Source organism: Streptomyces sp. NPDC104106 (genome assembly GCF_055584345.1).
In genome coordinates this window covers 339,415-453,707 of sequence record NZ_JBVJMF010000006.1, presented here as the reverse complement: position 1 = coordinate 453,707, position 114,293 = coordinate 339,415, and the positions used below count along the sequence as shown (strand labels likewise).

General features: G+C 73.4%; 95 protein-coding genes and 6 pseudogenes (2 of these 101 only partly in view). 59 read left to right on the top strand and 42 right to left on the bottom strand.

Annotation, left to right across the window (positions count from 1 at the left end; all coding sequences use genetic code 11):
- On the bottom strand, positions 1-1,691 hold the 5' portion of the coding sequence (locus tag ACZ60X_RS17745) for an alpha-L-fucosidase (RefSeq protein ID WP_469599160.1). 541 nt of this gene lie to the left of the window's left edge; only the first 1,691 of its 2,232 coding nucleotides appear in the window; the start codon lies at positions 1,689-1,691; its stop codon lies beyond the left edge, outside the window.
- Positions 1,692-2,157: 466 nt separating this feature from the next.
- Here ACZ60X_RS17745 and ACZ60X_RS17740 point away from each other — a divergent pair, with 466 nt between their 5' ends.
- The 13 genes from ACZ60X_RS17740 (at position 2,158) to ACZ60X_RS17680 (ending at position 15,822) form a co-directional block, all read left to right on the top strand.
- Complete coding sequence (locus ACZ60X_RS17740) at positions 2,158-3,216, top strand: sugar ABC transporter substrate-binding protein (protein WP_469599158.1); 1,059 nt, start codon at positions 2,158-2,160, stop codon at positions 3,214-3,216.
- 47 nt (positions 3,217-3,263) lie between these two features.
- A complete protein-coding gene (locus ACZ60X_RS17735) occupies positions 3,264-4,829 on the top strand; it encodes a sugar ABC transporter ATP-binding protein (RefSeq protein WP_469599156.1) in 1,566 nt (521 codons plus the stop codon).
- Positions 4,822-5,862, top strand: a complete 1,041-nt coding sequence (locus ACZ60X_RS17730; protein WP_469599154.1) for an ABC transporter permease — start codon at positions 4,822-4,824, stop codon at positions 5,860-5,862. The genes ACZ60X_RS17735 and ACZ60X_RS17730 overlap by 8 nt, the downstream gene beginning before the upstream one ends.
- A 94-nt stretch (positions 5,863-5,956) precedes the next feature.
- A complete protein-coding gene (locus tag ACZ60X_RS17725; protein WP_469599152.1) occupies positions 5,957-7,282 on the top strand; it encodes an enolase C-terminal domain-like protein in 1,326 nt (441 codons plus the stop codon).
- Positions 7,275-8,177 carry an amidohydrolase family protein gene (locus ACZ60X_RS17720; protein WP_469599150.1) on the top strand — a complete coding sequence of 301 codons (903 nt, stop codon included), beginning with the start codon at positions 7,275-7,277 and terminating at the stop codon, positions 8,175-8,177. Before ACZ60X_RS17725 ends, ACZ60X_RS17720 begins: the two co-directional genes overlap by 8 nt.
- The gene (locus tag ACZ60X_RS17715; protein WP_469599148.1) at positions 8,168-8,605 is read left to right on the top strand and encodes an RbsD/FucU domain-containing protein; all 438 of its coding nucleotides are present in this window, start codon (positions 8,168-8,170) and stop codon (positions 8,603-8,605) included. The genes ACZ60X_RS17720 and ACZ60X_RS17715 overlap by 10 nt, the downstream gene beginning before the upstream one ends.
- Positions 8,602-9,645 (top strand): zinc-dependent alcohol dehydrogenase, encoded by a 1,044-nt coding sequence (locus ACZ60X_RS17710; protein WP_469599146.1) that lies wholly within the window; start codon positions 8,602-8,604, stop codon positions 9,643-9,645. Before ACZ60X_RS17715 ends, ACZ60X_RS17710 begins: the two co-directional genes overlap by 4 nt.
- A complete protein-coding gene (locus ACZ60X_RS17705; protein WP_469599144.1) occupies positions 9,642-10,403 on the top strand; it encodes an SDR family oxidoreductase in 762 nt (253 codons plus the stop codon). The genes ACZ60X_RS17710 and ACZ60X_RS17705 overlap by 4 nt, the downstream gene beginning before the upstream one ends.
- Positions 10,400-11,032 carry a bifunctional 4-hydroxy-2-oxoglutarate aldolase/2-dehydro-3-deoxy-phosphogluconate aldolase gene (locus ACZ60X_RS17700; protein WP_469599142.1) on the top strand — a complete coding sequence of 211 codons (633 nt, stop codon included), beginning with the start codon at positions 10,400-10,402 and terminating at the stop codon, positions 11,030-11,032. Before ACZ60X_RS17705 ends, ACZ60X_RS17700 begins: the two co-directional genes overlap by 4 nt.
- The gene (locus ACZ60X_RS17695; protein ID WP_469599140.1) at positions 11,029-12,123 is read left to right on the top strand and encodes a PfkB family carbohydrate kinase; all 1,095 of its coding nucleotides are present in this window, start codon (positions 11,029-11,031) and stop codon (positions 12,121-12,123) included. The genes ACZ60X_RS17700 and ACZ60X_RS17695 overlap by 4 nt, the downstream gene beginning before the upstream one ends.
- A 62-nt stretch (positions 12,124-12,185) precedes the next feature.
- Positions 12,186-13,199 (top strand): aldo/keto reductase, encoded by a 1,014-nt coding sequence (locus ACZ60X_RS17690; protein WP_469599138.1) that lies wholly within the window; start codon positions 12,186-12,188, stop codon positions 13,197-13,199.
- The gene (locus tag ACZ60X_RS17685) at positions 13,190-13,897 is read left to right on the top strand and encodes a FadR/GntR family transcriptional regulator (RefSeq protein ID WP_469599136.1); all 708 of its coding nucleotides are present in this window, start codon (positions 13,190-13,192) and stop codon (positions 13,895-13,897) included. Before ACZ60X_RS17690 ends, ACZ60X_RS17685 begins: the two co-directional genes overlap by 10 nt.
- Before the next feature lie 893 nt (positions 13,898-14,790).
- Positions 14,791-15,822 (top strand): FAD-dependent monooxygenase, encoded by a 1,032-nt coding sequence (locus ACZ60X_RS17680; protein ID WP_469599134.1) that lies wholly within the window; start codon positions 14,791-14,793, stop codon positions 15,820-15,822.
- Between the two features lie 372 nt (positions 15,823-16,194).
- On the opposite strand, the gene ACZ60X_RS17675 is transcribed toward ACZ60X_RS17680, so the two are convergent.
- The 4 genes from ACZ60X_RS17675 to ACZ60X_RS17660 form a co-directional block, all read right to left on the bottom strand.
- Positions 16,195-17,160 carry a pirin family protein gene (locus ACZ60X_RS17675; protein ID WP_469599131.1) on the bottom strand — a complete coding sequence of 322 codons (966 nt, stop codon included), beginning with the start codon at positions 17,158-17,160 and terminating at the stop codon, positions 16,195-16,197.
- Between the two features lie 156 nt (positions 17,161-17,316).
- Entirely contained in the window at positions 17,317-18,471 is a 1,155-nt protein-coding gene (locus ACZ60X_RS17670) for a pyridoxal-phosphate dependent enzyme (RefSeq protein ID WP_469599129.1), read from the bottom strand.
- Positions 18,472-18,555: 84 nt separating this feature from the next.
- Positions 18,556-19,866, bottom strand: coding sequence for a VWA domain-containing protein (locus ACZ60X_RS17665; protein ID WP_469599259.1), 1,311 nt, complete (start codon positions 19,864-19,866; stop codon positions 18,556-18,558).
- A gap of 53 nt (positions 19,867-19,919) precedes the next feature.
- Positions 19,920-20,777, bottom strand: a complete 858-nt coding sequence (locus ACZ60X_RS17660) for an AAA family ATPase (RefSeq protein ID WP_469599257.1) — start codon at positions 20,775-20,777, stop codon at positions 19,920-19,922.
- A 266-nt stretch (positions 20,778-21,043) separates the two neighbouring features.
- Between ACZ60X_RS17660 and ACZ60X_RS17655 the strand changes: the two genes are divergently transcribed.
- From ACZ60X_RS17655 to ACZ60X_RS17645, 3 genes and pseudogenes are all read left to right on the top strand, one after another.
- A complete protein-coding gene (locus tag ACZ60X_RS17655) occupies positions 21,044-21,781 on the top strand; it encodes an ABC transporter permease (RefSeq protein ID WP_469599127.1) in 738 nt (245 codons plus the stop codon).
- Entirely contained in the window at positions 21,778-22,449 is a 672-nt protein-coding gene (locus tag ACZ60X_RS17650) for an ABC transporter permease (RefSeq protein ID WP_469599125.1), read from the top strand. The genes ACZ60X_RS17655 and ACZ60X_RS17650 overlap by 4 nt, the downstream gene beginning before the upstream one ends.
- A pseudogene (locus ACZ60X_RS17645) lies at positions 22,446-23,378 on the top strand (ABC transporter substrate-binding protein); the annotation flags it as partial. The gene ACZ60X_RS17650 and the pseudogene ACZ60X_RS17645, both read left to right, overlap by 4 nt.
- Before the next feature lie 44 nt (positions 23,379-23,422).
- On the opposite strand, the gene ACZ60X_RS17640 reads toward ACZ60X_RS17645, so the two are convergent.
- The 7 genes from ACZ60X_RS17640 to rhaI form a co-directional block, all read right to left on the bottom strand.
- The gene (locus tag ACZ60X_RS17640; protein WP_469599122.1) at positions 23,423-24,577 is read right to left on the bottom strand and encodes an ABC transporter ATP-binding protein; all 1,155 of its coding nucleotides are present in this window, start codon (positions 24,575-24,577) and stop codon (positions 23,423-23,425) included.
- A 72-nt stretch (positions 24,578-24,649) separates the two neighbouring features.
- Entirely contained in the window at positions 24,650-25,294 is a 645-nt protein-coding gene (locus ACZ60X_RS17635) for a LutC/YkgG family protein (protein ID WP_469599120.1), read from the bottom strand.
- Entirely contained in the window at positions 25,291-26,769 is a 1,479-nt protein-coding gene (locus ACZ60X_RS17630; protein WP_469599118.1) for a lactate utilization protein B, read from the bottom strand. Before ACZ60X_RS17630 ends, ACZ60X_RS17635 begins: the two co-directional genes overlap by 4 nt.
- Complete coding sequence (locus tag ACZ60X_RS17625; RefSeq protein ID WP_469599116.1) at positions 26,766-27,521, bottom strand: (Fe-S)-binding protein; 756 nt, start codon at positions 27,519-27,521, stop codon at positions 26,766-26,768. Before ACZ60X_RS17625 ends, ACZ60X_RS17630 begins: the two co-directional genes overlap by 4 nt.
- A gap of 104 nt (positions 27,522-27,625) precedes the next feature.
- On the bottom strand, positions 27,626-29,062 hold the full coding sequence (locus ACZ60X_RS17620; RefSeq protein WP_469599255.1) for a rhamnulokinase: 1,437 nt from the start codon (positions 29,060-29,062) through the stop codon (positions 27,626-27,628).
- Between the two features lie 2 nt (positions 29,063-29,064).
- Positions 29,065-31,104 (bottom strand): bifunctional aldolase/short-chain dehydrogenase, encoded by a 2,040-nt coding sequence (locus ACZ60X_RS17615; RefSeq protein ID WP_469599114.1) that lies wholly within the window; start codon positions 31,102-31,104, stop codon positions 29,065-29,067.
- A 139-nt stretch (positions 31,105-31,243) separates the two neighbouring features.
- A complete protein-coding gene (gene rhaI / locus ACZ60X_RS17610) occupies positions 31,244-32,419 on the bottom strand; it encodes an L-rhamnose isomerase (protein WP_469599112.1) in 1,176 nt (391 codons plus the stop codon).
- 288 nt (positions 32,420-32,707) lie between these two features.
- Here rhaI and ACZ60X_RS17605 point away from each other — a divergent pair, with 288 nt between their 5' ends.
- From ACZ60X_RS17605 to ACZ60X_RS17565, 9 genes and pseudogenes are all read left to right on the top strand, one after another.
- Positions 32,708-34,225: a sugar ABC transporter ATP-binding protein gene (locus ACZ60X_RS17605; RefSeq protein WP_469599110.1), complete on the top strand. Its 1,518-nt coding sequence runs from the start codon at positions 32,708-32,710 to the stop codon at positions 34,223-34,225.
- Between the two features lie 61 nt (positions 34,226-34,286).
- Positions 34,287-35,357, top strand: coding sequence for an ABC transporter permease (locus tag ACZ60X_RS17600; RefSeq protein WP_469599108.1), 1,071 nt, complete (start codon positions 34,287-34,289; stop codon positions 35,355-35,357).
- Positions 35,350-36,339: an ABC transporter permease gene (locus ACZ60X_RS17595; RefSeq protein ID WP_469599105.1), complete on the top strand. Its 990-nt coding sequence runs from the start codon at positions 35,350-35,352 to the stop codon at positions 36,337-36,339. The genes ACZ60X_RS17600 and ACZ60X_RS17595 overlap by 8 nt, the downstream gene beginning before the upstream one ends.
- Positions 36,340-36,370: 31 nt before the next feature.
- Complete coding sequence (gene rhaS / locus ACZ60X_RS17590; protein WP_469599103.1) at positions 36,371-37,450, top strand: rhamnose ABC transporter substrate-binding protein; 1,080 nt, start codon at positions 36,371-36,373, stop codon at positions 37,448-37,450.
- 16 nt (positions 37,451-37,466) lie between these two features.
- On the top strand, positions 37,467-37,787 hold the full coding sequence (locus tag ACZ60X_RS17585) for an L-rhamnose mutarotase (RefSeq protein ID WP_469599253.1): 321 nt from the start codon (positions 37,467-37,469) through the stop codon (positions 37,785-37,787).
- Positions 37,784-39,145, top strand: coding sequence for a BNR repeat-containing protein (locus ACZ60X_RS17580; protein ID WP_469599101.1), 1,362 nt, complete (start codon positions 37,784-37,786; stop codon positions 39,143-39,145). The genes ACZ60X_RS17585 and ACZ60X_RS17580 overlap by 4 nt, the downstream gene beginning before the upstream one ends.
- Positions 39,146-39,205: 60 nt before the next feature.
- Positions 39,206-40,231, top strand: a complete 1,026-nt coding sequence (locus ACZ60X_RS17575) for a LacI family DNA-binding transcriptional regulator (protein WP_469599099.1) — start codon at positions 39,206-39,208, stop codon at positions 40,229-40,231.
- Positions 40,232-40,337: 106 nt separating this feature from the next.
- On the top strand, positions 40,338-41,639 hold the full coding sequence (locus ACZ60X_RS17570) for an alpha/beta fold hydrolase (protein ID WP_469599096.1): 1,302 nt from the start codon (positions 40,338-40,340) through the stop codon (positions 41,637-41,639).
- A gap of 40 nt (positions 41,640-41,679) precedes the next feature.
- Positions 41,680-41,994: pseudogene (locus ACZ60X_RS17565) on the top strand (pentapeptide repeat-containing protein); the annotation flags it as partial.
- Here ACZ60X_RS17565 and ACZ60X_RS17560 read toward each other — a convergent pair.
- Positions 41,959-43,503 carry a cytochrome P450 gene (locus ACZ60X_RS17560; protein ID WP_469599094.1) on the bottom strand — a complete coding sequence of 515 codons (1,545 nt, stop codon included), beginning with the start codon at positions 43,501-43,503 and terminating at the stop codon, positions 41,959-41,961. The pseudogene ACZ60X_RS17565 and the gene ACZ60X_RS17560 sit on opposite strands and share 36 nt — an antisense overlap.
- A gap of 119 nt (positions 43,504-43,622) precedes the next feature.
- On the opposite strand from ACZ60X_RS17560, the gene ACZ60X_RS17555 reads away from it, so the two are divergent.
- Entirely contained in the window at positions 43,623-44,228 is a 606-nt protein-coding gene (locus ACZ60X_RS17555) for a TetR/AcrR family transcriptional regulator (protein WP_469599092.1), read from the top strand.
- Positions 44,229-44,246: 18 nt separating this feature from the next.
- Here ACZ60X_RS17555 and ACZ60X_RS17550 read toward each other — a convergent pair whose 3' ends face one another.
- Positions 44,247-44,582 (bottom strand): cupin domain-containing protein, encoded by a 336-nt coding sequence (locus ACZ60X_RS17550; protein WP_469599251.1) that lies wholly within the window; start codon positions 44,580-44,582, stop codon positions 44,247-44,249.
- 72 nt (positions 44,583-44,654) lie between these two features.
- On the opposite strand from ACZ60X_RS17550, the gene ACZ60X_RS17545 reads away from it, so the two are divergent.
- Together ACZ60X_RS17545 and ACZ60X_RS17540 are read left to right on the top strand one after the other, a co-directional pair.
- Positions 44,655-45,590 (top strand): GlxA family transcriptional regulator, encoded by a 936-nt coding sequence (locus tag ACZ60X_RS17545; RefSeq protein ID WP_469599089.1) that lies wholly within the window; start codon positions 44,655-44,657, stop codon positions 45,588-45,590.
- 90 nt (positions 45,591-45,680) lie between these two features.
- Positions 45,681-46,406: a DUF2470 domain-containing protein gene (locus tag ACZ60X_RS17540; protein ID WP_469599087.1), complete on the top strand. Its 726-nt coding sequence runs from the start codon at positions 45,681-45,683 to the stop codon at positions 46,404-46,406.
- Here the strand turns inward: ACZ60X_RS17540 and ACZ60X_RS17535 are convergent.
- The 4 genes and pseudogenes from ACZ60X_RS17535 to ACZ60X_RS17520 form a co-directional block, all read right to left on the bottom strand.
- A pseudogene (locus ACZ60X_RS17535) lies at positions 46,374-46,727 on the bottom strand (lactonase family protein); the annotation flags it as partial. The gene ACZ60X_RS17540 and the pseudogene ACZ60X_RS17535 sit on opposite strands and share 33 nt — an antisense overlap.
- Positions 46,728-47,134: 407 nt before the next feature.
- A complete protein-coding gene (locus ACZ60X_RS17530) occupies positions 47,135-47,314 on the bottom strand; it encodes a hypothetical protein (protein ID WP_469599085.1) in 180 nt (59 codons plus the stop codon).
- Between the two features lie 102 nt (positions 47,315-47,416).
- Positions 47,417-48,670 (bottom strand): FUSC family protein, encoded by a 1,254-nt coding sequence (locus ACZ60X_RS17525; RefSeq protein ID WP_469599083.1) that lies wholly within the window; start codon positions 48,668-48,670, stop codon positions 47,417-47,419.
- Positions 48,671-48,770: 100 nt separating this feature from the next.
- Positions 48,771-49,265 carry an FBP domain-containing protein gene (locus ACZ60X_RS17520; protein WP_469599081.1) on the bottom strand — a complete coding sequence of 165 codons (495 nt, stop codon included), beginning with the start codon at positions 49,263-49,265 and terminating at the stop codon, positions 48,771-48,773.
- Positions 49,266-49,363: 98 nt separating this feature from the next.
- Here ACZ60X_RS17520 and ACZ60X_RS17515 point away from each other — a divergent pair, with 98 nt between their 5' ends.
- On the top strand, positions 49,364-50,278 hold the full coding sequence (locus ACZ60X_RS17515) for a DUF3626 domain-containing protein (protein WP_469599079.1): 915 nt from the start codon (positions 49,364-49,366) through the stop codon (positions 50,276-50,278).
- A gap of 425 nt (positions 50,279-50,703) precedes the next feature.
- On the opposite strand, the gene ACZ60X_RS17510 is transcribed toward ACZ60X_RS17515, so the two are convergent.
- Positions 50,704-51,351, bottom strand: a complete 648-nt coding sequence (locus ACZ60X_RS17510) for a PAS domain S-box protein (protein ID WP_469599077.1) — start codon at positions 51,349-51,351, stop codon at positions 50,704-50,706.
- A 343-nt stretch (positions 51,352-51,694) separates the two neighbouring features.
- Between ACZ60X_RS17510 and ACZ60X_RS17505 the strand changes: the two genes are divergently transcribed.
- The 4 genes and pseudogenes from ACZ60X_RS17505 to ACZ60X_RS17490 all read left to right on the top strand — a co-directional run bounded on the left by ACZ60X_RS17505 (position 51,695) and on the right by ACZ60X_RS17490 (position 58,215).
- Positions 51,695-54,910: a cytochrome P450 gene (locus ACZ60X_RS17505; protein ID WP_469599075.1), complete on the top strand. Its 3,216-nt coding sequence runs from the start codon at positions 51,695-51,697 to the stop codon at positions 54,908-54,910.
- Positions 54,911-54,931: 21 nt separating this feature from the next.
- A complete protein-coding gene (locus tag ACZ60X_RS17500) occupies positions 54,932-55,954 on the top strand; it encodes a phosphotransferase family protein (protein WP_469599073.1) in 1,023 nt (340 codons plus the stop codon).
- Between the two features lie 67 nt (positions 55,955-56,021).
- A pseudogene (locus ACZ60X_RS17495) lies at positions 56,022-57,188 on the top strand (ROK family protein); the annotation flags it as partial.
- 145 nt (positions 57,189-57,333) lie between these two features.
- The gene (locus ACZ60X_RS17490; protein ID WP_469599072.1) at positions 57,334-58,215 is read left to right on the top strand and encodes an alpha/beta fold hydrolase; all 882 of its coding nucleotides are present in this window, start codon (positions 57,334-57,336) and stop codon (positions 58,213-58,215) included.
- A 251-nt stretch (positions 58,216-58,466) separates the two neighbouring features.
- On the opposite strand, the gene ACZ60X_RS17485 is transcribed toward ACZ60X_RS17490, so the two are convergent.
- Positions 58,467-59,498 (bottom strand): PHP domain-containing protein, encoded by a 1,032-nt coding sequence (locus tag ACZ60X_RS17485; protein ID WP_469599071.1) that lies wholly within the window; start codon positions 59,496-59,498, stop codon positions 58,467-58,469.
- Between the two features lie 63 nt (positions 59,499-59,561).
- On the opposite strand from ACZ60X_RS17485, the gene ACZ60X_RS17480 reads away from it, so the two are divergent.
- The 3 genes from ACZ60X_RS17480 (at position 59,562) to ACZ60X_RS17470 (ending at position 63,345) form a co-directional block, all read left to right on the top strand.
- Positions 59,562-59,807 carry a hypothetical protein gene (locus tag ACZ60X_RS17480; RefSeq protein WP_469599249.1) on the top strand — a complete coding sequence of 82 codons (246 nt, stop codon included), beginning with the start codon at positions 59,562-59,564 and terminating at the stop codon, positions 59,805-59,807.
- 190 nt (positions 59,808-59,997) lie between these two features.
- On the top strand, positions 59,998-62,358 hold the full coding sequence (locus tag ACZ60X_RS17475) for an ArnT family glycosyltransferase (RefSeq protein WP_469599068.1): 2,361 nt from the start codon (positions 59,998-60,000) through the stop codon (positions 62,356-62,358).
- A 42-nt stretch (positions 62,359-62,400) separates the two neighbouring features.
- Positions 62,401-63,345, top strand: a complete 945-nt coding sequence (locus tag ACZ60X_RS17470; protein ID WP_469599066.1) for a ribose-phosphate diphosphokinase — start codon at positions 62,401-62,403, stop codon at positions 63,343-63,345.
- A gap of 37 nt (positions 63,346-63,382) precedes the next feature.
- Here the strand turns inward: ACZ60X_RS17470 and ACZ60X_RS17465 are convergent, their stop codons facing one another.
- Both ACZ60X_RS17465 and ACZ60X_RS17460 read right to left on the bottom strand, forming a co-directional pair.
- The gene (locus ACZ60X_RS17465; RefSeq protein WP_469599247.1) at positions 63,383-63,763 is read right to left on the bottom strand and encodes an anti-sigma factor antagonist; all 381 of its coding nucleotides are present in this window, start codon (positions 63,761-63,763) and stop codon (positions 63,383-63,385) included.
- Between the two features lie 143 nt (positions 63,764-63,906).
- Complete coding sequence (locus ACZ60X_RS17460; protein ID WP_469599065.1) at positions 63,907-64,857, bottom strand: NADP-dependent oxidoreductase; 951 nt, start codon at positions 64,855-64,857, stop codon at positions 63,907-63,909.
- A 71-nt stretch (positions 64,858-64,928) separates the two neighbouring features.
- Here ACZ60X_RS17460 and ACZ60X_RS17455 point away from each other — a divergent pair, with 71 nt between their 5' ends.
- Both ACZ60X_RS17455 and ACZ60X_RS17450 read left to right on the top strand, forming a co-directional pair.
- Positions 64,929-65,897: a GlxA family transcriptional regulator gene (locus ACZ60X_RS17455; RefSeq protein WP_469599062.1), complete on the top strand. Its 969-nt coding sequence runs from the start codon at positions 64,929-64,931 to the stop codon at positions 65,895-65,897.
- A gap of 569 nt (positions 65,898-66,466) precedes the next feature.
- Positions 66,467-66,928, top strand: coding sequence for a pyridoxamine 5'-phosphate oxidase family protein (locus ACZ60X_RS17450; RefSeq protein WP_469599060.1), 462 nt, complete (start codon positions 66,467-66,469; stop codon positions 66,926-66,928).
- Between the two features lie 27 nt (positions 66,929-66,955).
- Here the strand turns inward: ACZ60X_RS17450 and ACZ60X_RS17445 are convergent, their stop codons facing one another.
- On the bottom strand, positions 66,956-67,261 hold the full coding sequence (locus tag ACZ60X_RS17445) for a DUF4235 domain-containing protein (RefSeq protein WP_469599058.1): 306 nt from the start codon (positions 67,259-67,261) through the stop codon (positions 66,956-66,958).
- Positions 67,262-67,471: 210 nt separating this feature from the next.
- Positions 67,472-67,921 (bottom strand): nitroreductase family deazaflavin-dependent oxidoreductase, encoded by a 450-nt coding sequence (locus tag ACZ60X_RS17440; RefSeq protein WP_469599056.1) that lies wholly within the window; start codon positions 67,919-67,921, stop codon positions 67,472-67,474.
- Between the two features lie 203 nt (positions 67,922-68,124).
- Between ACZ60X_RS17440 and ACZ60X_RS17435 the strand changes: the two genes are divergently transcribed.
- From ACZ60X_RS17435 to ACZ60X_RS17425, 3 genes are all read left to right on the top strand, one after another.
- Entirely contained in the window at positions 68,125-68,592 is a 468-nt protein-coding gene (locus tag ACZ60X_RS17435) for a nuclear transport factor 2 family protein (RefSeq protein WP_469599054.1), read from the top strand.
- Between the two features lie 200 nt (positions 68,593-68,792).
- Positions 68,793-70,022: a cytochrome P450 gene (locus ACZ60X_RS17430; protein ID WP_469599052.1), complete on the top strand. Its 1,230-nt coding sequence runs from the start codon at positions 68,793-68,795 to the stop codon at positions 70,020-70,022.
- A gap of 12 nt (positions 70,023-70,034) precedes the next feature.
- Complete coding sequence (locus ACZ60X_RS17425; protein WP_469599050.1) at positions 70,035-70,241, top strand: ferredoxin; 207 nt, start codon at positions 70,035-70,037, stop codon at positions 70,239-70,241.
- Here the strand turns inward: ACZ60X_RS17425 and ACZ60X_RS17420 are convergent.
- The gene (locus ACZ60X_RS17420) at positions 70,216-70,818 is read right to left on the bottom strand and encodes a TetR/AcrR family transcriptional regulator (protein ID WP_469599048.1); all 603 of its coding nucleotides are present in this window, start codon (positions 70,816-70,818) and stop codon (positions 70,216-70,218) included. The genes ACZ60X_RS17425 and ACZ60X_RS17420 overlap by 26 nt on opposite strands.
- Positions 70,819-70,927: 109 nt before the next feature.
- On the opposite strand from ACZ60X_RS17420, the gene ACZ60X_RS17415 reads away from it, so the two are divergent.
- Both ACZ60X_RS17415 and ACZ60X_RS17410 read left to right on the top strand, forming a co-directional pair.
- Entirely contained in the window at positions 70,928-71,386 is a 459-nt protein-coding gene (locus ACZ60X_RS17415; protein ID WP_469599045.1) for a nuclear transport factor 2 family protein, read from the top strand.
- 9 nt (positions 71,387-71,395) lie between these two features.
- On the top strand, positions 71,396-71,929 hold the full coding sequence (locus ACZ60X_RS17410; RefSeq protein WP_469599043.1) for a flavoprotein: 534 nt from the start codon (positions 71,396-71,398) through the stop codon (positions 71,927-71,929).
- A gap of 32 nt (positions 71,930-71,961) precedes the next feature.
- Here the strand turns inward: ACZ60X_RS17410 and ACZ60X_RS17405 are convergent, their stop codons facing one another.
- Together ACZ60X_RS17405 and ACZ60X_RS17400 are read right to left on the bottom strand one after the other, a co-directional pair.
- On the bottom strand, positions 71,962-72,819 hold the full coding sequence (locus ACZ60X_RS17405) for a hypothetical protein (RefSeq protein WP_469599041.1): 858 nt from the start codon (positions 72,817-72,819) through the stop codon (positions 71,962-71,964).
- A 199-nt stretch (positions 72,820-73,018) separates the two neighbouring features.
- On the bottom strand, positions 73,019-73,912 hold the full coding sequence (locus ACZ60X_RS17400; RefSeq protein ID WP_469599039.1) for an endo alpha-1,4 polygalactosaminidase: 894 nt from the start codon (positions 73,910-73,912) through the stop codon (positions 73,019-73,021).
- A 140-nt stretch (positions 73,913-74,052) separates the two neighbouring features.
- Between ACZ60X_RS17400 and ACZ60X_RS17395 the strand changes: the two genes are divergently transcribed.
- Positions 74,053-75,021: an aldo/keto reductase gene (locus ACZ60X_RS17395; RefSeq protein WP_469599037.1), complete on the top strand. Its 969-nt coding sequence runs from the start codon at positions 74,053-74,055 to the stop codon at positions 75,019-75,021.
- Positions 75,022-75,025: 4 nt separating this feature from the next.
- On the opposite strand, the gene ACZ60X_RS17390 is transcribed toward ACZ60X_RS17395, so the two are convergent.
- Positions 75,026-75,835, bottom strand: coding sequence for a phytanoyl-CoA dioxygenase family protein (locus ACZ60X_RS17390; RefSeq protein ID WP_469599035.1), 810 nt, complete (start codon positions 75,833-75,835; stop codon positions 75,026-75,028).
- 80 nt (positions 75,836-75,915) lie between these two features.
- Here ACZ60X_RS17390 and ACZ60X_RS17385 point away from each other — a divergent pair, with 80 nt between their 5' ends.
- Together ACZ60X_RS17385 and ACZ60X_RS17380 are read left to right on the top strand one after the other, a co-directional pair.
- On the top strand, positions 75,916-76,800 hold the full coding sequence (locus tag ACZ60X_RS17385; RefSeq protein WP_469599033.1) for a helix-turn-helix domain-containing protein: 885 nt from the start codon (positions 75,916-75,918) through the stop codon (positions 76,798-76,800).
- A 292-nt stretch (positions 76,801-77,092) separates the two neighbouring features.
- Positions 77,093-79,042: a ricin-type beta-trefoil lectin domain protein gene (locus tag ACZ60X_RS17380; protein WP_469599031.1), complete on the top strand. Its 1,950-nt coding sequence runs from the start codon at positions 77,093-77,095 to the stop codon at positions 79,040-79,042.
- 50 nt (positions 79,043-79,092) lie between these two features.
- Here the strand turns inward: ACZ60X_RS17380 and ACZ60X_RS17375 are convergent, their stop codons facing one another.
- The 5 genes from ACZ60X_RS17375 to ACZ60X_RS17355 form a co-directional block, all read right to left on the bottom strand.
- On the bottom strand, positions 79,093-79,584 hold the full coding sequence (locus ACZ60X_RS17375) for a universal stress protein (RefSeq protein WP_469599029.1): 492 nt from the start codon (positions 79,582-79,584) through the stop codon (positions 79,093-79,095).
- Between the two features lie 32 nt (positions 79,585-79,616).
- Complete coding sequence (locus ACZ60X_RS17370) at positions 79,617-80,885, bottom strand: SLC13 family permease (RefSeq protein WP_469599027.1); 1,269 nt, start codon at positions 80,883-80,885, stop codon at positions 79,617-79,619.
- A gap of 48 nt (positions 80,886-80,933) precedes the next feature.
- A complete protein-coding gene (locus ACZ60X_RS17365; protein ID WP_469599024.1) occupies positions 80,934-82,178 on the bottom strand; it encodes a polysaccharide deacetylase family protein in 1,245 nt (414 codons plus the stop codon).
- A 197-nt stretch (positions 82,179-82,375) separates the two neighbouring features.
- Complete coding sequence (locus tag ACZ60X_RS17360; protein WP_469599022.1) at positions 82,376-83,083, bottom strand: DUF4232 domain-containing protein; 708 nt, start codon at positions 83,081-83,083, stop codon at positions 82,376-82,378.
- Positions 83,084-83,233: 150 nt separating this feature from the next.
- Positions 83,234-84,625, bottom strand: coding sequence for a serine/threonine-protein kinase (locus ACZ60X_RS17355; RefSeq protein WP_469599020.1), 1,392 nt, complete (start codon positions 84,623-84,625; stop codon positions 83,234-83,236).
- Between the two features lie 47 nt (positions 84,626-84,672).
- Between ACZ60X_RS17355 and ACZ60X_RS17350 the strand changes: the two genes are divergently transcribed.
- Positions 84,673-85,221: an RNA polymerase sigma factor gene (locus tag ACZ60X_RS17350; RefSeq protein WP_469599018.1), complete on the top strand. Its 549-nt coding sequence runs from the start codon at positions 84,673-84,675 to the stop codon at positions 85,219-85,221.
- 18 nt (positions 85,222-85,239) lie between these two features.
- On the opposite strand, the gene ACZ60X_RS17345 is transcribed toward ACZ60X_RS17350, so the two are convergent.
- Positions 85,240-87,624, bottom strand: coding sequence for a SpoIIE family protein phosphatase (locus ACZ60X_RS17345; RefSeq protein ID WP_469599016.1), 2,385 nt, complete (start codon positions 87,622-87,624; stop codon positions 85,240-85,242).
- Between the two features lie 266 nt (positions 87,625-87,890).
- Between ACZ60X_RS17345 and ACZ60X_RS17340 the strand changes: the two are divergent.
- Positions 87,891-88,325 (top strand): annotated as a pseudogene (locus ACZ60X_RS17340) (glycoside hydrolase family 2 TIM barrel-domain containing protein); the annotation flags it as partial.
- Here the strand turns inward: ACZ60X_RS17340 and ACZ60X_RS17335 are convergent.
- Positions 88,307-88,489, bottom strand: a complete 183-nt coding sequence (locus ACZ60X_RS17335) for a hypothetical protein (protein WP_469599261.1) — start codon at positions 88,487-88,489, stop codon at positions 88,307-88,309. The pseudogene ACZ60X_RS17340 and the gene ACZ60X_RS17335 sit on opposite strands and share 19 nt — an antisense overlap.
- Before the next feature lie 189 nt (positions 88,490-88,678).
- Between ACZ60X_RS17335 and ACZ60X_RS17330 the strand changes: the two genes are divergently transcribed.
- The 3 genes from ACZ60X_RS17330 (at position 88,679) to ACZ60X_RS17320 (ending at position 91,502) form a co-directional block, all read left to right on the top strand.
- Positions 88,679-88,918, top strand: a complete 240-nt coding sequence (locus tag ACZ60X_RS17330) for a hypothetical protein (protein ID WP_469599014.1) — start codon at positions 88,679-88,681, stop codon at positions 88,916-88,918.
- Positions 88,919-88,921: 3 nt separating this feature from the next.
- Complete coding sequence (locus ACZ60X_RS17325) at positions 88,922-89,299, top strand: hypothetical protein (protein WP_023544880.1); 378 nt, start codon at positions 88,922-88,924, stop codon at positions 89,297-89,299.
- A gap of 454 nt (positions 89,300-89,753) precedes the next feature.
- Positions 89,754-91,502, top strand: a complete 1,749-nt coding sequence (locus ACZ60X_RS17320; protein WP_469599011.1) for an RICIN domain-containing protein — start codon at positions 89,754-89,756, stop codon at positions 91,500-91,502.
- A 46-nt stretch (positions 91,503-91,548) separates the two neighbouring features.
- On the opposite strand, the gene ACZ60X_RS17315 is transcribed toward ACZ60X_RS17320, so the two are convergent.
- Positions 91,549-92,718: a lactate 2-monooxygenase gene (locus ACZ60X_RS17315; protein WP_469599245.1), complete on the bottom strand. Its 1,170-nt coding sequence runs from the start codon at positions 92,716-92,718 to the stop codon at positions 91,549-91,551.
- 384 nt (positions 92,719-93,102) lie between these two features.
- Here ACZ60X_RS17315 and ACZ60X_RS17310 point away from each other — a divergent pair, with 384 nt between their 5' ends.
- Positions 93,103-93,537 carry a subtilase-type protease inhibitor gene (locus ACZ60X_RS17310; protein WP_469599009.1) on the top strand — a complete coding sequence of 145 codons (435 nt, stop codon included), beginning with the start codon at positions 93,103-93,105 and terminating at the stop codon, positions 93,535-93,537.
- A gap of 430 nt (positions 93,538-93,967) precedes the next feature.
- On the opposite strand, the gene ACZ60X_RS17305 is transcribed toward ACZ60X_RS17310, so the two are convergent.
- Positions 93,968-95,482, bottom strand: coding sequence for an MFS transporter (locus ACZ60X_RS17305; protein WP_469599007.1), 1,515 nt, complete (start codon positions 95,480-95,482; stop codon positions 93,968-93,970).
- 110 nt (positions 95,483-95,592) lie between these two features.
- Here ACZ60X_RS17305 and ACZ60X_RS17300 point away from each other — a divergent pair.
- From ACZ60X_RS17300 to ACZ60X_RS17290, 3 genes and pseudogenes are all read left to right on the top strand, one after another.
- Positions 95,593-95,805: pseudogene (locus tag ACZ60X_RS17300) on the top strand (ArsR/SmtB family transcription factor); the annotation flags it as partial.
- 5 nt (positions 95,806-95,810) lie between these two features.
- Positions 95,811-96,350 carry an SRPBCC family protein gene (locus ACZ60X_RS17295; RefSeq protein WP_469599005.1) on the top strand — a complete coding sequence of 180 codons (540 nt, stop codon included), beginning with the start codon at positions 95,811-95,813 and terminating at the stop codon, positions 96,348-96,350.
- A gap of 100 nt (positions 96,351-96,450) precedes the next feature.
- Positions 96,451-97,269, top strand: coding sequence for a ribonuclease BN (locus ACZ60X_RS17290; RefSeq protein WP_469599243.1), 819 nt, complete (start codon positions 96,451-96,453; stop codon positions 97,267-97,269).
- A 189-nt stretch (positions 97,270-97,458) separates the two neighbouring features.
- Here ACZ60X_RS17290 and ACZ60X_RS17285 read toward each other — a convergent pair whose 3' ends face one another.
- From ACZ60X_RS17285 to ACZ60X_RS17270, 4 genes are all read right to left on the bottom strand, one after another.
- Positions 97,459-100,284, bottom strand: coding sequence for an NHLP bacteriocin export ABC transporter permease/ATPase subunit (locus ACZ60X_RS17285; RefSeq protein ID WP_469599003.1), 2,826 nt, complete (start codon positions 100,282-100,284; stop codon positions 97,459-97,461).
- A gap of 1 nt (position 100,285) precedes the next feature.
- A complete protein-coding gene (locus tag ACZ60X_RS17280; RefSeq protein WP_469599001.1) occupies positions 100,286-102,532 on the bottom strand; it encodes an NHLP family bacteriocin export ABC transporter peptidase/permease/ATPase subunit in 2,247 nt (748 codons plus the stop codon).
- The gene (locus ACZ60X_RS17275; protein WP_469598999.1) at positions 102,517-103,320 is read right to left on the bottom strand and encodes a hypothetical protein; all 804 of its coding nucleotides are present in this window, start codon (positions 103,318-103,320) and stop codon (positions 102,517-102,519) included. The genes ACZ60X_RS17280 and ACZ60X_RS17275 overlap by 16 nt, the downstream gene beginning before the upstream one ends.
- 154 nt (positions 103,321-103,474) lie before the next feature.
- Entirely contained in the window at positions 103,475-103,690 is a 216-nt protein-coding gene (locus ACZ60X_RS17270) for a type A2 lantipeptide (protein ID WP_469598997.1), read from the bottom strand.
- Between the two features lie 711 nt (positions 103,691-104,401).
- On the opposite strand from ACZ60X_RS17270, the gene ACZ60X_RS17265 reads away from it, so the two are divergent.
- On the top strand, positions 104,402-105,829 hold the full coding sequence (locus tag ACZ60X_RS17265; protein ID WP_469599240.1) for a S1 family peptidase: 1,428 nt from the start codon (positions 104,402-104,404) through the stop codon (positions 105,827-105,829).
- Positions 105,830-106,084: 255 nt separating this feature from the next.
- Here the strand turns inward: ACZ60X_RS17265 and ACZ60X_RS17260 are convergent, their stop codons facing one another.
- Complete coding sequence (locus tag ACZ60X_RS17260) at positions 106,085-108,232, bottom strand: SpoIIE family protein phosphatase (protein WP_469598995.1); 2,148 nt, start codon at positions 108,230-108,232, stop codon at positions 106,085-106,087.
- Positions 108,233-109,476: 1,244 nt separating this feature from the next.
- On the opposite strand from ACZ60X_RS17260, the gene ACZ60X_RS17255 reads away from it, so the two are divergent.
- From ACZ60X_RS17255 to ACZ60X_RS17245, 3 genes are all read left to right on the top strand, one after another.
- Entirely contained in the window at positions 109,477-110,667 is a 1,191-nt protein-coding gene (locus ACZ60X_RS17255; protein ID WP_469599238.1) for a cytochrome P450, read from the top strand.
- 94 nt (positions 110,668-110,761) lie between these two features.
- A complete protein-coding gene (locus ACZ60X_RS17250) occupies positions 110,762-112,114 on the top strand; it encodes a serine hydrolase domain-containing protein (protein ID WP_469598993.1) in 1,353 nt (450 codons plus the stop codon).
- A 198-nt stretch (positions 112,115-112,312) separates the two neighbouring features.
- Positions 112,313-114,293: the start of a non-ribosomal peptide synthetase gene (locus tag ACZ60X_RS17245; protein ID WP_469598991.1), read on the top strand. It continues 16,775 nt past the right edge of the window; only the first 1,981 of its 18,756 coding nucleotides appear in the window; it begins with the start codon at positions 112,313-112,315; its stop codon lies off the right edge, out of view.

The following is a 114,293-nucleotide window of genomic DNA, read 5'->3' as shown; positions in this document are numbered from 1 at the left end:
AAGCCGGAAGCCAGGCGCAGGGACGAGAGGCTGAGCGGGCCAAGGCCGGTCAGTGTCAGCTGGTCCGCGGTGTAGTCGCCGACAGGGAGCACGGCGGTCGTGCCCGAGTAGTCGACGTCCCCGAAGAGCACAGCGCCGGTGAGGGGCCGCAGGCTGGGGATCTGTCCGGAGAAGGAGAGCTTCAGAACGTACGCGTTGGCGCTGAACGGGGCCGACGAGGGCAGGGTCACCTTCAGTCCGGAGGCGTCCTGCGTGGGCGTGGCCAGACTGATGTAGGTGCCGGCCGTCGAGTCGAGCAGCTTGACCGACGTCAGCGAGGAGAGGCCGATCCGGTCGGAGCTGAGGGTCTTGACCGTCAGCGAATCGCCGGGCCAGCCGAGGACGGTGGCGTACAGGACCGTGTTGGCCTTGTCCCGGGTGAAGCGTATGTCCTGCGCGGTGCCGGCCGTCGGAGTGGTGAAGGAGCCGCCGCCCATCTTCGTCGGGCCTTCGCCGTACGCCGTCCAGGGCCGGGTCGAGTAGACCGACTCACCGAAGCGCTTCAGGTAGTCGCCGATGCCGAGCAGGACGTCCCTCTGCGCCTGCGGAATCGTGCCGTCGGCCATCGGCGCGATGTTCAGCAGCATGTTGCCGTTCTTGCTCACCCGGTCGATGAGGGAGTGCAGCATCTGCCGGGTGCTGTAGTAGCCGATGCCCTGCGTGTAGCACCAGCTGGAGCTGGAGATGCTGTCGTCGGTGAGCCAGTAGGGGGCGGTCAGGTCGGCCGGGCCGCCGCGCTCGTAGTCGAAGACCTCGCCCTTGCTGTCGAGCCCGTCCTTGAAGGTGGCGACGACCTCGCGACCCCAGGCGCCTGCCTGGTTGTAGTAGTACGACAGGAAGTTCAGGCGCTGCGTCTCGTCGACCGCGTCCAGCCTGAAGTCCTGCCACAGGATGTCCGGTTGGGCGAAGTCGATGACCTCCTTCAGCTTGTCGTACCAGAGCTGGTTCTCCTGGGCCCTGCTCAACTGCCCGTAGAGCTTCTGCAGGCTCGGGTCCGACTGGGCGGGGACGTGGTCGTAGTAGCCGTTGAAGTTGTACGCGTGGTGCATGGCGACCAGCAGCTTGAGTCCCCTCGCCCGGATCGCCGTGGTGAACAGCTGCAGCAGATTGAGCTTCGGGCCCTTGGCGACCGAGTTCCACTCGTTGACCTGGCTGTTCCACATGGAGAAGCCGTCGTGGTGTTCGGCGACCGGTCCGGCGAACCTCGCTCCCGCGTCGGCGAACAGTTGCGCCCAGGCGTCGGGGTCGAAGTTCCCGCCGGCCGATGCGAGCCTCGGTGCGAACTGCACGGGGTTCCCGGCGAGGTCCTTCGCCCCGTCGATGAAGTTGTGGTACGGCCACACGGACGGGTCGCCGTAGGTCGCGATGTGGTGCTGGTTGGCCGCGCTGCCGGCTATGTGCATGTTGCGCGGGTACCACTCGCTGTCGTAGGCGGGAACGCTGAAGACGCCCCAGTGGAAGTAGATGCCGAACTTGGCGTCCTGGAACCACTCGGGGGCGGGCGGGTGCTGGTCGACCGAGGGCCACGCCGGTGTGTAGGTGCTCGGTGCCGCCCGGGCGACGCCGGCCCCGAGGCCGCCACCGGCGACGCCTGCCGCCGCCACACATGTGGCGGCGGACAGGAACTGGCGTCTGTTGAAAGAGCTGGACATGAGGACATCCCTGAAATGGGGGACAAGGGGGACACGCGGCGCCCACGCCTCTGGAGCGCCGGAGGTTACGCACGAAGTTCGACTATGTGACGTGCTGATGTCAACGGGCGTGCAGGGATGTAAGTGCTCCGTTGGCTCGCGTTTTTGTCACATATAAGCGCTATCGCCCCCATTGTCGAGACTCAGACATAGAATGTTTGAAGGCCGCGCGACGGGGTGCCGCCGCCCGGGAAGCGCGCAGGCAAGCCGTCGGCGCACCATGAGCACGCATCATTGATGGGATTGATTTAGGTCCTGGCGTGCCGCTGCGAGCCCCAAAGCCCCCTCGTTTCCGGCGTTTTCTCTCGGACTCTAGACAGCGCCCTCGTCGCCGCCTATACATACATCCCATGTCTTCGATGCAGCGGTACACAGCTGTCGCCCAGCACACCAACTCCCGCTCCGGGACCAGCGCGAGGAAGTACCGATGAGACTCAGAACTGCTCTCTGCTCCACCGCCTCAGCCCTGTCCGCCCTGGTGCTGCTCAGCGCCTGCAGCGGCTCGGGCACCGCTTCGTCGGGCAGTTCCCCGCTGGTCGGCGTCGACTACCCCCGCTCCGACACCGACTTCTGGAACTCGTACATCAAGTACACGCCTAGGTACGCCGGACAGCTGAGCCTGTCGCTGAAGACGACGAACTCGCAGAACGACGTCGCCAAGCTGACCGCCAACGCACAGACGTTCATCAGCCAGGGTGTGAAGGGCATCGCGATGGCGCCCCAGGACACCGCCGCCATCGCCCCCACGCTGGCGCAGCTGGAGGCGAAGAAGATCCCCGTCGTCACCATCGACACCCGACCCGACAGCGGCAAGGTGTTCATGGTGGTGCGGGCCGACAACCGCGCCTACGGCGAAAAGGCCTGCCAGTTCCTCGGCACGAAACTGAACGGCAAGGGCAAGGTCGTCATGCTGGAGGGCGGCCTCGACTCCATCAACGGCCGTGACCGCACGGAGGCGTTCAACGACTGCATGAAGAAGAAACATCCCGGCATCAAGGTGCTCGGTGAGGCCACCAACTGGGACGGCGCCGTCGCCGCGCAGAAGCTCCAGACCGACCTGACCGCCAACCCGGACATCAAGGGCGTCTACATGGAGTCCAGCTTCGCCCTGTCCGGCACGCTCCAGGTGCTCAAGCAGAAGGGCCTGCTGGTCGGCCCGAAGGACGAGAAGCACGTCTTCATCGTGTCCAACGACGGCATCCCCGAGGAACTCAAGGACATCGCGGCCGGCAACATCGACGCCACCGTCTCCCAGCCGGCCGACCTGTACGCCAAGTACGCCCTGTACTACCTGAAGGCGGCGATCGACGGGAAGACGTTCAAGCCCGGCAGGACCGACCACAACAGCACCATCATCCAGGCCCGCGAGGGTCTGCTGGAGGACCAGCTCTCCGCACCCCTGGTCACCGCCGATGGGGGCACCTATGGCGGCGTGTCCAGCGTCAAGAGCACCGACAGCTCCCTGTGGGGTAACAGCCTCGGCTGACCTGCCCTGTCAGGCACCCAACGGCTAGCGACGACAAGGCGGTTGTGATGAGCGACGGGGAGCGAGCAGTCAGCCCCGCGCCCGCCCCGGCGGACGACGGACGGTCCCAGGCGGTCCCGCCCGTCGTCGAGGCGACGGGCATAGTCAAACGATTCGGTCCGACGGTGGCCCTCAACGGCGCCCGGATCACCATCAGGCCCGGCGAGACCCACGCGCTCGTCGGCCGCAACGGGGCCGGCAAGTCGACGCTCGTGTCGGTCCTCACCGGCCTGCAGCCCCCCGACGAGGGAACGGTCACCTTCGACGGCAGCCCCGCACCACGACTCGCGGACCGTGACGCCTGGCGACAGCGCGTGGCCTGCGTCTACCAGAAGTCGACGATCATCCCCACCCTGACCGTCGCCGAGAACCTCTTCCTGAACCGGCACGACCACGGCCGCCACCGGCTCATCAGCTGGCAGGGTATGCGCCGGCGGGCGCAGGAACTGCTGTCGACGTGGTCGGTGGACGTCGACCCGCAGACCTCGGCCGGTGATCTGAGCGTGGAGCAGCGGCAGTTCGTGGAGATCGCCCGGGCGCTGTCCTTCGGAGCCCGGTTCATCATCCTCGACGAGCCGACCGCCCAGCTCGACGGTGCCGCCATCAACCGGCTCTTCGACCGCATCCGCGACCTGCAACGCCAGGGCGTGACCTTCCTGTTCATCAGCCACCATCTCGAGGAGGTCTACGACATCTGCGACATGGTGACGGTGTTCCGCGACGCCCGGCACATCGTGACCGCGCCGGTCGTGGAGCTTGCCCGCACCGAACTGGTCGCCGCGATGACCGGCGAGGCGGCCGCCGACCGGCTGCAGACGCGGTCGAGCACCCTCGACCGCACCGCCACGCCCGCGCTGTCCGTGCAGGCGCTGGGCAGTGAGGGCGCTTACAGGGAGGTCACCTTCCAGGTGGGCGCCGGGGAGATCGTCGGACTCGCGGGTGCCGCAGGCAGCGGTCGCACCGAGGTCGCCGAGACCGTCGTAGGTCTGCGGGCGGCCCAGGCGGGCGGGGTGCAGATCGCCGGGCGGCGGCCCCGGCCGGGCAGCGTGCCCGCCGCGCTCGCCGCGGGTGCCGGGTTCGTCCCGCAGGACCGGCACCACCAGGGCTTCGTGCCCGGTATGTCGATCGCGGACAACGCCACGCTGTCCGTTCCGCACAGGCTCGGCAAGAACGGCCTCCTCAGCCGCGACCGACGGGACCGGCTCGCCGGCGACATGATCGAGAGACTGGCGATCAAGACGCCGGGACCCGAGCTGCCCGTCTCCGCGCTCTCGGGCGGGAACCAGCAGAAGGTCGTCATGGCCCGCGCGCTGGCAGACGACCCGCGCCTGCTGGTGCTGATCAATCCGACCGCGGGCGTGGACGTGCGCTCCAAGGAGTTCCTGCTCGGCAAGGTCGAGGAGACCGCGGAATCCGGCACCGGCGTGCTCATCGCCTCCGACGAACTCGACGACCTGCGCATGTGCGACCGGGTCCTGGTGATGTTCCAGGGCCGGGTGACCTCAGAGATGGCCCGTGGCTGGCACGACCACGAACTCGTGGCCGCGATGGAAGGAGTGGACCTCAATGCCTGAAACCGTCCTCGCGGACGCAGCCGCCGAGGCCGCGGAGCCCAAGCCCGGGCGCACCGCGCTGCTCGGCGGCCGGATCCCACTGGCCCGCCTGCGCGACCTCGCCCTCGTCCCCGCGATCGTCGTCATCGCGATCGTCGGCCAGATCGTCAACCCGGTCTTCCTGCAGGCCGACAACCTCATCAACGTCCTGCAGACCATGTCCGAGATGGCCCTGCTGGTCCTCGCCCAGACGATGATCCTGATCGTCAAGAAGATGGACCTGTCCCTGGAGTCCACCATGGGCCTCGCGCCCGGCGTCGCGGCCTGGCTGGTCGTCCCGGCCGGCGCCGGGCACGGACTCGGCCTGCTCCCCGGTGCCTGGTCGATCCCCCTCACCCTCGCCGTGGGCGCACTCGTCGGAGTGATCAACGCCCTGCTGATCATCCGCTTCGGCCTCAACGGCTTCATCGTCACCCTCGGCATGCTCATCGTCCTGCGCGGCATCCTCACCGGCATCTCCGGCGGCCAGACCTTCTTCCAGCTACCGCAGTCGATGCTCTACATCGGCACCGCCGTGTGGTTCGGTATGCCCGCCTCCATCTGGATCTGCCTGGCCCTGTTCGCGATCGCGATCGTGGTGCTCGGCTGGACCAGCTTCGGGCGCTCGCTGTACGCCATCGGCGGCAACGTCGACGCGGCGAAGGCGGCCGGCATCCGTACCGACCGGGTGCTGTGGATCGTCATCGTCACCGGCAGCGTGCTCGCCGCCCTCGCCGGCCTGATGCTGTCCGGACGCCTGGCCTCGGTCGCCTCCGCACAGGGCAACGGCTACATCTTCACCGTCTTCGCCGCCGCCGTCATCGGCGGGATCAGCCTCAACGGCGGCAAGGGAACCATGTTCGGCGCGTTCTGCGGCATCCTGCTGCTCTTCATGATCCAGAACGTGCTCACGCTGGCGGGAGTCCCCGCTCAGTGGATCGGCGCTCTCAACGGCCTGATCATCCTGGTCGCCCTCGCGATCTCCCGCATCACCGGCGGCAAGGTCCAGGAATGACCCGGTCGGCCCCACCGGCCGCCCGACCCGCGCCGCGTTCACGTCTCGCCGCGAGGGGACCGATTCCCCCTTGCCCCTCACAGGAGTTGCCGCCATGTCCTCCACCGTGCCCTCATCCGCCCGCATCACCGCCGTGGACGTCCTGGACGTGCGGTTCCCCACCTCCGAACACCTCGACGGCTCGGACGCCATGAACCCCGAGCCCGACTACTCCGCCGCCTACGTGGTCCTTCGCACCGACGCCGGTGACGGACTGGAGGGCCACGCCCTGGCCTTCACCACCGGACGCGGCAACGACGTGCAGGCCGCCGCCATCGCGGCGCTCGCCCCCCACGTGGTCGGCCTGTCGGTGGAGGAGGTCTGCGCCGACCTCGGAGCGTTCTCCCGCTCCCTCGTGCACGATCCCCAACTGCGCTGGCTGGGGCCGGAGAAGGGTGCCATCCACATGGCCACCGGCGCGGTGGTCAACGCCGCCTGGGATCTCGCCGCCAAGCGCGCGGGCAAGCCCGTGTGGCGCTTCCTCGGGGAGATGTCGCCCGAGGACCTGGTCGCGCAGGTCGACTTCCGCTGGCTCAGCGACGCGCTCACCCCCGCGGAGGCCCTGGCTATCCTGCGCCGTGCCGAACCGGGCCGCGAGGAGAGGATCGCCCGGCTCCTGGAGCGCGGCTACCCGGCCTACACCACCACCCCCGGCTGGCTCGGCTACTCCGACGAGAAGCTGGCCCGCCTGGCCCGCGCGGCCGTCGCCGACGGCTTCACCCAGATCAAGCTCAAGGTCGGCGCGTCGCTGGAGGACGATGTACGGCGCATGCGTACCGCCCGCGAAGCGGTCGGGCCGGACATCCGCATCGCGGTCGACGCCAACCAGAGATGGGATGTCGCCCCCGCGATCGACTGGATGCGCGCCCTCGCCCCCTACGACCCCTACTGGATCGAGGAGCCCACCTCCCCCGACGACATCCTCGGCCACGCGGCCGTCCGCGAGGCGCTCGGCCCCATCAAGGTCGCCACCGGTGAGCACATCGCCAACCGGGTCGTCTTCAAGCAGCTCCTGCAGGCGGGTGCGGTGGACATCGTGCAGATCGACTCCGCGCGGGTCGGCGGCGTGGGCGAGAACATCGCGATCCTCCTGCTCGCCGCCAAGTTCGGGGTGCCGGTCTGCCCGCACGCCGGCGGTGTGGGGCTGTGCGAGATGGTCCAGCACCTGTCGATGTTCGACTACGTCGCCGTCTCCCGCACCCTGGAGGACCGGGTCATCGAGTACGTCGACCACCTGCACGAGCACTTCGTCGATCCCGTCCGCGTCGTCGACGGCCACTATCTCGCGCCGACCCTGCCCGGGCTGAGCGCGCAGATGCTGCCCGAGTCCCTGAAGGAGTACGCCTACCCCGACGGCCCGGTGTGGTCCGCCCGTGTCTGACCTCCACGCACTCGTCGACGCCCACCACCACGTATGGGATCTGAAGCGCCGGCCCCAGCCCTGGCTGGACGAACCCGGCCACGAACCCATCCGCCGCAGCTTCGGCCCGCACGCCCTGCGCCGCGCGGCGACCCGGCCGATCGACGGGCGGCGGCTGACCCGCACCGTGGTGGTCCAGTGCCTGCCGTCCGTGCCCGAGACCCGGGACCTGCTCGCGCTCGCCGACAGCGACCCCTTGATCGGTGCCGTCGTCGGCTGGGCGGATCTCACGTCACCCGCGATCGGCGACGTACTGGACGACCTGCGCGCCGGAACGGGAGGCCGTCACCTGCGGGCCCTGCGGCACCTCGTGCAGGGCGAGCCCGACCCCGCGTGGCTGCAACGGCCGGAAGTGGAGCGGGGGTTGTGCGCGGTACGCGACCGGGGACTCGGCTACGACATCCTGATCCGCAGCCACCAGTTCCGCCAGGCGATCGAAGTGGCCCGGCGCGTGCCCGGTCTCCCCCTGGTCCTCGACCATGCCGGCAAGCCGCCGATCGTCAGCGGCGGCCTGGACGCCTGGGAGCGGGACATACGGCTGCTGGCCGCGCACCCCCAGGTGCGGTGCAAGGTGTCGGGCCTGGTCACCGAGGCCGACCACGAGCAATGGACCGTCGACGACATCCGGCCCGTGTGGGAGGTCCTGCTCGACGCCTTCGGCCCCGACCGGCTGATGTTCGGCTCGGACTGGCCGGTCTGCGCCCTCGCCGGCGGCTGGAACCGGTGGGCCGCCACCGTCGAGGAACTCCTGGCCGGCTGCTCCGCGGCCGAGGACGAGGCGGTCCTCGCCGGTACCGCCACCACGTTCTACCGCCTCGACCCCGTTCCGGGGAAGGAGGGCGCTGCATGCTGCTGACCGAACTCCTGCACCCGGGCATTCTGCAAGCCCTGGCGGGCTCCGGGCACGGAGCCCGGGTCCTGCTCGCCGACGGCCACTATCCGGCGAGTACGGCCACCGGCCCGCGGACCAGGACCGTCCATCTCAACCTGGCGCCGGGTCTGCTGGACGTCACCACCGTGCTCGAGGTCCTGCTGCGGGCTCTGCCCGTCGAGTCGGCGCACGTGATGGTGCCGCCCGAGGGCGAGCCGGAGCCCCCGGCCATCGCCGAGCACCGCTCGATGCTGGCGCCCGTCCCCGTCGAGACGCTCGACCGCTTCGAGTTCTACGACGCCGCCCGCTCACCCGACCTGGCCCTCGCCGTCGTCACCGCCGACGTCCGCACCTACGCCAACCTGCTGCTCACCATCGGCGTCCGCGCTGAAAGGATCCTGAGAACACGATGACACTCGCAGTGCGCTACCTCGCCCCCCGCACCCTGGACACCGCGCCCGCGAAGAGCCCGCCCCCCGGCCCCGGTCAGGTGGAGATCGCCCCCGCCTACGTCGGCATCTGCGGCACCGACCTGCACATCTTCCACGGCGACATGGACGCCCGGGTCGCCGTGCCCGCCGTCCTGGGCCACGAGATGTCCGGCCGGATCGTACGGGTGGGCGCAGGAGTGCAGGGCTGGTCGCCCGGGGACGCGGTCACCGTGATGCCGCTGCGCTGGGACGACACCTGCCCGGCCTGCCAGGCGGGGCACCGGCACATCTGCCAGCACCTGGACTTCATCGGCATCGACTCCCCGGGCGCCATGCAGCAGCGCTGGGCCGTGCCCGCCACGACCCTCGTACGGCTGCCCGGCTCCCTCTCGCTGGACCGCGCCGCACTCGTGGAGCCCACCGCGGTCGCGGTGCACGACGTCGGCCGGGCCCAGGTCCGCGAGGGCGAGAAGGCCGTCGTGGTCGGCGGCGGCCCCGTCGGCATCCTCATCGCCCTGGTCGCCCGGGCTGCCGGAGCCGACGTCCGGGTGGTCGAGCTGAGCCCTCACCGACGCCTGCTCGCACAGGAGTTGGGGCTGGCCACCTGGGATCCGGGCGTCGACGACATGCCCGAGCTGGTCCGGCAGTGGACCGGCGACGCCGGCGCGGACGTCGCCTTCGAAGTCTCCGGCGCACAAGGCGGGGTGGACACCGCCGTCGAGGTTCTCGGCGTGCGCGGCCGCTTGTGCCTGGTAGCCATTCACGCCCGCCCGCGCGAGGTGAACCTCCACCGCTTCTTCTGGCGTGAACTCACGCTCGTCGGCGCCCGGTTGTACGACCGCTCCGACTTCGAGCGGGCGGTGACCCTGGTGGCCGACGGCACCGTTCCGGCCGGGCGGCTGATCAGCAAGGTCGTGCCGCTCACCGAGGCGCCCGCGGCCTTCCAGGCCCTGGAGGGCGGCGGCGACGTGATGAAGATCCTCGTGGACTGCACCGACGACGCCCAGGGAGCCACCCAGTGAACGCCTTCGACCTGACCGGCCGGCTCGCCGTCGTCACCGGCGCCCGCCGCGGCATCGGCCGAGCCATGGCCCGAGCGCTCGCCGAGGCCGGGGCGGACGTCATCGGCGTCAGCGCCTCACTGGAGGAGGCCGGCAGCGACGTGGAGAAGGACGTCCTGGCCGCGGGACGCACCTTCGAGGCCATCCGTACCGACTTCGCCGACCCGGCGGCGGTGCGTGCTCTGGGCGAGGACCTGGCCGGGCGTGAGCGGCCGGTGGACATCCTGGTCAACAACGCGGGCACCATCCGCCGTACTCCTGCCTCCCAACATGCCGATGAAGACTGGGACTTGGTCCTCCAGGTCAACCTCAACGCCCAGTTCGCCCTGTCCCGCGCGGTGGGCTCGGCGATGGTGGCCCGCGGTCAGGGGAAGATCATCTTCACTGCCTCGCTGCTCAGCTTCCAGGGCGGCATCACCGTCCCCGGCTACACCGCCGCCAAGCACGGCATCGCCGGACTGACCAAGGCGCTGGCCAACGAGTGGGCCCCGCACGGGGTGAACGTCAACGCCCTCGCGCCCGGCTACATCGCCACCGACAACACCCAGGCCCTGCGGGACGACCCCGTCCGCAGCAAGGCGATCCTGGACCGCATCCCGGCCGCACGCTGGGGCAGCGCGGACGACCTCGCGGGCGCCACGGTGTTCCTCGCCTCGGACGCCGCCGCCTACGTCCACGGCACCGTCCTGCCCGTCGACGGCGGATGGCTCGGCCGATGAGCGACACCGACCTGGCCTGCGTACTGGACGGCGTCCGCGTCATGCCGGTGCTGACCGTGCCCTCCGCCGCGACCGCCCGCCCGCTGGCCGACGCGCTCGCGGCGGGCGGCGCCCGGTGCGCCGAGGTCACCTTCCGCACCCCCGGCGCCGAGCAGGTGCTCAAGACGATGGCCGCCCACGGCGGGCTGACCGTCGGCGCCGGTACGGTCCTCACGCCCGAGCAGGTGGAGCGTGCCGTGGCGGCCGGGGCCCGTTTCGTCGTCTCGCCCGGCTTCGACCAGGCAGTCGTCGCCAAGTGCCGCGAGCTGAGGGTCCCCGTGCTGCCCGGCGTCGCCTCCGCCACCGAGCTGATGAGCGCCCTGCGGGCCGGCCTCGACACCGTCAAGCTCTTCCCGGCCGAACCGCTCGGCGGCATCCCGATGCTGCGCGCCCTCGCGGCGCCCTTCCCCCACGCACGGTTCGTGCCGACCGGCGGCATCGACGCTCCGCGCTCGCGCGCCTACCTCACCGACCCGGCGGTCCTCGCCGTCGGCGGCAGCTGGATGGCCACCCCCGCTCACCTGGAGCGGGAAGAATACGGGGAGATCCGCCGGCTCACCGCCGAGGCCGTGCACGGGTGCGCGACGTGACCGACGTGGTGGCCCTCGGCGAGGTGATGCTCCGCTTCGACCCGGGCGAGGGCAGGATCCGCACCGCCCGCACCTTCCAGGTCTGGGAAGGCGGCGGTGAGTACAACGTCGTCCGCGGACTGCGACGCTGCTTCGGCCTGCGGACCGCCGTCGTGACGGCCCTTGCCGACAACCAGGTGGGGCGGCTGGTCGAGGACCTGATCCTCCAGGGCGGTGTCGCGACCTCCCTGATCCGCTGGGTGCCCGCGGACGGCGTCGGCCGCGGCGCGCGCAACGGCCTGAACTTCGTCGAGCGCGGCTTCGGCATCCGGGGCGCACTGGGGGTCAGCGACCGCGCGGGGACGGCCGTCTCGCAGCTGCGCAAGGGGGACGTCGACTGGGACGCGGTCTTCTCCCCGGGTCCGCGCTGGTTCCACACCGGTGGCATCTTCGCCGGTCTGTCGGACACCACCGTGGACGTCGCGGACGAAGCCATGGCGGCCGCGCGGCGGCACGGTGTGACGGTCTCCTACGACCCCAACTACCGGCCCAGTCTCTGGGCCGGCCGGGGCGGCGCCGACGCCGCCCGCGAGGTCGACCTGCGGCTCGCCCGCCACGCCGACGTAGTCGTGGGCGCCCTGGGCCTCGCCGGACCGTACCCCGGGGCGCTGCGGGTCGAGGCGGACGAGGTGCAGGACGCACTCGCGGAGGTCGCGGGACGCCTGCCCCAGACCGAAGTGCTGGCGACGACCGTGCGCACGGTGCCCTCGGCCGGGGTGAACGACTGGTCCTCCGCCGCCTGGTCGGCCCGGACCGGCTGCGTGCGTGGCCCCGACATGCCCGGCCTGCACGTCCTGGACCGCATCGGCTCCGGCGACGCGTTCGCGGCCGGACTGATCTACGGACTGCTGACGGGCGACGGCGAGGAGGGCGGCTCGGCGGCCCGCGCCAGGCCCGCGGTGAACCCGGATGCCGCCGGCCTGCGACGCGCCCTGGCCTACGGCACCGTCCACGGCGCACTGGCCATGACCACGCCCGGTGACGTCTCCATGGCCTCACTCGCCGAGGTCGAGGCGCTCATGGCGGGTGGCTCGGCCGCCGTCAGACGATGACCGGCCCTCGGCCGCCGTACCGAACCGCACCACCGCAAGGAGCTGAGTTGACACATCGGAGCATGGGACACCGCAAGATCACGAACACCCGGGTCGAACTCACGGAACTGGGCTTCGGGGCCTCCGTGATCGGCAATCTCCACCGTGTCACCCCTCCCCAGGACGCGCAGGCCGCGATCGAAGCGGCCTGGGAGGCCGGCATCCGGTACTTCGACACGGCACCGCACTACGGGCTCGGTCTCTCCGAGCGACGCCTGGGAGCCGCCCTGCGGGACCGGCCACGCGGCGCGTACGTCGTCTCCTCCAAGGTCGGCCGGCTGCTCGTGCCCAACGAGCAGCCGCGCGGCACCGACACCGAGGGCTTCGTGGTGCGGGACGACCTGCGCAGGCAGTGGGACTTCAGCCGTGACGGAGTGCTCCGCTCCATCGAGGCGACCTTGGAACGCACCGGCCTGGACCGCCTGGACGTCGTCTACCTGCACGACCCCGACGACCATTGGAGACAAGCCGCCGACGAGGCCATGCCGGCCCTCGCGGACCTCCGCGACCAGGGGGTCGTCGGCGCGATCGGCGCCGGGATGAACCAGTCGGCCATGCCGGCCCGCTTCCTGCGCGAGACCCCAGCCGACCTGGTCATGCTGGCCGGGCGCTACACACTCCTCGACCAGTCGGCCCTGGACGATGTCCTGCCCGCCGCGCGGGAACTCGGCAAGAGCGTGGTGGCGGTGGGCGTGTTCAACTCGGGGCTGCTCTCCCGTGACCGGCCCGCCGAGGGCATGAAGTACGACTACCAGGACGCCCCGCCTGCCCTGGTGGCCCGCGCTCGGGCGATCGCCGAGGTCTGCGCGGCGCACGGCACGACCCTGCCCGCCGTCGCGATCGCCTTCCCGCGCACCCATCCCAGTATCATCAACGTCACCCTCGGTATGCGGAATGCGCAACAGGTGGCGCGGAACGTGGAACTCCACCGACGGCACATCCCCGACGGTCTCTGGGATGATCTCCGTGCCCGAGGACTGATCAGGTCGGACGTGCCCGCGGCGGACGATCGTGGAAGGAGTTCGCAGTGTCTCTGACGGACAAGGCCATAGCGCAGATCCGCGAGCTGATCCGCACGGGTGCGTTGCCTCCCGGCTCCAAGCTGCCGCCGGAGCCGGACCTGGCGGCCCATCTGGGTCTGTCCCGCAACTTGGCCCGTGAAGCGGTCAAGGCGCTGGCCGTCGCGCGGGTTCTGGAGGTCCGGCGGGGTGACGGCACGTACGTGACCAGCCTGCAGCCGAGCCTGCTGCTGGAAGGACTCGGCGGAGCGGTGGAACTCCTGCAGGGCGACTCCGCCGCCCTGCAGGACCTCATGGAGGTGCGACGTCTCCTCGAACCGGCCGCCACCGCCCTGGCCGCCACCCGGATCTCCGACGAGCAGCTTGCCGAGGTCAAGCGGCACCTGGACGCCATGCGCGAGGCCCGCGACGACGTCGAGCAGCTCAACATCCACGACGCCGCCTTCCACCGCGCCGTCATCACGGCCACGGGCAACGAGACCCTGCTCACCCTCCTCGAGGGCATCTCCGGCCGCACCCTGCGGGCCCGCATCTGGCGGGGCCTGGTCGACACGCAGGCCGCGGGCCGGACCCTGGCCGAGCACGAGGCGATCTTCCACGCCCTGTCCACCCGCGACGCCTCCCTCAGCCAGGCCGCCGCACTGCTGCACGTGAACAACACCGAACAGTGGCTCAGAGAACACCTGCGCTCCGCCGAGGCCCCGCCCCTCCGGTAGACGTCGATGACGGCGGACCGCCCCGTGGACCTCACGGTGGCGCGGCCCCGGTGCGTCAGATCGGCGACCTCGGCTTCGTCGGCCTGGACGTCGCCCGTCGCCCCCGCTCGGGATCGTCGTTCCCGCGGAAAGGCGAGCCCGCCCAGGCGGTCGGCGATGTCGCGTGTGGGCCTGACGGTGCCTCCGTACGGAGGGTCGGCAGAGGACGGCCGGTCACTGGTCCGCCTCCCGGTTCGTCGCGGCCTCAGAAGCCCGCGACACCCCAGGACGAGGCGGTGTGTGGCTGACACCGTCCGCCCCGTTGTACTCATCGCCAACGGTCAGGACACGACGGAGTGCTGGGGCACGGTGCCGGCGTCGGTCGGCGTGGAGCGGGTGGTGTACTGCGGCACGGGGGCGTCGTCGCGGCCGGTGTCGCGCACGAGTCCGTACCGTTCGCGGTCGGCGGAGTGCGGGTCCGGGGGAGTGGCGATGTCGTCGGCTGTCTCCTGCCAGGAGGAGGGCGGGACGTCGAGGTTGTAGTCGGCCTGGGTTTCGTTGAGGTGGAGTGTGACGCTGCCGTCGAGGTAGTAGGTTCGCCGACACGGTCGACTACAAGATGGACGTGCGGGAGGCGCTGACGCGCAAGCCCGGCAACTTCGAGCTGATCGTCCGCCGTCGTCAGGAACACGAGCGCACCGTCTTCGGCGCCGCCGACGTGCAGACCGGCGACACGCAGGCGCAGACAGCGGTCAGCGGCGTCGGGGTGAACCTGACCGTCGCCTACGGCTCCAGCCTCGGCTCCTGCGAGGACCTGGCGCGCACCATCGCCGACCGCGGTGAACGCTCCGGGTTCGGCACCACGCTGGACCACAGCGGTGGTCGGCGGTCCCGGCCGCCGTCGGTGGGAATTCATGCGCCTGCCCGGCGAGTCCATCGCCGAGCTCCAGCAGGCCGAGACCGCCTGGAAGCTGCTCGAGCCGTGGGACCTGCACCCGGACAACGCCACCCTGGAGCGGCAAACCGTCTACACCTTCCGGGCACGCTGGGCGGACTCCTGGCGCGACGGCCGGCTGCTGCTCGCCGGGGACGCGGCCCACCAGATGCCGCCGTTCTCCGGGCAGGGCCTGTGCTCGGGCCTCCGTGACGCCATCAACCTGAGCTGGAAGCTCGACCTGGTGCTGTCCGGGAAAGCCGACGACAGTCCGCTGGATACCTACACCACCGAGCGATGCCAGCATCTGCAGACTGCGATCGAGAAGTCCGTGATGCTGGGGAGGGTTGTCTGCGAGCCGGACCCGGCCGCGGCCGCCGAGCGCGACGCCCGCATGATCGCCGACCAGCAGGCAGGCCGCGTACCACAAGGAGACCAGTTCCTGGGGACCTTCACCGGCGGACTGCTGGACCGCGACTGCACCGGCGCCACCGCGGAGCCGACCGGGCAGCTCAGCCGGCAGGGACGGGTGCGGTTCAGGGGCCGTACCGGCATGTTCGACGAAACCGTCGGCATCGGGCTCATTCTGCTCACCACCGGTGATCCGCGTGACGGGCTCGACGAGGACACCCTGGCCTGGTGTGAGCAGGTCGGGCTCCGCCTGCTGAGGATCACCGACGACCCGGCGGCGAACGGCCCCGACGTCGTCGTCGATCTCGACCGCACCTACCTGTCCGACCTGGCTCGTACGGGCCTCGAGGCCATGCGGTGCGCCCCGACTTATACGTCTTCGGCGGCGCCAAGAGTACGGTCGACCTCCCGCGTCTGGTCACTGCGCTGCGCGGCGGGCTCACGACGGCCCCCGCCCCGGAGGTCACCGCTTGAGCTGAGCCACCGGCGCCACAGCCGGTGCCCATGGCAGGCCGCGCCGAGCACAGCGACGCGCGGCACGGGGCGGCGCTTCACGCACCGCGCCGCGCCAGCGCGCGGGGTGAGCAACCCCTGCCGGTGAACACTGCGTGGCGATCTCCCGCTCAAGCATCTGCCCGAGCGGCCGGCCTACGACGACTGGCCCGAACACTAATCGGCTCCGGGGGCAGCATCAGCCGACAAAGCGACGCAGATGATCTCTCCCCCATGCCGAGCTCCAAAGAGCGATCACACCGCTTCACCACGTGCTGATGACTCGTCAGTAAAGTCAGCATTGGGTCAGCATTCGTCCGGCCAAAGCTGCCCTCACATGGCCAGAGCTTGGAAACGCGGGCAGCCTCGGGGGCGTCCCGGAGGCAGCATTCACGGGCCCGCGCCACCAGCGATCGTCGTGGGAGGACAGGCGAAGGGACGGTCTCGAATGCCCTGGACCGCAAGTCCGAGTTTTCCCAGTTCAGCGGACCCTTCCGCGTGGTTTCAACGGCACCGGCGGCAGCTCGGGTGCTTGCAGCGGAGCCCCGTCGTAGCCCTTGACCTCGCCGAAACGAACCCCCTTCATCCAGTTCTCGCGAGCCTGTACGATCTCCTCCTGGGAGCGGGCGACGAAGTTCCACCACATGATCAGCTCCTCCGCGAACGGCTCGCCGCCCAGCAGCATGATCCCCGCGTCCGACTCGGCGCGCAGCGGCAGTTCGGTACGGCCGCAGCCGAGGTAGAGCATCGAGCCGGGCAGCACCGGTACGCCGTCCACCCGTACCTCGCCGGACATGGCCAGCACGCCGTACTCGAAGTCCGGCTCCAGGGGCAGGTGGACGTCGGCGCCCCGGGACAGGGCGAGGTCCGCGCCGATGAGCGGGGTGTACGTCGTGCCGGGGGAGCGTGTGCCGTCGAGGGCGCCCAGGAGCACCGTGGCGGTCAGGCCGGGCGCGGTGACCGTCGGCAGGTCCGGGTGGAACTCGAACGCCGGGTCGGTGTGGCGGTGTTCGTCGGGCAGGGCGACCCACAGCTGGGCGCCGTGCAGGAAGCGGGCGTGCGGGCGCGGGCTCTCCTCGGAGTGGCTGATGGCGCGGCCCGAGGTCATCAGGCCCAGCTGCCTGGGGCGGATCGTCTGAAGGCTGCCCGTGGAGTCGCGGTGCAGCACCTCTCCCTCGTGCAGCCAGCTCACCGTCTGCAGGCCGATGTGCGGATGCGGCGGGACCTGCATCCCGGGCTCGTCTGCGATGTCGTCCGGGCCGTAGTGGTCGACGAAGGCCCACGCGCCGATCATGCGCCGGCCCAGGTTGGGCAGCAGCCGGCGCACCTCGGTCGACTCGCCCAGCCTGACCTGGCGGGGACTCAGCAGCTCGCGCACGGGTTCCGCGACGACGAAGCCGCGGCCGCCGCAGACACTCGGGACGGGCGCGCGGTCAAGGTTGCTCATGCCGCCCAACCTAGCGGCCGGCGGCCGGCGTCGCCGAGCGAGCGGTGGATGTGGGGGGATCGGTGATGCCGCCTTCCTCCTATTTGATTAAGTCAATCAACTCGTTTGAATGTGGGGTGAAGCGCGCCGACCGCGTCCCCGATGGAGGCCGGCCCATCACCCCGGCGCAGCCCGGCACGCCGAGACGGGGGAGCGACATAGAACTCGCCCACCCGCAGGCGTAATGCGCCGGCGGGCGGCGGACGGTGTTCCGGTGAGCGGCACCGCCAGCCGGCCAGGGACAGCCGGTGGTGGTGGTTCAACTCCGCGATTCCCGGCGGGTGTTCGGGCAGCGCGAAGGCTCGCGCACCGGTGCCGGGAGCCGTCGGCGCGGCGGTGTCCGGTGGGGTGCGGGCGGCGCGGTCGAGGAAGCGGGGCGGCTCCCGGGGCGTGAGGGCGCCGCTCGGTGCGGGCCCGTTCCGGGGCAGGGCCCCCGGTGGCGTGGCCGTCGTCGTGGGTCTCCTGGAGCCGGGTGGGAAGCGGATCCGGCTTCCCCGCCCGGCTCTGGCCGGTGTCGCTGTCTCGGTGCCGGGGCGCGACCGATGCCGTGCGGGGTGGACCGGGTGCGGACCGTACCCGGGCGCCCGGCTCGGGGCCGGCACGGGCACCGGGGCGGCGGTGGACGCTACCGGCCTCGGCGTGGCACGCGTGGGACCCGGTACGGGGGTGGGGGCGCGGGTGTCGGAGCCGGTACCGGGATCCCGGGGCGGGCACGGGGGACGGCACCGCTGTCGGGGGCGAACGTGCGGGCCGACGACGGCACCGGCGTCGGGGTTGCCGTGCGGGCCGGCTCCAGCGTGGCGGTGGTGCCCGGGGTGGCAGCCGCTCCGGGCCGCCTGGGCGCTCACGGTACCGGCGACGGCGAGGGCCGCGCCTACGGCGGCGGCCTCCCGCCTGGTCCACTTCGCCGGCCCACGCGATCCGCGCCCCGAACAGCCCGTCCAGGGCGAGGTTCCCGGACCGCGACGCACCGGGCGCGCCCCGCAGGACGAGCACGGCGGCCAGGCCCAGCCGGGCGGCCGCGGCCGCGGTCAGCCGGGCATGGTTGCTCTGCGGGGCATCGGTGGTCACGAGCGTGTCCGCACCCTCGGCGAGGGCGGCGCCCACCGTCCACTCCAGCTTGCGGATCTTGTTCCCGCCGCCGCCCAGGCCGGTCAGGTCGTCCCGTTTGATCCACAGGTCGTCCGGGCGGAGCCCGAGCGCGGCCGCCAGCCGGGGTGCCGGTTCGACGGGCGTGGGGACGGTACCGAGCGAGACGGGGGAGTGGCTCATGACGTACGTCCTTCGGTGCGCATCGGTGCCGGCCGGATACCGGTCGGGACCGATCGGGGAACGCGGTCGTTCCGCACCAGTCGATCACACCGGCAACAGCCGGGCGGTCAACGTGCTGAGCTGACGGGCCGTCCGGCACTCGTGCATCTCGACCAGCTCCGCGTAGGCGGGCGCGGCCGAGTCGCCGGTGCCCCAGCGGTCCCGCGGCTCGGGGTTCAGCCAGTACACCCGGCGGGCCCGGCGGGCGACCTCGCGTACGGCGGCCAGGTTGGGGTCGCTCATGTTGGTGCGGGCGTCGCCGAGGACGAACACGGTCGTGCGCGGGCCGACCGCGTCGCCGTACCGCTCGGCGAACTCGCCGAGGGCCACGCCGTAGTCACTGCTGCCGTGCCAGCCGGTGAGCGTGGCCTCGGCGCGGATCCGGGCGCTCAGCCCGTCGGGGTCGGCGCGCCCGTGGTCGAGCAGGCCGGTGACCTCGTCGAGCCGGTTGACGAAGGCGAACACCCGGATCTTGCTGAACTGGTCGTGCAGCGCCTGCACCAGCAGCATCGTGAAGTCCGAGAAGCCCGACACCGACCCCGACACGTCGCACAGCAGCACCAGTTCGGGGCGGACCGGGCGGCGTCTGCGCAGCACCGGGCGCATCGGAACCCCGCCCGTCGACAGCGAGGAACGCAGCGTGCGGCGCAGATCGACCGTGCCGCGCGCGGCACGGCGCCGCCGCGCGGCCAGCCGGGTGGCCAGCTTGCGCGCGAGCGGCGCCACGGCCCTGCGCAGCTCGGCCAGTTGGTCCCGGCTCGCGAACAGGAAGTCCACGCGGTCCGCGGTCGGTACGACACCGCGCCGGGCGATCTCGTCGCGCCCGCGCCGCTCGGCCACCCGGCGCCGCGCCTCCGCTGCGACCATTCGCCGGAACCGCTCGATCCGGCGCCGGACCTCGTCGTCCAGCAACCGGTCCGCGAAGCCGTCGCCGCTCGCGCCGCCCGCGTTTCCGCCGCGGCCCCGGACATCGGCCCGTACTCGCGCCAACAGGGTCTGCGGGCGCAGCCGTTCGAGGGTCTGGTACGCCGAGAAGCCGTCGGAGCCCGACGAACCGCCGTACCCGCCCAGGCCCTCCACCGCCTCGGCCGCCAACCGGGCCCTCAGCGCCTCGTCGCCCGCGGCCAGCGCCTCGGCCAGCCGGTCGCGCAGCTCCTCCCGGCCCGCGCCGGGGCCGTCGGTGCCGCCGACCGCGCGCGGGAAGTACAGGTCGAAGACGGGGTCGAACACGGCCCGCTGCCCCGGGCCGTGCAGCAGCGTCGCGGCCAGCCCCTCGCGCAGCGACTCCCGGTCCGCGAGCCCGAGTTCCGCCACCGCGCGGGCCGCGTCCACGGTCTCGCCGGTGCCGATCCGCATCCCGTGCGCGCGCAGCGCCCCGACCAGGCCGGTGATCCGCTCGGCGACCTCGGTCACAGCGCGTCCAGGTCGAGCTTCGCCGCCGCCTTCTGGATGTCGTCCTGGTGCTTGAGGATCACCCCGAGGCTGTCCCGTACCACCGTCTCGTCCAGCGCGCCGGCGCCCAGGGCCAGCAGGGTGCGCGCCCAGTCGACGGTCTCGGCGACGGACGGCGCCTTGCGCAGGTCCATCGCGCGCAGCGCGCCGACCACCCGGACCACCGACTCGGCCAGCGCCTCGGTCAGGCCCGGCACCTTCAGCCGGACGATCCGCCGCTCCAGCTCCTGCTCGGGAAAGCCGATGTGCAGGAACAGACAGCGCCGGCGCAGGGCCTCGGACAGCTCCCGGCCGGCGTTGGAGGTCAGGACGACGAACGGGCGGCGGGTCGCGGTGACCGTGCCCAGCTCCGGGACGGTGATCTGGAAGTCGCTGAGCACCTCCAGCAGCAGTCCCTCCATCTCGACGTCGGCCTTGTCGGTCTCGTCGATCAGCAGCACCGTCGGCTCGTCGCCGCGGATGGCGGTGAGCAGCGGGCGGGGGAGCAGGAACTCCTCGCTGAAGATGTCGGTGCGGGTCTCGTCCCAGCTCTCGTCGCGGCCCGCGCTGATGCGCAGCAGCTGCTTGGCGTGGTTCCACTCGTACAGCGCGCGGGACTCGTCCACGCCCTCGTAGCACTGCAGCCGGACCAGCCGGGCCCCGGCCACCTGGGCGACGGCCTTGGCCAGCTCGGTCTTGCCCACCCCGGCGGGGCCCTCGACCAGCAGCGGCTTGCCCAGCCGGTCGGCGAGGAACACGGTCGTCGCGACGGCGGGCGAGGCGAGGTAGCCGGTCTCGGCGAGACGGGCGGAGACGTCGTCGACGGATGTGAACAACGGGGCCTCCGGCTGGTCGGGAGCGGGGTCGGTCCGGCTCCTATCTAAGCGCTTGTTCAGCGCCTGTGTCACGCGAATACACCGGTCGGTTTCGCCGCTTCCCGGTCCAGGGTGCCGGCCGTCGGCCCGGAGCGGCGGCTGCCGCCCCCCGGGGCCCTGCTCGTCCACCCCGACGCGGAGCACGCACAGGGCGCAGCCGCCCGGCGGAGCCCCGTACGGACCAGCACAACGCGCCCCCGGGCGCACCCACCCGCTGCAATGGGACCGTGACCGCGCCCCCGGACGACTGCCTCGCCCGCAACGCGTGGATCTGCGGCGCCTATCTGCGCACCCGCCGGCAGGTCCTGCTCGACGCGGTCGTCCAGCATCTGCAACTGACCGCGCTGTCGGTCCTCATCGGCCTGGTCGTCGCCGTGCCGCTCGCGGTGCTGGCCCGGCGCTGGGGCTGGGCCGCCGGCCCGGTGCTGGCCGTGACGACCGTGCTCTACACCATCCCCTCGCTCGCCATGTTCTCCCTGCTGCTGCCGGTCTACGGCCTGTCCGCCTCCCTCGTCGTCGCCGGACTGGTGCTGTACTCGCTCACCCTCCTCGTCCGGAACATCCTCGCGGGCCTGCGCGCGGTCCCCGAGGAGACCCGGCAGGCCGCGCGGGGCCTCGGCTACGGCCCGATCCGGCTGCTGCTCACCGTGGAGCTGCCCCTCGCCCTGCCCGCCGCGATGGCCGGGCTGCGCATCGCCACCGTCTCGGCGGTCTCCCTGGTCACGGTCGGCGCGATCGTCGGCTTCGGCGGCCTCGGCAACCTCATCTACGCGGGCATGAACACCTACTTCAAGGCCCAGGTGCTCACCGCGTCCGTGCTGTGCGTGCTGATCGCGGTCGCCGCCGACCTGCTCCTGCTGGGCGTGCAGCGGCTGCTCACGCCGTGGACGCGGGCCGGGCGGGCCCGCGCGCCCGGCGGACGGCCCCGCACGGCACCCTCGCGGACGGGGGCGGGCCGCGCATGAGCACGCTCACCGCGGCCTGGCACTGGCTCACCGACCCCGCGCACTGGTCCGGCGACGACGGCATCCGGCACCGGCTGCTCCAGCACCTCGTCCTCACCCTGGTCTGCCTCGCCGTCAGCTGTCTGATCGCCCTCCCGGTCGCCCTGGTCCTCGGCCACCTCGGCAAGGGCGGCGCGCTCGCCGTGAACGTCTCCAACGTCGGCCGGGCCGTGCCCACCTTCGCCGTCCTTGTCCTGCTGCTGCTCACCCCGGTCGGCCGGTGGGGCGAGGGGCCCACGGTGGTGGCGCTGGTGCTGTTCGCCGTCCCACCGCTGCTCACCAACGCCTACGTCGGCGTGCGCGAGGTCGACCGCGGCATCGTCCAGGCGGCCCGGGGCATGGGGATGACCGGGCGGCAGACGCTGCTGCGCGTGGAGCTGCCCCTCGCCCTGCCGCTGATGCTCACCGGGATCCGGATCGCCGCCGTCCAGCTCGTCGCCACCGCCACCATCGCCGCGCTCGCGGGAGGCGGCGGCCTCGGCCGGATCATCACCGCCGGATTCAACCTGGCCAGCACGCCCCAGGTGGTCGCCGGAGCCGTCCTGGTCGCCGTGTTCGCGCTCGTCGTGGAGGGCGTCTTCGAGATCGCCGAACGACTGGCACCGGTCCGGACCCGGGGCGGCCGATGAGAAGAGTCCTGCCGGCCGTCCTGCTCCTGGCCCTCACCGCGTGCGCCACCGGCCCCGCCCTGGAGAACCGCGGCGCGGTCACCGCGCCGCCCGGCGACAGCCACCACCTCACGATCGGCTCGGCCGGCTTCACCGAGAGCGACCTGCTCGCCCAGATGTACGCCCAGCTGCTGCGCCAGGCCGGCTACACGACCTCGATGATCACCGTCGCCAACCGGGAGCTGTACGAACCGGCCCTGGAGTCCGGCCAGATCGACGTCGTGCCCGAGTACGCGGCCACCTTCGCCGACTGGCTGAACGCCAGGACCCATGGCGCCGGCGCCCCGCCCGTCGGCTCACCCGACCTCGGCACGACGATGAGGGCGCTGCGGGAACTGGCCGCCCCCCGCGGCCTGACCGTCCTTGCGCCCGGCCGCGCCGTCGACCAGAACGCCTTCGCCGTGCGCGCCGACTACGCCCGCGCACACCGCCTGAAGACCCTCAGCGACCTCGGCGCGGCCAAGCTGGCGGTACGGCTCGCGGCGGGCGACGAGTGCGTCCGGCGGCCGTACTGCGAGCCGGGGTTGAAGAAGGTGTACGGCATCGACATCACCGGCGTGGACCCCAAGGGTGTCGGCACCACCCAGGCCAAGCGGGCCGTGCAGGAGGGCCGGGACCAGATGGTGCTGACGACCACCACGGACGCCACACTCGACTCCTTCGGCCTGGTCCTGCTCGCCGACGACAGGCGTCTGCAGAACGCCGACCACATCGTCCCGGTGGTCAACCGTTCGCGCGCGGGGAGCCAGGGCGTGACGAAGGCGCTCGGCGCGCTGGGCGACGTCCTGACGACGGCCGACCTGGCCGACCTGAACCGGCGGGTCGACAGCTGGCGCCGGCTGCCCGCCGACGTGGCCCGCGGCTATCTGAAGGACAAACACCTGGTGAGACGAGGGGGCCGGCGGGCGAGCCGGGCCGGCCGGGCGGACCGGACTCAGGCGTCCGCGACCGAGTCGAACGCCGCCTGCCCGCGCGTCACACCGCGCGCGTCCGCGGCCACCGAGCGGCGCAGCGCCTCGTGCAGCTTCGCCGGGGTGAGCACACCGAGGAAACGCGCGCCGTCCAACACGGCGACCCACCCGGCGTCGTACTGGAGCATCACGCCGAACGCCTGCTTCAGCGGCGTGCCGACCGGCACCCACGCGGTCATCCGGTGGGTGTGGTCGCCGACCGCGCCGCCCGCCCCGAGTGCGTCGAGGCCGACCCAGCCGTGCAGATCGCCGCCGGGGTCCAGGACGACCGCCCAGCGGGCGCCCCCGGCCCGCAGCCGCTCCCCGGCCACCGCGGCGGGCTCGTCCAGCCGGGCCACGGGCGGCTGTTCCAGATCGTCCGGCTCGATCGCGGTGACCGACAGCCGCTTCAGCCCGCGGTCGGCGCCGACGAAGGAGGCGACGTACGGCGTGGCGGGCGCCCCCAGCACGGCCCCCGGCGTGTCGAACTGCTCGATCCGGCCCTGCCCGTACACGGCGATGCGGTCACCGAGCCGGACCGCCTCCTCGATGTCGTGCGTGACCAGCAGCACCGTCTTGCGCACCGCGGCCTGCATGCGCAGGAACTCGTCCTGCAACTGCTCACGCACCACCGGGTCGACCGCGCCGAACGGCTCGTCCATCAGCAGGACCGGCGGATCCGCCGCGAGGGCCCGCGCCACCCCGACCCGCTGGCGCTGGCCGCCGGACAGCTGCTCGGGGTAGCGCGGGCCGTACGTCGTCGGATCGAGCCCCACCAGATCGAGCAGCTCGGCGGCGCGCGCCCGGGCCCGCGCCCGCTTCCAGCCGAGCAGCGCGGGCACGGTCGCGGTGTTGTCGAGCACGGTGCGGTGCGGGAAGAGGCCCACCTGCTGGATGACATAGCCGATCCGGCGGCGCAGCCGTACCGGGTCGACACCGGCGATGTCCTCGCCGTCGACGAAGATCCGGCCGGAGGTCGGCTCGATCAGCCGGTTCACCATCATCATGGTCGTCGTCTTGCCGCAGCCGGACGGCCCGACCAGCGTGACCAGCTCGCCCTCGGCGACCTCGAGGGAGAGGTCGTCCACGGCCGTCGTACCGTCCGGATACCGCTTGGTGACCTGCTCGAACCGGATCATTCCCCCACGCTAGCGGCGCCGTTCGCGCCCTGCTCGCCGGTACGGCGGAACGGGGCACCGCCGGGGGCCCTGTCAGCCGAGCAGGATCACCTCCAGGGTGCGCGGGCCGTGCACCCCCTCCACCCGGTCCAGCTCGATGTCGCTGGTGGCCGACGGACCCGAGATCCACGTCAAGGGCCTTGTCGCGTCCAGGCGTTCGAGGGCCCGGGGAACGGAGGCGACGACCTGGTCCGGGACCCGGACGACGCAGACGTGGTGGTCGGGGACGAGCGAGACGCGGCGCCGGCCCTGGTCGGGGGAGCCGTCCAGGACGATCGTGCCGGTCTCGGCGATCGCCACCGCGCAGCCCGTGACCACACTGCCCACCCGGTCCAGCTCCCGCGCCGTGCTCTGCGCCCGGTCCTCCCTCCGCACCAGGTCCGCGGCGGACAGCCACCGGGCCGGCAGTCCGGGCGGCACCAGCACCTCGCGCGAGCCGCGCTCGGCCAGCAACCGCGCGATCAGCGGCGGCAGTTCCTCGCTGTCCGCGCGGTGCACGATCGCCCGGTAGTCCGCCAGGTTCTCGGCCAGCAGCTCCACCGTCTCCTCAGCCGTACGCTCCCGTTGGGCGCGCAGATAGTCCCGGCCCACGATCTCGTCGTACGGCCGCTCGTCCGGGCGCACGTCGGCCAGCGCCCGTCGCACCCGGCCCAGCACCCTTTCCCTGCTGCCGCTCACTTGGCCTCGTCCTTTCCGCCGCGGGTACGCTGCCACCAGTCCCGGAACGGCTCCGCCGGCACCGGTGGCAGATCCCGGGTGCCGGACCAGGCCCGGCCCGGGCCCGGCAGGGTGCGGGGGTGCAGCCGGCGGGTGCGGGAGGCGAGCCGCTGCCCGGTGCGCAGGGCGCCCGGGTGGGCCAGCGCCCAGCGGGCCGCACGCATGGCCGCGCGTTCGGCGGCGTGCCCCTTGGCCGGTTTCAGCAGCACCCGGTTGCCGCCGCGCACCGCCGGGCCGCCCTCGGCCACCCGCTCGCGCAGGTGCACCAGCACCTCGGGGATGTCGATGGCTACCGGACACACCTCGTAGCAGGCCCCGCACAGCGACGAGGCGTACGGCAGCGAGGCGTCGATCTCGCTCGCGGTGCCCCTGAGCTGAGGGCTGAGGATGGCACCGATCGGGCCGGGGTAGACCGAGCCGTAGGCGTGGCCGCCCGCACGCTCGTAGACCGGGCAGACGTTGAGGCAGGCCGAGCAGCGGATGCAGCGCAGGGCCTGCCGGCCGACGGTGTCGGCGAGGGTGTCGGTGCGGCCGTTGTCGAGCAGGACCAGGTGGAAGGCGGTCGGGCCGTCGCCGTCCGTGGTGCCGGTCCACATGCTGGTGTACGGGTTCATGCGTTCGGCGGTGGAGGAGCGGGGCAGCGTCTGGAGGAAGACCTCCAGGTCCCGCCAGGTGGGCACCACCTTCTCGATGCCCACGACCGAGATCAGCGTCTCGGGGAGGGTCAGGCACATCCGGCCGTTGCCCTCGGACTCCACGACCACGAGGGTGCCGGTCTCGGCGACCATGAAGTTGGCGCCGGAGACGCCGACCTTGGCGCGCAGGAACTTCTCCCGCAGGTGCAGCCGCGCGGCCTCGGCGAGTTCACCGGGGGCGTCGGTCAGCCCCGCGGGGGCCGGACGGCCCCACTCGCCCATCTCGCGCGCGAAGATGTCCCGGATCTCGCCCCGGTTGCGGTGGATCGCGGGGACCAGGATGTGCGAGGGCCGGTCGTTGCCCAACTGCACGATCAGCTCGGCGAGATCGGTCTCGTAGGCCCGGATGCCCTCGGCCGCGAGGGCTTCGTTGAGGCCGGTCTCCTGCGTGGCCATCGACTTGACCTTGACGACCTCCGACTCGCCGGTCGCCTTGACGAGAGCGGCCACGATCCGGTTGGCCTCGGCGGCGTCGGCCGCCCAGTGGACCGTGCCGCCCGCCGCGGTGACCGACTCCTCCAACTGCTCCAGGTACCGGTCGAGATGGCGCAGCGTGTGGTCCTTGATGCGCCGCCCCGCCTCCCGCAGCTCGGCCCAGTCGGCCATCTCGGCCACCGCCCTGGCCCGCTTGGCGCGGATGGTGTGCGTGGCGTGCCGCAGATTGCCGCGCAGGGTCGTGTTCCCGACGGCCCTGCCGGCCGCCTCGGGAAACGCGGGCATGCCGACGAACGTCCCGCTCATACGGCCGGTTCCTCCTCCGTGCTCGCCAGGATCTCCGCGATGTGCACCGGCCGCAGCCGGGTGCGCAGCCTGCTCATCGTGCCGCCGATGTGCATCAGGCACGAGTTGTCGGCGGCGCACAGCACCTCCGCGCCCGTCGAGGCGGCCGCGCGGACCTTGTCCGCGCCCATCGCCGCCGAGACCGCCGGGTTCTTCACCGCGAAGGTGCCGCCGAACCCGCAGCACTCCTCGGCGCCGGGCAGCTCCACCAGCTCCAGCCCCCTGACCGCGCGCAGCAGCCGGCGCGGCCGGTCGCCCAGCCCGAGGCCGCGCAGGCCGTGGCAGGTCGGATGGTAGGTGACCTTGTGCGGGTAGTGAGCGCCCACGTCCGTCACGCCGAGCACGTCCACCAGGAACTCCGTCAGCTCGTACGTCTTCGGCACCACCGGTGCCAGCGTCCGGGCCAGCGCGTCCCCCCGTCCCTCGGCGCGGGCCCGCTCGCCCATCCGGGGATACAGCTCCCGCACCATCGCCGCGCACGACCCGGACGGCGTCACGATCGCCTCGTACCCGCCGAAGACATCGGAGAAGTGCCGGGCCAGGGGTTCGGCCTCGTGCCGGTAACCGGTGTTGTAGTGCGCCTGTCCGCAACACGTCTGGCCCATCGGGAAGTCGACGTCGACGCCCAGTCTGGTCAGCAGTTTCACCACGGCACGCCCGGTATCGGGATAGAGCGTGTCGTTGACACAGGTCAGGAACAGGGCGACACGCACGGCGGCTCCTCGGGGTCGGTCATCGGATGAGTGCAGGGTAGTCGGCGCGTACCGCCGAGGGGAGGGGGCGGCTCACCGCGCAGCGGACCGTCCGCCCGGGCGGTTCACCGGGTGCCGAGCCGTGCCTCGGCCGCCCGCCAGGGGGCTTCGTCGCCGCGCGGGGCGTAGCGGGTCAGCGGCTGGGTCCGGGTGAGCAGCCGGCGCATCGCGGGGAGGTCGCCGGCCAGCCCGTGGGCACGGGCCTGGACGAGTACGTTGCCGAGCGCCGCCGCCTCCGTCGCGCTCGCCACCACCGGCAGCCCGCAGGCGTCGGCCGTCAGCTGGCACAGCAGCGCGTTCCGGGTGCCGCCGCCGACGACGTACACCACGTCCACCGGATGGTCGGCGAGGCGCCGCGCGTCCGCGACGGCCCTGCGGTGCGCGAGGGCGAGCGAGTCGAGGATGCACCGGGTGATCTCGCCCCGCGTGCGCGGCACCGGCTGGTCCGAGGCGCGGCACGCGGCGGCGATCCGCTCCGGCATCCGCCCCGGCGCCAGGAACGCCTCGTCCCCGGCGTCCACCACCGAACGCAGGCCCGGCACCGTGCCCGCCTCGCGCAGCAGCAGCCCCACGTCGGGCTCGTCCCAGGCGCGTTGGCACTCCTGGAGCAGCCACAGCCCCATGATGTTGCGCAGGTACCTGACGGTGCCGTCCAGCCCCAGCTCGTTGGTGAAATTCGCGGCCCGGCTCTCCTCGGTGAGCACCGGGGCGGTCAGCTCCAGCCCGGCCAGGGACCAGGTGCCGGTGCAGATGTAGGCGAAGCGCTCCCCGGCCGCCGGTACGGCGGCCACCGCCGACGCGGTGTCGTGCGAGCCGACGGCGGTCACCGGAACAGTCCCCGCGAGCCCCGTCTGCTCCAGCACCCCGGGCCGCAGCACCCCCGCCGGGTCCCCCGGCCGGCGCAGCGGCGCGAACAGCCCGAGGTCGACGCCGAGCCGCTCGGCGACCCCGTACGCCCACGTCCGCGTCCGGGGGTCGATCAGCTGCGTGGTGGAGGCGTTGGTCAGCTCGGTGCCCTGCTCGCCGGTCAGCCAGTACGTCAGCAGGTCCGGGATGAGCAACAGCCGTGCGGCACAGGAGAGTTGGGCCGACGACCGGGCGGCGGCGAGCTGGTAGAGGGTGTTGAACGGCGCGTACTGGATGCCGGTCGCGGCGTACAGCTCCGCGGCCGGCACGCTCGCCCACACCTTCTCGGCGACGCCCTCGGTACGGGCGTCGCGGTAGTGCACCGGGTTGCCCAGCAGGGCGCCGTCGGCGTCCAGCAGGCCGTAGTCGACCGCCCAGCTGTCGATGCCGACCGAGTCCACCCGGCCGGCCGCCCGCAGCCCGTCCAGGACACCGCCGTACAGCGCGAGCACGTCCCAGCGCAGTCCCTCCGGGACGCGCAGCGGCCGGTTGGGGAACCGGTGCGCCTCGCTCAGCTCCAGTGAGTCCGGGCCGACGCGGCCGACCATCACCCGCCCGCTGGACGCGCCCAGGTCGACCGCGGCGTACGACCTCACCCTCATCGCAGGAACGCGGCCGCCACACCCGCGTCGACCGGGATGTGCAGCCCCGTGGTGTGCGTGAGGTCCCCGCCCGTGAGCGCGAAGACCGCGCCCGCGACGTGCTCGGGCAGGACCTCCCGCTTGAGGATGGTCCGCTGGGCGTAGAACTCGCCGAGTTTCTCCTCCGGCACGCCGTACACGGCGGCCCGCTGGGCGCCCCACCCCCCGGCGAAGATCCCGGAGCCGCGCACCACGCCGTCGGGGTTGACCCCGTTGACCCGGATCCCGTGTTCGCCCAACTCGGCCGCGAGCAGGCGCACCTGATGGGCCTGGTCGGCCTTGGTGGCCGAGTAGGCGATGTTGTTCGGCCCGGCGAAGACGGCGTTCTTGGACGCGATGTAGACGATGTCCCCGCCCAGCCCCTGCGCGGTCATCACCCGCGCCGCCTCGCGCGACACCAGGAAGGAGCCGCGGGCCATGATGTCGTGCTGGAGGTCCCAGTCCCTGGCGGTGGTCTCCAGCAGGGGCTTGGAGATGGAGATGCCGGCGTTGTTCACCACGAGGTCCACCCCGCCGAAGGCGAGCACGGCCGCGCGGAACGCGGCGGCGATCCGCTCCTCGTCGGTGACGTCCACGGTGACGGCGACGGCCTTGTCCGCTCCGCCCAGTTCCTCCGCGACGGCGGCGGCGCGCTCCGCGTCGAGGTCGGCGACGACGACGCACGCCCCCTCGGCGACGAGCCGGTGGGCGATCGCCCGGCCGATCCCGCTGCCGGCGCCGGTGACGAACGCCACCCGGGTGGCCAGCGGCTTCGGCTTCGGCATCCGCTGGAGCTTGGCCTCCTCCAGCGCCCAGTACTCGATGCGGAACTTCTCGGCCTCCTCGATCGGCGCGTACGTCGACACCGCTTCCGCGCCCCGCATGACGTTGACGGCGTTGACGTAGAACTCGCCGGCCACGCGGGCGGTCTGCTTGTCCTTGCCGAAGGAGAACATGCCGACGCCCGGCACGAGCACGATCGCCGGGTCGGCGCCGCGCATGGCGGGGGAGTCGGGCAGCGCGTGCCGCCGGTAGTAGGCGGCGTATTCCTCCCGGTACGCGGCGTGCAGCTCCTTCAGCCGGGCGACGGCCTCCTCCAGGGGCGCGGACGGCGGCAGGTCGAGCACCAGCGGCCGTACCTTGGTGCGCAGGAAGTGGTCGGGGCAGGAGGTGCCGAGCGCGGCGAGCCGGGGATGCCCGGCGCGGGCGAGGAAGTCCAGGACGACGTCGGAGTCGTCGAAGTGGCCGACCTGGGGCCGGTCCTGGGAGGCGATCGCGCGGATGTGCGGCGCGAGCGCCGCCGCCCGCTGACGTCGTCCGTCCTCGGGCAGCGCCTCGTAGCCCGCCAGGACGGGCCCGAAGGGTTCCGCCCTGCCGTGCTCGGCGAGGAACCGCTCTGCCGTGCGGATGATGTGCAGCGAGTTGCGCTCGCACTCCTCGGAGCTGTCGCCCCAGGCGGTGATGCCGTGCCCGCCGAGGACGCACCCGACGGCCCGCGGGTGGGCGGCCTTGATCGCGGCGATGTCGAGCCCCAGCTGGAACCCGGGCCGCCGCCACGGCACCCACACCACACTGTCGCCGAAGCACTCGGCGGTCAGCTTCTCCCCGTCGGCCGCGCAGGCGAGCGCGATCCCCGAGTCCGGATGGAGGTGATCGACGTGCGGGGCGTCCACCAGCCCGTGCATGGCGGTGTCGATGGACGGCGCCGCCCCGCCCTTGCCGTGCAGGCAGTAGTCGAACGCGGCGACCATCTCGTCCTCCCGCTCGACCCCGGGGTACACCTCGGCGAGCGCCCGCAGCCGGTCCAGCCGCAGCACAGCGAGCCCGGCCTCGGTGAGGGTGCCGAGATCCCCGCCGGACCCCTTGACCCACATCAGCTCCACGTCACCACCGGTGACGGGATCGGTGGCGGTGCCCTTCGCGGAGGCGTTGCCGCCGGCGTAGTTGGTGTTGCGGGGATCGGCGCCGAGCCGATGGGAACGGGAGAGGAGGGCGGCGGCTTCGGGGTGGCTGGTCATGACGGCCGGATCCTTTTCAAGAAGGGGGAGGTGACGAGAGGGGGCGGGGCGAGGTGTCGATGGGCGGCTGCGCCGCGCCGGCAGCGACCGGCCGCAACCGGGTCCCGTGCTCCGCGACGGCGCTGGGCCGGGCAGGCGCTCACGCCCCCCAGCCGGCCTGCTGCCCCCCGACCCGCTCGGCGACGATCCGCTCGGCCCAGCCCGAGCGGGCGTACGCGGCCAGGGGCTCGGGATCCAGCCCCATCTCCTCGCGCACCTCCCGCAGCAACGGCCGCACATCCGTGTTGTACGCGTCCATCAGCACCCCGTTGGCGCCCAGCACGTCGCCGGACGCCTGAGCCCGCGCCAGCGCCGCCCGGTCGACGAGCAGCGCCTTCGCCGTCGCCTCCTGCACGTTCATCACGGACCGGATGATCGCCGGGATCTTCGCCTCGACGTTGTGACACTGGTCGAGCATGAACGCGACCTGGGCCTCCGCCGAGAACCCGCCCCCGCGCACCACCTCGCACATGATCCGGAACAGCTGGAAGGGGTCGGCCGCCCCCACCATCAGGTCGTCGTCGGCGTAGAAGCGCGAGTTGAAGTCGAACCCCCCGAGCCTGCCCTCGCGCAGCAGCGTCGCCACGATGAACTCGATGTTGGTGCCCGGCGCGTGGTGCCCGGTGTCCACGACCACCTGTGCCCTGTCGCCGAGCTTCAGGCAGTGGGCGTAGGCGGTGCCCCAGTCCGGCACGTCCGTCGTGTAGAAGGCCGGCTCGAAGAGCTTGTACTCCAGCAGCATCCGCTGCCCCTCGCCGAGCCGCTCGTACACCTCGGCCAGCCCCTCGGCGAGCCGGTCCTGCCGGGCCCGGATGTCGTCCTGGCCGGGATAGTTCGTCCCGTCGGCGAACCACAGCTTCAGGTCCCGGGACCCGGTGGCGTCCATGATGTCGACGCACTCCAGCAGGTGGTCGACGGCCTTCCTGCGCACCGCCGCGTCGGGGTGGCAGATGCTGCCCAGCCGGTAGGCGTCGTCCTGGAAGGTGTTGGAGTTGATCGCCCCCAGGCGCAAGCCCCGCTCCTCGGCGTACTCGGCCAGCTCCGCGTATCCGTCGGGGCCGTCCACCCGGTCCCAGGGGATGTGCAGCGCGACGGTCGGGGCCACGCCGGTGAACTCCTGCACCTTGGCCGCGTCCTGGAGTTTCTCCCAGGGATCGCGGGGCACGCCGGGCTGGGCGAACACCTTGAAACGGGTTCCCGAGTTCCCGTACGCCCACGACGGCGTCTCGACGGCCTGGGTCTTGAGCGCGGCCTTCACCGCGGCGAGGTCGGTCACTGCAGGGCTCCTGGTGAGGTCGGTCGGAACGACGAAGCACGTGGAACGATGTGTGAAACGATTCAGATCCGCAAGCTAGGGGTCCCTCCCGGGGGTGTCAAGCATTCCGGCCGCGGCGCTTTTCCGTGACTCCGTTGTGACCTTTGGCTATCGAAACTTTTTCGATACGGACCCATTGACGTGACATGGCTGCGGTGCCTACGGTCCCGGCAATCCAGTTGAAACCTTTCACGGCGCTGTGGAGCGGACCTTCGGGCCGCTGCCGCCGGTGTCGTCGAGGAGCCTGCCATGACCCACCCGCCCGACACGGGACCGGCGCCGGTGCTGGCACTGAGGGGCGTCTCCAAGTCCTTCGGCGCCGTACGTGCCCTCAGGGACGTCTCCCTGGAGCTGCTGCCCGGTGAGGTGCACGCCCTTGCCGGTGAGAACGGCGCGGGCAAGTCGACGCTGATCAAGACCCTCTCCGGGGTGCACCGGCCGGACACCGGCCAGGTGCTGCTCGACGGCGAGCCCGTCGTCTTCCACGGCCCCGGCGACGCACGCGACGCGGGGATCGCCGTCATCTACCAGGAACCCACCCTCTTCCCCGACCTGTCCATCGCCGAGAACATCTTCGTGGGCCGCCAGCCCCGGCGGGCCCTCGGCCGGATCGACCACAAGGCAACCCGTGCGGCCACGGCCGCCCTGATGAAACGACTCGGCGTCGCCCTCGACCCCGACCGGCCCGCCCGGGGCCTCTCGATCGCCGACCAGCAGATCGTGGAGATCGCCAAGGCGCTCTCCTTCGACGCCCGGGTGCTGGTCATGGACGAGCCGACGGCCGCCCTGACCGGCAGCGAGGCCGCCCGGCTCTTCGGCGTCGTGCGCACCCTGAGCGAACAGGGCGCCGCCGTCCTGTTCATCTCACACCGCCTGGAGGAGATCTTCCGGATCTGCCGGCGGGTGACCACCCTGCGCGACGGCGCCCGGATCGCCAGCGAACCCCTCGACGGCATGACCGAGGACGAGTTGGTGCGCCGGATGGTCGGCCGCGACCTGGACGAGCTGTATCCGAAGCAGGACGTGGCACCGGGCGACGTCGCCCTGAGCGTGCGGCGGCTGACCCGGGAGGGCGTCTTCACGGACGTCTCCTTCGAGGTGCGCCGCGGCGAGATCGTCGGCCTCGCCGGGCTGGTCGGCGCCGGCCGCACCGAGGTGGCGCGCGCGGTGTTCGGCGTCGACCGGTGGGACGCCGGCGAGGTCGAGGTCGACGGGCGCCGGCTCACCGGTGGCGCGCCGTCCACGGCGATGGCCGCGGGCCTGGCCCTCGTCCCCGAGGACCGGCGCGCCCAGGGCCTGGTGATGGACATGTCCATCGAGCGCAACATCGGCCTGACCGGACTGCGCACGACCGTCAGGGCCGGGCTGATGGACCGCGGGGCCGAACGCAGCCGCTCCCTGGACTGGGCCGTGAGACTCCAGGTGAAGTACGCCCGGATCGCCGACGCCGTCGGCACCCTCTCGGGCGGCAACCAGCAGAAGGTCGTCCTCGCCAAATGGCTTGCCACGGGCCCGAAGGTGCTCATCGTGGACGAGCCGACACGCGGGATCGACGTCGGCACGAAGGCCGAGGTGCACCGGCTGCTGTCCCAGCTCGCCGCCGAGGGGGTGGCGGTGCTGATGATCTCCTCCGACCTGCCCGAGATCCTCGGCATGGCCGACCGGGTGCTCGTGATGTACGAGGGCCGGATCACCGCCGAGATCCCCCGCTCCGAAGCCACCGAGGAGACCGTGATGGCCGCAGCGACCGGGAGGACCGCCGCATGACAGCCGTAGGACGGGCCGCCCGTAGGGTCCGCACCGCCCCCGCCGCCCCACGGAGGGCCGCATGACGGCGACCACGTCCGACCAGTCCCCGCTCACCGAGGCGCCCCCGTCCAGCGGGACCCGGCTGGTGGACCGCGTGTTCAGGATGCGCGAACTCGCCATCCTCGTCGTCTTCCTGGTGATGATCGCCGTCACCCAGGCCGGCAACAACCAGTTCCTGTCCGAACAGGGCATCAAGGACCTGCTGCTGAACGCGACGATCCTGGTGCTGGTCGCCACCGGCCAGTCCCTCGTCGTCATCACCCGCAACGTCGACCTGTCCGTCGGCTCGGCACTCGGCATCAGCGCCTTCCTGGCCGGCGACTATCTGCACGGCGGCGGCAACCCCGTCGTCGCGGTCCTCCTCGCCGTCCTGCTCGGCGTCGGCCTCGGGCTGCTCAACGGCCTGCTGGTGAGCCTCGGCCAGGTGCCCGCCCTGGTCGTCACGCTGGGCACCCTCTACATCATCCGGGGCGTCGACTCGATCTGGGTCGGCTCCCGGCAGATCACGGCGGCCGACCTGCCCGGCTCCTTCGTCGACTTCGGCTCCGGCGGCGTCTTCGCGATCCCCTGGCTCGCCGTCATCGCGCTCGCCGTGCTCGTCGCCACCGCGTACTACCTCAAACACTTCGGCGGCGGACGGGAGTTGTACGCCCTCGGCTCCAACCCCGAGGCCGCCCGGCTGGCCGGCATCCCCGTGCGCAAACGGATCCTGGCCGCCTACACCTTCTGCGGCGCGCTCGCCGGCCTCGCCGGGGCGATGTACCTGGCCCGGTTCGGCAACGTCGACTCCGGTACCGGCAACGGGTACGAACTGACCGTCGTCAGCGCCGTCGTGGTCGGGGGCGTGGTCTTCACCGGCGGCTCCGGCGGCGTCTACGGCGCCGCCCTCGGTGCCCTGCTGCTCACCTCCGTCAACAGCGTCCTGCCCGCGCTCGGGGTCAGCTCCGTGTGGGTGCTGGCCATCAACGGCGTCCTGCTGCTGCTCGCGATCGCCGTCGACCGGATCGTCGCGCTGCGGGTCGCCGCCGCCCTGAAGAAGAAGTCGGACCGGCCAAGGACCGCCCCGCCGAAGGAGAACGCCGGTGTCTGAGTCGCTCACCCGCGCCGTCCGCTGGGACACGGTCGTCGGCGCGCTCCTCGTCGTCCTGTTGCTGCTGTCGTTCGGGTTCGTGGACGGCTTCGGCAACGCGCTGAACCTGTCCTTCCTGATCGGCAACACACTCCCGATCGCGTTGATCGCCCTGCCCATGACCCTGCTCGTGGTGTCGGGCGAGATCGACCTGTCGGTGGCGTCCACGGCCGGGCTGGCCGGGGCGGTGATGGGCAAGCTCTGGAACGAGGGCATGGCCATCGAGACGATCATCCCGCTGTGCCTGCTGCTGGGCGCGGTGTGCGGGCTGGTCAACGGCCTGCTCGTCACCCGGCTCGGGCTGCCGTCCCTCGCCGTCACCATCGGCACCCTCGCGGCGTACCGGGGCCTCGCCCAGATCGTGCTCGGTTCCGACGCGGTCACCGACTTCCCCGCCCAGTACCTGGACTTCGCCTCGGGCCGGCTCGGCGGCACGTTCCTGCCGCAGGCGTTCCTGCCCTTCGTCGTGCTCCTCGCCGTCGCCGTGGTGGTGCTGCACGCCACGCCGTTCGGCCGCTCGCTGTTCGCGGTCGGGGCGAGCGAGGAGGCGGCACGCTTCGCCGGGATCCGGGTGAAGCGGACCAAGCTGATCCTCTTCGTCGCCACCGGTTTCATGTCGGCGCTGACGGGCGTCTTCTGGGCGCTGCACTACGCGAGCGCGCGGTACGACAACGCCACCGGACTCGAACTCTCCGTCGTGGCGGCCGTGCTGCTCGGCGGCATCGACTTCGACGGCGGCCGGGGGACGCTGGGCGGCGCGATCGCCGGGGTGTTCCTGCTCGGCGCGCTGCAGAACGTCATGAGCCTGCTGAACGTCTCCGCGCAGTCGCAGATCGTCGTCACCGGTGTCCTGCTGGTCGTCTCCGTCCTCGGCCCCCGGGTCGCGCGCCAGATCTCCGTCGCGAGGGCGGGCCGCGAAGCCGCCTCGACTCCGACCCCGTAGCCCGTCTTCTCCCCCGTAAAGGACCTCCGCCATGCGCAAGCCCGTCCTCCGCCGCACCTGCGCCGCCCTCGCCGCCGGCACCTCCCTCGCGCTCGCCCTCACCGCCTGCGGCGGCACCACCAAGAACGACGTCAAGAACGACGACAGCGCCGCCGCCTCCGCCGGCAAGGCCGATCCGCACGCCGCCCTCAAGAAGGGGCTCACCGTCGGCTTCCTGCCCAAACAGGTCAACAACCCGTACTTCACCGTTGCCGACAAGGGCGGCCAGAAGGCGCTCGCCGAACTCGGCTCGCGCTACAAGGAAGTCGGCCCGTCCAGCGCCACCGACACCGCCGGACAGGTGAGTTACGTCAACACCCTCACCCAGCAGCAGGTGAACGGGATCGCGGTGTCCGCGCAGGACCCGGGGGCCCTGTGCACGGCGCTGAAGCAGGCCATGAGCAACGGGATCAAGGTCGTCACCTACGACTCCGACACCAACCCCGGCTGCCGCAACACCTTCGTCTCGCAGGCGTCCGCCGAGGACCTGGGCCGTACCGAGGTGCGGCTGCTCGCCCAGCAGATCGGGTACAAGGGCGAGATCGCGGTCCTGTCGGCCGCGCAGACCGCGACCAACCAGAACACCTGGATCGGCTACATGAAGGACGAGCTGAAGGACCCCGAGTACAGGGACGTCAAGCTGGTCAAGATCGCGTACGGCAACGACGACGCGCAGGCGTCCTTCCAGCAGACGCAGGGCCTGCTCCAGGAGTACCCCGGCCTGAAGGGGATCATCTCCCCGACCACCGTCGGCATCAAGGCCGCCGCCCAGTACCTGTCCGGCTCCAAGTACAAGGGCAAGGTCAGGCTGACCGGTCTCGGCACGCCGAACGACATGCGCACGTACGTCAAGAACGGCACGGTCGACGCCTTCGAGCTGTGGGACCCGGCCAAGCTCGGGGACCTCGCCGCCCGCACCGCCGTGGCCCTCGCCTCGGGACAGATCACCGGCAAGGAGGGCGAGACCTTCACGGCCGGCGGGGCGGCGTACACGATCGGCAAGGACGGTGTGATCAGCCTGGGCCGGCCCACCGTGTTCGACGCGAAGAACATCGACCGGTTCGACTTCTAGCCGACGGGACGTGCCGATGCAGCGCGTGTGCTCCCTGCTGAAGGTCCGGGCGGACCGCCTCGACGAGTACCGGGAGCGGCATGCCGCCGTCTGGCCGGAGATGCTCGACGCCCTGAAGGCGAGCGGCTGGCACAACTACTCGCTCTTCCTGCGCGAGGACGGTCTGCTCGTGGGCTATCTGGAGACGGAGGACTTCGCCGCGGCCCGGGCCGGCATGGAGGCCACCGGCGTCAACGCCCGCTGGCAGGCCGAGATGGCGCCGTTCTTCGAGTCGCTGGACGGCGCCCGGCCCGACGAGGCCATGAAACCGCTCACGGAGGTGTTCCACCTGTCATGACCGCCGCCGGAAGCGGGCTCGCGGCTCCCCGGGTCACCCCTGTCGGCCGCACCCTCCTCGATCCCCGGGCCCTGTACTTCGTGTCGTACGACGGGCTCGTCAACAACAACTCCTTCCAGAAGAACGGCCTGTTCACCTACCAGGGCCGGCAGTACGCCGCCTGGTACGCCGCCGACCGCGGCGCCACCGTCGCACGCCGCACGCCGGGCCGTGCGGACTGGACCGCGGTGGCGCTGGACCACCGGCTCAAGACCGACGACTCGCACAACGTGATCTCGATGGGCGTCTCACGGACCGACGGCCGGCTGCACCTCGTCATGGACGCGCACAGCGACGGCTTCCGGTACGTCAAGTCGGTCGCCGGGCTGCTCGACCGCCCCGCGGACCTGCCCTGGGACCCGTCCGTCTTCGGCCCGGTGCAGACCACGCTCGACGGGCTCGCCCTCACCACCCGGTTCACCTATCCGCAGTTCCTCGCGACACCCGAGGGCGCACTCCAGCTCAGCTACCGGGTCGGCATCTCCGGCGACGGCCGCAACGCCCTCGCGGAGTACGCGCGTTCGGGCTGGTCCGTCCTGGGGGAGTGGAGCGCGTCGACGGGCACGTACACCAGCGCGCACGGCTCCAGCAGCGCCCGGAACATGTATCTGCACGGCATCGACTACGACGTCCACGGCCGGCTGCACGCCCTGTTCACCTGGCGCGAGCAGAACGCCGCGGTCATGTGCGCCGGTGGCGGGCTGAGCAACCACGACACCGGCTACGTCCACTCCGACGACCGTGGCCGCACCTGGCGTGACGACGCGGGTGCGGTCGTGGGGACCACGGGCGGCCCGGACCTGGTCGCCGTCACCGATCCCGGACTGGTCGTGGACCCGCTGGACCCCGAACACTCGCTGATGAACCAGGAGAGCCAGGCCACCGACTCCGCCGGGCTGCCGCACACGATCATCAGCTACGTACCGGGCCGGTTCGGCCGGTGCACCACCGACTACGTCGCCGACCGCGTCGCCCACGGCCGCGCCTTCCACCTCCGCAAGACCTGCTCCGGGGCGTGGCGGAAGACCGAGATCCCCGTCCCGCTGCACTCCAGTCAGCGCACCAAGCTCGTCCTGGACCGCCACGACAACGCCTACGCGGTCCTCCCCTTCGGCCGGATCGCCGCCGCCTCGAAGGCCTCCGGCCACACCGACTGGACGCTGCTGTACGACGGCGACGGGCTGAACGCCTTCGGCGAGGTCGTGATCGACGAGACCCGGCCCGCGGCGGACGGCGTCCTGTCCTTCATGTACCAGGAGAAGTCCACCGGTACGACGCCCTCGCCCCTGTACGTGGCCGACTTCGCCCTGCCGGCATGACGGTAATGTGAAGGGCCGCCCGCCGTCCGTCCCGTCTCGTCCCCTGGAGGTCTTCGCCCGATGACCCAGTCGGTGGGTATCAAGGACGTCGCCCGCGCCGCCGGTGTGTCGGTGGGCACGGTGTCGAACGTCATCAACCGCCCGGACACCGTCGCCAGTGAGACCCGGGCCCGGGTGCTGTCCGCGATCGACCGGCTCGGCTACGTCCGCAGCGAGTCCGCGCGCCAGCTGCGCGCGGGCCGCAGCCGGATCATGGGCCTGCTCGTGCTCGACATGGGCAACCCCTTCTTCGTGGACGTGGCGCGCGGCGCCGAGCGGGCGGCCCGGGACGCGGGGCTCGGCGTGATGGTCTGCAACAGCGCGCAGAACGCCGCCGAGGAGGCCGAGTACCTGTCCCTGTTCGCCGAACAGCGGGTGCGGGGCGTGCTGCTGACCCCGGCCGACGCCACCGGCCGCAACATCGAGACCTTCCGCCGGCACGGCATCCCGTTCGTGCTGGTGGACCGGGTCGCCGAGGGCACCACCGAGTGCTCGGTCTCCGTGGACGACGTCGCCGGGGGCGCCCTCGCCGTGCGCCATCTGGTGGACGCCGGGCACCGCTCGATCGCCTACGTCAGCGGGCCGCCCGGCCTCAACCAGGTCCGCGACCGCCGCACCGGCGCGCTGCACGCCCTCGCCGAGGCGGGGCTCGGCGAGGGCGCCCTGCGCGAACTTCCCACCGAACGCCTCGACGTGGCCGCCGGCCGGGACGCGGGCGCCCGGCTGCTCGGTCTCGCCGACCGCCCCACCGCCGTCTTCTGCGCCAACGACCTGCTCGCCCTCGGCGTGCTCCAGGCCATGTACGCGGCGGGCGTGACCGTCCCGGACGACCTCGCGATCGTCGGCTACGACGACATCGAGTTCGCGGCGGCCGCCGCCGTACCGCTGACCTCCGTACGGCAGCCGGCCGTCACCATGGGCGCGCTCGCCGCCGAGCTGCTGCTGGAGGAGACCGAGGAGGGCGAGGGCAAACGGGCGCACGAGCACCGCCGGGTGGTGCTCCAGCCCGAGCTGGTGGTGCGCCGCTCCAGCCTCGCCGCACGCTGACCGGCCGGTCAGTGGAGAACCGCGTCCCCGGGGTCGGCCCCCGCCCGTCCATGTGCTGAACTGGGTCCCGTCCGTCCCCTCGGTTCCAACCGCCCCGGGAGCCCCGTTGAGCCTCAGCTACCGCCAGCCTGGTGTCGTCCTGACCGACCGCCGCTTCAGCGTGCCCCTCGACCACGCCGACCCGGGCGGCGAGACCATCGAGCTGTACGCCCGTGAGGTGGTCGCGAGCGACAAGGCCGGGCAGGACCTGCCCTGGCTGCTGTACCTCCAGGGTGGCCCAGGCTTCGGGGCGAATCGTTTCGTCGGACGTCAGGCCTGGCTCGACCGGGCCCTGAAGGACTACCGGGTCCTGCTGCTCGACCAGCGCGGCACCGGCAGCTCCACGCCCGCCACCCGCCAGACGCTCCCGCTGCGCGGCGGCCCGGCCGAGCAGGCCGGCTATCTCGCCCGCTTCCGCGCCGACTCCATCGTCCGGGACTGCGAGGCCATCCGCCCCGAGGTCACCGGCGGCGCGCCCTGGACCGTGCTCGGCCAGAGCTACGGCGGCTTCTGCACGGTGTCGTACCTCTCCCTCGCGCCCGAGGGCCTCGCCACCGCCGTCATCACCGGCGGCCTGCCCTCCCTGCACGCCCACGCCGACGACGTCTACCGCGCCGCCTACCCGCGGATCGAACGCAAGGTCACCGCGCACTACGCCCGCTACCCGCAGGACGTCGAACGGGCCCGCCGCATCGCCGACCACCTCCTCACCCGCGAGGTCACCCTCCCCAGCGGCTACCGCTTCACCGTCGAGGCCTTCCAGTCCCTCGGCCTGATGCTCGGCACGAGCGACGGCAGCCACCGACTGCACCACCTGCTGGAGGACGCCTTCGTGCGCACCCCGGCCGGCCAGGAGCTGTCCGACGCCTTCCAGGAGCAGGCCCAGGCCCTGCTCTCGTACGCCGCCCACCCCCTCTACGCCCTCCTCCACGAGTCGATCTACGGCCAGGGCGCGCGCCCCACAGCCTGGGCCGCCGAACGGGTCCGCGCCGAGTTCCCGCAGTTCGACGCGGCCAAGGCCCTCGCGGGGGACGCGCCGGTGCTGTTCACGGGCGAGACGGTCCACCCCTGGATGTTCGACACCGACCCTGCCCTGCGCCCGCTGCGCGAGACCGCCGAACTCCTCGCGGCCCGCACCGACTGGGATCCGCTGTACGACCCTTCGCGCCTCGCCGCCAACGAGGTACCGGTCGCCGCGGCCGTCTACCACGACGACATGTACGTCGACACGGCACACGCGCTGCAGACCGCGCGCGCCGTCCGGGGGCTGCGGACGTGGGTCACCGACGAGTTCGAGCACGACGGGCTGCGGACGGGGGCGCCCAGGGTACTGGACCGGTTGCTGGCGCTGACCCGCGACGAGGCGTGAGGCGGGCCCCGCGGGGGCGGTACGGCAGACGGGGGCGGGGCGCACCAGCGAGCTGGTGCGCGCCGGCGTCGCCGACTTGGTGCGCGGCAAGGACCGGCGGGGTGCGGATCTCATCAGGGTCCGGCCGCGCGGTGCCGACGTGCGCGGGGCGAGTCTGCGGGGCGCCCGCCTCGTCGCCGCGGATGTCACCGGCGCGGATCTACGCGACGCGCAGATGATCGGCGCGGATCTGCGCGGCGCGGATCTCGCCGGTGCCTTCTTCCTCACCCAGCCGCAGCTGAACGCCGCGCGGGGCAGCGCCGGGACCCGACTGCCGGGCTCAGTCGGCCGGCCGGTGCGCTGGGCAGGGGGATGAGACCGGGGCCGGTGCCGCGAGCGATTCGTCCGCCGCGCCGGTGCCCGCGCCTTCGCGGGGGGCTTCCCGGCGCCGGAGGGCCAGGCGCAGTCCCTCCGGCATCACCGTCAGCCGCTCGGTGACCCTGAGCCGGTACCCGGGGTCGGCGCGCAGGTCGTAGCGGCGCAGCAGCAGGCCGAGGACCAGGGTCGCCTCGTGCAGGGCGAACTGGCGGCCGATGCACGCCCGCGCCCCGGTGCCGAAGGGCTTGAAGGTGTGCGGCGGACGGGCCCGTACGGCTCCCGGCTCGAAGCGGTCCGGGTCGAAGCGCTCGGCGTCCTCGCCCCACACCTCCGGATCGCGGTGCAGCATCGGGGTCAGGACGAGCGCCCACGCGCCCCGGCGCATCGGATGGCCGCCCGCGAGCACCGTGTCACGCGTGGCCTCGCGGGCGAAGGCCGGCGCGGTCGGCCACAGCCGCAGCGACTCGTCCAGCACCCGGCGGACGTAGCGCAGCTTGGCGATCTGGTCGTAGGACGGGCGTTCGGTGCCGCCCCAGACGCGGTCGACCTCGGCGCGGGCGCGGGCGGCGATCCCGGGGTGCCGGGCGAGGTAGTACAGGGCGAAGGAGAGCGCTCCCGAGGTGGTCTCGTGACCCGCCACCAGGAACGTGATCACCTGTTTGCGGACGTTGCGCGGCGACAGCTTCTCGCCGGTCTCGGGGTGCGCCGTGCGCAGCATGCGGTCCAGCAGGTCGCCGTTCCCGGGGCCGGAGCGGCGCCGGGCCTCGACCAGGTCGTCGACGGTGCGGTTGAGGTAGGCCATGTCGGCCGCGTTGCGCCGGGTGGCGGAGCGCAGAACCAGCGGGGCGAGCGGCGCGGGCACCGTGTTCAGGCGCTGTGCGTGGCTGAGGGTGCCGACCATCGCGGTGACGAAGGGGTGCGGCCGGTCCCGCTCGAAGGAGCCGAAGTCGTGCCCGAAGCCCGTGCGCGCGATCGTCTCCAGGGTCAGCTTGGTCATGTCCCCGGGCACGTCCACCGTGCGCCCGGCCGCCGCCTCGCGGTCCCAGTGCGCGGTCAGCCGCTCGGCGACCGCCAGCATCATCCCGTGGTAGCCCGCCATGGCCTCCCGGCTGAAGCCGGGGGCCAGGACGTCGTGCGCGAGCTGCCAGTTGGGCTCGTGGTTGTAGGCGGTGAACAGCCCGTCCCCGGCCACGGGCCGCAGATTGGCCACCCCGAGCCCGACGTGCTTGGCGAACCGGGACTCGTCGGCGAGGTCGGCGACGAGCGGCGCGCCCCAGACGAACACGAACTCCTTGCCGAAGGCCCGTCGCCGGAAGATGGGCCCCAGCTCGCGCGCGAGGCGCATCGAGTCCTGGATGGGCGTGCGCCGGTTCACCCCGCGGACGTCGCCCAGCAGCGGCATCCGGCCCGGCGGATGCGGGATGCGCTCCAGCTCGGGCCAGCCCAGCTCGGCACTGCGGAAGCCCTTCGGCCGATCGGTTCCCGTGCCGTGCGTCGTGTCCGCCATGACGCCGATCTCCCTTGATCCAGCGAGCTGTTGAGCCGTCCCGCCGGTGTTGTACGTGAGTTCAATAACCGCTGTCAGTCTCGTCCGCTTGTTGAACCGGCGTCAAGTAAAGTGACGCCATGGCCGCGAACCAGGGGGAGCGAGCCCGGAGCCGCCGCAAGCCCGGGGAGCGCCGTGAGCAGTTGCTGTCGGTCGGCGCGAGGCTGTTCTCGGAGAGCCCCTACGACGAGGTGTGGATCGAGCAGGTCGCCGAGATCGCCGGGGTCTCGCGCGGGCTGCTGTACCACTACTTCCCGACCAAGCGGGACTTCTTCGCGGCGGTCGTGGAGCGGGAGAGCGAGCGGATGCTGCACATGACGGCGGCCGTGCCCGGTGTGCCGGTGCGCGAGCAGCTCGCCGCCGGTCTCGACACCTACCTCGGGTACGTCCAGGCCCACGCCCACGGCTTCCGCGCCTTCCACCGCGCGGACGCGGCCGGCGACCAGGCCGTGCGCCGGGTCTACCAGCGGGCGCTGGCCGCCCAGGAGCAGCAGATCCTCGCCGCGCTCGCCGCCGATCCCGAGTTCGGCCCCGTCCTCGCGACCGTTCCCCATGTGCGGCTGGCCGTGCGCGGCTGGCTCGCCTTCACCACGGCGGTGTGCCTGGAGTGGCTGCGCGAGGGGGAGTTGAGCCGGGAGCAGGTGCGCGATCTGTGCGCCAGGGCGCTGCTGGGCGTACTCGCCTAGGGTCGGTCAGGGCGGAACCTATCCTTCGGGGTAGAAGAGGAACAGCGTGCAGCCGGTGGTGGTCGAGGGGACGTGCCACGATCCGGCGGGGGCGTGCAGGAACGTGCCGGCCGGGTAGTCGCGTGCCCCGTCGTTGAAGGTGCCGGCGACGACGTAGACCTCCTCCGGGCCGGGCTCATGGACGTCGCGGCGCGGCCAGGAGGTGCCCGCCTCCATCTCCAGCACGTTGGCGTGTGCGCCGGCCGGTCCGCGCCACAGGGGACGCAGCCGGATCCCGGGGAACAGTTCACGGACCGGGGACTCGTGGACGCGGACGGAGGTGTAGCCCTCCTGCGCGAGGATCTCGGGGTGCATGCCCGCAACAGTGCCGTGCGCGGACAGGGGCGCGACAGAGCCCGCCATGACGCCGTGGGGTACTTTCGTGCCATGCATCGCGTGGTGGCTCTGGTGCGGCCGGTGCAGTCGGTCTTCGAACTCGGCTGCGTCGTCGAGGTCTTCGGCACGAAGCGGCCGGGAGTGCCGCAGCGTTACGCGTTGGAGACGTGCACGCAGACGCCCGGCCCCGTGCCGACCACGGGTGGGTACGCGATGTCCGTCCCGCGGGGCCTGTCGGCACTCGACGCCGCGGACACCGTGGTCATCCCGGGCTGGCTCCCGGTGGAGGAGCCGCTGTCCGATCCCGTGCGCCGGGCGCTGCTGCGGGCACACGCGCGTGGGGCGCGGCTGGTCACGATCTGCTCCGGGGTGTTCGCGCTGGCCCGCACCGGACTGCTGGACGGCCGCTCGGCCACCACGCACTGGGCGCGCGCCGAGCATCTGCGGCGTGAGTTCCCCCGGGTGCGCGTGGAGCCGGACAGGCTCTACGTGGACCACGGCGACGTCGCCACCAGTGCCGGCGCGGGCGCGGGGTTCGACCTGTGCCTGCACCTGGTCCGCAAGGACCACGGGGCCGCGTACGCCGCCCTGCTCGCGCGGCACATGGTGCTGCCGCCGCCGCGTGAGGCCGGCCAGGCTCCGTACCCGCCGCGTCCCGCGCCCGGGGACGGGCTGGACGGCCTGCTCGCCTGGGCCGACGAGCGCCTCGGGACACCGCTGTCGGTGGGCGACCTGGCCGTGCACCTCGGCGTCTCGCCCCGTACCCTGGCCCGGCGCTTCGCCGACCGGCTCGGCATGAGCCCGGGGGCGTGGCTGCTCTCCCGGCGGGTGGCCGCGGCGCGGACCCTGCTGGAGGAGACGGACCTGCCGGTGGAGGCGATCGCGGCCCGCGTCGGCCTGACCTCCGCGGTCAACCTGCGCCGCCGTTTCCGCGCCCGGACCGGCACGACCCCGGGCGCCTACCGGCGAGCGTTCCGGGTCCCGTGATCCGCGGCCAAGCCCTGGCCCCGAGGGCGTGGTTGGCGCGCGCCTCGATCTCCGATAAGTTAGGCAAGGCTTACCTAAGGAGGTCTCGGGATGGGTGACACGCAGGACTGGACGGCCGTACCCGGCGCGGCGGAACGGGCGCGCTCGGTGCTCGCCGCCGCGTGGTCGTGCGCGGTGACCGCGGACGGCGCCCGCGAGGAGTACGTCGGCGCGCACACCGTGAGCGACGACGGCGCGGTACGGCTCGCGGTGCCCGACGACAGCGCCCTGCTCACCGCCGCCATCTGCGCCCCGCGCCAGGAGCCGTCCGCCGTGCTGGAGTTCGCCGACGTCGCCCCCGTACCGGTACGGGGGCGGATCCGGGCCCGGCTCCACATCGCGGGCTGGTTCGCCGCGGACGCGGGCGCGCTGCTGTTCCGGCCCACCCGCGTGGTGCTGCGGCAGGCCTGCGGGCCCGTGGTCGTCGACCTCGACGAGTACGCCGCCGCCCGGCCCGACCCGCTCGCCACCGCCGAGGCCCGACTGCTGACCCACCTCGCCGACGCCCATCCGGACGCCGTCGAACGGCTCACCCGGCTGGTGCGGCCCGAGAGCCTGCACGGCGCGACCCGAGTGCTGCCCCTCGCCGTCGACCGGTACGGACTGACCCTGCGCATCGAGCGCACCCGTGCCCACGGCGACGTACGCCTGCCCTTCCGCACACCCGCCGACGACGTCACCCAGCTCACCGAGCGCATGCACGCCCTGCTCGCCCAGGCCGCCGCCGCGGCCTGCCCCCGCGCGCTACAGCGGCAGCGCGCAGACGGCGACGGGTGAGGCGAACGGGCCACCGGCGGGGCGGAGTTCACCGCTGCCCCGGTCCACCGGGAAGACGGTGACCGTACCCGAGCGCTGGTTCGCCGCGAACGGCAGCGCGCCGTCCGGCGAGAACGCGATCTGCCGGAGGAAGTCCCGGCCCACCGGCACCGTGCCGAGCAGCCGCAGCAGGGCGCCGCCGGCCTCGACCGCGTACCGGGCCAGGCTGTTGTGGCCCCGGTTGGCCAGGAACGCGTACCGGCCGTCCGCCGTCACCAGGAACTGCGCCGGGCAGTCGGTGGTGCCGCCGGCCGACCCGGTGGACTGCGGCGCGCCGACCGTAGTCGGTGAGCGGCCGGTCGTCCCGGTACGCCTCCTGGCGCATCGAGCCGCCCCCGCCGACCCCATGGCGGCGGAGGCCGATACCCCCCGCGCGCGGGCGCCGTCGTCGGCGCGCCGTACCCCACCGGCGAAAGAGGCCGCGCCCATGCCGCGCCGGGCCGCCACCGTCGCGCCGAGACCCAGCGGCACGGCGACGAACCGCCGGACCGTGCCCGCGGCGCAGTGGACGCCGTCCAGCCAGGGCCGGTGGGGCGGCACCACGTAGTTCCGCGGATACCGGGTGAGCCGGTCGCTCCAGGGCCTGCCGGACACCGCGCAGACCTTGCCGACTCCGACCTGGAACGCGGCCGGTCCCGTCGTACCGGAGAAACTCGGCCACGTCGCCTCGCGCAGGTACACCGCCAGCATCACGCGTCGGGCACCCGGTCGGCGTGGTCGGCGACGCGCCGGACGGGGAACTCGCCGAGCCCGGTCGGCAGCGGACGCGTGCCCGTCCCGGGCAGCCGCAGCGTGCGGACGAACCGCACCGCCGCCCCACCCGGCAGGCGCAGCGTGTCCCTGATGACGCGCACCCCGGCATCGGTCATCCGGGCCCCCTCGCCCCGCTCGTGCGCCGACGACGCCCACCGGCGCTCGAGGTCCCTCCGTGGGATCGCGCGGGCGGGACCGCTCGGTGAGGCCGTTCCTCCTCACCGGGAACGCTCGCCGAACCCGGCGCGGTTCCGCCACAGCTCCTCCTGGACACCGAGGCGCTCGCGCAGCCGGGTCATACGCGGCAGCTTGGCCCGCTGCTCGCCGGAGACGCGGTCCAGCTCCTCCAGCAGACGGCGGGTGCGGTGCTCGGTGTTCAGCTCGTCGATGATCCGGGTCGTCTCGGTGAGCACGGCACCCAGCAGCTGCCAGTGCGCCCAGTCCCGTCGCACCTCCTCCCGCAGCAGCTCCGCCAGCCGGTCCCGGGTGCCGGCGGCCGTGTGCAGCTCGGCCGTCAGGCGGGCCTCCGCCGACTCGGCGTCCTCGCTGAGATGGGTGGTGACCAGCACCGCGAAGCTGACCACCGCGTCGCCGATCTCGGAGAGCAGCTGTTCCACGGTCGCCCCGGTCCCGGCGGGGAACAGCTCCTCGCTCCCGCGTGCCTTGGCCAGGTCCGTGAAGGACCGGGCCAGCACCCGCAGGACCACCGTGCAGATCTCCAGCGTGTCGAGGCCGGTGCGCAGCACCACCCGGTGCAGCAGCCCCTCCCTGACGCGGGGGTTGAGCCGCAGGCTGTCCTCGGCCTGTCGCAGCGAGGTGTCCACGTGGGCGATGTGCTGGTCCAGCCGGCGCGCCTCGTGCAGCCGCTCGGCCGCCCGCTGCCAGGGGATCCCGCCGGCGGCCTCCTCGCCCATCCGCAGCATCAACTGCCGCGCCCGGCGGGCCAGGTCCTCGATCGACCGGCCCGCCTCGTCCACCCACACCGGCGGCGGCAGCAGCAGATTGCAGGCCGTGCCGACGACCGCCCCGATCAGCGTCTCCACGATGCGCGCCCAGGCGGTGAAGCCGATGGTGGTGACCCCGAGCACCAGCATGGCGCTGATCGCCACCTCGGCCACGTACTCCTCGACCCGCACCAGGTGTCCCACCCCCAGCGCGGCCACGATCAGCAGCGCCAGGCTCCACCAGGTCAGGCCCACCAGCACGCTGAAGGCGATGGCGACCAGCACCCCGGCCACCACCGAGTTCACCCGGCGGATGCCGTTGGTGAGGGTGGCGTAGAAGGTCACCTGGACGACCAGCAGCGCCGTCAGCGGTGCGGTGAGGGGCGCGGGCTCGGGGCTCAGCCGGAGAGCGATGACGTAGGCGATCGTCGCCGCGGTCGCCGAGCGCAGTGTCTGGACGACCACCGGTTGCCGGCGGCGCTCGATCAGGCGCAGCAGTCCCGCGTGCCACTTCCGTACGTCGTGCATCCCTTGCCTGTTCCCCTTCCCCGGACGCGTCGAACGCGGCCGGTCGGGGGCCGTACGGCGGCGGGCGGCCCCGCGCCGTACGGGTCGGTGCGCGAGGAGGTCAGGTGTACAGCTTGTCGAGGAAGGCGTGCAGCCGGTCCGTCGTGCGGGCGATCTGTTCCGCCGGTGTCAGGCTCTCCTCGAACCGGGTGCCGGACTCCGGCACCTTCTTGCCCCGCACGTAGAGGGAGCAGGCCAGGTCGGTGCACATGTACAGGCCGACCGAGTTGCCCTCACGGCCCGCCGCGCCCGCCTTGCGCGCGGTCATCAGCGTCACCCCGCCGCGCGGATGTGTGGTCAGGCACAGCGCGCACATGCTGCGTTGCAGGAACCCGCGCTGCGCGGGCTGGAAGCGCAGGGCGACGCCCACGAGCCGGTCGTCCCGTTCGGTGACCAGATAGCTGCGGTCGGGTGCCCCGGGATCCCGCCAGCCGAGGAAGTCCAGGTCGTCCCACGGGCGTTCGGCCAGGTCACGGGGGACCGCCAGCCGTTTGGCCTCTCCCCGGGAGCAGTTGACAAATGAGTTGCGGATGTCCTGCTCGGTGAGCGATCTCATGGGGGAGTCCTTTGTGAACGTGTTCGTGTACGCGAACGGATTTAACCTAGGGCTCCTAGGTTATCCACTAGCTTATGTAGCCAGGGGAGGGTGAGCCAATGGATTTCCCGGAGGGGCTGCCCCCGGGTGCCCGGCGGGCGCTGGACCATGTCGCCGCCGGGGTGTCCGGCCCGCCGCTCGACCCAGGACTGCGCATCACCCTGAACTTCCACCCGGACCGGGTCTCCGCCGGGCTGCCGGTCCTCGCGCCTCTGGCCAGGGACGGCGCGTACCACTCGCAGTACGTGACGGGCACCAGCAACGGAGGCCTCACCGCGCACCCGGGCGGCGACCGGACGCGCTGGGAGAGCCGGATCTTCGGCGCCGCGTACGACGACGCGCCCCCGGTCGAGCGGCCGGTGTACGGCGCGCTCGACTTCCGCCACCAGGCGGTCGGCGCGGCCCCGCGCTTCGGCTCCTCGCACCTGCGCCTGACCGGGGCGGTCCTCGGACGGACCACCTTCTGCTACCCGGACAGCGCGGCCGAGCCGGACGACTTCGGGGTGGCCGCGGCGATGCCGCTGACCGCGCTCGCCGAGGCGGACGAGAAGGATCCGCTCAACGACTACATCGAGAGCCATGTGCACGGTGGTGTGCTGCCGGACAGGGACGTCGAGGCGCTCGTCCTCGACGCGAGCTACCGGGGCACCCCGGTGGAGGCGGCGGCCCGGCGCCTGCCCTTCCCCCTCGAATGGCATCCCGGCCACCGGCTCACCGTCACCGCGCTGCGCCGCCACGCCGACTACCGCGGACCGGAGTACGCCGACCTCGGCGCCCGCCTCGCCGAACGCGGACTGCTCACCCCACGCCTCCTCGGCGACGCAGCCCGCACCGGCCGCTACGCCCTCCAGGACCTGAAGATGCTCTGGCACACCCTGGCCCGCTTCGGCACCCCGCCGAACGCGGGCACGGCCTGGGCACGTACGGCATCGGGGGTGACGACATGCCGGGCGCCGGCAACCGGGAGCGGTTGAGAGGGGGACGGCGGCTGAGGGGGGTACGGCTCCGGGCACGGCGCCTGTGGGCGGGGCGCCTGTGAGGTCGGTTGACGCAGATGCGTCGCCCGGGATCACGGCTGCCGGGGGGCACGGCTCTCCCGGGCCCGGCTTCGGCCGGCCCGGCCGGTGCGCGCAGGGCACCCGCGGGGACTCCGCGTGAGGTGGGCTGAGGGGGACGGCTGCCGCGAGGGAGGCTGTCGTCGGTCCGTCCGCCGGTTTCGCGGGTGCGGCGGGTTCTGCCCTCGCAGGTGTGCCCTCGGCGGTCACGGGTTCGGCCGGCAGGGCTGGGCGGGTACGCCGTCCGGGGCGGCGGTGTGCCGGGCCACGGCATCCGCGGGGTCCGTCCACGGGGGACGCGGCACCGGCGGCCTCGGTCTCCTCGGGCATGTCGTCGGCCCGTGCTACTCCGCCTCCGGGGTCCGTGTCCTCGCCTCCGGCGGCCACACCCCCGGCGTGAGGACGCCCAACGCGTAGGCGCGGGCGACCAGTTCCGTGCGGTTGGCGGCGTTCCAGCGGGCCGACAGCCGACGCAGGTGGTACGTGACGCCGTCCTTGCTGAGGCCCAGTTCCCGCGCGGCGGCGGCCGTGCTCGCCCCGCCCGCCAGCAGGGCCAGCACCCGCCCCTCCACCGGGGTGACCGGAGCCGGTTCCGGCGCGGCCGGCGCGCACTCGCCCTGCACCCGCAGCATCACCAGCAGGGCCGGTGTCTCGTCCACCGTGTCGCTCACCGGGTCCGCCGTCAGCTCCCCGAAGCGCTTCGCCCCGCCGGGCGCGCGCCAGCGCACCGACACCTGGTAGCGCGAGCGGTGCCGCAGCCGCAGCGCCTCGGCGATGCGCTCCACCTGCCCGGCCTCCTGCGGGCGGAACAACTCCAGCACGTCCCGGCCGCGCAGCCGGCCCGGCGTCGTACCGCATTCCGCGGCCATCGCGGGATTCGCCAGCACCACCTGGCCGTACACATCGCACACCGCGACCGGCACCGACACCCGGTCGAAGACCAGCAGGGCCCGGTTCCGCCAGACGACCGCGTCGGCCCGCTTCAGGTCCATGCCCACCTCCCGATGCGTCGAGCCACCCCGCGGGTTCGGTCTTCATCCAAGACGAAAACCAAGGTCAGCGCCAAACCGCCGGCCCTGCCAAGTCCAGCCGCCCTGTGCGGCCCAGCGCCCCTCCCCGGTCCCGCCGGTCTTCCCGGTCCCGCCGGGCCCTCCCGAGCCCAGCCGGCCGTCCGAGCCGGTCCCGCTCCCCCCGCCCGCGCAAGGCCCGTAACCGAGTTTTGACTGCGCGATCGTGTAGTGCCGTGGCGTCGGCACGTGCCGGTGTTCGCCCACGCTGGACGGAGTACTCCGTTACCCCGAGTACTCCGTTACCGCGAAAGGCAGTTGTCGCGCCATGACCCCCACCACACTGCACCCCGACCCGGCCGGAACCCTGCCCGGTGTCCCCGTCGTCGACATCTCCGCCACCGGTCCCGGCCGCACCCCCGTCCAGCAGGTCATGGAGCTGATGCGCACCCACGGCCCGGTGCTGGTGCGCCGGCTGCACGGGCGGGACGTGACGTTCGTCGCCGACGCCGATCTGGTCGCGGACCTCGCCGACGAGGAGCGGTTCGCCAAGCACGTCGGGCCGGCCCTGGAGAACGTGCGCGAGTTCGCCGCCGACGGCCTGTTCACCGCGTACAACGACGAGCCCAACTGGGCCAAGGCGCACGACATCCTGATGCCCGCCTTCGCGCTCGGCTCGATGCGCACCTACCACCCGGTGATGCTCGCGGTGGCCCGCCGGCTCATCGACTCCTGGGACCGCGCGGCCAAGGACGGGCGTGCCGTGAACGTGCCCGACGACATGACCCGGATGACCCTCGACACCATCGGACTGGCCGGATTCGACTACGACTTCGGGTCGTTCGAGCGTGCCGAGCCGCACCCCTTCGTGGAGTCCATGGTCCGCTGCCTGGAGTGGAGCATGACCCGCCTGGCCCGTACCCCGGGCCAGGACCACTCCGCCGCCGACGCGGCGTTCCGCCGGGACGCCGACTACCTCGCCCAGGTCGTGGACGACGTCATCGCCGCCCGCGCCGGCACCGACCAGAGCGGCGCCCAGGACCTGCTCGGGCTGATGCTCAGCGCCCCGCACCCCGCCGACGGCGCGACGCTGGACGCGGCCAACATCCGCAACCAGGTCATCACCTTCCTGATCGCCGGCCACGAGACGACCTCCGGCGCGATGTCCTTCGCCCTGTACTACCTCGCCAAGCACCCGGCCGTGCTCCGGCTGGTGCAGCGCGAGGCCGACGCGCTGTGGGGAGACAGCGCCGACCCGGAGCCGACGTACGAGGAGATCGGCCGGCTCACCTACACCCGCCAGGTGCTCAACGAGGCCCTCAGGCTGTGGCCGACGGCCGCCGCCTTCAGCCGCAAGGCCCGCGAGGACACCCTGCTCGGCGGCCGGATCCCGATGCGCGCCGGCCAGGCCGTGACCGTGCTGGCCCCGATGCTGCACCGGCAGCCGGTGTGGGGCGACAACCCGGAGCACTTCGACCCCGAACGGTTCACCGCCGAGGCGGAGGCGGCCCGCCCCGTGCACGCCTTCAAGCCCTTCGGCACCGGCGAACGCGCCTGCATCGGACGGCAGTTCGCGCTGCACGAGGCCACCATGCTGCTCGCCATGCTGGTCCACCGCTACCGGCTGCACGACCACGCCGACTACCGGCTCCACGTCAAGGAGACCCTGACACTGAAGCCCGAGGGCTTCACCCTCACGCTCACCCCGCGCACCGCCGCCGACCGCGTCCACGCCCCGCTGCCCGGCGCCGCCCCGGCCCGGGCGGAGCAGACCGCGGCCGCGGACACCCTGCCGGCCCGCGTCCGCCCCGGCACCAGCGCCCTGTTCCTGCACGGCAGCAACTACGGCACCTGCCGGGCCTTCGCCGCCCAGCTCGCCGACGAGGCCGCCGCCGTCGGCTGCGCCACCGAGGTCGCCGCCCTGGACGCGTACGCGGACGGACTGCCCACCGACCGGCCCGTCGTCATCACCGCCGCCTCCTACAACGGCCGCCCCACCGACGACGCCGGCGCCTTCACCGCCTGGCTGGCAGGCACCCCCGACCTGACCGGCGTCACCTACGCCGTCCTCGGCGTGGGCGACCGCAACTGGTCCGCCACCTACCAGCAGGTCCCTACCCAGGTCGACGACCGCCTCGCCGAACTCGGCGCCACCCGGCTCACCGAACGCACCGCCGCCGACGCCTCAGGCGATCTCACCGGCACCGTCCGGGAGTTCACCACCCGGCTGCGTACCGCCCTGCTCACCGAGTACGGCGACCCCGACGCCACCCCGCACAGCGCGGACGAGCCCGCCCACGCCTACGAGGTCCGCACCCTGACCGGCGGCCCGCTGGACGCCCTCGCCGAGCGGCATGAGCTGGTCCCGATGACGGTGACCGAGGCCCACGACCTCACCGCCCCCGGATACCCGCGCACCAAGCGCTTCCTGCGCATCGCCCTGCCCGAGGGCGTCACCTACCGCACCGCCGACCATCTGACCGTGCTCCCCGCCAACGCACCGGAGCTGGTCGACCGCGCCGTCGCGGCGTTCGGCCTCGACCCCGACACCGTCCTGGACATCCGGGCCACCCGCCCGCGCCGATGGGGGTCCCCCGGTGCGAGCGCAGCCGAGCGCGGGGGAGGCCTCGCCGTGGACCGGCCGCTGACCGTACGCCAACTGCTCGCGCGGCACGTCGAGTTGCAGGAGCGCCCGACCGCGCGGCAGCGGGAGCTGCTCGCCGGGGCCAACCCCTGCCCGCCCGAGCGTGCCGCCCTCGCCGCGCTCGGCGACGACGACCCGCGCACCCTCCTGGAACTCGTCGAGGAGCACCCCGCGCTGCGTGGCGCCCTCGGCTGGCCGCTGCTGCTCGACCTGCTGACCCCGCTCCGGCCCCGCCACTACTCCGTGTCGTCCTCCCCGGCGGCCGACGCGGCCCACGTGGACCTCATGGTCTCCGTGCTCGACGCCCCCGCCCGCTCCGGGCGCGGCCGCTACCGGGGCACCGGCTCGGGTCACCTCGCCACCCTCAAGCCCGGCGATACCGTGTACGCCCGCGTCCAGCCCTGTCGTGAGGCCTTCCGGATCGACGGCTCGGCGCCCGTCGTGATGATCGCCGCCGGGACCGGACTCGCCCCGTTCCGCGGCGCCGTCGCCGATCGCGTGGCGGCCCGCGCCGCCGGCGCCGAACTCCCGCCCGCGCTGCTGTACTTCGGCTGCGACGCCCCCGACGCCGACTTCCTGCACGCCGAGGAACTGCGGGCCGCCGAGGCCGCCGGCGCCATCTCGCTGCGCCCGGCCTTCAGCGCCGCCCCCGAGAGCGGTGCCCTGTTCGTCCAGCACCGCATCGCCGCCGAGGCCGACGAGGTCTGGGACCTGCTGGACGCGGGCGCCCGGGTGTACGTCTGCGGCGACGGTTCCCGGATGGCACCCGGCGTGCGCGAGGCGTTCCGTACCCTGTACCGGGAACGCTCCCGGGGCGCCGACGAGGCGGCGGCCGACAGCTGGCTGAACTCGCTGGTGGCTGACGGGCGTTACGTCGAGGACGTGTACGCGGCCGGCTGAGCCGCGGGGGAGGGGCGCACGGTGCAGGAGCCGGTACCGGGGCACCCGGCGGCGGCACCGGAGCCCGGTGACCCGCCCGAGGAGCGGGCCCGGCGGGCCCTGGCCGCGGCGGGCCTCGCGCCCGCCCGGCTCGCCGGGGTGCGCCCCCTCGGCGGCGGCACCTACAACACCGTCGAGGAACTGCGCCTCACCGACGGCGGCCGCTACATCCTGAAGACCGCGCCGACCGGGCCGGGGCTCCGCTACGAGTCCCGGCTCCTGGCCGCGGAGGACGCCTTCTGCCGCGCCGCCGCCGAGGCCGGCGTCCCCGCCCCGCGCACCGTCCACACCGACCCGAGCGACGCCGTGCGGCACACCCTCCAGACCCGCTGCCCCGGCAGCCCCTGGGACGACTCCCTGGCCGAGCACGAACGGCCTGCACTGCGCCGGGAGTTGGCGGGACTGGTGGCCCGGTTGCACCGGATCTCCGGACCCGGCTTCGGCTACCCCTCCGGCGCCCTCGGCCCGCTCGCCCCCGACTGGCGTACGGCGTTCACCGCGATGCTCGACGCCGTGCTTGCCGACGCCCGCCGCTACGCCGCCGAACTGCCGCTGCCCGCCGACGAGACGGCGAAGGTGCTGGCGGCCGCAGAAGGCGCCCTGGAGGAGGTCACCGTCCCGCGCGCCGTCCACTTCGACCTGTGGCAGGGCAACATCCTGATCCACCGCACCTTTGACGGGCCACGGATCGGCGGGCTCATCGACGGCGAGCGCATGTTCTGGGGCGACCCCCTCGCCGACTTCGTCTCACTGGCCCTGCTGGGCGACATCGAGCAGGACCGGGACTTCCTCGCCGGCTACCGGGACGGCGGCGGCCGGGCCGGCTTCGGACGCCGGGAGCGGGTCCGGCTCGCCCTGTACCGCGCGTATCTGTACCTGATCATGCTGGTCGAGACGGTGCCCAGGCAGGTCGGGGAGACCGCCGCCCGCCGGGTGCGGGAACTGGTCGCACCGCACCTGGTCGCCGCGCTGGACGAGATCACGCCGCTCACCCGTCGGGCGTAGCGGCATCGATCGTGTCCGGGCTGCCCCACGGGCATGTCGCAGCCGGGCAGGGTGGGTGAAGGGAGCCGTGGCGGGGCGGACCGGGCGCACGGTGCGCGACGTTTGGCGGGGCAGCCGCACGGCCGTGCTGCGGAAGCCGTACTTCGACGGTCCGCTCAGCCGCTTCGAGCTGGGCCCCGCGACGCGTCTCAGCCCCGGCTCCGTGAGCACCCTGCTGCGCGTCCGCCCGGACAGCGGCCGGATGACCGCCGTCGCCGTCGGCGATACCCGGGTCCGCGTCGAGCCGTCCGACCTGGCACTCATCGAACTGGCCCGCACCGAACGGCCGTTGACGCCCCAGGGGTACGACGTCGAGGTGATCACCGGCCACATCCGCGACGGCATCGCCGAAGTCCTCGGCACCGGGCGGGCCGTCGTACCTGAACGGCTGCTCGGCGTCGGCGCCGGGGTCCCCGGCATCGTCGAGCGCACCCCGGACCAAGGTGCCGTGGTCCACGGGCAGACCATCGGCTGGGACGCCGTACCGCTGGAGCGGCCGCTGCGCTCCGCCTCCGCACCGCCCGACGACGTCCCGTGCGTCATCGACAACGGCGCCAGGCCCCGGGGCCAGGCCGGGATCTGGCCAGGCGCGGGACGCGGTGCCCGCGACGCCGTCGTGCTGCTCTTCGGCTCCGGCGTCGGCGCCTGCCTGGTCACCCCGGCGGTGGCGCACGGGCGGGCGGTCGAGTGGGGGCATCCGACGGGCCGGGTCCGCGGGCGGCGCTGCCGGTGCGGTGCGCCCGGCCGCCCGTAGGCCTGCGCGGGCGCCCGAGTCGCTGCTCGCCCGCCGGCGCGAGGACGGCGGACGCCCGCCCGGGGACGTGGGCGAGGAGAGCGCGTTCGGCGCGCTGCTCGCCACCGCCCACCCGCCCGAGGGGAGGAGACCGCCGAGTACCTCGGCGCGGGCCGGTCCGACCTGATCAACCTCTTCCGGCCCGAGCGGATCACCGTCGGCGACGGGGCCGGGATCCGGCTCGGCACCCGCTTCCTGCCCGCCGTGCGCCGGCACCCGGCGACGTACGCGCTGCGCCACCCGGCCGACCGGCTCACCATCGGCCTCGGCCGGCTCCGCCCCGACGCCGTCACCGTAGGCGCGGCGATCCTGCCGCCGGCCGGTCTCTTCGCGAGCGGCCGCCGCCGGGCCGAGCCGGTCGCCGGGGAGCGCGTGCCGGCCCGGCGCGCCCTTCTGCGCGACGCGCCCCGGGCCGAGGGGGCCCGGTCGGCGGAGCGGGGCCATGACGCCTCAGGTAATCGACCCGCGCGCGGGGTCCGGGGAGTATCGGTGACGTCAGCGCGACCGAGCAGCGTCGCACCTGGTCACCACAGCAGAGGAGGCACCCATGCCGTACTTCGAGAGCCCCGTCGACGGCACCCGACTGCACTACACCGACCACGGCCCCGCGACCGGCCCCGTCGCCGTCTTCGTCGCCAGTGCCTACCTGGGCCACGAGATGTGGGAGTACCAGACCCTGCCGCTCGCCGAGGCCGGTTTCCGCTGCGTGGCCCTCGACCGGCGCGGCCACGGGCGTTCCGACGACACCTGGTCCGGCTACGACCTCGACACCCTCTCCGACGACCTGTACGGCCTCCTCGACCACCTCGACCTCGACGGGGTGACCCTGATCGGGCACTCCGTCGGCACCGCGGAGGTGGTCCGCTGCCTGACCCGGCACGGCACCGCACGCGTGGACCGCGCCGTCCTCGTCGCCGGGCTCACGCCGGGGATCGCCCGCTCGCCGCGCCTCCCCGAGGGCGTCGACCCCGAGGTCATCCGCGCCGACGAGGAGCTGTACCGGCGCGACCGGGCCGCGTACTACACCCTCCTCGCGGACGACTTCTTCGCCGTCCAGTTCCCGGGCAACGACGTCTCCCCGGCGTACGTCCGCCACATCATCGACCGCTGCCTGGCCTCGGCGCCGCGCGCCTCGACCGCGGTCCGGGCCCTCGTCGCCGGGCTGGACATCGCCGACGAGCTGACCGCTCTCGACCTGCCGGTGCTGGTGGTGCACGGCACCCACGACGCCTCCGCACCCCTGGCCCTCACCGGCGAACGCGTGGCCCGGCTGGTGCCGGACAGCACCCTGAAGGTGTACGAGCAGGCCGGGCACGGGCTGTTCGTGACGCACGCCGCCCGGCTCACGGCCGACCTGCGCGCGTTCATCGAGGCGGGCGCCGCCCGCGGGACCGCCGGGCTCGCCGGGGCGGACGCGGGCGCACGGTGACACAGGTCACGCATGGGCGCGGAACACCGAAGGGTGGTTGCCCGTTGAACCAACCGTGGGTGTGCAGGGGACAGTGTCCCCGGGCCTCACCTTTCGCCCACAGGGACGATCGTCCGGCTGAAGCCCTGTGGAGCCGCTCGCCGCGAGGCGACCGCCCTGCGCGCCCACCGCCTGACCGCCCCGGTCGTGATTCCCCCGTCACGGCCGGGGCTCTCTCCATGCGGCCGCATGTGCCGGCATCCGCCCGCGGATCACGCGCGCGCAGGGGTCCGGCCCTCCCGGGTCCAGGCCAGCAGCTCCTCGGCCGACCAGGTGGTCACCACCCGCTCGGCGGGCACCCCGCACTCCTCGGCCCGGGCACAGCCGAGGATCTGCCAGTCCAGCTGGCCGGGCGCGTGCGCGTCGGTGTCCACCGAGAACAGCACCCCCGCCGCCACCGCCCGGTGCAGCAGCCGCCGGGGCGGGTCCAGCCGCTCGGGCCTGCTGTTGATCTCCACGGCCGTACCGGACTCCGCGCAGGCCGCGAACACCGCGTCCGCGTCGAACTCCGACTCCGGCCGCCCCCGCCCGGTCACCAGCCGCCCCGTGCAGTGCCCCAGCACGTCCGCGTGCGGGTCGCGGACGGCGGCCACCATCCGCCGGGTCATCGAGCGGGCGTCCATCCGCAGCTTGGAGTGGACCGAGACCACGACCACGTCCAGCCGCTCCAGCAGCTCCGGCTCCTGGTCCAGCGAGCCGTCCTCCAGGATGTCGCACTCGATGCCGGTGAGCAGCCGGAACGGCGCCCAGCGCGCGTTCAGCCCCGCCACCACGTCCAGCTGCTCGCGCAGCCGCTGCGGCGACAGGCCCCGGGCCACGGTCAGCCGGGGCGAATGATCGGTGAGCGCCGTCCACTCGTGCCCCAGCTCGGCCGCCGCCCGCCCCATCTCCTCGATCGGGCTGCCCCCGTCGGACCAGTCCGAGTGCGTGTGGCAGTCCCCGCGGATCAGCGCCCGCAGCCCGGCCCCCGGGCCCTCGGCGTGCCCCTCGCCGCTCTCCTCCTCCAGCGTGCGCAGGTAGCCCGGCACCTCCCCGGCCAGCGCCTCCCGCACCACCTGCGCGGTCTTCGGCCCGACCCCCTTCAGCGCCTGAAGCGTCCCCGCCGCCGCCCGCTCGGCGACCTCCGTCTCGGGCAGCGCGGCCAGCGTCCGGGCGGCGGTACGGAAGGCCTTCACCCGGTAGGTGGGCGCGAGCGCCCGCTCCAGCAGGAAGGCGATGCGGTCCAGGGCGGCGACGGGATCCATACACACCAGGGTGGGACAACCTCCGGACCACCCCAACCCGAGATGCGTTTTAGGCTGATATGTATGACCGAACAAGCAGCTCCCCACATCTCCCGTCCGCGAGTCCTGGTGCTCGAGGTGTGCCCCGGCAGGCCGGGCGAGCGCCCCTTCAGGATCATGGAGATCGACGGTCAGGTGGTCGGCAAGGCCAGGACGGTCACCGACGTCCTGGAGACCGCCGCGGCGCACGGCATCACGATCCACGACCTGGACGACCCCGACGTGGTCCGCTGGGTCGGCGGGGGCAAGTACCACTGGACGTTGCGCTGAGCGCCGGCGCGGGTGCCCGGCCTGGCGGGCCGTCAGATGAAATCGCGTTACTTCGCTGGTAAGGGATTCACTTGACCGACGTCATTGCGATGTCATGCGGTTAAAGAACTGCCCTTGACGCGGTGAGAATTTCCTTGAAAAGGGGCCTCCTTGGCGCTGTCGGCTCTCGCGGTGCCGAAGACTGCTGCGCATGGTCACGAACGTCCTCGACGCAGCCGCCCCCGCCGGCGCCGTCCGCCGCCCGCCGTGGCGGTCACCGCAGGGCGAGCCCGCATACGCCCGACCTGCGCTGCTGGTCCTCGTCGTGCTCGCCGCCGTGCTCTACGCGTGGGGCATCGACCGCAGCGAGTACCACACGTTCTACGCGAGTGCGGCACGCAGCATGACGGAGAGCTGGAAGGCTTTCTTCTACGGCTCTTTCGACCCCGGAAATTCCATCACGCTCGACAAACTGCCCGGATTTCTTTGGCCGCAGGCGCTGTCCGCGCGGCTCTTCGGATTCCATCCGTGGGCGCTGACGCTCCCGCAGGTGCTGGAGGGCGTGGCGAGCCTGCTGGTGCTCCACCGCCTGGTGCGCCGCTGGGCCGGCGTGCACGCGGCGCTGATCGCCGGCGCCGTGTTCCTCGTGACCCCCGTCGCGGTCGGCCTGTTCCGCACCTCGGTCGAGGACCCGATGTTCACGCTGTGTCTGCTGCTGGCGGCCGAGGCCACCCAGCGGGCCGCGCAGGCCGGCCGGCTGCGCCCGCTGATCGTCGCCGGGGTGTGGGTCGGCGTCGGATTCCAGGCCAAGATGCTGGAGGCATGGGCCGTCCTGCCCGCGCTCGCCCTCGTCTACCTGGTCTCGGCACCGCTCACCCTGCGCCGACGGCTGGCCCACCTCGGCATCTCCGCCGTGGTGATGACCGCCGTGTCGGCGTCGTGGATGCTCGCCGTCACCCTCACCCCGGCCAAGGACCGGCCGTATGTGGACGGCACCACCAACAACTCGGCGTTCAGCATGGTGGTCGGCTACAACTTCCTGACCCGCTTCTCCTCGCTCGGCATCAGCGCGGCCTCCACGGGCAGCGTCAGCTCCACCCAGGGCGGCGGAGGCGGCCACGCCGGCACCGGCCAGAGCCAGGGGGCCGACCAGGCGACGGGCCTGGGCGCCGCGAGCACCGGCTCCCGCGGCACGGGCGGGTACGGCGGCGACCGCACGCACACCGGTGGCCGCGCCGTCGACGGTGACCGGGCGTTCGGGGCCGGGGGTGCGCAGGCCGGCGGTACGGCCCTGCTTCCGCGTGGCTCGAGCGCCGCCGGGGCGGGGGCCGCCCGTACCCGGGGCGGCGGCGGATTCGGCGGCGACGAGAACGGCTGGTCGAAGATGTTCGGCACGTCGCTCGCCTCCCAGACCGGCTGGTTCTACCCGATCGCCGCCGTCGCGGCGGTGTGCGGGCTGCTGTGGCGCCGGGGACGGCCGCGTACCGACCGGCTGCGCGCGGGGTACCTCCTGTGGGGCACCTGGCTCGCCCTGTACTTCCTGGTCTTCAGCGCCGGCAGCGTCGCGGGACACACGTACTACATGGGTGTGATCGCCGTGCCCCTCGCCGCGCTCACCGGCGCCGGCACCGTGCTGATGTGGCGTGCCTACCGGGCCGGCGGGCCCCGTGCCTGGGCGCTGCCGGGCGCGGTGGCGGCGACGGCGGCCTGGGCCGCGTACCTGGCCGGGCAGTTCACGTCCTTCGCGCCATGGCTGGCGCCCGCCGTGGGGCTGCTCGCCGTCACCGGCCTGGTGCTGCTCCTCCTGGCCCGGCCGGGCGGGCGGCGGGCCGGCGGCCGGCTCGCGCTGGGCGGGCTCGCCGCCGCGCTGGCCGCGCTCCTCATCGCCCCCAGTGCCTGGGCGGTGCAGGTCTTCGCCCCGTCGTACCGGACCAACACCATGGGCGCGGTCGGTCCGACCGGATCCACCCATGGCGGTGGCACGGCCCGGTCCGGGTCCGGCCGGTTCGGGCCGTCGGCCTGGGCCGCCGGCGCGGCCTTCGGGCGGGTGAGCCGGGACGGCATGCGCGGCATGAACGGCCCGGCCGGCGGGGGCGGATTCGGCGGCGCCGCAGGCGGTGGCACACTGACCGCGGCCCAGAGCCGGCTGCTCGACTACGCCCGCGCGCACCAGGGTTCGGCGACGTACGTCTTCGCCACCACGAGCTGGAGCACCGCCTCGCCGTTCATCCTGGCGGCCGGCGCACATGTCCTGCCGGTCGGCGGCTTCAGCGGCCGCGTGCCGTTCCCGACCGAGGCGCAGTTCCGGCAGCTCGTCGACAGCGGCACGGTGCGGTACGTGCTGCTGGGCGGCGGCCGGGGCATGGGCGCCCTGTTCGGGGGCGCCGGGCAGGCGGCCGGCGGCCCGACGGCCGCCGCGCGGATCACCGCCTGGGTGCGGGCCGACTGCGCCGAGGTCCCCGCCTCGGCCTACGGCGGCACGGACTCCGCCACCTCGGTGCCGTCCCTGGCGGGGCGTACCGGGACGACGGCCGCCGCCCAGACGCTCTACCGGTGCGGACCCGGCCAGTAGCATGAGCCCGGCAGCCGGTGCCGGTCATGCGAGGAGCGGATCGTGCGGGACATCTCCGTCTTCAGCGGCAGTGCCCATCCCGAACTGGCCCGGGAGGTCTGCGCCCACCTCGGCGTGCCGCTCAGCCCGACCCGGGTCAGCCGGTTCGCCAACGACTGCCTGGAGGTGCAGCTCCAGGCGAACTGCCGGGAGCGCGACGTCTTCCTGATCCAGCCGCTGGTGCGGCCGGTGCAGGAGCACCTGGTGGAGCTGCTGCTGATGTGCGACGCCGCCCGGGGCGCCTCGGCGGCCCGGATCACGGTCGTCATGCCGCACTACTCCTACGCCCGCTCCGACAAGAAGGACGCCCCGCGCATCTCGCTCGGCGGGCGGCTGGTCGCGGACCTGCTGGTCGCGGCCGGCGCCCGCCGGGTGCTCGCCATGACCCTGCACGCCCCGCAGGTGCACGGCTTCTTCTCGGTGCCGGTGGACCATCTGCACGCGCTGCGCGAACTGGCCGCCTACTTCCGGCGCTACGACCTGACGCGTACGACGGTCGTCTCGCCGGACCTGGGCAACGCCAAGGAGGCCGCCGCCTTCGCCCGGCTGATCGGGGCGCAGGTGGCGGCCGGAGCCAAACAGCGTTACCCGGACGACCGGGTCAGCATCAGTTCCGTCATCGGTGATGTCACCGGCCGCGATGTCATCGTGCTGGACGACGAGATCGCCAAGGGCAGCACGGTCGTCGAACTCCTCGGCAGGCTCAGGGAGTCGGGACCCCGCTCGATCCGGGTGGCGTGCACGCACGGGGTGTTCGCGGCCGGAGCCGTCAAGCGGCTGAGCGAGCAGCCGGACGTGCTGGAGATCGTGTGTACCAACACCGTGCCGGTGCCGGCGGCCGAACACACCGAGAAACTCCGGGTGTTGTCCATCGCCCCGGCCCTGGCCGAGGCGGTACGGCGCATCCACAACGGTGAGTCGGTGAGCGCCCTGTTCGAGCAGTCGTAACGGCGGGCCGGCCGCGGTCGTCGCGGCGGGCCCGCCGTCAGAGCGGGTCGGAGGCGGCCCCGGAGCGGGCCAGGGCCGCGTCCAGGCTCGGGTACGCGGGCAGCAGTCGGGACAGCCCGGTGACGTCGAGGGCGCGCAGGGTCAGCGGGTGCGCGCACACCAGGTGCAGCTGCCCGCCGCCGCCCACCACCCGGGTGCGGGCCCGGTGCAGCAGCCGCAGTCCCGAGCAGTCGAAGAACTCCACCGGGCGCAGGTCGATGACGACCCGCGCCCGGGGCCCGCCGGTGAACCGGTCCAGCAGCGGGCCGATCTCCGTCGCCGAGACCAGGTCGATCTCGCCCCGCAGCTCCAGCACGGTGTGCTTTTGGTACGCGTAGACCCGCAGCTGCCGGTGGAAGGGTGCGCGCTCGTCCCGCACGACCACGTCACCTCCCTCCCGCGTCCGGCCGCCGTGTCACGTCTCGACCGTCAAGTTACCCTTGCTGGAAGGAATTTGAGCATGTTCGATTGACATATGTCGCTGAGTTCGACGCATGTCGATCAGTAGGCCGCTGTGCGAGATCAGTCGACCAGCAGCACCAGCTTCCCCGCCGTCCGGCCGGTCTCGCCCAGGGCGTGCGCCTTCGCCGCGTCGGCCAGCGGGAACGTCCCGGCGATCGTCGCCCTCAGCTTCCCGGAGTCCACCAGCTGCGCGATCGCCTCCATCCCGGCCCGGTCGGCGTCCACCAGCATCTGCACGCCCCGTACGCCGAGCCGCTCGGCCTCCTCGTGGAACCCCGGGGAGCCGCCGGGCAGGATCGACACCACGACACCGCCCGGCCGCAGGACCTTCAGCGACGCGACGGAGGTGTCCCCGCCGATCGTGTCCAGGACGACGTCCACGTCCCGCACAGCCTCGGTGACGTCGGTCGTCCGGTAGTCGATCGGCTCGTCCACGCCGATCTCCCGCAGGAAGCCGTGCTTGCCGGCGCTCGCCGTGCCGATCACGTGGGCGCCGCGCGCCTTGGCGATCTGCACGGCCACATGGCCGACCCCGCCGGCCGCCGCGTGGATCAGCACCCGCTGCCCCGGCCGAACGTCCGCGTGCTCGGTCAGCGCCTGCCAGGCGGTCAGGGACACCAGGGGCAGCGCGCCCGCCTGGACGTGGTCGATCGAGGCCGGCTTGTGCGTGAGGGCACGCACCGGGGCGATCACGTACTCGGCGTGCGAGCCGGCGCCGTACGGGTACGGCAGCATGCCGAAGACCTCGTCCCCGGGCGAGAAGGCGGCCACGCCGATCCCGGTCGCGGCGACCTCGCCGGAGACGTCCCAGCCCAGGACGAACGGGGGCTCACCCAGGAACAGGCCGCCGGACCGGTGCTTCCAGTCGGTGGGGTTGACCCCGGCGGCCCGCACCCGGACCAGTACCTGGTTCGGGCCCGGCTCCGGCCGCTCCAGCCGTACTTCCTTCAGGACCTCGGGGCCGCCGAGGACGTCCTGGCTCATGGCTCGCATCGTGTTCACATCGCTCATGGTCACCCAGCCTGCCCGGGTTCGCGCGGCCGGGAAATGGCATGATGGCCACCTTTCGCTAGGATCGTGCCATGACCGCAGCACTGCCGCGCATCCGGCGCCCCGAGCGGGTGGCCGTTCTCGCCCTGGACGGCGCCTACCCCTTCGAACTGGGCATCCCGAACCGGATCCTCGGCGCCGCCGACGGCCACTACGAGGTGCTGACCTGCTCCGTCGACGGCCGCCCGGTGCGCAGCAGCGCGGACTTCACGATCGGCGTCGAGCACGGCCCCGAGATCCTGGACACGGCGGACACGGTCGTGGTCACCTCGATGCCGCCCGCGTACATCCCCGCCGAACTGCCCGGTGAGGTCGCCGCGGCCCTCGACCGGATCCGCCCGGACGCCCGGATCGTCTCGATCTGCACGGCCGCCTTCGTCCTCGCCGAGGCCGGTCTGCTCGACGGCCGTCGCGCGACCACGCACTGGCAGGTGGCCGAGGTGTTCCGCCGCCGCTTCCCCCGCGTGGACCTCGACCCGGACGTCCTCTTCGTCGCCGACGGCCGCATCCTCACCTCCGCCGGAGCCGCCTCCGGCGTCGACATCTGCCTGCACATCGTCCGCACCGACCACGGCAGCGAACTGGCCAACTCCGTCGCCCGCCGCTGTGTCGTCCCGCCGTTCCGGGACGGCGGCCAGGCCCAGTACATCGAGCAGCCCGTCCCGGAGAGCGGCGCGGCGAGCACGGCCGGGACCCGGCTGTGGGCCCTTGAGCGCCTCGGCGAACCGCTCACCCTGGCCGACCTGGCCGGGCACGCCCGGATGAGCCTGCGCACCTTCGCCCGCCGCTTCAACGACGAGGTCGGCCTCAGCCCCGGCCGCTGGCTGATCCAGCAGCGCGTCACACGCGCCCGGCATCTGCTGGAGTCCAGCGACCTGCCGGTGGACCGGATCGCCGCCCAGGTCGGCTTCGCCACCGGCGCCTCGCTGCGCCAGCACCTGCACGCGGCCATCGGGGTGTCCCCGCAGACATACCGCAGAACCTTCCAGCGCACCCGCTGAGCCACCCCGCGCGTCACGAACGGGCCCGGCCGGGCGGCCCGGTCCGCGAGCCCCTCGGCCCCGCGGGATGCCTGGACGGTGGAGGCCGCCACGAGCCGGGCGAGCCACGACACGTCGCCCGAGCGCACCTTCTGGAGGTGCGCCGCATGCGGCCGGGTGCCGCCCGGCCCGTACGCCGAGGGCATTCAACCGCGTGACGGACCGCCGCGGTTGACAGTGAGTGACCGGTCGCGCGGTTGGGCAGGGTCTGCCCTGCCGGGGTGGTCGTCGGCCGGGTGTGTTGCGCCCTCGTGGAGGTGCTGCTCGCGGGTGTGGGTGTGGTGAGTGGGGCCGGGCGGCTGCGCCGGCCGGTCCGGTGTGTCGCCGTGAGCGCCTTCGCCGATCAGTTGCCGTCGACGTCCACCACCTCGGTGCGCGGTCCGGCGAGTTCGTGTGCATCGTCATGTCCGGGACGGCAACGGCGGTGCGTTGACCGCGGTCGCTCGGACACGCCTGAACCACGTCCGTGCGGACGGGGCGGCCCGGCGGTCACACTGGACGGGTTCCGCATCCCGAGGAGGCCGTACGCCATGACCCCACCGCCCGCCCGCACCGCCGCGGAGCGCACGAGGGACACCCTGCACCGGCTGGAGCACGATGTCGACGTCTGGGTGGCCACCGCCGGCCCCGACGGCGGCGCCCCCTATCTCGTGCCGCTGTCCTTCGTGTGGGACGGCGCCACGTTGCTGATCGCCACTCCGGCCGACAGCCCCACGGGCCGCAATCTCGTCGCCACGGGCCGGACCCGCCTCGGCCTCGGCCTGACCCGGGACGTTGTCGTGATCGAGGGCACCGCCCAGGCGGTGACACCGGAGGACCTCCCCGAGGAGGACGCGGAGGTATTCGCCGGCAAGACAGGCTTCGACCCCCGCCAACTGGCCACCCCCTACCTCTACTTCAGGGTCCTCCCGCACCGCGTCCAGGCCTGGCGCGAGGCGAACGAGCTGGAAGGCCGCACGCTGATGAGAGAGGGCGAGTGGATCGCCCCGTGACGGGCGCGGGCGGCAGGCACGTGCGGCTCACTCCTCGCCCTCCTGCGCGGAGGCCACGGGCCACACTCCCGTCGACCGCTGGATGGCCTTGGCGCCGGCGCGATCCACCGCACTGCGCACCACCGCGAAGATCGCCCCCTGCACCGCCGCGGCCAGCAGGATCTCCCCCCAGCCACGGTCCGGGTCCAGGGCGTCGGGCGCGTCGTCCTCGTGCCGCAGCGCCTTCCACGCCTGTTGGAAGGCGATACCGGCCACGGCGCCGCTCGCCCAGCTCAGTACGAAACCGATCGGCTGGTAGACGAAGGGGAGCTTCTTCTTCTTGTTCTTGGCCATGTGTGACTCCTTCCTCGTCGGACCACCCTCCTAGCGGGCCGCCCTTCGGGGGCCACCCGTTCGCCGGGAGGCCCGCGGGTGAGGGCACAAGGGGGCCCCGCCGCGACGGGGGAACGCGGCGGGGCCCTGATGCACGAGTGCCCGCGCCGATGCGCGGTCACACCTGCCGGGCACAGATTTTTCTAAATTCCGTCGGTGTCCGATGCGGGATCAGCTCCGGGAGAAGGGCTCCAGCACGAACACCGGGATCTCCCGATCGGTCTTCTTCTGGTAGTCGGCGTACGGCGGGTACGCGGCCACGGCCCGCTCCCACCACAGCGCCTTCTCCTCGCCCGTGACCTCGCGGGCCCGCATGTCCTGGCGGACCGGCCCGTCCTGGAGCTCGACGTGCGGATCGGCCGTGATGTTGAAGTACCACACCGGATGCGTGGGCGCGCCGCCCTGCGAGGCGACCACCGCGTACGCCCCGTCGTGCTCCACCCGCATCAGCGGCGTCTTGCGGATCTTGCCGCTCTTCGCGCCCCGGGTCGTCAGGATGATGACCGGAAGTCCGGTGTCCAGGAGTGTCGTTCCCTCCTTCCCGCCGGAGCTCTCGTACAGCTCGACCTGCTCGCGCACCCACTGCGCCGGACTGGGCTCGTACTCACCCTCAAGAGGCATGGGGTCCGTTCCCTTCGTCGGTCCAAAGGCTGTCTGCCGTCGCCACGTCAACGCCGGCGGCCGCGCGGATCATCCGCACCGCCGGATCCCTTCCCCCGAACGGCCCTTACCTCACAGGTCATCGCGCGCCACCTCCGCCTCGCGGCACAGTGGTCCCGCCGCGCCCGCGCACCGGCGCGGCCACCCCGGAAGGAGACAACCGCATGTCCGGCACCCCGACCGCCCCGGCCGCCACCACCCGCGCCGTCGTGCAGGAACTGCTCCGCCGCATCGGCGAGGGCGACCCACGGCGGATCGCCGACCTGTACGCGGAGGGCTGCGACTGGGAGCTGAGCTGGCCGGAAGACGAGCACGGCCGCGCTGAGACCCCGTGGATCCGGCACCGCTCCACCCGCGCCGACACCGAGGCCCACTTCCGGGAACTGGCCGCCCACCACGTACCGGAGAAGGCGGACACCGGCGTCGACCGGATCCTGGTGGACGGCGAGGACGCGGTGGTCCTCGGCGTCATCCGGCAGACGGCCGCGCCCACCGGCCGCGCGTACACGTCCCGGTTCGCCCTGCACCTCACCGTGCGCGACGGTCTCGTCGTACGGCACCACGTGTACGAGGACAGCCTGGCCGTGGCCCGCGCCTTCGCGCCGGAGCGGAGCCGTACCCTGGAGTCATGACCGGCCGGCCGGGCCCACCCCCGGTGGCCGGCGGGCGGCTTCGGGCCGCGGAATCCGGCCGGTTCCCGTCCCTCGCACCCCTCTTGTTCGGCCAGATCCCACCGATCACCGAAGTGGCCGAACTTGTCGTGGACCTATAGGTGCCTCGGGCATCTAATGAATATCGGCACCACGCACTTCTTCGTCTGCGAGGTCTTTTCATGACGGAACTGACGGACATGACCGGCCCGGCGACCCCGGCCGAACCCGTCGCCTTCCCCCAGGACCGCACCTGCCCCTACCACCCGCCCACCGGATACCAGTCACTGCGCGACGCGCGGCCCCTGTCCCGCGTCACCCTCTTCGACGGCCGCGAGGTCTGGGCGGTCACCGGGCACGCCGCCGCCCGCGCCCTGCTCGCCGACCCCCGGCTGTCCGCCGACCGCCGCCGTCCCGAATTCCCCGTGCCCGCCCGGCGCTTCCAGGGCATCCGCGACCGCCGGGTGGCCCTGCTCGGAGTGGACGACCCGGAACACAACCGGCAGCGGCGGATGATGATCCCGGAGTTCACCGTCCGGCGCGCCACCCAGTTGCGGCCCTGGATCCAGCGGGTCGTGGACGAGCTGCTGGACCGGATGATCGCCCAGGGCCCGCCCGCCGACCTGGTCTCCGCCTTCGCGCTGCCCGTGCCGTCGACGGTCATCTGCTACCTGCTCGGCGTGCCGTACGCCGACCACGAGTTCTTCGAGGAGCAGTCCCGCCGACTGCTGCGCGGCCGGACGGCGGACGAGGCCGTGGCCGCGCGTGCCCGGCTGGAGGAGTACATCGGCGGGCTCATCGACGGCAAGGCGAAGCAGGCCGAGCCCGGCGACGGCATCCTCGACGACCTCGTCCACCAGCAGCTGCGCGACGGCGAGCTGCAGCGCGCCGAAGCGGTGTCTCTGGCCCTGATCCTGCTGGTCGCAGGCCACGAGACCACCGCCAACATGATCTCGCTGGGCACCTTCACCCTGCTCCAGCACCCCGACCGGCTGGCCGAACTGCGCGCCGACCCGGCGCTGCTGCCCGCCGCCGTCGAGGAGCTGATGCGGATGCTCTCCATCGCGGAGGGGCTGCAGCGCGTGGCGGTGGAGGACATCGAGATCGACGGTCACACGATCCGGGCCGGGGAGGGCGTGCTCTTCTCGACCTCCGTGATCAACCGCGACCCCGCGCAGTACGAGGATCCGGACACCCTGGACTTCCACCGCTCCGCCCGCCATCACGTGGCGTTCGGCTTCGGCATCCACCAGTGTCTGGGCCAGAACCTGGCCCGCGCGGAACTGGAGATCGCCCTCGGCAGCCTGCTGAACCGGCTGCCCGGCCTGCGCCTCGCCGTCCCGGCCGCGGACGTCCCGTTCAAGCGCGGCGACACGATCCAGGGGATGCTGGAACTCCCCGTGACTTGGTAAGAGGCTCAGCCCATGCGATTCAAGGTCAGCATCGACACGAACGTCTGCATCGGCGCCGGGCAGTGCGCGCTCACCGCCCCGAACGTCTTCACCCAGGACGACGAGGGCTTCAGCACCCTGCTCCCCGGCCGTGAGGACGGCACGGACGACACGATGGTCAAGGAGGCGGCCCGCGCTTGCCCGGTCGGCGCGATCACGGTGTCGGAGACCACCGGCTGATCCCGTCCGCACCGGCGGCCGCCACCAGCGCCCGCGCCGCCGCGCGGGCCTCGGCCGCCGGCCGGGTGCCGCCCGTGACGCCCGCCGTGACCATGGCCCCCTCGGCCAGCAGGAAGAGGGGACCGGTCAGGGCGGCGGGCAGCCGCGCCTCGGCCACGAGCGAGGCGAGGTAGCCGCGGAACGCCTCCTTGTGGGCGCGCACCTGCTCCGCCACCAGGGCGGAGGCCGGCCCCAGCTCGCCGTAGGCGTTGAGCCAGGCGCAGCCCCGGAAGCCGTCCTCGCCGAACCACTCCTCCAGCCAGTCGAACACGGCCGGGATCCGCCGCAGCGGGTCCCGCTCCCGCGCGACGTGCTCGGCCAGCCGCCGGCGCCAGCGCTCGTCGCGCCGGGCCAGATAGGCCGCGACGAGCTGTTCCTTGGCCGGGAACAGCTGGTACAGCCGCTTGAGGGAGAGGCCCGAGGCTCCGCGCAGCTCGTCCATGCCGACGGCCTGGATGCCGCGGCCGTAGAACAGTGCCTCCGCGGCGTCGAGAGCCCGCTCCCGGGCGGCCTCGGCGGTGAGCGGCGGTATCGGCATCTTTTGCCTCCCGGGTACGTACATTGACGCGAGAACGTGCGTTCTCCTATCGTAGCAGCCATCCGGAGAACGCTCGTTCTCCAGTGTTGCCGAAGCCCAGGAGGAGACCGTGACCGCCCGCCCGCCCCTGCCGCCGTTCACCCGCGAGACCGCCGCCCGGAAGGTCCAGGCCGCCGAGGACGCCTGGAACACACGCGACCCGCAGCGGGTGGCGCTCGCCTACTCGGAGGACTCCCGCTGGCGCAACCGCGACACCTTCGTCACCGGCCGCGCCGGGATCGTCGCGTTCCTCACCGCCAAGTGGCGGCGCGAACTGGACTACGCCCTGCGCAAGGACCTGTGGGCCTTCGACGGCAACCGCATCGCCGTCCGCTTCCAGTACGAGTGCCACGACGCGGACGGCCGGTGGTGGCGCTCGTACGGCAACGAGCTGTGGGAGTTCGACGGACACGGCCTGATGACCCGGCGTGAGGCCAGCATCAACGACGTCGCCATCGAGGAGCACGAGCGCCGGATCCTCGGCCCCCGGCCCGAGGCCGAGCGAGGGGCGTCCTTCCCGCTCCAGTAGGGTTCCCGGATGACCCGTGCGGCCGAGAAACCCTTCCTCTACGTCGTCGTCTGTGCGGCCGGCATCGCCGCGGCCGTGACCGAGCTGATCAGCGCCGCGCAGGAGCGGGACTGGGAGGTCGGTGTCATCGCGACACCGGTCGCCACGGGCGGCTTCTTCGACACCGAGGCGGTGGCGGCGCTGACGGGCCGTGCCGTCCGCTCGGCCTGGCGCACCCCGGCCGATCCGCGCCCGTTCCCGCCGCCGGACGCCGTGGCGGTCGCGCCCGCCACCTTCAACACCGTCAACAAGTGGGCGGCCGGCATCGCCGACACGCTCGCCCTCGGCACCCTGTGCGAGGCCGCGGGCCTCGGCATACCCGTGGCGGTCCTGCCCTGCGTGGCCGACGCCCTGGCCGCCCACCCCGCCTACCGGGACAGTCTGGCGCGGCTCGGCGCCATGGGCGTCCGTTTCGGTGAGCCGTACAACGGAGAAGTCCGGCCGGACGGCAGCCGGCCGGACTTCGCGTGGGGGCGGGCACTGGACCTGCTCGGGCCGCTCTGAGCCGAGGGCATACCGCGTTTCCGGCGCGGCGCTCAGCGGCAGGTCAGCTTCGGGCCCTCCAGCATGGCGCCGGTGTACATGCTCTGGCCGCGCGGCACCCAGTAGCCGAGCTTCGAGACGACCGACGAGCACTTCGCCCCGACGGTGACCTGGATCCTGATCCTCTCCGGGTGACCGGGCTGCAGCTCGGTCACCGTGCAGTCCAGCGAGTGCGCCAGCCGGGTCTTCGACGGGTAGCGGCCCACCAGCGGGTTCACGCAGCGGTGGTCGGCGCTGCGGATCCGCACGCCGGTGCCCTCCTCGCCGATCATGCCCAGCCGCGCGTTGCCGTCACCCTGGTCGCTGTCCCGGCGGATCGTGTACGTCACCGTCGTCGTGGCGTTGCGGCGCAGCACCGTCTTGTCGGTGGTGACGAAGTGCGTGGCCTTCTCCAGCGGCGCGGTCAGCGACAGGACGGCCCGCACCGTGCCCTTCAGGTCGACCCCGGCCGGCGACGACTTCACCCGCACGGCGGCGGAGATGTCGTACGCGCCCGGCCCCGCGTACAGCCGGGAGCCGGGCAGCGATCCGGTGCCCAGCGACTTGCCGGCGCGGCGCACCTCCCAGGTGCCCTCGGTACGGCAGGCGTAGTGCACCTTGGCGGCGGCGCCCCGGCAGGTGGCCGGGGCCGTGATGTTCAGCCTGGGGGAGCCGGTGTCCGCACACAGGCTGACCTGCGCCTGCTCGCCGTGGGGGCCGTGCAGCGTGCCCGCGGCCGCGCACAGCGTGCCCGGCGTCTCGGGCGCCGAGGCGGCTGCGGACTGCCCCCAGGCGCAGGCGGGGGTGACGAGGGCCAGCGGCAGCAGCGCTGCCCCGGCCAGGGTTCTGAGCGTGGTGGAACGTGTCGGCACCGCGTTTCCTCCGAGGCGGCCGTGACCGGCCGGACGCCGGTCGTCTGCCGCCGAGGATGAGCCGACAGTACGACGATCCACCGGCTCCCACGCCGGTCGGTCACCTGGGGGCAGCAATATCAGCGCCCCTGCGCACCAGCGCGCCGAAGGGGGCAGGCCATGGCACCTGCGACGGCGCGTGGGGCCGCCCGGCGGAGCGTCACCGCGTTTTTCGGACGTATTGCGCGGCCCCCGGAGTCGACACGTCCCGGTCCCGCCGTACGATGCTCAGCCGCTCGCCCCAGCCGGCGAGTGCCTTGCGCAGGCCGCTGTCGGTGTACTCGACGTCCACGACCCGGTCGTCGAACGCCTTCGCGTACACCCCGCACTCGTCGTACTGCCCGCACTCCTCCGCCACCGCGAAGTCCAGCCCGGCCCGCCGGCGCTGCCCGGTCAGCGCAGCGGTGTTCTTCTGTCCGACGGCCAGGTGCCGGGCGTGCGCGTGCCGGGACAGCAGGGTCATGAACGCGGTCGCGTCGGACGCGGTGAGCAGGTGGTGGGAGCGGGTGTAGCTGTCGTAGTTGTCCGGCTCGACGGCGTCGAAGCCCTTCTCCGCGCAACCGTCGATCCAGCGGTTCACCCGCTCGGCCACCCGCTCCCGCTTGGCCGGGGTGCCGATGTCGAGCAGCGGCTCGTTCCAGTCCTCGTCGATGACGACCCCGCCGTGCGCGTCACGCAGCAGCAGGTCGGCGGGCCAGGAGGAGCGCTCGTCGGGCTGGCCCTGGAAGGCGTTGACGTAGCAGATGTTGTACAGCCCCCGGGCGGGCGAGCCGGAGCGGTCGCGGCTGACGATCCGCACCCCCGCGGGCGGGGGATAGGCGCCGCCGATCTGGTAGTCGAACCCGGCGTGGCGCGGCGGCAGCCGCACCGCGGCCGGCGCCGGCGAGCCGTGCCCGTCCCGGTCACCGCCCGCCGGACCGCCGTCCCGAGCACCGCCCCCGGAGCCGCCGCCGGCGCAGCCGGCCAGGGCCGACACGGTGACGACCAGGGCCGCTGCCAGAGCGCCGGCGGTCCGCACGGAACCCGCGGCGCGGTGAACACCCTTGGGGGACAAGTCCGCTCCATCCTGCGCACGCCGGGCGGCGCGGCACGTGTCAGGATCAAATCGCCCGCGTGTTCCCCTCGTCAAATCCGTGCCGGTGCACGCCGTACGCTCGGTCGTGACCATCGTTTCCGACGGCGGGAGCAGCATCGATGCAGTACGTGAAGCTCGGTTCCACGGGCCTGGACGTGTCGCGGATCTGTCTGGGCTGCATGACCTACGGTCTGCCTGACCGCGGAGTCCACGAGTGGACCCTCGACGAGGAGGCGTCCCGCCCGCTCATCCGGCAGGCGCTGGAGGCGGGCGTCAACTTCTTCGACACCGCCAACGTCTACTCCGACGGCACCAGCGAGGAGATCGTCGGCAAGGCCCTGCGCGATTTCGCGAACCGCGACGAGATCGTGCTGGCCACCAAGGTGAACGGCCGGATGCGGCCGGGCCCCAACGGGGCGGGGCTGTCCCGCAAGGCCATCATGACCGAGATCGACCACAGCCTGCGCCGCCTCGGCACCGACTACGTCGACCTGTACCAGATCCACCGCTACGATCACGCCACCCCGGTCGAGGAGACGATGGAGGCGCTGCACGACCTGGTCAAAGCGGGCAAGGTCCGCTACATCGGGGCGAGTTCGATGTACGCCTGGGAGTTCTCCAAGGCCCAGTACACGGCCGAGCGGCACGGCTGGACGAAGTTCGTCAGCATGCAGAACCACTACAACCTGCTCTACCGCGAGGAGGAGCGGGAGATGCTGCCGCTCTGCGCCGACCAGGGCGTCAGCGCGCTGCCGTGGAGCCCGCTCGCCCGCGGCCGGCTCACCCGCGACTGGGGGACGGTCACCGACCGCAGCGCCGCCGACAACTTCGGCAGCCGTCTGTACCTGGACAGCGACCGCTCGATCGTCGAGGCCGTCACCCGCATCGCCGAGGCGCGCGGCGTCCCGCGCGCCCGGGTCGCCCTCGCCTGGCTGCTCCACCAGCCCACGGTGGCGGCCCCGATCGTCGGCGCCGGCAAGCCCCACCACATCGAGGACGCGGTGGCGGCCGTCGAACTGGAGCTGAGCGAGAAGGAGATCGAGGAACTGCAGCAGCCGTACACGGCACGGGCGATCAGCGGTCACTGAGCCGTCAGTGCGGTCCCTGCGGCACGAACTCCGTGCCGCACGGGCCGCCCCCCTCGCTGAGCGGCAGGGGGACGCGCTCGCCGCTCATGGTCAGCGTCCGGTAGTACGCGCCGATCCGCTCGGCCGAGCGCCCCACGTAGTGCCCGATGAAGGAGCGCCGGAAGCGGTCGGCCGAGCGGTTGGGACCCGAGCCGTGCACCAGGCTGCCGTTGAAGAACAGCACGTCCCCCGGCGCCAGATCGACGGGCACGGGCACGAGTCCGGGCGGCGGCGGGACGTATTCACGGGCGAACGACACGCCCTCGTCGGCGAGTTCGGGACAGAACAGGTCCATCCGATGGGTGCCGGGGACGACTTCGAGGCCCCCGTTGTCCCGGTCGATCGGCTCGCAGGCCACCCATGCCGCGATGCACGTGCCCGGCTCGACCCGCAGATAGAAGTTGTCCTGGTGCAGCGCCTGCCCGCGCGCGCCCGGGGGCTTGAAGTAGAACATGCTCTGCGCCGCCAGCACCTCCTCGCCGAACAGCGTCTCCAGGACGGTCCGCAACCGGGCGTCCAGCAGCAGTTCCCGGGCCGGTGCGCTGAATTCGTGCGGCTGCATCACCCGCGGGTAACGGCGCAGCGGGTCGGGGTCGGCCGGGCGCGGTGCGAAGTGCCCCGGGACCGGGCCGGCCGCGTGCAGCGCCGCGAAGTGAGCGCACACAGCCTCGGCCTCGGCCCGGTCGAACAGGCCGCGTACGACGGTGAACCCGTCCTCCTCGAACCGCTGCCGGAGTGCGCCGGGCAGTAGGGGGTCGTTGTCCGTGACGGTCATGGGTCCGCTCCTGGGGTTCGCTGGGCGTGGCGTGACGTGGGGTACGTCCGTCACGCTAGGGCGGTGCGCCCGACGGGAGGATGTCCGTGCCTGCTGAGGAACTGCCCGGGGCGGCTGCCGCCGGTGACCCCTCACCGCCGCCCGGCCTGGTGGTGACCGGCCGCCACGACCAGCGGCCGGGCTACGGTGTGCACCGGCCCCGGGGCTCGGACAGCTGGCTGTTCACCTTCACGACGGGCGGCGGCGGCCTGCTCCGCCAGGGCACCGCCCGCGCCCGGGCCGGCACGGGGGACCTGGTGGTCCTCGCGCCCGGCACCCGCCACCGGTACGCCGTCGCACCCGACGCCGGGCACTGGCGCTTCTGGTGGACCCACTGCGGTGCGCGCCCGGCCTGGACGCCCTGGCTGGCCCCGTACGCCGTGGCCGACGGCCTGTACGCGCTGCCGTCCGTCCCCGCCGCCCTGCACGACCGGATCGGGGCGGCCTTCACCCGGATGTTCCCGGACGAACGCGCCTCCCGCGAGCCCGACCCGGTCGTCGTGGCCGACGGTTTCCCGGCGCGGGAGCTGGCGCTCTGCGCGCTGGAGGAGGTGCTCCTGCTCGCGGCCGGCGGCGCCCGGACTATGAGCGCCCCACCGGAGGCCGATCCCCGGGTGCGCCGCGCCGAGGAGCTGATCGCCGCCGACCCCGGCGCCCCGCACACCGTCCGCTCGCTCGCCGGGAGCGTCGCGCTGTCCCCGTCCCGCTTCGCCCACCTGTTCGCCCTGCGCACCGGCCGGTCCCCGATGCGGGCCCTGCGCGAGGCCCGGCTGCGGCACGCGGCCCTGCTGCTGCGGGCCACCGACCTGACGGTGGAGCGGGTGGCGGAGGCCTCGGGATTCCCGAGTCCCTACCACTTCAGCCGGGTGTTCCGGGAGCACTACGGGATGCCGCCCGGCGCCTACCGGGCGGGTGGGCGGCGGTAAGGGGGAGGAATGCGATCGGCTCGGCCGATCGCCTTTGACAGATAGTCAACAGAAAAGCTTCCGGGCTGAATAGGGAAAAGCGTGAGATCCCTTGTTCCACACTGCTTGCTGTGCGAAAGTGTGCGCTGTCCGCGTGCAGACAATTACATTCGCCGCTGCATGCGCAGGCCGCTCACCGTACACCCCCCACGCTTCACAAGAGCCGCCTCCGGTGGACGCCAGAGCTGCCCCATCACCCCCATACCCGTTGGTATGTACTAATTCCCGTATCGCGTCTGGAGGAATTGCGGCCGTGAATGAGGCAGGCCTGTCGGACGAGGAACTGAGCGCCGAACTGAAGAAGTGGACGGGCGCCACACCCGCGCTGCATCCCGTCGGGGAACTGCTCGACCGGCACTGGGAGGCCGCCTTCGCCTACGCCCGGCTGTGCACGGACGGGACGCGCGCGGCCGGCATGCTCACCACCGCCGCTTTCACCCGCCTCTTCGGCGCCTCGCTCCGGCAGACCGGCCCGAGCGCCGCCTGGCGGCCCCAGCTGCTCGTCACCGTCCGCCGGATCGCCGCCGAGTGGGACGCCGACGGCCGCCAGGAACTCCTCCACCCGGCACTGCGGTCCAGCGCCACCGGCGAGCGCGCCTCCGCACGGCTGCTGCCCCCGCCCGGCCGCCGGCTGCTCTCCCGCGCCTTCCAGCGGATCCCGCAGACCTCCCGCGCCGTGCTGTGGCACACCGAGGTCGAGGCCGAACCCCTCGCCGTACCCGCGGCCCTGCTCGGCCGGTCCGAGGAGGACGCGCGCGTCGAACTGCGCCGGGCCCGCGAGCGGTTGCGCGAGGAGTGCCTCCAGGTGCACCGCGAACTGGCGCCCGACGCGGAGTGCCAACGCTATCTGCGCATGCTCGACGTGACCTACCGGCGCGGCGGCGTCGACGTGGACCCCGACCTGGGCCGGCATCTGGCCCACTGCACCCACTGCCGCCGCACCGCCGACCAACTCGCCTGCTTCAACAGCGGGTTGGGTCTCGCGCTGGCGGAGGCCGTGCTCGGCTGGGGCGCCCGGGACTACGTGGTCGCGTGCGCGAGCCGTACCGAGGAACCGCCCGCCCCGGCCCCGGCGCCGGCCGCGCCCCCGTCCGGCGAGTCCTTCACGTCCGCCGGGCCGGCGGAGCAGGACAGCGACTCCGCCACCCCCACCCGCCGTCGGGGCGCCGTACCGCCGCCGCGCCGCACCCCTGCCGCCCCCGCACGTCCCCGCGGCTCCGCCGGGCCCCCGCACCGGCGCCGTCCCCCCGCCGCCGACGCGTCCGCCTCCTGCGGCCCGTCCGCCGGCTCCGATGACGAGCCGGCCCCTTCCCGCCGTGCGGGCCGGCGTGCCGCCCGGCGCGCCCGGCGCCGTCAGCTCGCCCTGGCCGTGGGCACCGTGAGCGGTCTGGTCGTGCTGCCCCTGGTGCTGTGGTCGGTGCTCGGCTCCGGGGACCGCCCGGCTCCCGGCGGGGGCGGCGACGCGTCCCGGGCGCCGGGCAGGGGCGCGTCGAGCCCGGGCGCGTCCTGGACCGGGACGGGTGCCGCCGGGCGGGGCGGGGCCGTGCACGGCCGGCTGCGCAACCTCGCGTCGGGGCTGTGCGTCGCGGTCGTCGGCGGCCAGGCCGTCCAGGGCGCCGAGACCGAACTCGCCCGCTGCGGCGCGACACCGAGCCAGCAGTGGTCGTACGAGGCCGACGGACGCCTGCGCAACTCCGCCGCGCCCGACCTGTGCCTGGACTCCAGCATCGGCTTCTCGGTCCGCCTCGCTCCCTGTGCGGCCACCGGCGCGGCGGCCCGGAACATCCGCTACGACTTCACGCTCCAGGGCGTCCTCGTGCCGCGCTGGAACCAGGACCTGGCGCTCACCCCCGCGGCCACCGACGGCTCCGGCGCGCTGGTCACCAAGAACCGCGCCACCGGCGCCGACCAGCGCTGGTCCGTGGACACGGCCAAGCCTGACCTGCAGATGCAGAACGTCAACTGGGACAGCCCCAGCGACCCTTCACCCGCCGCCACGCCGCGCTCCGCGCCCCCCGCGCCGGCGCCCACGCCCGAGCCGTCCCGCACCACCGCCACCCCGGACCCGACGCCCCCGCCCACCACGGCCGGCCCGGACCCCACGCCCTCCACCTCACCGCCCCCCTGCTCGGCGTACCCCTACTCCTGCGGGTGGGGCGGCGGAGGGTACGGCGGGTACGGAGGCGGCCGGCACCGGCGCTGAGCCGGCAGGCCGCCGTGGGTACGCTCCCCGGCCCGCCCGTCGGGCGCCGCTCAGGGGTGGTGCGGTGGCGGAGGCGGGATCGTGCGCAGAGAGGGGGCCGGTTCCGGCCAGACCAGGAGCACCGGGCAGGGGGCGTGGTCGACGGCGAACCGGCTCGCCGGGCCCAGGCTGTGCGGGCCGAGGCGGGAGCGGTCACCGTCGCGGGCCAGCACCAGCAGGTCGGCGCCCTCGCAGGCGGCCACCACCTCCCGCTCGACCCGGCCCGCCCGCTCCTCGCGCGCACACGGCCGGCCCAGCCGTCCGGCCGCCGCGTCGAGCAGCTCGGCGGCCGACGTGCCCCCCAGCGCCTCCAGCCGGTCGCCCGGATCACGCTCCGGCCGCCCGCGCCCCAGCAGCCCCGCGAACGCCCCGTGCGCGAGTCCCGGCACCTCGGCCCCGCTGACGTGCAGCAGCACCACCTCCGCGGTGTCCGGGGCGTGGCGGTGCACGGCGTCCACGCAGGCGGGCCAGGTGCCCTCGACGAGCCAGGCGATCACACGCATCCGGTCGGCCTCCTCGCGGTACGGACGGTCTCTCAGAGAATCTGCAGCGATCCCCACAGTGCCACCACCGCGACCGCGAGCGAGGACGGCACGGCGACCAGGCCCAGCCGGGTGAACTCGCCGAGGCCCACGCCGTGCTCGTGCTGGTGCACGATCCGCCGCCAGAGCAGCGTCGCCAGCGATCCCGCATAGGTCAGGTTCGGGCCGATGTTCACGCCCAGCAGCACGGCCAGCACGGCGCCCGCACCGGCCGGCGCGGCCAGCGGCAGCAGGACCAGCACCGCCGGGAGGTTGTTGATCAGGTTCGCCAGGAGGGCGGCCAGCGCGGCGGTGCCGAGCAGGGCGAGCAGGCCCGTGCCGCCCGGCAGCACATGGCCGAGGACGTCGGCGAGCCCATTGTCGACGACCGCCCGCACCACGATGCCCAGCGCCAGCACGAACGCGAGGAAGGCGGGGGCGGCCGCCCGTACGACGGTCAGCGGGGTGGCCTTGCGGCGCACCAGCGCCCGGCCCGCCAGCACCAGCGCGCCCGCCGCCGCGACCCAGGCGGGGTCCACTCCGAACGCCGACGCCACCACGAACCCCGCCAGCGTGCAGCCGACGGTGCTCACCGCGAACAGCGGCAGCCGCGGTGCCTCGCCGGGGTCCTGGCCCACCGGGGCGGCCGCCGCGAGGTCACGGGCGAAGAACCGGCGGAAGACGACGTACTCGGCGCCGATCGCCACGAGCCACGGCAGCGCCATCAGCGCCGCGAACCGGGTGAAGCTCAGCCCGCTCGCCGCGAACGCCAGCAGGTTCGTCAGATTGGACACCGGCAGCAGCAGCGACGCCGTGTTCGACAGATGCGTACAGGCGTAGATGTGCGGCTTGGGCCGTACGCCGGTCCGGGCGGCCGTGGCGAAGACCACCGGGGTGAGCAGCACGATGGTGGCGTCCAGGCTGAGGACGGCGGTGATGACGGACGCCAGCGCGAAGACCGCCGTCAGCAGCCGCACCGGCCGGCCCGCCGCCCAGCGGGCCATCCACGCCCCGCAGGCCTGGAACAGCCCCTCCACGTCGCAGAAGTGGGCGAGCACCAGCACGGCCGCCAGGAACCCGACCACCGGCCCGAGCCGCTCGACCTCCGCCCGGGCGTGGTCGAGGGAGATCGCGCCGGTGGCGATCGCGACCCCGGCGGCGGGCACGGCCAGGACCGCCTCCGGCCGGCCGAAGGGCCGTACGACGGCCCAGGCGAGTACGGCGACGAGGAGCACGGCGGAGAGCGCTTCGGCGAGCGGGGTGTTCAGGGCGGGTCCCTTCACGATCGATCATGTGGTGCCCGCCCATGAAAACAGACGAAGTTGAACCTGTTACGACGGCTGGCTGCCCGCTGCGCCCAGGAACTCCGCCCAGCCGCCCGCCGGGGACTGTCCGGGCACCAGGGTGCGCAGCTTGCGCAGCACCGCCTGGTCCTGCGCCTCCAGCCAGTGCACGAGCTGTTTGAACGACACGAACCGCACGTCGTCGCCGTACGCGGCCATCTTTCCGATCGCCTCCTCGACGGCGTCCATGTAGATGCCGCCGTTCCAGCGCTCGAAGTGGTTGCCGATGAAGAAGGGGGCGCGGTTGGTCGTGTACGCCCGCTGGAATCCGGCCACATAGGCGTCGCGGGCCTGGGTGCGCCAGGCGTCGTACTGGGCGCGGTCGCCGTTCGGGTTGCCGCCGGACTGGTTGAACATCATGTTGTAGTCCATCGACAGCACCTGGAAGGAGTGCCCGGGGAACGGGATCGACTGCAGCGGGAAGTCCCAGATCTTCCCGCCCTGCACCTTGCCCGGCCAGACCTGGAGCCCGCCGGGGGAGCTGGCGTCGTACTTCCAGCCGAGGGCGGCGGCCGTGGGCAGCAGATTGGACTGGCCCTCCAGGCAGGGGGTGCGGCCGCCCATCAGCTCCTTGCGGTAGTCGAAGGGGAGCGGGTCGAGGTCCGTGAAGCCCGTGTTGGTCTTCCACTGCGTGACGAAGGCCATCGCCTGGTCGATCTCGCTGCGCCACTCGGCCGCGGACCAGTTGCGCACCCCGGTCGCCCCGCAGAAGTGCCCGTTGAAGTGGGTGCCTATCTCATGTCCCTCCAGCCAGGCCGCGCGGACCTGCTGGAGGGTGGCGTGGATGTGCCGGTCGGCGAGATAGCCGATGTCGGAGGCGCCGACCCGGTGCTGCGGCGGGCGGTACAGGTGCTTCTTGGACTCGGGCAGGGCGTAGATGCCGCTGAGGAAGAAGGTCATCTTGGCGCCGTGGTCGGCGGCCACCTTGCGGAAGCGGGAGAAGAGCTGGTTGCTCAGCTCGCCCGCGCCGTCCCAGGAGAACACCACGAACTGCGGCGGCTTCCGGCCCGGCTTCAGCCGCTCGGGCGTCGGCTGGTGCGGCTGGGCGCCGGTGTCCGCGGTGGAGCCGTCGCCGATCGGCTTCGCCGGCCGGGCCTGGGCGGTGCCGTTGCCGTCCGGGCCGGCCGGGCCGCCGACCGACAGGCCGGTGCCGGAGGAGCACGCGGCCAGCGTGCCCAGGGCGCCGGCCGCCGCGCCCGCCGTCAGCACCCGCCTGCGCGATATCCCGCTCATCGTGTCCCCGATTTCCTTCTCGCGGCCCCCTGTGGGGCCTGCTCGCCGTGCGGTCGACGGGTTCGATCGCGCAGAGCGGGAAGAAAGATCGGGGCCGGCGGCCGCTGTTGCCGTCCTGTGACAGTTGTGGCGCGGTCATGACGCACCCCGCGGTCCCGGCCGGGACCGCGGGGTGCGCCGGTGCGTTCCGGAGAGGGTCAGGGGGCCGTGCCGGGGGCGAGCACGGTGAGGAACACGGACGAGGAGTTCCCGCCCACGGGCACCGCCCCGCCCGTCCAGACGACCTTCAGGGAGTCCCGCTCGTCCGGCGGGGTCACCAGCAGCGCCGCCGGGGTGGCCGTGTTCGCGCCGCTGACCTGCGGGTTGGAGAACGTCAGCCCTGCCCAGGCGCTCTGCCCCGGCCTGAGCGTGACGGTCGCCGGGGAGCCCGACTCGCGCTTGGGGTCCGGGCCGAGCCGGCCGCCGGAGGCGCTCACGAACGCCGCGCCCGGATAGCCGTGCAGGGTGCAGGTCCGCCCGGAGGCGTTCGTGAGCACGACGGGGAAGTTCTCCTGGCCGGCGCCCGGGTCGTTCCGGCCCACGGAGGCGCGCAGCTGAGAGGTGTGGCAGCGGGAGGAGGCGGCCGCCGAGGGGGCCGTACCGGTGCCGCCGCCCGCCGAGGCCGTCGGACGCGGGGCGGACGACGGGGCGGCGCCGGTGCCGGCGGCGCCGGCCGACGGGGCGGAGGAGCCCGGCGGCGGGCTCTGGGTGCCGCCCGTCGCGGGCGCGGCCGTACCGGACGACGTAAGGGGCGGGTTGCTCTGGACGTCGTGGCTGCTGCTGCCGCACGCGGTCAGCAGGCCCAGCACGGCGAACGTACCGACGAGCAGGGCACCGTGCCGCGCGGACCGGGGTGCGTACACCATGTCGCTCAACTCTCCTGGGGGTCAGGGCACGCGGCAGAACGCGTACCTCAGGCGCCGAGTGCGCCGTTGTCCCACTCCGATGCGCGCAGCGCCCGAAAAGTTCGGCACACGCCGGGTTTCTTCCCCGCCGTGACCCCCGACAGGCGTCGCTCAGCCCACCCGCAGCGAACGGAGTATCCCGTCCGTGGCGTCGCCGGTTCCCTGCTCGCGCACCTGTACGTACACCTCGGGTTGACCCGGGCCGTCCGCCGGGGCCAGTGCGGACTCCGTGACCGAGCCGCCGTCGGGGCAACCGCTCCAAGCCCGCACCAGGCCGTGGAAATCCGCGTCGGCGAAGTCGCGGCTGCCGGAGTAGCGACAGCCGGAGTGGGTGAGGGCCCGCACCTTCCCGGACAGGTCGCCGTGGTCGCTCACCCCGACGAACACGCCATTCACCGGCTTGCCCAGATCGGACCACCGGGTCAGGTCGTCGGCGACCACCAGCCCCGGCTCGTGCCCTTTGGCCAGCCCCAGCACCCCCGGGTCCCAGCCGGAGTCGCGCAGCTCGTGGCCCCAGCTCGCGGGCACCCGCAGCACGACGCGCCCGCTCGTGTCGCTCACGCGGGTCCCGTCCGAGGGGGCGCCGCGCTGGAGGACGACGGTCACCGCCACCGCGGCCGCGGCGGCGGCGAGGACCGCGGCCAGCGACATCGTGACGACGTTGAGGCGGCCGCGCACCCCGTCCAGCCGCCGGGCGGACCGCGCCGCCGGCGGGGCCGCGGCCAGCCGGTCCAGTTCCCGCGCGAACTCCTGTGCGCCGGGCCAGCGGCGCGCCCGGTCGGGCTCCAGGGCGCGCAGCACCGCCCGCTCCACGTCCTCACCGAGGCCCGGCCGCAGGTGCCGGGGCGGCACGACCCGGCCCGGGGCCCCCGGCACGCTGCCGGTGAGCAGCTCGTAGCCGACCGCGCCCAGGCTGTAGACGTCGGCCCGCTCGTCGATGCCCTCACCGGGCTCGGCCTGCTCCGGCGGCTGGTAGCCCGCCGAACCCGCGGCCAGCGTCAGCACCGAGGCCTGCGCGAGGCTCTTGGCGAGGCCCAGGTCGGCCAGCAGCACCCGGCGGGTGCCGTCCGGGGCGGTGTGCAGCAGCACGTTGGTCGGCTTGATGTCGCGGTGCACGATGCCCGCCTCGTGCAGCGCGGCGGCGCCGCGCGCGGCCTCCGCGGTCAGCGCGAGTGCGTCCCGCTCCGGCAGCGGACCGTCCGTCAGCAGGTCGGCGAGGGTGCCGCCGTCGGCGTACTCCATCACGAAGTAGGGCCTGCCGTCCGGGAGTTCACCGATGTCGTAGACCTGCACGATCCGGTTGGAGCCGGCCCGGCGCAGCAGCCGGGCCTCGGACAGGAAGCGCTCCCGGATGTCGAGCCGGTGTGTCCAGTTCTCGGCGAGGACCTTCACCGCGACCGGGGCCTGGAGCTCTTCGTCGCGGGCGAGCCACACCGTGGCGAAGGCGCCGCTGCCCAGCGGCCGTTCGAGGCGGTAGCGGCCGATCCGCTCCAGGGAGTGCATAGGACTATCATGCCTGGCCTGAGATCGACTCGAAGGGGGGCCCGTCCGTGCAGGACCAGGCGCCGATGGAAGACCTCGCCCGACGGGCCGCCGCCGGCGACAACGTTGCCCTGGACCGGCTGCTGGCCGAGATCCGGCCGGAGATCGTGCGGCGCTGCGGACGCTTTCTGCCCTGCCGGGAGGACGCCGAGGAGGCCGCGCAGGACGTGCTGCTCCAGGTCGCCCGGCACATCACGGCCTTCGAGGGCCGCAGCCGCTTCGGGACCTGGCTCTACACGGTGGTCGCCAACTGCTGCCGGCAGAAGTACCGCGAGCTGAAACGGCGCGCGGCCGAGCAGCCGGCCGCCATCGAGCCCGCGCACGCCGTCGACCCGCGCACCACCAGCGTCATCGCCGGCTCCCGGGTGGACCTGCTGGAGGCCCTGGACCGCCTGGAGCGCACGCATCCGCACCTGGTCGCGCCGCTGGTCTACCGCGACCTCTGCCAGCTGGACTACGCCGAGGTCGCCGAGCGTGTCGGCATCCCGCTCGGCACCCTCAAGTCCCGCCTGCACGAGGCCCGCAAGCAGGTACGGCCCTGGCTGGCGGGCGGCTGAACCGGCCCGGCGGACGCGTCACAGGCTGTCCACCTCGAACAGCGCCAGCTCCGCCCAGATCGTCTTGCCCTCCGGGGTGTGCCGGCTGCCCCAGCGCTGGGTGAGCTGGGCGACCAGCAGCAGGCCCCGGCCGCCCTCGTCGAAGGTCTTCGCCCGGCGCAGATGCGGGGCGGTGTGGCTGGCGTCGGAGACCTCGCAGATCAGGGTGGTGGCGTCGTGGATCAGCCGCAGCCGGATGGGGTGGGCGCCGTACCGGATGGCGTTGGTGACCAGCTCGCTGACCACCAGCTCCGTGGTGAACGACGCCTCGCTCAGTGCCCAGTCGTCCAGCTGCTCCACGACCTGCTTGCGGATCGGCGCGACCAGCGCCGGGTCGGCCGGGATCTGCCAGGTCGCCACCTGCGCGGCGGGCAGGCCCCGGGTGCGGGCGAGCAGCAGCGCCACGTCGTCGGCGGAGCCGCCCGGCGGCAGCAGGGTGTGCAGCACGCGGTCGCACGTCTCGTCCAGGGAGCCCGCCCCGGCTTCGAGCGCCTCGGACAGCATCTCCCGGCCCGCCTCCGGGTCCCGCTCCCGGGACCACACCAGCCCGTCGGTGTACAGCGCGAGGACGCTGCCCTCGGGCAGTTCCACCTCCGTGGCCTCGAAGGGCAGCCCGCCCAGCCCCAGCGGGGGACCGGCCGGCAGCTCCAGCGCCCGCGGGGCGCCGCCCGGCCGGATCAGCACCGGCGGCGGATGCCCGGCGCGGGCCACGGTGCAGCGCCGCGACACCGGGTCGTAGACGGCGTACACGCAGGTCGCGCCGACCTCACCGGGGCTGCCCTCCGTGCCGGACTCCTCCGACAGCCGGACCACCAGGTCGTCCAGGTGGGTGAGCAGTTCGTCCGGGGCCAGGTCGATGTCGGCGAGGGTGCGCACGGCGGTGCGCAGCCGGCCCATGGTGGCCGAGGCCTCGACGCCGTGTCCGACGACGTCCCCGACGACCATGGCGACCCGCATCCCGGACAGCGGGATCACGTCGAACCAGTCGCCGCCCACCCCGGCCCGCGCGGCCGGCAGATAGCGGGAGGACACCTCCAGCGCGGCCGTGCGCGGCAGGATGCGGGGCAGCAGGCTGCGCTGGAGCGCGAGCGCGGTCTCCCGCTCGCGGGAGTAGCGGCGGGCGTTGTCGACGCAGACGGCGGCGCGCGCGGTGATCTCCTCGGCGAGCAGCACGTCGTCCGCGGTGAACGCGTCCGGGCTGCGGTGCCGGGTGAGGACCGCGACGCCCAGGGTCAGCCCGCGCGCCCGGATCGGCACCGACATCGAGGAGTGCATGCCGAACTCCCGCACCCGCTGGGCGCGCGCGGTGTGCCAGGTCAGCCACTCGTCGATGTCCCCCTCGGCCACGGAGGCGACGATCGTGTGGCCCGCGGTCAGCGAGTCGGCCTGGGGGGACCCGGCCGGGTACGGCTCGGCCTGCCCCGGCGCGATCACCGCCTCCGGGACGTCCGGGAGCACCGACCGGTGGGCGATCCGGCGCAGCGTGACCGGTGCCGTGAGGCGGGCCGGCGGCTCGTCGCCGTGCTCCTGCGGGTCCAGCAGGTCGATGGTGACGAAGTCGGCGAGGGCGGGCACGCACACATCGGCCAGCTCCTGAGCCGTCCGGGTGACGTCCAGCGTGCTGCCGATGCGCACGCTCGCCTCGTTGACCAGCTGCAGCCGCTGGCGGGCCCGGTAGTTGTCGGTGACGTCGTGGGCGGCCATGCACACCCCGCGCACCCGGCCCTCGGGGTCGAGGACCGGGGCCATGCGGGCGAGCCAGGCGTGGGCGCGGTCCTCGCCGCCGGTGCGGGTGAAGGTCTGCACGTCCTCCGGCCGGCCGGTGGTCACCACCCGGAGCATGGCCCGCTCCAGTTCCTCGCTCTGCGGTCTGCCGCCGATCTCGGCGACCCGCAGGCCCCGCACCCGCTCCTCCCGCAGCCCGACGATGTCGGCCATGGCGTGGTTCATCCGGCGCAGCCGCAGGGTGTCGTCGTAGACAGCGAGCGCGCACGGTGACTGGATCAGGCCGGCCTCGCCGAGCGGGTCGTCCGGGGCGGGCGGCTCGCCGCCGGCCAGCGGCGTGACCACGAGCCAGTCGCCGCCGTGTCCGTCGTGGGGCGGCCTGCGGTGGGCGAGCAGCCAGACCGGGACCGTACGGCCGTCCCGGTGACGCAGATCGACCGTTCCCTGCCAGCGGGGGCCCGGGGGAACGCCCGGGGAGCCGTCCCCGGCCAGCAGGCGGGCGGCGGGGCGGCCCACCACGGCTTCCGGCGGGTGGCCGAGCAGGCGTCGGGCGCCCTCGTTCCACTCCACCAGCGTTCCGTCGTCGTCGATGACAGCCCGGGCCGTCGCCGCGTCGTCGAACGGATAGACCCGGCTCATCCTCGCCGCTCCCAAGCGCGCACTCACAGTGAACAGGTGGCACCACTTCCGTTCCAGCGTAGTGCTTGGGGCCCGCCCGGGAGCCGCGGCCCCCCGCCCGGGCGGCCGGTCCGTCGAACGCGGTCAAGGGGGAATTCCGGACGATGCGTGGCCGAGGACGGACAGAGGGTTCCGGACCCTTGACGATCGTGTGCGGCAGGACGTCAGAATCTGTTTGTTCACGATCAATTGTGAGTGCTTCTGGGCCCTGATCAGGGAAAGCCGCCATGACGGTCACTCGCCGATCGGTTCTGGTCGCAGCCACGGCAACACCCGCGGCCGGAGCACGCTTGCGCACCGCGGCGGCCCCGGCCGCCTCCGCGGGCGCCGGCGGCCGCCACACCGTGCCGCTGCGGGACGGCTGGCGCTTCGCGCTGGTCAGCCCGGACGGCAACACCGACCCGGCCGGCGCCTACGGCCGGGCCGCCGACCCCGGCTACGACGACTCGGGCTGGCGGGAGGTCGCCGTCCCGCACGACTGGAGCATCGAGCAGATCCCCACCACCGACCACGGCACCACCAGCGGCACCGGCTTCCTGCCGGGCGGCCTCGGCTGGTAACGGCTCGCCTTCACCCTCCCGCCGCAGTACGCGGGCCGGCGGGTCTCGGTGGAGTTCGACCGCGTCTCCATGGACTCCTACGTCTACTGCAACGGCACCGAGGCGAACGGCGCGTCGTCGCGGTCCTCGGCACGCACGGCGGGCGCGCCGCGCTGCCCTGGCAGGGTGAGCGAGGTGAGCGCGATGCCGGCCGGTGTCGAAACGCCGGTCAGCAGCAGGTCGCCCAGCGGACTCGGGTGGAGGGTGTGCACGGTGCCGGTGTTCATCGGTACTCCCGGTGGTCACGGTGGTGCTGCTTCCTTCCGCGCTGCCGAGTCTGCTGCGCCGCACGCGCCGGGACCGGCGGGAAAGGGACAGGGATCTCGCGTCCTCTCGGCGCCCGGAGGTACCGTCCTGATTGGGGTCTGACCTGGCAGTATTTACGGGTAAGTACCCCACGGCGTACCCTGAGGGGCATGCCAGCTCTCAACGTGGAGTTCAGCGACCGGGAACTTGAGGACCTGCGCCAGATCGCCAAGGAACGCGGTACGTCGATGAAGGCCCTCGTGCGCGAGGCCGCCGCCGCCGACATCGCCCGGCACCGCGCGCTCCAGGAGGGCGCCGAGGCCTTCCGCCGGTTCTTCGCCGCGCACGCCGAGGAGTTCGCGGCGGCCTTCCCCGACGACGAGCCCCCCGCCAAGGACGAGGCCGCCTGATCGATGCCCTCCGTCATTCATATCGACGTCCCCTGGCTGCTCCAGCGCCATGAGGAGGTCCTGCCCGACCAGCCCGCGGTGGACGACTTCTCCGCCCTGGTCGCCGCCGTCGCCCGGCACCGCGTGGACCCGCCCCGGCTCGGTGTGGACTCCGATCCCGCCTGGCGGGCCGCAGCCCTGCTGCACACCCTCGCCGTGCTCAAGCCGCTGCCCGCGGCCAACGCCCGCTTCGCCTGCGCGACCGCCGTGGCCTACATGTTCGTCAGCGGCGTCGGCATCGACCCGCCCTACGGCGCTCTCGTCGACCTCGCCCGCGATCTGATCTCCGGCAAGGCGGACGTGTACGGCGCGGCCGACCGGCTGCGTTCCTGGCAGATCTGAGCGGATCGGGCCGCCCGGTCGGCCGCGCCCGCCCCGGCCGGCGGGGGAAGCCGCCTGGGCCGTCGGCCGGGGCGGGGGACACGGGGCCTTTTCGGAGAGGGCCGGTGCCACTCCACCACCGGGCCGTGCGCCGCGGGAGCGAGCGCGGCCGCGGGGTGCGTGCGCGCGCTTCACACGGGGTGCGCGCAGTACCGAATGAGGCCGCCCGAGAACGACCGTGACCAGTTGGTTTCTGACTTTCTTTCAAACCTGTCGATATTGTGCGGGCGCCCTGTTGCTCATGTGGAAGTTGTGCGAGGGTTGACACGCCCGTGCAGCGGGTAAAGTCCGGGGCTCTCCCGGCAGTTGCGGATCCCTCACCGGCCGAGCGCCGGTGAATTCGCCTCCCCGCGCGCGGCCCAGAGGTACGCATCGAGGCAACACGCACCAGTCACGCACCGAAGGAATCCGCTCCGTGCCCACCCCCCACCCTCCTCGTCCGCCCTATCCGCCGGCCGGCGGAGTTCCCGGGGAACCGGACGAGTCCCTCGCCGGTCCGCTCCGGGCCGGCTCCGACGCGGAAGGCTCGCGGTCCGCCGCCCTGCTCATGGCCCGGCACTGGCAGCCGGCCCACGAGTACGCCGTCATCTGCCTGGCCCTGTCCGGCCCGCTCGCCCACATGGTCACCGCCACCGCCTTCCACCAGGTCCTCGGCCGCCTCGCGCTCGGCGAACCCGCGGAGGCGCTGCGCCCCCGGCTGCTCGTCGCGGTCCGGGACACCGTCGTCAACTGGTCCGGCACCGACCGGATCACGGCCGTACTGCCCGGACTCGCAAAGCCCGCCGGGGGCCGCGGCATGCGCGCCGCCAAGACCCTCATACCGGAGAACCGCGCCCTGTCCGACCGCTCCTTCCACTCCCTTCCGCGGCTGGAGCAGACGCTGCTCTGGCACACCGAGGTCGAGGCCGAGCCGATCGCCGTGCCCGCCGCGCTGCTCGGCGTGGACCCCGACAGCGCGACGGCGGCGCTGGAGCAGGCGCGGGAGAAATTCCGGGAGGGCCTGGTACGCGCCCACCGGGAGCTCGCGCCCGGCAAGGACTGCCGCTACTACAACCGCCTCCTCGACGTCCCGATCCGCCGCGGCGGCGCCCTGCTGCCCGACGTCCAGGAGCACCTCTCCGCCTGTTCCCACTGCCGCCACGCCGCCGAGCAACTCGGGCACGCCGACGCCGCGCCCGGCGTCCTGCTCGCCGAGGCCGTGCTCGGCTGGGGCGCCCGCCGCTACCTCGACTCCCGCCCCGGCCGCCGTACCGGCCCCGCCCGCGGCGGGGCCCGGCGCTCGGGCGGCCGCCGGCGCGGCGGCGGGCCCGGGCTGCTCGACCGGGTCCCCCTGTCCGGCGCCCGCCGACGCGCCGATCGCGACGCCGACGGCGAACCCGGTGAACCGCGCGCCCGGACCCGGGCGGCCGGCGGCCGGCGGCGCGCCGACCGGGGCGGCTCGCTCGCCCGGATACCGGCGGCCGTCCTGGGCGCGTCCGGCGCCGCGCTCTCCTCCCGGACGCTGCTCACCGGGGTCGGCGTGGCCTCGGCCGGACTGCTCGCGACCGTGCTGGCGATCAGCCTGTGGCCGGACGCCGGCGGCGGCACCGACCCGGTCGCCTCCACCAGCGCCGTCCCCGGCACCGGCGGCCCGTCCGCGCCCGGTACCGCCGCCGCGCCCGGCACCGCGGCCCTGCCCGCCGCCGGCCGGCCCGCCCGGCTGCGCAACGCCGGTGCCGACCTGTGCCTCGACATCAAGGGCACGCCGGGCGCCGGGGCGGGTGCGGTGCTGGCCGTCTGCTCCGCGGCGGCCACCCAGCAGTGGACGTACGAGCCCGACGGGCGCCTGCGCAGCGCCGCCGACCCGGACCTGTGCCTGGACTCGCACGCCGACGCCGGGGTGGTCATCCTCGGCCCCTGCGCCGACCCGGGCTCGCCGCGCGAGCAGGACGTGCGCTACGACCTCACGCCGCAGGGCGAGTTGCTGCCCCACTGGGACAAGACCCTCGCGCTCGCCGGCGCGGGCACGACCCCGGGCGCCGACCTCGTCGTCAAGGCCCGGGACCACTCGGGCGGGCAGCGCTGGGTCGCCGACGCGACGTTCGCGAGCCCCGGCTCCCTGTCCATCGCCGGTACGGGCGGACCGTCCGTACCGCCGGCCCGGCCGGCGGGCCGGGACACCTGACCCGGCGCCGGTGGCGGAGTGCCCGCCACCGGCCGACGGCACCCGCTCAGACCGGGTCGGCGACGAGGTCGGCCGCCGACACGGTACCCGGGGCGGTGTGCCCGGACAGCGCCAGCGTCAGGTCGAACTCGGCCAGCAGACAGCGGATGACGTGTTCGACGCCGGCCTGTCCGTCCAGGCCGAGCCCGTAGACGTACGGGCGCCCCAGCAACACCGCCCGGGCACCCAGGGCCAGCGCCTTGAACACGTCGTCGCCGGTGCGCACGCCGCTGTCGAACAGCACGGTGAGCCGGTCCCCGACCGCGTCCGCGACCCGGGGCAGCGCGTCGGCCGCCGCGACCGAGCCGGCTACCTGCCGGCCGCCGTGGTTGGAGACCACCACGCCGTCCATGCCGGCGTCGGCGGCGAGCCGGGCGTCGTCCGGGTGCAGTACGCCCTTGAGCACGATCGGACCGTCCCAGTGCTCCCGCAGGAAGGCCAGGTCCGGCCAGGACTTGGCCGGATCCCCGAACAGACCCAGGAAGTGCAGCACGGCCGCGTCGGGGTCCTCCTCCACGGGCCGCGCGAGCCCCGCACGGAAGGCCGGGTCGGTGAAGTAGTTGGCGGTGCCCACGCCGTGCAGGAACGGCAGGTACGCCTGGTCCAGGTCACGGGGCCGCCACGCCAGCAACTGGGTGTCCAGGGTGACCACCAGCACCGAGAAGCCGGCCGCCTGCGCCCGGCCGAGGAAACTCCGGGTCACCTCGCGGTCCTTGCCCCAGTAGAGCTGGAACCACCGCTCGGCGTCCCCCATCGCCTCCGCCACCTGTTCCATCGGCGTGCTCGACGCCGACGACAGGATGTACGGCACCCCCTGCGCGGCGGCGGCCCGCGCGGCGGCCGGCTCGGCGTCCGGATGCATGATCCCCAGCACCCCGACGGGGGCCAGCGCCAGCGGCGCCGGCAGCGGCCGTCCGAGCACCTCGGTGGACAGGTCGCGCTCGCCGACGTCCCGCAGCATGCGCGGCACGATCCGGCGCCGGGCGAGCGCGGCCCGGTTGGCGCGGGCCGTGCTGCCGTCGCCGGCGCTGCCCGCCACGTACCCCATCGGGCCCGGAGCGAGCCGGTGTTCGGCCAGCTCCTCCAGCCGGGTCAGATCGGTGGGCAGGCGGGGCACGGCACCCGTCATCCCGTTCAGGTAGATCTCGTACTGGAAGTCGGCCCAGTGCTTCGCCATCCGGCCGTCCGCCTCTCGTCGCCGATGAGATGGGTACGTGCGCAGCCCGACCATACTGGACATGATCACCTCATGATCATTCCGTGAACACAAGGAGTCATGAGGGGGTTCGGGAGGCTCAGGGCCGGAGTGTTTCAGGACGATTAACGAGGCGCTGATTTCCGGCCATTGAGTGACCTGTGAAGCGCGGGACCCGCTCCGTTCCTGGGCCACGGTGTGCGAATTCCGTGACATCACGCCACTGATTCAACACGAAAGGTTACCGAAACGTATGCGTTCGATGTGTGTTTCGACCGCGGACTCGGCAGAGTGGCGCTCGCCGCTCCGGCGCCCGACCCGGGTGCGGAGGGGCACCTCGTCTGTTCGAGCGGAAGGATGCACACAATGCGGAACACCGCGCGCTGGGCAGCGGCCCTCGGCCTTGCGGCCGCCGCCGTCTGCGGACCCCTGACCGGGGCCGCCGTCGCCGCGCCGGGCGCCGCCCCGTCGTCGCTGTACGCCCCCTCGGCGCTGGTCCTCACCGTTGGCCACGGCAACGACGCGGCCACGGCCGCGCCCGAGCGCGCCGTCACCCTCTCCTGCGCGCCCACGGCCTCCGGCACTCACCCGGACGCGGCGAGCGCCTGCGCCGAACTGCGCGGCACCGGCGGCGACTTCGCCGCGCTGAGGCCCGCCGAGGGCGTGTGGTGCACTCAGCTGTACGACCCGGTCGTCGTCACGGTCCAGGGCGTCTGGCAGGGCCGGCGCGTCTCCTACGACCGGACCTTCGGCAACGCCTGCGTGAAGGACTCCATCACCGGCGGCGTCTTCGCCTTCTAGGCGGCACGCCCTCCAGAACCGGGATCGCAGCGGTCTCCGTACGCGCCGGATCAGGTCCGCAACTGGGGAGTGCGGCCCCTGGAGCGGGGAACCCGCGATCTCGCGCCGGGGTCGACGGGCGGAGTGGGGCCGCCCGCCGGCTTCCGGCACACAGCCGCTCCCCGGGCAGGTCCGTGGGGGGCCTCCCGGGGAGCGGCGAAAAAACACCGGTTTCAACAGCTTCCGCCGGCCCCGGCCCGATGGCCCGGGTCGTGCCGGAGCCGCGCCAGGTCACTCAGTGAAACGGCCCAACGGCCAGGTGAGAGGCGGGACTTGACCGCCATACGGTCCGACCGCTCCGCCGGTGCCGAGGTGCGGCGGGCCGGGACAGGTCGAGGGGCCGCCGTCTCCCTGCTGACGGCGGCCCCTCGGGCTTCCTGGCCGGGGTGGGTCACATGTGGACGACCGGAGCGGCCCCCACGTCCTGCTGCGGCACCCCGCGCCGGTAGAGCAGGAAGGCGATCAGCGCGCCCGCGGCGAAGAGCCCCGCCGACCACCAGAACGCGGTCGTGTAGCTCTCGATGGTCGCCTGCGCCCGCACCAGCCTGCTGGTGGCGTCGCGGCCGGACAGGTAGTGGGCGGCGGCGGTCGAGGCGAGGGTGTTCAGCAGCGCCGTACCGATCGAACCGCCCACCTGCTGCATGGCGTTGACGGCCGCGGAGGCCACGCCGGCGTCCTCCGCCGCGACCCCGCCGGTGGCCAGCTGCATGGCCGGCGGCATGACCAGGCCGAGGCCGACACCGATCACGATCAGCTGGGGCAGCACCGCGCTCGCGTAGTGCGCGCCGACACCGATGCCGGTCAGCCAGGCCATGCCGGCCGTGGCGATCGCGAAGCCCAGCGGGATGACCGCCTTCGGGCCGATCCGGGGCAGCAGGAGCGTCGTGCCCACCTGGGCCGTCACCATCAGCGCGCCCACCATCGGCAGGAACGCCAGACCCGTCTTCGTGGGGCTGAAGCCGAGGTTGAGCTGGAGGTAGTAGGTCAGGAAGAGGAAGACGCCGAACATGCCCGCGCCGGTGATGAGCACCGCGAGGTAGGAGGCGGCGCGGTCGCGGTCGAGCAGGATGCGCAGCGGCAGCAGCGGGTGCGCGGCCCTCGTCTGCCACCAGGCGAAGGCGGCGAGCAGCAGACCGCCCGCGATCAGGAAACCCCAGGTGAGCGGCGAACCCCAGTCGTGCGTCTCGGCGTTGGAGAAGCCGTACACCAGCGAGAACAGACCGGCGGCGACCAGGACGGTGCCCGGCACGTCGAGCCTGGCGCCGGTCGCGTCGCGGTGGTTGCCCAGCAGGAGCCAGCCGCCCGCGAAGGCGACGACGGCGATGGCCACGTTCACGTACAGGGTCCAGCGCCAGTCGAGGGCGTCGGTCAGCACGCCGCCGAGCAGCAGTCCCACCGCGCCGCCGGCGCCGGCGATCGCGCCGTACACGCTGAACGCGCGGGCCCGTTCCCGGGCGTCGGTGAAGGTGGTGTTGAGCAGGGACAGCGCGGCGGGCGCGAGCAGGGCGCCGAAGGCTCCCTGGAGGGCGCGGGCGATGACCAGCATGGTGAAGCCGTTCGCGGCACCGCCGAGCGCGGAGGCCGCGGCGAAGCCGACGACGCCGACGAGGAACGCGGGCTTGCGGCCGAACAGGTCGGCTATGCGTCCGCCGAGCAGCAGCAGGGAGGCGAAGGCGAGGGCGTAGGCCGTGACGATCCACTGCCGGCTGCCGTCGGAGAAGCCGAGGTCGGTCTGGGCGGACGGCAGGGCGATGTTCACGATCGTGGCGTCGAGGACGACCATCAGCTGGGCGACCGCGACGACCGCGAGGATCCACCAGCGCCTCGGGGAGGCCGCGGCGAACCCGACCTCGTCGGTCGCGACGGCTCCGGCACGGGAGCCCTCGGCCAGGCTCTTCTGGGACATGAACCACTCCAGGGAAGTCGTTCGGGGTGCGGAGATGAGACAGTACATAAACGAAACGGTTTCGTACACATTCACCCTAGAGCACTTTCAGCGAAACGGCAACGTTTCGCAAGCATCTGAAGGTGCTCCGCGAGGGGGGCCTCGTCCGCGTCCGGCAGGACGCGCAGCGCCGCGTCTACGCCCTGGACCCGGCGCCGATCGCCGCCCTCGACGCCTGGCTGGAGCCCTACCGCAGGCTCTGGAACAGCAGCCTGGACGCCCTCGGGCGACGCCTCGACGCGACGGCGGACGATCCCCCGCACCCCCTACCACCGAAGGAGTGAGCACCATGCCCGCGCTCCCCACCGGCACCTGGCTGACCCTGGCCGACGGCCGCCCCGCCGTCCGGTTCACCCGCACCTACGACCACCCCGTGGACCGCGTCTGGCGGTTCGTCACCGACCCCGACGAACTGGAGCAGTGGTTCCCCTTCCGCGCCGAGATGGAGCTGCGCCCGGGCGGCACCGTCCGGTTCAGCGGTCCCGGCGTGCCCGGGTTCACCGGCCGGATGCTCGCCGTCGACCCGCCCCGGCATCTGGCCTTCGCGTGGGGCGCCGACGAACTCCGCTTCCGCCTGGAGGCCGCCGGCGAGGGCCGTACCCGCTTCACGCTCACCGACGTCCTCGGCGAGGCGGACGCCGCCGCCCGCAACGGTGCCGGATGGGAGGTGTGCCTCGCCGCCCTCGACGCCAGGGCGCGCGGCCGGCGCTTCGAGGGCCCGCACGCCGGGACGAGCCCGCTGTGGAAAGAGTTCTACGCCGGCTACCTCGCCGCCGGTGCGCCCTCCGGCGCCCCCGTCCCGGGCCTGGACGGACCGCCCGCACACTGACCCGGCCGGGTGTGCCGCCGCGGCGGCGAGTTGCCCCGGACGCACCGGGGTGGATGAATCGGCTCAGGAGAGCGTGGCGGTGGCGAGCACGGGAGGAGCCGTGAACCGGTGGCGGCGCGGCCTGCACCGCGCTAGGGAGTGGCTCCGGGTGCGAGCCCTGTTCGAACACGCCCGGGAGCTGGAACTGATGCACCGGGCCATGGGCTTCGCCACGCTGGCGCTGGTGACGCTGGCGCCGCTGCTGATCGTGGTCGCCGCCGCCGACCCGCTGGTGCGGGGCGGTTTCGCCTCGTGGCTCACCGACGGCATGGGCCTGTCCGGCCCGTCCGCGCGCGCCCTCACCGCCGTCATCAGCCCTCCGCGCAACGTCATCGGCACGACCAGCGTCTGGGGTCTGGTGCTGCTCGGCGTCTTCGGCGTGACCTTCGGCGGCAGCGTGCAGAACGCCTACGAGCGGATCTGGGGTCTGCCCGCCGGGCCCTGGCACCGGGTGTGGCGGCAGGCGACCTGGCTGGTGGTGCTCACCGGCTACCTCTACCAGGAGGCGGCCACGAAGACCACGATGCCCGGCGGCCAGCGGGTCGTGCTGTCCGCCGTGACCGGTGTGCTCTTCTTCTGGTGGGGGCAGCGCTTCCTGCTGGGCGGCCAGATCCACTGGCGTTCCCTGCTTCCGGGCGCCCTCGCGACCGTCGTCGGACTGGTCGGCCTGCGCGCCTTCTCCTACCTCGTCTTCACCCCGCTGATCGTCACCAACGCCCTCAGCTACGGCGCCGTCGGCACCGTCCTCGTGGTCGAGTCCTGGCTGGTCGGCGTCGGCTTCGTCATCTACGGCGGTGCCCTGTTCGGCCGCTGGTTCTGCGAGCACCACTGGCTGCCGGGCCACCACCACCGGACCGGGGAACGGCCCGAGCCGCCCTAGCCAGTGCCCCGGCAGGCAACGTTTGCCCGTCGAGGAGCGGCGTCCGGTGCGTGCTGTCGGCGTGCCGGCCGGAAGTCCTCGTACTGGGCGTACGTGGGCTTTCGGCCGGTGCGGCGAGTGGGGGCACCTCCCGCGCAGCGGGGGAGCGTGCCGGGCGTCGCGACGGGGCGAACGTTGCCTGCCCGGGCACTAGGCCAGCTGCCGGCGCACCAGCTCGTGCAGTCGGCCGCCGGTGTCGGCGAGCAGCTCGGCCGGGCTGCCCTGCTGGACGACCTTGCCGTCCTCCATCACGATCACCCGGTCGGCGTCCAGGACCGTCGACAGCCGGTGCGCGATGACGACGCGGGTGGCGTTCAGCTTGCGGGTGCTGTCGATGACGATGCGCTGGGTGTCGTTGTCCAGGGCGCTGGTGGCCTCGTCGAAGAAGAGGATGCGCGGGCGCCGGATCAGGGCCTGGGCGATCATCAGGCGCTGGCGCTGGCCGCCGGAGATCGCGCCGTTCCCCGCGACGATCGTGTGCAGGCCCATCGGCATCCGCTTGATGTCCTCGGCCAGCCCCGCCATCTCGGCCGCCGCCATCGCCTCCTCCGGCGTGTACGGCTCGGTGCCGCAGATGACGTCCAGGATCGAGCCGGTGAAGGGCTGGGCGTGCTGGAGGACCACTCCGCACTGGCGGCGCACGGCCGACTGGTCCAGCGCCGCGAGGTCCTGGCCGTCGTACAGCACGCTGCCGGAGACCGGCTTGTCGAAGCCGATGAGCAGCCGCAGCAGCGTGGACTTGCCGCAGCCGCTCGGGCCGACGACCGCGACGAACTCGCCCGGGCGGATGGCGAAGGACACGTCGTCGAGGACGAGCGGGCCGTCGTCGGCGTACCGGAAGGAGAGCCGGCGGGCCTCGACGGCGCCCGACAGCGGGCCGGGCCGGGTGCTCGACGTCCGCACCTCGGGGGTCGCCTCGAAGACCGGCCTGATCTCCTCGAACAGCGGCAGCGCGGCCACCGCCGAGACGAAGGCGCCGGTCAGCTGGGTGACCGAGGTCAGCACCATCGTCACCGAGGTGTTGAAGGTGAGGAAGTCCGCCGCCGACATCGCGCCCCGCGCCGGGCCCGCCAGCAGCATGAACATCAGCAGCGTGACGATCGGCAGGTAGACCGCGCCGAGCACCGTGGTGAGGTTCTTGATGCGGCCGACCTTCTGCTGCAGCTCCCGCCCGCGCGCGAACTCCCGTGCCCAGGCGGCGTACGCGTAGTTCTCGGCCGCCGCCACCCGGAGCTTGGGCAGGCCGCGCAGGGTCTGGAAGGCCTGGTTGTTCAGCTTGTTGCCGAGCACCACGATCCGCCGCTGCCAGCGCACCTGCCACAGCCCGAGCCCGAGGAACACGGCCGCGATGACGACGAGCATGCCGAGCGCCGCCATGGCCATCGGCACGCTGTACCAGAACAGCATGCCCAGGTTCATCGCGCCGACCGTCACCGACTGCGCGACCACCGGGCCGACGCCCGCCAGCAGCCGGCGGATCGTGCTGATGCCCATGGCCGCGCTGGCCAGTTCACCGGTGGAGCGCTGGGTGAAGAACCGGGTGGGCAGGCGCAACAGCCGGTCCCACACGGCCGGCTGGAGCGCTGCCTCGATCCGGCCCTCCAGACGCAGGATGGACAGGTTCTCCAGCAGCGTGAAGGCCGCCGCCACCACCCCGCTCACCATCACGGCCAGGCACACCTGCACGATCAGGCCCGACTGCGCCTTCGGCACGTACTCGCCGAGCACCTTGCCGGTCGCGACCGGCACCAGCGCGCCGATCGCCACCGTCACCAGCCCGGCGAGCAGCAGGTTGACCAGGTCGCCGCGGGTGCCCTGGAGGCTGAAGCGCAGCAGGCCGAGCGGGGTGAGCGCCTTGTCGGGCAGCGGCCGGTAGAACATCACCGCGCTCGGCTCGAACTCCTCCGCGTTGGCCTTCTCGATCGGCGTCTCGCGCCCGGTGCCCGGGTGGACGGCCACATAGCCGCCGCGCCGCCACAGCAGCGCGACCGGCGCGCCGGACAGCGCCCGGTGCCCGACCAGCGGCCCCACGTTCTCCCGCCACCAGCGCCCCTGGAGCCGTACGGTCCGGGCGCGCACGCGGGAGGCGAGGGCGACCCGCTCCACCGGGTCGAGGCGTTCGCTCTCGGTGCCGCTCTGCGCGGGCTCGGCGAGCGTGATGCCGGCCGCCTCGGCGACCAGCTTGCAGGCCGCGTACCCGGCGTCCGCGTCGGCGGCCGTCGTGCGGCGGGCCGAGCGCCTGCCGATGGAGGCGAGCAGCGTCCGGTCGGCCTGGGCGCGGACCTCCTCACCGGCCTTGATGCCGGCGGCCGCACGGGTCTCGTGGGTGCGTTCCAGCTGCTCGATCCACCGGTCCAGGGCGGTCAGCAGCCGGTACTGCTGGTCCACCATGGACTGCCACAGCGCCGGGTCCATCAGCAGATCGGCGGCGGCCTCCGCGCCGTACAGCGAGCCGTACTGCACGCTGCCCGGCGGCACCTGCATCCAGAACACGTCCTCGTCGGTGGGCGCCTGGGCGCGGTCCTCGGCCATCGGGGCCTGGAACAGCACGGACAGGCCGCGGCCGACACCGAGCGCGACGGCGTACTCCAGCGGGCTGGTGGCGGGCGGGACGTAACTCGGGTTGCCGTACTCGTCGTACGACCAGGTCTGGGTGTGGGCGCCCTGGTACAGCTCGCGCAGGCCGATCCGGTGCAGCACGCAGTCGCGCACCGGGCGGGCGACCAGGGTGTGCTGGGGGCCGGCGACCGGGCCGAGCAGCAGCGTGCCCGCCTCCAGCCGGCCGAGGTGGTGCCAGTGGCCCTGCTGGGCGGCGTCCACCGCGAACAGGTCCAGCGCGCCGGCCGCGACCAGCCACAGGACCTGCGGTCCTTCCAGGTCGACGCGGTTGAGGCCGGCGCAGTCCGTCCGGGAGCCCATGGCCCCCAGCGCGCCGAGCACGAGGTCGCCGCCGTAGCCCTCCTGTACGGTCGTCATCTCATCGCTCCCTGACCAGTGCCGCGTACGCGCCACCGCGTGCCACCAGCTCCTCGTGCCGCCCGCGTTCGACGACCGTGCCGTGCTGGAGCACCACGATCTCGTCGCTGTCGCGGACCGTGCTCAGGCGGTGCGCGATCACCACACAGGCGCAGCCGCGCCGGCGCAGGTTGTCCATCACGACCAGCTCGGTCTGCGCGTCCAGCGCGCTGGTCACCTCGTCCAGCACGAGGATGCTCGGCCGGCGCACCAGCGCCCGCGCGATCTCCAGGCGCTGGCGCTGCCCGCCGGAGAAGTTGTGGCCGTCCTGTTCCACCTTGCTGTGGATGCCGCCGGGCCGGCGCATGACGACGTCGTAGAGGGCCGCGTCCCTCAGCGCCTCCACCACGGCCTCGTCCGGGATCGACGGGTCCCACAGGGCGATGTTGTCGCGGACCGAGCCCTCGAAGAGGAAGACGTCCTGGTCCACGAAGGAGACGGAGGAGGCGAGCGCCCCGCGCGGGATGTCCTCCAGGCGCCGGCCGTCGATGCGGATCACCCCGTCCCACGGGGCGTACAGGCCCGAGATCAGCCGGGACACCGTCGACTTGCCGCTGCCGGAGCCGCCGACCAGCGCCACCTGCTGCCCCGGCCCCACGGTCAGGTCGAAGCCGCTCAGCAGCGGCTTGTCCAGCGGGCTGTAGCCGAAGGTGACGTTCTCCAGCTCGACGTGCCCGTGCAGCCGGCGCGTGTCGTCCCCGCCGCCGGGGCGGGCGTAGAGCGGGTCGGCCTGGAAGTTCTCCACGTCCTTCAGCCGGGCCACGTCGGCCGCGAAGTCCTGGATGCGGCCCGCCACGCCGTTGAGCCGGGTCAGCGGGGCGGTGAAGCGGGTCACCAGCGACTGGAAGGCGACCAGCAGACCCACCGAGATGTGCCCCTCGACGGCCTTCATGCCGCCGATCCACAGGATCAGCGCGCTGTTGAACGTGGCCAGCGCCGGCGCGACCACCCCGAGCCACGCACTCGGCACCCCGAGCCGCTGCTGCTCCTCCAGCGTGGTGGCGTGCTGCCCGGCCCACTTGCGGAAGTAGCCGTCCTCGCCGCCTGTCGCCTTCATCGTCTCGATCAGCTGCAGACCGGTGTACGACGTGTTCGTCAGCCGTGCGGTGTCCGCGCGCAGCTTCGCCGTGCGGGTCGCCCGCAGCCGGACGACCAGCCGCATGGCCACCACGTTGAGCAGGGCCACGCCGATCCCGACGAACGTCAGCTGCGGGTCGTAGGTGTAGAGCAGCACGGCGTACAGCACGACGACGATCGCGTCCACCCCGGCCGCCGCGAGGTCGCGGGCCAGGGTCTCGGCGACCTGGTCGTTGGACTGCAGGCGCTGCACCAGGTCGGCGGGGGAGCGCTGGGCGAAGAACGTGACCGGCAGCCGCAGCAGATGGCGCAGGAAGCGGGCGCTGGACAGGGTCGAGGAGATGATCCGGCCGTGCAGCAGATTGGCCTGCTGCAGCCAGGTCAGCACCAGGGTGAGCAGCACGCAGGTGGCCATCGAGGCGAACAGCACGCCCAACAGGGAAGTCTGGCCGTCGATGAGGAACTTGTCGATGTAGGTACGGCTGAGCGCGGGCACGGCGGCGCCGACCACGACCAGCAGAAGGCTGGCGAGGACGGCGGCGGGCAGGGTGCCGGCGGTGCCGCGCAGCCGGGCCGGCATCGCGCCGAGCACGCCCGCCTTGCGCCCGCCCCTGGTGAAGCCGTCGCCCGGCTCCAGCACCAGCACCACACCGGTGAAGCTGCCGTCGAACTCCTCCATGGGCACGAACCGGCGGCCCTTGGCGGGGTCGTTGATGTACACTCCGCGCCGGCCGAAGCGGCGGCCCATGCCGTCGAAGACGACGTAGTGGTTGAACTCCCAGAACAGGATGGCCGGCGCCGCGACCCCGGCGAGCGCGGCCAGGTCCATCTGCATGCCCTTGGCGGTCAGGCCGTAACTGCGCGCCGCCTTCAGGAGGTTGGAGGCGCGCGAGCCGTCGCGGGAGACACCGCAGGCGATGCGCAGCTCCTCCAGCGGGACATGCCGGCCGTAGTGCCCGAGCACCATCGCGAGGGAGGCGGCGCCGCACTCGACGGCCTCCATCTGGAGCACGGTGGGGGTACGGACCGTGCGGCCGCGCGGTTTCGGAACCGGCCGCTTGGCCGGGGCGGCGCGTCTGCGGCCGCGGGTGTCCTGGCTGTTTCCTGTCTGAGGGCTCACGGCAGCAGCCAATCGATCGGACGCTGGTCGGCCAGCTTGACCGAGGCGGCGGCGAGGGTCATCGAGTCGAGCCCGAACGGCGGTCCGTCGGTGGTGGACCAGCGGTAGCCGCTCTTCGTCGCCGAGGTGTCGAGGGTGACCGTGACGGCCACCGGGCGGCCCTTGCGGGTGAACTGCTCGCCGAGCTGGCTGTCACCGAGGAACGCGGCGATCGACTGGGCGGACTGCGCCTCGTGGTCCACCGACTTCACCTCGCCGCGCAGCACGCCGTACGTCTGTGTCGGCACCGAGGAGACGGTGAGGTCGACGGAGGCGTGGGCGGGGATGGCGGCGGCGTTCTCGGCGGGCACGTACACGGTCGCGTACAGCGGGTCGGAGGCGTGGGCGACCTTCTCTACGGAGGCGACGTTCGCGCCGGTCTGGATGATCTGGCCGATGGTGGCGGCGAGCGCGTTGATGCGGCCGGCGGCGACCGTGCGGACGACCGAGTCGCCCTGCGCGGTACGGACCTTGAGGACCGGCGCGTTCGCGGCAAGCCGTTCGCCCTGCTGCGCCAGCACCGCCGTGACCTGGCCGGACACCGGGCTCTGCAGCAGGTAACTGCCCTCGCCGTGGGTGAGGATGGCGGGTGCGCTCACCGTGGAGGCGACCGAACCGGTCACCGCCCAGACGGAGGCGGCCGCCATGACGACGACGGTGACACCGAGCGCGAGCCAGCCCTGGGGGCGGGCGAGGCGCACCGGAAGGTCCAGCTCGTCCGGCGACTGGAGTTTGGCGAGGGCCTGTTGGCGGAACTGCACGGGACTTCCCTCACCCGATCATGGGACAGCGTGACGACAGGGGTACGGGCACCCGCCGAAGGGCCGTGGGACACGGACCGGCTCCCGCGGGCGGGCACCCGAGAGCCCCGGAACCGGGAAACGGCTCCGGGACTTCGGTGAGACCTGGGTGCGATCAGAGACCGGCGACCAGGTTGGTGACCGGCTGAACGTTCAGGCCGGTGGTGCCCTCGACGGTGCCGACGACGCTGTTGACCAGGCCGGAAACCGGGGCGATGCCGTTGACGACGCCCGTCACGGTGTTGAGGGCGTTCACGGAAAGACCGCCGGAGACGTTGTCCAGCTCGGCGTCCGAGATCTCGACGGTCTCGACCTGGGGGGTGGAGTTCATGATGGAACTTCCCTTCCTGATGGATATTTCACAAGGGGGGAGCGGCCCCCTCTGGGGACAGACGGACGGCCGCGACCGCGGGGTGCCGGCTCCCATGGCCCGGGAGCCGGCAGCAACCCTGCGGTGCGATGGATCAAAGCACGCACGCGGGCCCGGCTTCCAATCAATCAACGCGCTCACCAGGGCACTTGGCCGGGGAGCGGGTTCATCCGTGCAGGATCGTGCACGGCTTGTCGGCGACTCCTTCACAAGCCGCGCGGCATCGTCGCACACGCTCCCTTGCCGTGCGGCGGCGAATCCGGCACTCGGCGCCAAAGGCGTGTCCAGGGGGGCGCGAATGTGCAGATCCCCTGTCGGCCGTGACCCGTCTGGGTATTCGATGTGGAGATTCCCTGAAGCTGGGATTCCGCTAAGTGCCGAGAACGGACCGTTACTGATCGGTAGCGGACCGTGTCAGGTCGGAATCGCGTCGCACCCGCGCCGGTCGCCGGGCGCCGTCAGCGCCTGCCCCGACAGCCCCGCCGCCCTTCCACGCGGCACGCGCGGCGTGGCCGAATCGCCCACCACGTACGGACGTTGCGCCACCGGTTTGAACGCGGCGCGCGCCCGGTGCGTACCTACGGCCATCCAGGCGCCCCGATACGAACGAACTGCCCGTGAGCGGCAGACCCCCGTTTCCCCAGGAGGTCGAGAAGTTTGAGTCACAAGCGAATGCCCAAGCGCAAGGCCGCGATAGCGGTGGGCGGTGTCGCGGCGCTCGGAGCGGCGGCTCTCCTGCTGCCCAACGCCATGGCGTCCCAGGACAAGAGCGACACGAACGCCGCGGGCACCCTCGGCACCGCCCGTACCCTGAAGGCCTCCGCCGCATCCGGCCTCGCCGCCCAGCTCCAGAAGGCCCTCGGCGACGCCTTCGCCGGGTCGTACTACGACGGCGCCAAGCAGCAGCTGGTCGTGAACGTGGTCAACGGCGACAACAACGTGATCGCCCAGGCCAAGAGCGCGGGTGCGGTCGTCCGCGAGGTGGCGAACAGCACCAAGGCGCTCAAGACCGCCGCCGGCACGCTGAAGAGCAAGGCGACGATGCCCGGCACCTCCTGGGCCGTCGACCCGCACACCAACAAGATCCTCGTCACCGCCGACTCCACCGTCACCGGCGCCAAGTGGAACAGACTGCAGTCGACCGTGCGGAGCCTCGGCTCCGGGATGGCGACCCTGAAGAAGTCCGCCGGCACCTTCAAGACATTCGTGTCGGGCGGCGACGCCATCTTCGCCCAGACCCAGCAGGGCGGCGTGCGCTGCTCCCTCGGCTTCAACGTCACCGCGTCCGACGGCAGTCCCGCCTTCCTGACGGCCGGTCACTGCGGGGTCGCGGCCAAGGACTGGTCCGACTCCCAGACCGGGCAGCCCATCGCCACCGTCGACCAGGCCAAGTTCCCCGGCAACGACTTCTCCCTCGTCAAGTACAACGACAAGACCACCCAGGCGCCCAGCGAGGTGAACGCCGGCAACGGCCAGACCGTGCAGATCACCAAGGCCGCCGACGCCACCGTCGGCGAGACCGTCCTCCGCATGGGCTCCACCACCGGCCTCCACAACGGCCAGGTGACCGGCCTCGACGCCACCGTCAACTTCGCGAGCGAGACCGTCCCGGGCGGGACCGACACCGTCAACGGGCTCATCCAGACGAACGTCTGCGCCGAGGCCGGCGACAGCGGCGGCTCCCTGTTCACCCAGGACGGCAGCGCGGTGGGCCTCACCTCGGGCGGCAGCGGCGACTGCACCAGCGGCGGCGAGACCTTCTTCCAGCCGGTCACCGCGGCCCTGCAGGCCACCGGCGCGACCCTGGGCGGCGGTGGCGCGAACGGCGCCGGCGCGGGTGCCCAGTCCGGCTCCGCCGCGCCCTCGGCCTCGGCGAGCGACCCGGCCGGTGCCGGCGGCGACCAGATCGGCGGCTCCGCCGCCCCGTCCGCCTCGGCCACCGCCCCGTCCGGCAGTGGCAGCGGTAACCAGGCCGGCAGCGGTAACCAGTCCGGCGCCGGCACCGGCGACCAGTCGGGCAGCGCCAGCGCGCCGGCGGGCAGCGGTTCCGCCAACGACGGCTCCGCGAACGGCGGCTCCGCCGTGACCGGTTCGAACTGAGCCCTCCGCACCCCGCACTCCGGGCTCCCCGCCTCCCCGCACTCCCCGTCCGGCTTCCCCAGCGGTTCCCGGCCGGCCGGGGAAAACGGTCCGGCCCTCCGGCGGGAGGGCCGGACCCTGCCGTCCCGGGACGGCCGCCGCCCGGGGCCCGGGCGGTCACCACCCAGTCGTCGGGGCGGTGACCGCCCAGTCGCCCAGGGCGGCCGCCGTCCCGGCGCCGGTGCGGTCGGGGCCCGCGGGGCGGTCCTTCGGCGCTCAGCCGGCCGCGCGCGCCCGCAGCAGCAGCACCGCCACGTCGTCCGCCCGCCCCCGCGCCGCCGTACTGTGCCGTACGACCTCGTCCGCCAGCTGCTCCAGCGGCTGGTCCCCGCACTCCGACAGCAGCGCGCCGAGGTCCACCAGGGCGTCCTCGATGTCGATGCCGGGGGACTCCACCAGCCCGTCGGTGTACAGGACCAGCACCGAACCCGGTGCGAGGGACACCTCCGTCGTCGGATACACGGCTGCCGCGTCGATCCCGAGCAGGGGGCCGCCGGCCAGGTCCAGCACCCGCACCCGACCGTCCGGCCGCCTCAGCAGCGGCGGCGGATGCCCGGCCCGCGCCATCACGGCCCGGCCGCGCACCGGGTCAAGGCGCAGATACAGACAACTGGCGAACAGGTCCGCGCCGAGGTCGATCAGCAGCCGGTTGGTGCTGCGCATCACCTCGTGCGGCGCCTGTCCGACCGTGGTGTACGCCCGCACCCCCGTACGGATCTGCCCCATCAGCCCCGCCGCCGTCACGTTGTGCCCCTGCACGTCCCCGATCACCGCCGACGCCAGCGGCAGCGTCGGCACCAGGTCGTAGAAGTCGCCGCCGATCTCCATGCCGTGCATGGCCGGCAGATAGCGGGCGGCCGCCTCGATGCCGGGCGGCGGCACGAGCGAGCTGGGCAGGAGGGCCTGCTGGAGGCCGTGCGCCAGCCGGTGCTTGGCGTCGTACAGCTCGGCCCGCTCCAGCGCCTGCGCGATCAGCCCGCCGAGGGAGGTCAGCACGGCGCGCTCGTCGGCGGGGAAGACATGCGGCTCGGCGTAGGCCAGCACACACGTGCCCACCGGGCGCCCGGAGGCGATGAGCGGCAGATACGCCCAGGCCGCGAAGCCGTCCGGGGTCTCCTGCCGGTTCGGGTACAGCCGCTCCAGCTGCTCTCGGGAGTCGAAGAACGCGGGCACGCCGCTGGTCAGGGCGTGGGTGCCCGGGGTGCGCTCGGTCAGCGGCAGGCCGTCGAACCGCTCCACGATGTGCGGGTCGTCGTACCCCCGGTGCCCCAGCACATGCAGCCGGCCGCCCTGCGCGCCGAGGAGCACCATCGCCCGGGCGCCGACCGCGGTGGTCACCTCGTCCCACACGAGCTGTACCACGTCCTGCACGCCCACCGCCTCGGTCAGCGCGCCCGCGAGGTTCAGCACCTGGGAGATCGTCACCAGCCGGGCCGGCACCGGGTCGGTCCGCGGCGCCGCGCGCGCCATGTCCGCCACCGCCCGCGCCCGGGTGACCCGCACCGTCAGCCCGTTCCGGCTGGGGAACATCCGGAACGACAGCCACTCACCGGGCGGGCGCAGCGCCACGAACGACGTCGTCTCCTGGCTGAGCAGGGCAGCCCGGTAACGGTCCTCGTACACCGGGTCGTTCAGCCAGGGCAACGACACCCACGGCAGCGTCCCGAGCAGCTCCCCGGCCGGCCGGCCGAGCAGCTCGACTGCGGACGCGTTGACGAACCCGATCCGGCCGTGCAGATCCATCGACACGAGCCCGTACGGCAGCCGGGAGACCATCCGCGCCGCCTCGACCGAGCCCAGCGTGTCCGCCACCGCCGACACCGGCACGGCCAGCACGTCGGCCTCGGGGCCGAGCGGCCGGTTCTCCGCCGCCGCGCGTTCCAGCCGCAGCGCCAGCCGGTCGCAGGCCGCCGTCAGGACCGCCCGCTCCCCGTCGGACAGCTCCGGCGGATGCGCGCCCGGCCAGGTCACGAACACCGCGCCGTACACCCGGCGCTCGGTCGCCACGGGCATCGCGGCCAGCGCGAACGGATACGGCAGCACCACCGCGATCCGCGGATAGCGCCGGGCCATCTCCTCCTCGCCGCTCACCCACACCAGCCGCCGTTCGCGCGCCGCGTCGGCGACCGGGATCGGCGCGCTCAGCCCGACCCGCTCCCACGGCGCCGCGAACGCCCGGGGCATGCCGGCGTGCACCGCCATCTCCAGCACCGGCTGGTCGTGCCGGAGCAGGTACACCGCGCCGGAGTGGGCATGCACCTCCTCCATTGTCGAGGCGAGCGCGAGCGACAGAACCGGCCGGGCGGCCGCCGTCCCGTCGGCCGCCGGTGCCGGTCCCGGCCCTGGCCCCGGCCCGTCGGACACGCCACACCTCCTCGTACGGCCGCGCGTCGCACCCCGGGGACCAGACTCCCTCGCGCAGGCGCGCCGCGCACGGTGAGCGCCTCGCCGGGACGCTGCCTCGTACCCCCTCCGGGCCGCCTCATGCCCGGTGCGGGGAGCGTGAGCCGCATGCGCATGCGCCGCGTGCGCCCCCGTGCCTCCCGATGGCTGATTCCGCCCCCCTGTCGACGACGGCTCCCGGCCGCCGCGCCGCCCGGCGGCACGCCGGGCCGGGGCCCCGCCGCGGCCGGCGTGCGGCGGAGCGCCCCGGCGCCCCGGCGGGCGGCGTGGCACGGCCGCGGGGGGGGGGGGGGGGGGCCCCCCCCCCGCGCCCCCCCCCCCCCGGCCGCCCCCCCGCGCCGCCCCCCCGGGGGGGGGGGGGGGGGGGGGGGGGGGGGGGGGCGGGGGGGCGCCCCCCCCCCCCCCCCCCCCCCCCCCCCCCCCCCCCGCGGCCCCCGTCACCGCAGATCACCGGCAGGGCCGAGGGCGAGGTGGTCCGCCGCCGCCCGGTGGCGCACGGGGCGGGGACCGCCGGGCGGCCCGGGACGCGGCGGCAGGTTTCTCAGCGAGCGCGTGTTTGCCCCTGGATCGCACGGGCACACGCGAGGACGGGAAACGGCCGGAGTCCTTCCGCGCCGAACCGGCCCTGTGGGCATGACGAGCCGGTGACGCAAACGAAGCGACCGGGCACTCTCCGTTCAGCTTCTGGGGGGTTGCGAATCGGGTGACTCGCCATGAAGACTGTGGCGGCGTTCCGTCGAAACAAAGGTGTGAATGGCGGCGTTTCCTGCCGACCTCGGGGCGGCACCGGCCGGCGGTGCGGATGCCTTCGCCTCGATTCGAACGGCTGATCCACGTTGTTCAACAGGGCCGACGGTTTGCGGGCGCAGGCCGCGCAACAGGTATCGCCGAGGGGGAGAGATGTCGGACCGGTCCGCGGGAGAACCGGTAAGAGGCGTGGGCTGTGGCAGGCCCTGGGGCCGCTGTGCCTTCCACCGCACGTGTTGAGGTGTCCCCGCACCCGGCCGCCCCGGCCGGCACCGCCCGCCGGCCTACCCGACGAGCCGTCCGGCCCCCTCGTACCCGCCCGGTCGTCCCGCCGACGCTGACCCGGGTCGTGTCCGGTCCTTCGTGTTCCCCTGCCGATTCCCGGCACCGGGCGAGTCAGTGATCGCTGCTCGGCCGCGCGCCGCTCTCAAGGAGACAAGGTGACCACCAACCAACTGATGGGCGATCCACTCCTGTTGGACGTCTTACCCGAGCGCTGGCGGCGCCTGCACGAGGACGGGCCCGTGCGGCACGACGGGGACCAGGGCGCGTGGCAGGTGGTGGGCCACGAGGCGGTCGCGGCCGTGCTCGCCGATCCGGCGGCGTACTCCTCCGACCTCAGCGCCCTCACCCCCGGCCAGCCGGACTTCGACACCTTCCGGCAGGGCAACTTCGTCGGCATGGACCCACCCGAGCACCGCAAGCTCCGCACCCTCATCAGCCAGGCGTTCACACCCCGGCTCGTGCAGGCGCTCGAACCCCGCATCGAGGCCGTGTGCGCACGGCTGCTGGACGCCGTCGCGGACCGCGACCGCTTCGACCTGGCCGACATGCTCGCCTACCCGCTGCCGATCATCGTGATCGCCGAGCTGCTCGGCATCCCGGCCGGGGAACACCGCCTCTTCCAGGAGTGGGCGAGCGTCCTGTTCGGCGGCGACCAGCTCGGCGAGGCCCCCGACATGGCCGACCTGGAGCGGGCCCTGGAGGCGATCGCCCCCACGGTACGCGAGATGAACGGCTACATGCTGGAGCACATCCGCAACCGCCGCGCCCACCCCGGTGACGACCTGACCAGCGCGCTCATCGCCGCCGAGGTGGACGGGGTGCGCCTGCGGGACCAGGAGATGGTCGGCTTCGTCGCGCTGCTGCTGGTCGCCGGGCACATCACCACCACCGCGCTGCTCGGCAACGCCGTGGTCACCTTCGACCGGCACCCCGGCGTGGACGCGGCGCTGCGCGCCGACCCCGGCGCGCTGCCCGACGCCGTCGAGGAGGTCCTGCGCTGGCTGCCCCCGTTCCCCGAGCTGGGACGGCGTGTCACCCGGCCGGTCGTCCTCGGCGGCCATGAACTGCCCGCCGACACTCTGCTCACGGTGCACCTCGGCGCTGCCAACCGGGACCCGGCCCGCTTCGCGGCGCCCGACGTCCTCGATGTGACCCGTCGCCCCAATCCCCATCTGACGTTCGGTCACGGAATCCACTTCTGCTTCGGCGCACCGCTGGCGCGGCTGGAGGCGCGGATCGCGCTGCGCATGCTGCATGAACGATTCCGCACCCTGGTGGTGCCCTCCTACCGGGACATCGCCTTCCAGAATCCGGCCGTGATCATCGGCGTACGCCGACTGCCCGTCGAGGTCAGCAGAGCGTAAGCGCGGCGCACGCGCGCCCCGGCCCGCCCCCGCACCGCTCGCGGCGGCCGGCCGTCACCCGCACCTGAGACGCACGCAACGGAGTCCCCTTCTCATGCCGTACACCGTCCCCGCCGTCCCGGCCGCCGCCTGCGCTCCCTCCCCGTTACACCAGGAGTTGCAGGACCGGCTCGACGCCCTCGCCCGAATCCACCGCGTGCCCGGCGCCCAACTGGTCGTCGACACCGGCACGGACGTCCTCGCGCTGCACACCGGCACCGCGGACGCGGCCACCCAGGCGCCCTGCACCGCGGACACCGCCGTGCCGCTCGGCTCGCTCACCAAGCCCTACACGGCCGCCCTCGTGCTGCTCCTCGCCGACGACGGCGACCTCGACCTGGACGAGCCGGCCGCCGAACACCTGCCGGAACTCCGGGGCATTCCCGAGGTGACGATACGTCAACTCCTCGCCCACACCAGCGGTCTGCCCACCGGATCCGGCAGCGACACCTCCGCCGCGCCCACCCCGGCCCGCTACCTGGCGGCCGTCTGCGCCGCCGAGGACCTCCTGTTCGCGCCGGGCACCGACTTCTCCTACTCCAATGCCGGCTACGTCGCCGCCGGGCGGCTCGTGGAAGCCGTGACCGGCATGCCCTGGACGGAGGCGGTCACGGCGCTGCTCCTCCAACCCCTCGGCACCGAGCCCGCCTTCATCGGGGACCCGCGCCCCGTGCGGGCGGTCGCCGCCGGGCACGCGGTCAACACCGCCACCGGGCAGCCGCGACCCACCGTCCAGACCCTGGCGCCGGTGGAAGCGCCGGCCGGCGCGCTGCTGGCCGGCGCGGCCGACCTGGCCGTCCTGGGCGGCGCCCTCGCCGGCCGCGGCGACGTCCTGCCGCCCGCCGTCGCCAAGGAGATGCGCCGCCCCGAACCCGCGGCCCGGCCCGGTGCCCTCGCCGACGGCTGGGGGCCCGGGCTGGCCCTGTACCGGCAGGACGAGCGCGTCTGGTGCGGGCACGACGGCAACGCCCAGGGGACGTCCTGCCATCTGCGTGTCGATCCGGAAAGCGGTGCGGTCGTCGCCTTCACCGGCAACGCGGGCGGCGCCACCGCGCTGTGGCGCGACCTCGTCGACGACCTCGCCCGCCTCACCGGAGTCCGGGCGCCCGCCGCCGTCCGCCCGGCACGCCGCGGCCGTCCCGTCGCCCTGCCCGGCTGCACGGGTACCTATCGCAACGGCGCCACCGTCTACCGCGTCGCGCCCGGGCCCGACGGGTCGCCGGCCCTCTCCGTCGACGGCGACCTTCCGCTCCCGCTCGTCTGCTACGCCGACCTGACGTGCGACCTGCTCGACCCGGCCACCGGCCGGACGGATCCCGGCGGGTGGTTCCACCGGGATCCCGGCACCGGCAGGATCGACCGGATGCAGATCTCCGGGCGTACGGCACGCCGTACCGACGACGGCTGAGCGCCCGGCGCTCCCGCCCGACCACCCGGCTCCGCGCGGTCCCTTGAACGGCCGCCGCGCCCCGCACCCTCTTCCCGTACGCCCACGCCCGCAGCACCCACCGCGCCGCACGGTGGGCCCGCGGGCTGCCCGCGCCGATCGTGCCGACCGGTGCGGCGGCGTCGCATCGCCCCGCCCCGCTCCCGAAGGACTGCACCCATGACGGACCTGCACGACGAACCCGCTCCGGCGTCCTCCCTGCCGCAGGCCGACCCCGCCCACCCGACACTCGGCGACCTCTTCGCCGCGTGGGTGGAGCGCACCCCCGACGCACCGGCCCTGACCGATGGCCGGCGGACCTGGACCTACCGGGAACTGGCAGCCCGCGCCGACCGGTTGGCCCGCCGCCTCGCGGCCCGCGGAGCCGGCCCGGACAAGGTGGTCGCGCTGGTCCTGCCCCGGTCCATCGAGCTGATCGCGGCGGAGCTGGCCGTGGCCCGCGCGGGTGCCGCCTTCCTGCCCGTGGACCCCGCGTACCCCCGGGAACGGCGAGCCCTGATGCTCGCGGACAGCGCCCCCGTGGCGACCCTGGACGACCTGCGCGCGGTCCGCGCCCTCCTGGAAGAAGCGGACGCCGAGGACGCGGCCGACTCCGCCTGCCGCGGAGCCGGCGCCCGGCCGGCGGACGGCCTGGACGCCGAGGAGGTGGCCGACTCCGCCTGGCGCGGAGCCGGCGCCCGGCCGGCGGGCGATGCGGACACCGTGCCTCCGCCACCCGTCTCTGCCCCCGCCGCCCCCCGCGCCGCCGCGGACGCGCTGAGCCCCGCCGCCCCCCGCGCCGCCGCGGGCAGCGGTCCGCAGGGTTGCGGTGCCGATCTCGCGGCCTACGTGATCTACACCTCCGGGTCCACCGGCACCCCGAAGGGCGTGACCGTCACCCACCGCGGCATCGGCGGTTTCACCGCGGCGGCCGCCGAACGCTATGCCGTGGGTCCCGGCGACCGCGTCCTTCAGTTCTCCTCGCCTGGCTTCGACGCCTCCGTGCTGGAGCTGTGTGTGTCCGTCCTGGCCGGTGCCACCCTCGTCGTGCCGCCGGACGGCCCCTGGCTCGGGGAGGAACTCGCCGCCGTACTGGGCGAGTTCCGGATCTCCCATGCCCTCATTCCGCCGGCCGCCCTGGCCACCCTGCCGGACCCGGCGGAGGGCACCGCACGCCATCTGCGCACGCTCATCGTGGGCGCGGAGGCCTGTCCGGCCCCGCTCGTCGACCGCTGGGCGCCCGGCCGCCGCATGATCAACTCCTACGGCCCGACCGAAGCCACCATCGTCGCCACCTGGACCGGCCCCCTCACCGCCGGCCGCGGTACGCCCACCATCGGCAGCGCCCTGCCGCACACGCGGGTGTACGTCCTCGACACCGCGATGCGGCCCGTGCCGCCCGGCGCCGACGGCGAGTTGTTCATCGGCGGCGACGCCGTGGCCCGCGGTTACCTGGGCCGCCCCGGCCTGACCGCCGCCCGCTTCGTCCCCGATCCGTTTGGCCCGCCGGGGCAGCGCATGTACCGCACCGGGGACCGGGCACGCCGGACCGCACAAGGGGAACTGGAATTCCTCGGCCGCCTCGACCGGCAGGTGAAGATCCGCGGCTTCCGCATCGAGCCCGGGGAGATCGAGGCGGTCCTGCGCCGGGCCCCCGGCGTCGGCGAGGCCGTGGTCGTCGTACGCGAGGACGAGCCGGGCAGAGCGCGCCTCGTCGGCTACGTCACCCCCGCCCGCCCCGGACAGCGCCCGGACCCGGCCGCGCTGCGCTCGGCCCTGACGGCCGCCCTGCCCGCCCACATGGTGCCGTCCGCGGTGGTCGTGCTGGACCGGATGCCGCTCACCCCGCAGGCCAAGACCGACCTGCGGGCGCTGCCCGCGCCCGAGCGCACGCCCGCGGCAGGCCACGTACCCGCGCACGGCCCCCAGGAGCGGGCGCTCGCCGCGATCTGGGCCGACGTGCTGGGCGCCGGGCCGGTCGGCGCGACCGACGACTTCTTCGACCTGGGCGGCGACTCGATCCTCGCCGCCCGCGTCGTCGCCCGGATCCGCGAGGACCTCGGCGTCCGGCTGACGGTGCGCGACGTGTTCACCGCGCGCACCGTCACCGCGCTCGCCCCGCTGCTCGGCGAGCCGTCCGCCGCCGTCCCCGCCGAGCCGA

Coding starts and splice junctions, on each gene's coding strand:
- ACZ60X_RS17600 (WP_469599108.1), top strand. CDS start 34,287: ATGACGGCGACCACGTCCGACCAGTCCCCGCTCACCGAGGCGCCCCCG.
- ACZ60X_RS17450 (WP_469599060.1), top strand. CDS start 66,467: ATGACCCCACCGCCCGCCCGCACCGCCGCGGAGCGCACGAGGGACACC.
- ACZ60X_RS17740 (WP_469599158.1), top strand. CDS start 2,158: ATGAGACTCAGAACTGCTCTCTGCTCCACCGCCTCAGCCCTGTCCGCC.
- ACZ60X_RS17555 (WP_469599092.1), top strand. CDS start 43,623: ATGGCCGCGAACCAGGGGGAGCGAGCCCGGAGCCGCCGCAAGCCCGGG.
- ACZ60X_RS17505 (WP_469599075.1), top strand. CDS start 51,695: ATGACCCCCACCACACTGCACCCCGACCCGGCCGGAACCCTGCCCGGT.
- ACZ60X_RS17460 (WP_469599065.1), bottom strand. CDS start 64,857: ATGAGCGATGTGAACACGATGCGAGCCATGAGCCAGGACGTCCTCGGC.
- ACZ60X_RS17580 (WP_469599101.1), top strand. CDS start 37,784: ATGACCGCCGCCGGAAGCGGGCTCGCGGCTCCCCGGGTCACCCCTGTC.
- ACZ60X_RS17355 (WP_469599020.1), bottom strand. CDS start 84,625: ATGCACTCCCTGGAGCGGATCGGCCGCTACCGCCTCGAACGGCCGCTG.
- ACZ60X_RS17525 (WP_469599083.1), bottom strand. CDS start 48,670: ATGCACGACGTACGGAAGTGGCACGCGGGACTGCTGCGCCTGATCGAG.
- ACZ60X_RS17295 (WP_469599005.1), top strand. CDS start 95,811: ATGCCCGCGCTCCCCACCGGCACCTGGCTGACCCTGGCCGACGGCCGC.
- ACZ60X_RS17270 (WP_469598997.1), bottom strand. CDS start 103,690: ATGAACTCCACCCCCCAGGTCGAGACCGTCGAGATCTCGGACGCCGAG.
- ACZ60X_RS17675 (WP_469599131.1), bottom strand. CDS start 17,160: ATGAGCAACCTTGACCGCGCGCCCGTCCCGAGTGTCTGCGGCGGCCGC.
- ACZ60X_RS17395 (WP_469599037.1), top strand. CDS start 74,053: ATGCAGTACGTGAAGCTCGGTTCCACGGGCCTGGACGTGTCGCGGATC.
- ACZ60X_RS17360 (WP_469599022.1), bottom strand. CDS start 83,083: ATGGTGTACGCACCCCGGTCCGCGCGGCACGGTGCCCTGCTCGTCGGT.
- ACZ60X_RS17475 (WP_469599068.1), top strand. CDS start 59,998: ATGGTCACGAACGTCCTCGACGCAGCCGCCCCCGCCGGCGCCGTCCGC.
- ACZ60X_RS17575 (WP_469599099.1), top strand. CDS start 39,206: ATGACCCAGTCGGTGGGTATCAAGGACGTCGCCCGCGCCGCCGGTGTG.
- ACZ60X_RS17480 (WP_469599249.1), top strand. CDS start 59,562: ATGACCGAACAAGCAGCTCCCCACATCTCCCGTCCGCGAGTCCTGGTG.
- ACZ60X_RS17385 (WP_469599033.1), top strand. CDS start 75,916: ATGTCCGTGCCTGCTGAGGAACTGCCCGGGGCGGCTGCCGCCGGTGAC.
- ACZ60X_RS17690 (WP_469599138.1), top strand. CDS start 12,186: ATGGGACACCGCAAGATCACGAACACCCGGGTCGAACTCACGGAACTG.
- ACZ60X_RS17730 (WP_469599154.1), top strand. CDS start 4,822: ATGCCTGAAACCGTCCTCGCGGACGCAGCCGCCGAGGCCGCGGAGCCC.
- ACZ60X_RS17680 (WP_469599134.1), top strand. CDS start 14,791: ATGCGCCTGCCCGGCGAGTCCATCGCCGAGCTCCAGCAGGCCGAGACC.
- ACZ60X_RS17420 (WP_469599048.1), bottom strand. CDS start 70,818: ATGCCGATACCGCCGCTCACCGCCGAGGCCGCCCGGGAGCGGGCTCTC.
- ACZ60X_RS17305 (WP_469599007.1), bottom strand. CDS start 95,482: ATGTCCCAGAAGAGCCTGGCCGAGGGCTCCCGTGCCGGAGCCGTCGCG.
- rhaS (WP_469599103.1), top strand. CDS start 36,371: ATGCGCAAGCCCGTCCTCCGCCGCACCTGCGCCGCCCTCGCCGCCGGC.
- ACZ60X_RS17365 (WP_469599024.1), bottom strand. CDS start 82,178: ATGAGCGGGATATCGCGCAGGCGGGTGCTGACGGCGGGCGCGGCGGCC.
- ACZ60X_RS17390 (WP_469599035.1), bottom strand. CDS start 75,835: ATGACCGTCACGGACAACGACCCCCTACTGCCCGGCGCACTCCGGCAG.
- ACZ60X_RS17710 (WP_469599146.1), top strand. CDS start 8,602: ATGACACTCGCAGTGCGCTACCTCGCCCCCCGCACCCTGGACACCGCG.
- ACZ60X_RS17310 (WP_469599009.1), top strand. CDS start 93,103: ATGCGGAACACCGCGCGCTGGGCAGCGGCCCTCGGCCTTGCGGCCGCC.
- ACZ60X_RS17545 (WP_469599089.1), top strand. CDS start 44,655: ATGCATCGCGTGGTGGCTCTGGTGCGGCCGGTGCAGTCGGTCTTCGAA.
- ACZ60X_RS17435 (WP_469599054.1), top strand. CDS start 68,125: ATGTCCGGCACCCCGACCGCCCCGGCCGCCACCACCCGCGCCGTCGTG.
- ACZ60X_RS17285 (WP_469599003.1), bottom strand. CDS start 100,284: ATGACGACCGTACAGGAGGGCTACGGCGGCGACCTCGTGCTCGGCGCG.
- ACZ60X_RS17700 (WP_469599142.1), top strand. CDS start 10,400: ATGAGCGACACCGACCTGGCCTGCGTACTGGACGGCGTCCGCGTCATG.
- ACZ60X_RS17510 (WP_469599077.1), bottom strand. CDS start 51,351: ATGGACCTGAAGCGGGCCGACGCGGTCGTCTGGCGGAACCGGGCCCTG.
- ACZ60X_RS17485 (WP_469599071.1), bottom strand. CDS start 59,498: ATGGATCCCGTCGCCGCCCTGGACCGCATCGCCTTCCTGCTGGAGCGG.
- ACZ60X_RS17430 (WP_469599052.1), top strand. CDS start 68,793: ATGACGGAACTGACGGACATGACCGGCCCGGCGACCCCGGCCGAACCC.
- ACZ60X_RS17345 (WP_469599016.1), bottom strand. CDS start 87,624: ATGAGCCGGGTCTATCCGTTCGACGACGCGGCGACGGCCCGGGCTGTC.
- ACZ60X_RS17550 (WP_469599251.1), bottom strand. CDS start 44,582: ATGCACCCCGAGATCCTCGCGCAGGAGGGCTACACCTCCGTCCGCGTC.
- ACZ60X_RS17515 (WP_469599079.1), top strand. CDS start 49,364: ATGGATTTCCCGGAGGGGCTGCCCCCGGGTGCCCGGCGGGCGCTGGAC.
- ACZ60X_RS17665 (WP_469599259.1), bottom strand. CDS start 19,866: ATGCGGATCGGCACCGGCGAGACCGTGGACGCGGCCCGCGCGGTGGCG.
- ACZ60X_RS17490 (WP_469599072.1), top strand. CDS start 57,334: ATGCCGTACTTCGAGAGCCCCGTCGACGGCACCCGACTGCACTACACC.
- ACZ60X_RS17735 (WP_469599156.1), top strand. CDS start 3,264: ATGAGCGACGGGGAGCGAGCAGTCAGCCCCGCGCCCGCCCCGGCGGAC.
- ACZ60X_RS17265 (WP_469599240.1), top strand. CDS start 104,402: ATGCCCAAGCGCAAGGCCGCGATAGCGGTGGGCGGTGTCGCGGCGCTC.
- ACZ60X_RS17640 (WP_469599122.1), bottom strand. CDS start 24,577: ATGATCCGGTTCGAGCAGGTCACCAAGCGGTATCCGGACGGTACGACG.
- ACZ60X_RS17615 (WP_469599114.1), bottom strand. CDS start 31,104: ATGACCAGCCACCCCGAAGCCGCCGCCCTCCTCTCCCGTTCCCATCGG.
- ACZ60X_RS17440 (WP_469599056.1), bottom strand. CDS start 67,921: ATGCCTCTTGAGGGTGAGTACGAGCCCAGTCCGGCGCAGTGGGTGCGC.
- ACZ60X_RS17410 (WP_469599043.1), top strand. CDS start 71,396: ATGACCCGTGCGGCCGAGAAACCCTTCCTCTACGTCGTCGTCTGTGCG.
- ACZ60X_RS17335 (WP_469599261.1), bottom strand. CDS start 88,489: ATGAACACCGGCACCGTGCACACCCTCCACCCGAGTCCGCTGGGCGAC.
- ACZ60X_RS17540 (WP_469599087.1), top strand. CDS start 45,681: ATGGGTGACACGCAGGACTGGACGGCCGTACCCGGCGCGGCGGAACGG.
- ACZ60X_RS17330 (WP_469599014.1), top strand. CDS start 88,679: ATGCCAGCTCTCAACGTGGAGTTCAGCGACCGGGAACTTGAGGACCTG.
- ACZ60X_RS17250 (WP_469598993.1), top strand. CDS start 110,762: ATGCCGTACACCGTCCCCGCCGTCCCGGCCGCCGCCTGCGCTCCCTCC.
- ACZ60X_RS17520 (WP_469599081.1), bottom strand. CDS start 49,265: ATGAGATCGCTCACCGAGCAGGACATCCGCAACTCATTTGTCAACTGC.
- ACZ60X_RS17325 (WP_023544880.1), top strand. CDS start 88,922: ATGCCCTCCGTCATTCATATCGACGTCCCCTGGCTGCTCCAGCGCCAT.
- ACZ60X_RS17585 (WP_469599253.1), top strand. CDS start 37,467: ATGCAGCGCGTGTGCTCCCTGCTGAAGGTCCGGGCGGACCGCCTCGAC.
- ACZ60X_RS17375 (WP_469599029.1), bottom strand. CDS start 79,584: ATGCGTGTGATCGCCTGGCTCGTCGAGGGCACCTGGCCCGCCTGCGTG.
- ACZ60X_RS17630 (WP_469599118.1), bottom strand. CDS start 26,769: ATGAGCGGGACGTTCGTCGGCATGCCCGCGTTTCCCGAGGCGGCCGGC.
- ACZ60X_RS17530 (WP_469599085.1), bottom strand. CDS start 47,314: ATGACCGATGCCGGGGTGCGCGTCATCAGGGACACGCTGCGCCTGCCG.
- ACZ60X_RS17455 (WP_469599062.1), top strand. CDS start 64,929: ATGACCGCAGCACTGCCGCGCATCCGGCGCCCCGAGCGGGTGGCCGTT.
- ACZ60X_RS17725 (WP_469599152.1), top strand. CDS start 5,957: ATGTCCTCCACCGTGCCCTCATCCGCCCGCATCACCGCCGTGGACGTC.
- ACZ60X_RS17605 (WP_469599110.1), top strand. CDS start 32,708: ATGACCCACCCGCCCGACACGGGACCGGCGCCGGTGCTGGCACTGAGG.
- ACZ60X_RS17315 (WP_469599245.1), bottom strand. CDS start 92,718: ATGGCGAAGCACTGGGCCGACTTCCAGTACGAGATCTACCTGAACGGG.
- ACZ60X_RS17650 (WP_469599125.1), top strand. CDS start 21,778: ATGAGCACGCTCACCGCGGCCTGGCACTGGCTCACCGACCCCGCGCAC.
- ACZ60X_RS17445 (WP_469599058.1), bottom strand. CDS start 67,261: ATGGCCAAGAACAAGAAGAAGAAGCTCCCCTTCGTCTACCAGCCGATC.
- ACZ60X_RS17670 (WP_469599129.1), bottom strand. CDS start 18,471: ATGAGCCACTCCCCCGTCTCGCTCGGTACCGTCCCCACGCCCGTCGAA.
- ACZ60X_RS17425 (WP_469599050.1), top strand. CDS start 70,035: ATGCGATTCAAGGTCAGCATCGACACGAACGTCTGCATCGGCGCCGGG.
- ACZ60X_RS17715 (WP_469599148.1), top strand. CDS start 8,168: ATGCTGCTGACCGAACTCCTGCACCCGGGCATTCTGCAAGCCCTGGCG.
- ACZ60X_RS17255 (WP_469599238.1), top strand. CDS start 109,477: ATGGGCGATCCACTCCTGTTGGACGTCTTACCCGAGCGCTGGCGGCGC.
- ACZ60X_RS17560 (WP_469599094.1), bottom strand. CDS start 43,503: ATGGCGGACACGACGCACGGCACGGGAACCGATCGGCCGAAGGGCTTC.